The organism is Pelomonas sp. BJYL3, assembly GCF_027257975.1.
GTDB lineage: Bacteria > Pseudomonadota > Gammaproteobacteria > Burkholderiales > Burkholderiaceae_C > Roseateles_B > Roseateles_B flavus.
Genome location: NZ_JANZKX010000003.1, coordinates 503,987 through 617,105, shown reverse-complemented (window position 1 = coordinate 617,105; position 113,119 = coordinate 503,987). Strand labels below are relative to the sequence as shown.

Genomic DNA, 113,119 nt, shown 5'->3' with positions numbered 1-113,119 from the left:
CCACAGGACGAGTGGGATCAGCGCACCCGCAGTCATTTCTGGCTGAATGGCCAGGCCCGCCCCTTTGAGCGCCTTGGCGCCATACAGCAGCAGGCTCACAACGTAATAGGAGATGGCGGCGATTGACAGCCCCTCCACGGTGGTCTGCAGGTTCAGTTGCAGCTGCTGCCCTCGCGTGAGGCGGGCGAGCAGCTCCTGGTTCTGGGCCTCCGTGGCGATGTCGACACGGGTGCGCAGCAAGGCGCTTGTGCGCTCGATTCGCTGGGACAGCGAGGCCAGGCGCTGAGCCGTCGAAGCCACGGTCGCCATGGCTGGTGAGAGCCGTCGCTGGATGAAGTCCCCCGGCGTCTGCGTACCCGGGATGGCTTGCTCTCGCAGGTCGTTGATGCGTTGGCGCACGAGCTCGGCGTAGGCCTGCGATGCAGAGAACCGGTACATGTGCTCCGCGGTGGCGCGCTCGACGCGCGCGGCCAGGTGAATCAGCGTGTCCAGCAGCGCCTGCTCGGTGTCAGCGCGCGTTTCCAACTGGCCGATGATCTCCGCCAGGCCAGACTCCGCACGCAGCAACATCGGCGATAGGGACTTGGTGACGGGGAGTCCCCGCAGCGCCATCAGGCGATAGACCTCGAGTTCCAGAAGCCGTTGCGATACCCGACCTACACGCGCAGGCGTGATGCCCTCGGGGGCGAGTACCAGCATGCGTTCGAAGCCATCCTTGCGAAGGCGGAAGTCGCTCATCACCATCGTCCGAGCCTGACCCAAGAGCGCCGCCAGCGCATCCTGCCCTCCCAGCCAGCGCTGACCCAGGGCCAGTGCCGCCGGAGGGTCATCGAGCGGGTGCTCCAGCATCGCAAGCTGAATGGCCGACACCGTGCTGCCAGGGATGGCCGCGAGCCAGGCGGGGTCGATGCCCATGGCTGATCCAAGGTCCGGGTTGCTGGCCGTGAGGCCGAGACTCTCCGGCAAGGGAGACACCACGGAGTAGCGGGTGAACTCGGTGTGCCGCTCCCACTTCAAGGTGTAGCCGCCCAGATGCAGTCGAAGAAAGTTGGCCTGAACATCGGAGGCGCTGAGAGCCTGCTGGCCTGGAAGCATCCGAAGATGGGCGAGTTCGAGCTCGCGTGGCACATCGCGGTTCAGCACCGCGACGAAAGTCACCAGTGCCGGTGTGCGGATCCGTGCAGGTGGACGAGCATGCACCTCGTTATGCAGCTCAGTCCGCAATGCATCGTCGGGCGGAAGCAGGCGCTGCGGGGTCGTGGTCGGATCGGCGGGCATGGCGATGAAGCGGGCTGACCGGGGGCTTCGAGTATGCGGCGCGCTGCGTCGCAATGCCTCGCTGAATCGGAGAACACTGCTTCCGCGGATGGCGAACCCGTAGCAGTCGCCTGTGCTCGCCAATCAGGACTGCCATCGCTTGCGGCGAGGCATGGGCAGACAGCTTCTGAGCTCTGCCGGGGCGGGGCTGCCTGGGGCCGCCTGTTGCCCGCGTCTGCAATCGGTGGATTCAGCTCAGGCATAGATCGTTGCGCCCGAGCGCATTGGCACCGATGGCTCGCATTTCATTGATTGCTATGGACTCTGAAACCGCCATGGCACTGCTAGTTATGATCCCCGCCCGAAGGGGCGGCCCCAGTGGAAAAACGATCAAAGTCAGCAGCGCGCCAGACGCGCAAACTGGAAGCGGCCGGCGTCAATATCCTCGGCATGGGTTTGTTGGTGACGGTGTTGCCGTTTGCCTTGAAGGCGACGCCGATGGCGGCAGTGTCTGGGAAGCTATGGCCCCTGGGACTGCTCTTGTTGGCTGGCGGTGCCGGTCTCTTGTTTGTCGCTCACAAGATATGAGCCCGCAGCGTGCCGATATCGGCGCCCGATGGTGAATCGGAGGTGGTCGGCCAAGTTCAAACACACTCGAAGCGCTCGCGACAGGGAACGCGTGCGGCGGTGGAGGCGTCGACGCCTGCTCAATCTGCCGAAGTACCGGCTGCAGCTAAGCCTGAGGAGCGGCCTGATAGGTGGAGCCAGGCCGTGTTCGACATGATCGAGTGGCGACGCTTTGAGGCAGTCGTCGAAGCGCTGTTCAAACAGGTAGGCTTTGAGACCAAGTCCCAGTCGCACGGTGCTGATGGCGGCATAGACATTTGGCTGTCTCCCGGAATCAGCCCGCGGCCCCTGTGAGCCTGGTGCAGTGCAAGCACTGGCAGGGCAAGAAGGTCGGCGTTGACAAGATTCGCGAGTTGCGCGGGGTGATGGCGGCGCAGAACGTGAAGCGAGGCCAGTTCGCGACGACGTCGACATTCACGGCCGACGCCATGGCCTTCGCCGCGGAGAACGGCGTGAACTTGCTAAGCGTCGACAAGCTGCCTCAGCTCATCGCGTCATGGACGCCTGAGCAGCAGTCCGAGCTGCTCAACGTTGCGCTGGAGGGCGAGTACTGGCGGCCCACCTGCGTCAACTGCGGTGTCAAGATGGTTGATCGAGTGTCCCGCAATGGTGGCGCTCCGTTCTGGGGATGCCCGGCGTTCCCAAAGTGCAAGACAACTATGCCGATGCGCGCTGCTTAGGCCCAGTCGCTGGGTGCGGTGAGTGTTTACGACTTTGGCTTGGCGACACTCGGTTTCAGTACGACGGAGATTGGCAAGAATCCAGGACTCATGTTTACGACTCTAATTGCCCGAAACACGAGGTGTGTTTTTGACAATTAAAGTCGTCAACACGGGCTGAGTCCCCATGCGGCCTGGCGACCGAACGCCGGATTGCGGGAACAAGCTTGTCCCTGCGGCCGGTGCCGAACGCCTGCTGCGGGAGCTGCTTCCGTGGCTCCCGGGCGAGACCCTCTTCAGCCTTGTGAGCCGGCTCCACCGCCTGTGGGGCCATCGAACGGCAGATCAAACGGCGGACACGTCCTTTTCGGGCGTCGTCGGCAGGGCTATCAGCACGACTTCCCGAGCGGGCTGCATGAGCTCGAGCAGAACACGCAGGGCTGGTCGGCGACTTCAGGGTCGCCGCCCTCATTCACCAAGCGCCGCCTCGCTCTCCATCTGGCGATCGGGCTCCTCGGTGCGAAGGATCTCGTTCAGCACGGAGGTGGCGTAGTTCCCGGCCGGCAAGGAGAACGTCAGCACCAATTGATCCGCTTGAGGCCATTCCCAGGCCATGTCCGCCGGGCTCGCCACCAGGGCGCGTCGCTCCTGGTCCAGGCCGGCGTGTTCCATGCCGTCGCACAAGGCGGGGTGACGTTGCGCCACGCCCATCTCCAGGGCCTGCGCCTGATCGGTGGCGCTGACGCGGCCCCGCCCCCAGAGCGGCCCGGTGGGGCGGCCCGCCTCGTCCATCACGTCGCCAGGCAGGGACTTGCCCCAGAGGCCTTGCTGAATCCGCAGCGCCAGTACTTCATTGAAGACAAAGGAGCGCACGGCTGACAGGTAGATGCCCTTCTTCTTCGGGTTGCGCACGCGGATCTCGCGCGCCAGCATGGCGCGGCCCTGTTCGACATTGCCGCCGTCATGGCCGAAGCGCTGGGCGCCAAAGTAGTTGGGCACGCCCTGCGACGCCACGGCCTGCAGATTGGCCTCGATGGCATCGCGGTCGCCGCTCACCGCTCTCAGCACGATGCGGAAGCGGTTGCCCTGCAGATCCCCCGGGCGCAGCTTCTTCACGTGGCGGCTCTGGCTCAGGACCTTGAACTCCGGGTGCTGGAGCTGGGTCAGGTCGGGGGTCTCTCCCTTGGGCAGATAGATGCTGAACCACTGCCGGGTGAGGGCGTAGCGGTCCTTGAGGCCGGCATAGCCCACATCGCGTTCCTGCACGCCGGCGGCCTCGGCCAGCTGCTGCGCAACGAAGGCGGTGTTGGCGCCGTTCTTTTCGACGTCCAGCCACAGGTGCTCGCCTTCGCCAGAGGGCAGCTGCAGTGGCAGCTCGGTCACGATGAAATCCTCGTTGAGGAGCTTCAGCGTGGCACGGGCGCCGCTGGCCGGATAGGCATTGGGCCACTGTGGCAAGGTCGTGTAGTGAGCGTCGGTCATGGGGCTGGGGGAACCAGTTGTGGTTGGGGGCGGGCTGTCTGGCCGACCCCGGGGCGGGCCAATCGTTGATTGTCTCCCGGCTGGCACGGCGGGCCGGCCGGGGGGCTGAGCCAGATCAAACACCGTCCGCCGGACGCGACAGCTGTCACCTGAGTCGGGCGCTTCAATTGCGCAGCGGCGACTTTTTATGCACATTGAACCGACGGTTCGGCGCTGCCGGCAGGGCATCGTGGGACCGCAGCGCAGGCCGCGTGCGGCCTGTGACGTTCAGGGACGGCATGCATAGCAAGTCCCGGAGGCGCGGCCGTGTGGCGCGCCATTCGGGGCAGGGTTCACTGTTGACTCTTGAAGGAGAACGACGTGGAGCTTGTCACTCGCACCCTGGGCAGCGCGGCGCTCGCTGCCCTCGTCGCCTGCATGGCGCCCGATGCGCGCGCGGATCACCTGGTCGTCGTCGTGGGCGCGTCCAGCACGGCGCCCAAGCTGAGCAGCGAGCAGGTCTCGGCCATCTTCCTGGGCAGCGTCAAGAGCTTCCCCAACGGCGAGAAGGCCATCCCCGTGGACCAGACGGCCGGCTCGCCGGCCTATGGCCAGTTCTATGGCCAGGTCGCCGGACGCAGCGAGGCGCAGATCAAGGCCTACTGGTCACGCATGGTCTTCACCGGCAAGGGGGCGCCGCCGCAGGAGGCCGGGGACGCCGCGGCCGTCAAGAAGCTGGTGGCCAGCAATCCCAACCTGGTGGGCTATATCGACGCGTCGCTGGTCGACGGCAGCGTCAAGGTCCTGGCCGAGATCAAGTGAAAGGAGGGCGAGATGAACACCTCGAACAGCACCGCACTGAAGCTCCGCTTCGCCGCACTGGGCCTGGCCCTGGCCTGGGCGGCGCCCAGCCAGGCCGACGACATGCGCTTCACCTGGTCCGGCTTTGCGCAACTGACGGTCGCCAAGGTCCTGGGTGGCACCGAGCGCAACTACATGGAATGGCAATGCCCCTGCGCGATCCAGAACTGGGAGTACGTGGGCGTCTACGAGAAGTCCAGGGGCTGGCAGGCCGACCAGGAATCGCTCCTGGGGCTGCAGGGCACCGTGCATGTCAACGACGCCCTGTCGGCCACGGCCCAGCTCGTCGCCCGGGCCAACAACAAGAACTACCGCCCCACGCTGGACTGGGCCTACCTCTCGTATGCGCTCAATGATTCGTGGACCCTGCAGGCGGGCCGCAAGCGCATCCCTCTGTACTACTACAGCGACTTCCTCTACATCGGCACGGCCTATCCGTGGGTGCGCCCGGCGCCGGATGTCTACGGCTGGCCCATCTACGCCTACGACGGGGCCAACCTGGCCTACAGCGGCGCACTCAAGGGCAGCTGGACGCTGGAGGGCAACCTCTGGGCCGGCAACTTCCAGAACGACAACGCGCCCTACAACACGCGCATCTACTGGGGTGACCCGACCACCGAGAAGTGGCGCAACATCCTGGGCGGCTACGTGACGGTGTCGGACGGCGTCTACAGCGCCCGCTTCATGATGATGCGCTTCGACAACTACCAGTGGAGCGACCTCGCCGACGGCACGCGGCGGGACAACCTCCCGGGCTACCGCACCACCATCGCCGGCCTCTCGTTCAATTACGACGGGCGCGAGTGGATCCTGCGCAGCGAGATCAACCGCTTCCAGCAGGCTACTTCCGACTTCGTCTACAACTACTTCCTCGTCGGCCTCGGCTACCGGTGGCACGACTGGACCGGCATGGCGACGGTCTCGCGGTACCGCACGCAGGAGAACAACCTGGGCTTCGCCATCGAGGGACGGCGCACGCAGAGCCTGGCCCTGCGCTACGACCTGAACAAGAACGTGGCCCTGAAGGCGCAGTACGACGTCTCGCGGGACCAGTCCCGCTACGACTTCTTCGGCGATCACCGGCTGCTGTCCTTCTCGGTGCAGACCGCGTTCTGAGGTGCTGCCTGGCGGCAGCCTGTTGCTTCTCGACATGGCGGCGAGGGATGGGGTGCTCGGGCGATTCCGACATCCCCATGACGCTGCGGATCCACCACCGCCTGCCGTCTTCATGGGCCTCGCCGGCATCGGTTGACTCGATGTGGGCGATGTGGGCGATGTGGGCGATGTGGGCGATGCAGCCGTAGGTCTGGGCTCTCCAGGCGAGCGCCCATTCCTTGAGGCCCTTGCGGACCAGGGGCTCGCTCGCGTCCTCTGGCTGGGCGGTGGTCGCCTTCACCGGCACGACCTGGCTGAGGCTCGCCGCAGCCTGCAGGGCCATCGCGGTGCGGGGGGGTAGGGCGCATGAACAGCGTCATGATCGCGGTGCGCACCTAAGAGGTTAGCAAATGGGGCGATGAGAGGCGACCCGACCGCTTGGCCGGGGCGCTAGTCTGCATGCCTCACGACGCGTGAGGGCTTGGACTGGAGGACGAGCGGGGCCCGCCTGGCCGGGTCGATCAGCGACCGCTGCCCAGGCTCGCCTGCCCGGGGGGCCCTTGAAGCGCGCGCTGGACGGCGCGCTCGACGCCGCTGCTGCGTGGGGGCTCCTGACCCGGCGGGCTCACGACCACGGCAGGTGCGGGTGCCGGTGGAGACTGTGGGTCGATCGGGCGGCGCGGCACGGCGCCGGCAAAGGCCAGCTGCTCCTGCAGCAGGCCGCGGCGCAGCGTGAGGCCTTCGCCGGTGATCCGCTCGACGCGCAGGCCGTGCGCCACCACATCGCCCGCCTGGGCCAGGCGTGGAGCGTCGTCTCCGACCTGCAGCCGGGCCAGCCACCGGCCCCGGCTGTCCTGACGCAGGGCCAGGATGCGCACCGCGGCCGTCACCGGCGTGGCGACAGGGGCCGACGCAGTCTCCGCCCCCCGGGTTGTCGCACGGGGGGCGGGCAGGGGCACTGGCACAGGCTCCGCCATCCGTGCCGGAGGCGCCGGGGGCGGGGCGAGGGCCTCCGGTCTCAGCAGCCATGGGCCCAGGCCGAGCAGGCCCAGCGCCAGGCCGGAGGCCCAGACCCAGCCCCACCCCGCCGACACGCCTCTGGCGCCCGAGCGGGCGGGCGTGGCGCTCACCATCCGATCGTGAAGGTCACCGTCTGCGGCGACCGCGTATGGATGGACGGGCTGCGCGACCCCACGTCGTCATAGGCAAAGCCGTAGGCGAGGGCGTTCAGGCTGTGCTCATGCCAGAAGCGGGCGAAGTGGTTGGCCGGCTGGCCCGCGGGGAAGTGCGCGGCCGGGTCCCACCAGCTGTCGAAGGGCAGGTGGGCGACGCGCCGGTTCAGCGCGGCGCACAGCTGGGCCTGCAGCTGCAGCTGCTTGCCGGCGTTGCTCGTTCCGCCGCTGGTGTCGTCCAGCAGGCCATTGCCCAGCATCACCATGGCTGTGCTCGGCTTGCCGTTGATGAAGTACACGCCGCCGCTGGCATCGGTGAAGCGCATCACGTTGCCGCTGACACGGCCCCGGAACGTGCCCCAGCCATTGCGCAGGTCCAGCACCAGGTCCTGCTGGCTGTACTGGGCCCAGACGGCGCTGATGTAGTCGTCCAGGTAGTGCTCGTTGGCCTGGCCGGGCTGGAAGGTGGCGTGGGCGGGCGCCATGATGCGCATCGGCGCATAGGGTGCCTGGGCCAGCCCCTTGAACGGCGCCGGCATGTCGTTGAGGAACTTGGCGAAGAGCTCGTCGCGGGTCTCGGTGAGCGATTCACCCACCGTCTGCGTGAAGCCGTCCAGCCCCGTCACCGACAGCTGCACCGGGAAGCCGAACTGGTCCACCCGCGTCGTGTTGACGAAGATGCCCTGCGGATTGCTGCCCGGCGGCAGGATGGCGAACTCGCCGAAATCGAAGGTGACGTCGATGTTGGGATCGGTCGGGTTCTCGATGTTGGCGCCGGCATAGGCGATCCGGCCGTTGGCATCGGTGTTCACCCAGATGTACATGGGGCTGCCGACGCTGAACAGGATGCGCGCCGAATTGATCGGCGGGATGGTCACCGACTTCAGCTGCTCCAGGGTGAAGAAGTAGTTGCTGTAGGGCAGGCCGTTCTTCATCAGGGCGCCGTTGTCACCCAGGCTCATGGGCACCAGCTGGCCCTGCGCATTGACATGCACGAACTGGTCCGTGGCCCAGTCCTTGCCGATGATGGCCCAGTAGACCTGCGCGTCGCTGAACTTCCCCCGCGTGGCGTTGACCATGCGGAAGGTGGTCTGCCCATTCCAGACCTGGCCGCTGCCGCCACCGATGGTGTAGCTGGCCTGGCTGAGGGCGGAGGGCGTCATGCCGGGCTTGTAGGCGATGGCGCGCACCGTCGTCGAGGCCAGCAGCGCAATGGGGCCGCCATAGGCCGGCGAACTGGCGCCAGGGGTGCTGCCATCGGTGGTGAAGCGGATCGTCGCGCCCACGGTGCCGCTCGACAACGCCAGCTGGATGGGCGAGCCATAGCTGCCGCCGGCATGTGAGAACACCGGAGGCAAGACCTGCCCCCCTTGGGTCTCGACGACATAGGTGCCGACGACGTTGCCCGACTGGCTGCCGTCGCTGCGCATGCTGGCGGCGGTGATGGTCAGGGCGGTGTTGACGGTGATCGGTCCCGTGTACTGGGGTGACAGCGCAGTGGGTGCCGAGCCGTCGGTGGTGTAGCGGATCACGCCGCCCGGGGCGGTGGTGGACAGGCTGACGCTGACCGGGCCGGCGTAGCTGCCGCTGGCCGGGCTGAACTGAGGCTTGGGGATGTCATTGCCCGTGCCCATGACATAGCTGTAGGCCGGCGAGTCGGTCTGCGCGCCGGACACCGGGGCATAGGTGAAGGCATAGTTGAGACGCTGGCCGAAGCCCAGGCCGCTCAGCACCGTCTCGTAGCGGCCCAGCGAGGGGTTGTAGGCCATCTTCGGATTGATCTGAGAACCCGTGCCGATCTGGTAATGCAGGATCACGAACTGCTGTGCCGCCGCGGGCTTGAACCAGACCATGGCCGTGCTGCCCAGCTCCGACACGCCCTGCGAGAAGGGGCCGTTGGCGATGCTGATGGTGTAGCTGGCGCTGGTCACGGGTGAGTCCGTCAGGCCGCTGGCGCTGGCATAGGCCTTGATCGTCAGGCTGCCGCCCACGGCGATCGGGCCTGCATAGACGGGTGAGGCGCTGCTGGGCGTGCTGCCGTCGACGGTGTAGCGGATCACCGCCCCCGGCGTGCCGCTGCTGAGGCTGACCTGCTGGACGCCGGCATAGCTGCCGCCGGGCAGGGAGAAGGCGGGCGCGGCCGCAGTGCCACCACCACCGCCACCGCCACCGCCACCCAGGGTGAGCACGAAGAGCGGGCTGTCCGCCGCGCCACTGCCGTTGGCGAACCAGGTGAAGCTGTACTTCACGGTGGCGCCCGCGGGCAGAGAAGCCTTGTACTCGAAGCGCTGGGTGCCGCTGTTGTAGCTGCTGCGCACGTTCTGCTGGCCGCTGCCCGCGTCGTAGTGCAGGTCGACCCAGGCGGTGCTGGCCAGCTCACGGGCGAACCAGAAGGTGGCCACGCCGCCGGCGTAGTCCACGCCCTGGGTGTAGCCCGTGCCGCCGCTGCTGCCCAGGGTGTAGCTGGCGCTGCTGACCGCCGAGCTCAGGCCATTGAGCAGGGCGATGGCCTTGACCATGGCGCTGGCATTGAGCGTCAGCGGGCCCGTGTAGGCGGTCGAGCCGGCACCGGGCGTGCTGCCGTCCAGTGTGTAGCGGATGGTGGCGCCGCTGCTGCTGCTGAGGCTGAGGCTCAGCGGTGCTGCATAGCTGCCCGCGGGCACCGAGAAGCTCGGGGCGGCCGGCGCACCGCCGCCTCCGCCGCCTCCGCCGCCCTGCAGCGTGGTGCTGCCCGCGGCCGAGTCATAGGCCGCGCCGCTGGTGAAGTAGGTGAAGCTGTGGGTGACGGTCTGGCCGGCGCTGGCGGGGAAGGACGTCTCGAAGCGTGCCGAGCTGCTGTTGTAGGCCATGCGCACATTCATCTGCGCGCCGCCGGCCACGCTGTAGTGGGCGTCGACCCAGCTGGCGCTGGCGGCGGGCTTGAACCACAGCGTGGCGGTGCTGCCCGAGAGTTCGGCGCCGGCCGTGTACTCGGCGGCGCGGGCGGCCTGGGGCAGCAGCCCCAGGGACAGGGCCAGGACGGCGCAGAGCAGCCGGCCTATGAGCCCGAAGAAGGTGTGAGTCATGCTTGTCTCCAGTCTGTTGTGGGGGATCCCCCCAGGCGCCTTGGGGCGCTCGTCTTGCTGAGTACTGCAGGCGGAATTCTGGAGTGAAAGCGCTTTCTTGGATAGCTTGGTGTTGACCCGGAGTTTTAGAGAAATATATGTTTGTATATCAATATGAAAGCGATTTCATACTTTCGTGGCGCCGAGCTCGGGCTGAGGGCGGGGTCTCGGCGCCCGGTGCCCGGCGCCCGGCGCGCGCGTGGCCATGGCCCGCGCCGGGCAGGCTCGCGGCGACTGCTGCGGCCTCAGCGGCCGGCCGTCGCGCGCAGGGGCACGCGGGTCTCGAACTTGGAGCAGTTCATGGCGAACATGCTCTTGAAGTTGCGCACGTTGTGGCTGGAGGAGAAGGCCTCGCGGGTGAAGGCGTGGAACTGCTCCATGGACTCCGCGCTGACGATCAGCAGGAAGTCGAACTCGCCGGAGACCTCGTAGCAGGCCATCACGGCGTCCTCGGCGGCCATGCGCTGCTCGAACTGCGTCAGCAGGGCGGCATTCTGCTTGTCCAGCTCCACGGACACGAAGACCGTCAGCGGCCGCCCCACGAGGCGGCGGTCCACGATGGCCACCTGGCGCTGCAGCACGCCGGATTCGCGGAGCTGCGCCATGCGCCGCTGGCAGGTGGCCGGCGAGGTGCCCAGCCGGTCCGCCAGGGCGCGCACGGGCAGGGTGGCGTCGCGCTGCAGGAGGTCCAGCAGGGCGGCATCCAGGGCATCCAGCGCGGCGGGCTGGGCCTTCAGCAGTGGCGCTTGAGACATCGGGCGTGAAATGGGTCGATGGGTGAGACAAACCGTCCATCGCGGCCGTAACGGCGATGAATCTGCTCGCGATGATGCCTCAACAATCCTTCCAAGCACTTCAGGGAGCCAGCCCATGGACAGGACCGAGGACGAGACGCAGGAGGCCGCGTGGGTGCGCTGGCGCCATGAGTTCCACCGCTTCCCCGAGACGGGCTTCCAGGAGTGCCGCACCGCCGACCGGGTAGCTCAGCTCCTGCAGGCCATGGGCGTGGAGGTGGCCCGCGGTGTCGGTGGCACCGGCGTGGTGGGCACGCTGCGGGCGGGGCGGGGCACCGGCACCATCGGGCTGCGGGCGGACATGGACGCCCTGGCCCTGAGCGAGGCCGCCCCGGGCCGTGCGCATGCCTCCGTCAGCGCCGGCTGCATGCATGCCTGCGGGCATGACGGTCACATGGCCATGCTGCTGGGGGCGGCCCAGCTGCTGGCCGCGCAGCGTGGCTTCGACGGCACGGTGCGCTTCATCTTCCAGCCCGCCGAGGAGCACGGTCGGGGCGCCGCCGCCATGCTGGCGGACGGCCTGCTGGAGCGATTTCCCATGGACGAGATCTATGGCGCCCACAACATCCCCGGCATGGCCGCCGGCCATTTCGCGACCCGCGTGGGCGGCCTGATGGCCAGCGAGGACAACTTCGTGATCCGCATCACCGGGCGCGGCGGCCATGCGGCGCGTCCCCACATGGCCATCGACCCGCTGGTGATCGGCGCGGAGATCGTGCTGGCGCTGCAGACCGTGGTCGCCCGCTCGGTGGACCCGCGCCACCCGGCCGTGCTGTCCTGCACCGAGTTCGTCACCGACGGCATCCGCAACGCCATTGCGGGCGAGGTGGTGATCAAGGGCGACACCCGCAGCTACGAGCCCGAGGTGCAGGCCCTGCTGGAGCGGCGCATCCGCGAACTCTGCGAGGGCATCTGCCACGCGCATGGGGCGGGCTGCGCGGTCGAGTACACCCACGAGTTCGCGCCGACGGTGAACTGGGCCTCCTGCGTGCCGGTGGCGGTGCGCGCGGCGCAGGCCGTGGCCGGGCCGGAGCGGGTGGATGCCGACACGCCGCCGCTGATGATCTCCGAGGACTTCGGCCGCTTCCTCCAACACATCCCCGGCGCCTTCGTGTTCATCGGCAATGGCGAGGGCGAGGGAGACGGCGGCGTGCCACTGCACAACGCCCGCTACGACTTCAACGATCGCATCGTGCCCATCGGCGCACGCTACTTCGCCGAGCTGGTCCGCCAGCGCCTGCCTGCGGCCTGAGCTTTCCTCCTGAACCTTCCGCCGAGACACTCCCCCATGTTCTTCCCCAACCCGCATGCCACACGGCGCCCCTACGATGCCGAGCTTCAATCCCTGCTGAGCCTGTCCGAGGGTCGTGCCGCCGGGCAGCGCCTCGCGGGCTGGCCCGGCGTGTCCGCACAGCCGACGACGGCCTGGTCCCTGCCCGGCCTGGCGCAGGCGCTGGGCATCGCACAGCTGACGGTCAAGGACGAAAGCCGCCGCTCCGTCCTGGGCAGCTTCAAGGCACTGGGCGCGCCCAATGCGCTGGTCAAGCTGGTGCAGCGGCGCTTCGGGCAGGCCGGCTGGAACGGCACGGAGCTGCTCGCCGGCCGCCATGCCGAGGCGCTGTCGGGCTTCACCGTGATCAGCGCCACCGACGGCAACCACGGCCGCGCCCTGGCCGCCGCGGCGCAGAGCGTGGGCTGCCGCTGCGTGATCGTGCTGCATGCCCATGTCAGCGCCGAGCGCGAGCAGGCCATCGCGGCCTATGGCGCCGAGATCGTGCGCATCCGTGGCAACTACGACGACTCGGTCACCGAGGCCGCGCGCCTGGCGCGTGAGCAGGGGTGGGAGGTGGTGTCCGACACCTCCTACGAAGGCTACGAGGAGGTGCCGCGCGATGTCATGCAGGGCTACGGCCTGATCGCCGCGGAGCTGCTGGCCGGGCTGGGCCCCGCGGACGCCTGCCCCTGGACCCACGTGATCCTGCAGGGCGGGGTGGGCGGCCTGGCGGCGGGGCTCGTCAGCGGCTTCTGGGACCGCTTCGGCGCGGCCCGCCCCTGCGTCATCGTCGTCGAGCCCGAGCAGGCGGACTGCCTGCTGCAGAGCGCCATCGCGGGCCGGCCGGCGCGGGCCGCGGGCAGCGTCGACTCGGTGATGGCCGGGCTGGCCTGCGGCGAGACCTCGCCCCTGGCCTGGCGCTTCCTGCAGCCCGCCGTCGACGCCTTCATGACGGTCAGCGACGCGCAGGCCGAGGCCGCCATGCGTCTGCTGGCGGACGGCCCGCACGGCGACGTGCCCCTGGTGGCCGGCGAGTCCGGCGTGGCGGGGCTGGCCGCGCTGCAGCGGCTGGCGGCCCGGGCCTCGGAGCGCCAGGCCGTGGGCCTCGATGCGGGCGCGCGGGTGCTGCTCATCAGCACGGAAGGGGCCACCGCGCCGAGCGTCTACGCCGGCATCGTGGGCCGCCCGGCGGCGCACGTGCAGGCCGCCCAGCGCGACTGGCTGCGGCGCGCGGGGCTGTCGCAGGAGCGGCTGATGCAGAGGCTGGAGGCCCATGCGGCCCTGGGTGCCATCGAGGGCGGCGGCGTGTGCCGCCTCGCGCTCACCGACGCCGACCGCCAGGGCCGCGACCAGCTCGTGCACTGGATGCGCGAGCTGGGTCTGGAGGTGCGCGTGGATGGCATCGGCAACATCTTCGGCATCCGCGCCGGGCGGACGCAGGCGGCGCCCGTGATGACGGGCTCGCACATCGACACCGTGGCCACCGGCGGCCGCTATGACGGCATCTATGGCGTGATGGCGGGGCTGGAGGTGGTGCGCTGGCTCAACGAGCATGGGATCGAGCTGGCGCGGCCCCTGGTGGTGGCCGCCTTCAGCAACGAGGAGGGCGTGCGTTTCCAGCCGGACATGATGGGCTCCCTGGTCCACGCAGGCGGCCTGCCGCTGCAGCAGGCCCTGGACACGGTGGGCATCGACGGCCTGCGCTGCGGTGACGAGCTCGCCCGCATCGGCTATGCCGGCGACCTGCCCTGCGGCAGCCTGCGGCCCCATGCCTTCGTGGAGCTGCACATCGAGCAGGGGCCGGTGCTGGAGGCCGAGGGCGCGGACATCGGCGCCGTGCAGGATCTGCAGGGCATCTCCTGGCAGGAGTTCCGCTTCACCGGCCAGTCCAACCATGCCGGCACCACGCCCATGCACCTGCGCCGCGATGCGGGCTACTGCGCAGCGGCCGTGGCGGTGTTCGTGCGCGAGCTGGCGCGGCGCTACGGCGGCAGCCAGGTGGCCACGGCGGGCGCGGTGCAGCTGCATCCGAACCTGATCAACGTCATCGCCGCGCGTGCCACCGTGGCCGTGGACCTGCGCAACACCGACGAAGCGACGCTGCAGCGCGCCGAGCGGGAGCTGGCGGCCTATGTGCGGCAGCTGTGCGAGGCGGAGTCCGTGACGGTGGAGACGCGCCGGCTCGCACGCTTCGAGCCGGTGCGCTTCGACGCCGGCCTGGTCCGCCTGATCGAGGACTGCGCCGGGGCACGCGGCCACCGCACGCGGCGCATGAGCTCGGGCGCAGGCCACGACGCGCAGATGATGGCCAGGATCTGCCCCGCGGCGATGATCTTCGTGCCCAGCGCCGGGGGCATCAGCCACAACCCGCGCGAGCACACCGAGCCGGCCGATCTGCTGCGCGGGGCGAACGTGCTGCTCGATGCCTTGCTGGCGCTGGCCGGGCAGGGCTGAGCCGCCCACGACCCGCCCAAGACTCGCGCTACGCTCCACCCCACAACCTTCACCCCACCCCGATCCCCGCAAGGAACGCCATGTCCACCCCTGCCCCGTTCAGCATCAGCCGCTTCCCCGTGCCCGAGCTCGCGGACCTGCCCGAGGACCTCCGCGCGCGCATCCTCGCCGTGCAGGAGAAGTCGGGCTTCGTGCCCCATGTCTTTCTCGTGCTGGCCCATAGGCCCGACGAGTTCCGCGCCTTCTTCGCCTATCACGACGCCCTGATGGACAAGCCCGGCGCGCTGAGCAAGGCCGAGCGCGAGATGATCGTGGTCGCCACCAGCAGCGCCAACCAGTGCCAGTACTGCGTCGTCGCGCACGGAGCGATCCTGCGCATCCGGGCGAAGAACCCGCTGATCGCGGACCAGGTCGCCATCAACTACCGCAAGGCCGACATCACGCCCCGCCAGAAGGCCATGCTGGACTTCGCGATGAAGGTGTCGACCGCCTCGCATGCCGTGGGTGACGAGGACTTCGCGGCCCTGCAGGCCCAGGGCTTCGGCATGGAGGAGGCCTGGGACATCGCGGCCATCGCCGCCTTCTTCGGCCTCTCCAACCGCATGGCCAACGTCAGCAGCATGCGGCCCAATGACGAGTTCTACACCCTGGGTCGCGGGGGCTGACGGCGGCGCGGGTGCCGGGCGGTCCGCCGAAACTCGATTAGGCTTGCGCCACGCTCACCGCCAAGGGTTTCGCCATGCAGCTCTGCGTCTACTTCGCCACCAACCGAGGCCACGAAGGGCCGGAACGGTTCGCGCCCCGGCGCTACGGCAGCCGTTTCTCCAGCGACGGCATGGAGAACCTGCGCTTCGGGCGGGTGCTCTTCGAGGCTGACGAAGTGCAGGTGAGGGCGCTGCTGGACCAGCGCCGCGAGCACACCGGCGCGGGTGACGGCGAGGCGCTGCAGGACTACCTCGGCAAGTGCGTCGCCGCCAGCCAGCGCATCGAGTGCTACCAGGAAAGCATCCCCGACCCTCAGGTCAACGAGCGCGCCCAGGGGCAGGCCGTGAAGCTGGGTTCCGCCGCCCTGTTCTCCGAGCTGCAGCAAGACATGCAGCAGGGGCGCGACCTGCTGGTGCTGGTGCATGGCTTCAACGTCAGCTGGGAGGAGGCGGTGGCCACGGCCGCGGCCTTCGAGGCCATGGTCAACCGCGTGGAGCCCGCGCTGGACGAAGGCCTGCCGGCCAAGTCGGTGCGCGTGCTGCTCTTCACCTGGCCCAGTGACGGCGCGGCCCTGCCCTGGGCCAGCTACAAGAGCGACCGTGCCGATGCCCGCGGCACCTCGGGTGCGCTGGGGCGGGCCTTCCTGAAGCTGCGCGACCAGCTGCATGCGCTGGGCCGCGAGGTGCGCCAGAACAGCTCGCGCGTGCGGGCGCTGCGTGAGGCCATGGCCGATCGCCCGCAGGCCGAGGTCGAGCGCGCCATCGCGCAGCTGGAGGCCACCGAGCTGTGCGGCCAGAAGCTGCACCTGCTCGCGCACTCCATGGGCAACTACGTGCTGCAGAACGCGCTGGCACGGGTCTACGAATTCAGCCCGGGGAACCAGCTGCCGCGCCTCTTCGACAACGTCTTCCTCTGCGCCCCTGACGTCGACGACGACGCCCTGGAAGGCGAGGCCCCGCTGGCCCGGGTGCACCAGGTCTCGCAGTCGGTGGCGATCTATCACAACCGCAACGACATGGCGCTGAAGATCTCGGACTACACCAAGGGCAACCCCGACCGCCTGGGGCAGGGTGGGGCCGCGCGGCCGCAGCTGCTGCACCAGAAGGTCTACCAGGTGGACTGCGCGGCCCTGGTCACCGGCCTGACGCAGCACAGCTACTACACCAACGGGCTGGTGGCCCGTGACATCCGGCTTGCGCTGTCAGGCCTGACGCCGAAGGAGCGCGGCCTGCAGAGCACCGGCCAGGCGCCCAACACCTGGGCCCTGGCCCGCCGCCCGTGCTGAGCACCGGGCGGTGCCGTGCGTGCCGCGCGGCAGGGTCGGCAGGGCCTGCCGGGGCCCGTCCTGGCAGGCCCTGGCGCCTTTCCGTGATAATCCGGCCCCTTTGCCCCCTTCGGGCGTCAACGGAAGCATTTGCATGAACAAGAGTGAACTGATCGACAGCATCGCCACCAAGGCCGGCATCACCCGCGCCGCCGCCGGCACGGCTCTGGAAGCCACGCTGGCCAGCATCAGCGAGGCCCTGGTGGCCGGCGATGCCATCGCCCTGGTGGGCTTCGGCACCTTCAAGGTGAGCGAGCGCGCCGCCCGCACCGGCAAGAACCCCGCCACCGGTGCCACCCTGGAAATCGCCGCCTCCAAGTCGGCCAAGTTCACGCCGGGCAAGTCCCTGAAGGACGCGCTGAACGCCTGAGCGTTCCGGCGATGACGTCCCGGGCCGGACCGCCTCATGCGGACCGGCCCTTGTCATTTCTGCCGGACCGTCAGGAAGCGAGGCCGGCCTTGGCACGCCAGAAGGCGGCATCCAGTGGCAGGGCCGCGCCATTGCGCTCATTGACCAGCCAGAGCTGGCGGCCGTCCGGGCTGAGGCGCTGGACCTCGCCCGTGACACGGCCGGCGCTGACCCGCAGGCCCAGGGCATTGCGCGGGAACTCCGGTGCCGCGGCCAGGACCTGCAGGGGGATGACGGCGCGGCGGTCGCCCGCCAGGCGCAGGCGTTGCACCAGCGGGGCCAGCAGCGGGCTGGCGGCATCCGCGTCGGAGAGGTACAGCAGCACCTTGGCCTGCGCCCGGCTGAGGGCCACGTTGAGCAGGCGGCGGGCGTCTGGCGTCTGCAGGAAGGGCAGCTTGGCGTCCACCGGGTCGAAGAAGACCACCGGGGCCTCGCTGCCCTGGGCCCGGTGCACCGTGCTGACGCGCACGCCCGCGGCCTCGGCAATGCCCCGGGCCTCGAGGCCGCGCCGGATCAGTGCGCGCTGGGCGCGGAAGGGCGTGAGCACCACCAGCTCGCGGGGCTGCCAGGCGCCGCTCTCCAGGGCCAGGGCCACGGCCTCGACCACGGCCTCGGCCGAGGCCGGCCGCTGCGGGCCGTGGTCCTGGGCCGACCAGCGCCCCGGGCCCTTCACCGGCCGCACGATCACGTGGTCCGCGGCCGGCAGGTCCGCCAGCGGGCGCTGGCGCCGGGCCAGCCACTCCGGGGTCTGCAGCGCATCGGTGGCGACCTTCAGCGCGCCCTCGTAGAACACCTCGCTGACCAGGGCGCAGATGGGCGGTGCCATGCGCGACTGCTCGTCCAGCAGCACCACGGACGGACCCTGGCGCGGCATGTCGGCAAAGGCCGAGCGGCCCAGCCAGCGCTGGGCGGCGGGCTCGCGGCTGCGCAGCACGGGCGCCAGCTGCTGCGGGTCGCCCGCGAACAGGGCCGCGGCGCCCAGGGGCATCAGCAGCAGGGTCTGGGCCAGGCTCAGCTGGCTGGCTTCGTCGAAGACCAGCAGGTCGAAGGGCGGCTCGCCGGCACCGCGCTCGTCCAGCGAGCGCAGCAGGCTCAGGCCGGCCGTCGCGCGGCTGGCCGTCATGGCGGCCAGGCGGGCCTGGCGCAAGGCGCGGCGGGTGTCGGCGCGCTGCTGCTCGCGCAGGCCTGCGAGGCGGTCGCTCCAGGCCTTGAGCGCCTGCGCATCCCCGCTGCGTGGGCGGGCCGCCTCCACGCGGCTGAGCGTGGCCAGCAGGGCCGGGTCGGTGCCCGGCAGCAGGTGCTCCCGGCCCTCGTAGGCGGCGGGGTCGAAGCGCGTGCCCAGGCGCTGCAGCGCGCCGCGCAGGGCCTCGCGCCGGCCCTTCTGCAGGGCCTTGTCCACAGCAATCAGGGCCTGGTCCACCGCCTGGTTGGTGGCCGAGACCAGCAGGATGCGGGCGGTCGGCCGGCTGTCGAGGTACTCGGCCAGCAGCACGCCCAGGGTGGTGGTCTTGCCCGTGCCGGGCGGGCCCCACAGATAGCCGCAGCGCTGCGCGGGCAGGGTCTGCAGGGCACGGCGCTGCGCCTCACGCAGCCAGCGGAACGGGGCGCCGCTGAGGGCCGGGCCGGGCGGCGCGGGCTCCGGGCGCGAGAGGGCGGGCCGCAGTGCCAGGGCGGCCTCGGCCCAGGGGGTGTCCCAGGCCGCCTCGACCAGGGCCTTGAGGAAGCGCGGCGGATACAGGCGGATCAGCTGCTCCGGCCCCGGCGGCGCGCTGCTGGCGTTCTGCAGCAGCAGCTGGTCTTCCTCCAGCCGCAGGGCCAGCACGCTGGCATGGCCCTTGACGGGGGCGCCCCACCAGGCGGAGGCGCCGTCCAGGCTGTCGTCCAGCAGGCCCAGGGCCGCGGCCTGGCCGGGCGGCTGGCCCTCGGCAAAGACGTAGCCCGGCTCCAGCGTCACGCGCCACAGCGCGCCCTCGCGCTCGCTGCGCAGGACCTTGAAGTCGTAGTACTCGGGCGTGGCGGCCAGCTCGGCGTCCAGGGCGGCCCGCAGGTCGGCCAGGCTCACTGCGCCGCAGGTGAGCCCAGGCCCTGGAAGGTGCTGGCCATCACCCAGTCGATGATCTGGGCATGGGTGTACTGGCCGGAGTCCTTGAGCAGCCCCACGACGGGGTCGCAGGCGCGCGCGAAGAGGGTGTAGAGCACCATCTCCGGCGGGAACCGGTCCTGGATCTGCCCGCTGGTCTGGGCCTCGGCGATCCAGATGCTGAGCCGGTTGCTGAGGGACAGCAGGCGGTCCATGTAGTCGTCGTTGGACTGCAGCGAGGTGCTGAGGCTGGTGTTCTGCGCGGGCAGGGACGGCATCTCGCCCTCCAGCTGGGTCTGCATGGCCCAGCGGGTGACGGCCTCCAGCTGCGCGCGGGCGCTGACCGGCTGGGCCGAGGTGGCGGCCTGCTCGCGCAGGCTGTCCACGAAGGCCAGGGCCCGGTCCAGCACGGCCACCATGGCGGCCCCGGCCAGCTCCTCCTTCGAGGCAAAGAGCTTGTAGAGGCTGGCCTTGGCCATGCCGGCCTCGGCGGCCACCTCGTCCACCGTCATGGCGTCATAGCCCTTGGTCGCCAGCAGGCGGTTCACCGCCGTGACGATGGCTTCCTGGCGCATGCGCTGCACCTGCTCTCGGATCGAAGGTCGGGCTCCCATGGCCTGCATTCTAGACCGACTGGACTGTCGTAAATACCCGATAGTGCAAAGTTGAGACTGACGAGTTATATTTCTGAACTATAGAGTTCACAAATTGGCCGACCGGGTACAGCCGGCGGTCCTGCAACAGGGGAGCAGGCCCATGCGACGCATCGCAGTCATTGGTTCCGGGGTGGCGGGTCTGGCGGCCGCCTGGCGCTTGAGCGCGCCGGGCTCGCCCCATCGCGTGACCCTGTTCGAGGCCGACAGCCACTTCGGCGGCCATGCCCACACGGTGGATCTGTGCCTGGATGGCATCAGCCATGGCGTGGACACGGGCTTCCTGGTCTTCAACCACCGCACCTATCCCCTGCTGACCGAGCTGTTCCAGACGCTGGGGGTCGAGACGGCGGCCTCGGACATGTCCTTCTCGGTGCAGGTGCCCCGCAGCGATGGCCGCGAGGGCCTGGAGTGGAGCGGCAGCTCGCTCAACACCGTCTTCGCGCAGCGCCGCAACCTGCTGCGGCCGGGCTTCTGGCGCCTGCTGGGCGAGATCCTGCGCTTCAACCGGCTCTGCACGGACCTGGCCGTCCGCGGGGACGAGGTCCAGCTGGACGGCACCATCGAGGACTTCCTCGCCGGGCATCAGTTCGACCGTGCCTTCCAGGACCACTACCTGCTGCCCATGGTGGGCTGTATCTGGAGCTGCCCCACGGACCAGATGCTGCGCTTCCCCATCCGCACCCTGATCCGCTTCTGTCACAACCACGGGCTCATCCAGGTCAACGACCGCCCGCAATGGCACACCGTGCGCGGCGGCTCGCGCCAGTATGTGCGCCAGCTGCTGCAGCGCCTGAGCGACGCCCGCCTGAACATGCCGGTGCTGGGCGTGCAGCGCCAGGCCCAGGGGGCGCGGGTGCTGACGGTGCAGGGGGCCGAGTCCTTCGACGCCGTGGTCATGGCCTGCCACACCGACCAGGCCCTGGCCCTGCTGGGCGACGACGCCACGCCCGAGGAGCGCGCCCTGCTCGGTGCCATCCGCTACCAGCCCAACGAGGCCGTGCTGCACACCGATGCCTCGGTGCTGCCGCGGCGCCGTCTGGCCTGGGCCGCCTGGAACTACGAGCGCGCCGCCGAGGCCGGCCGGGAGGGCGCCCAGGTCTGCCTGCACTACCTGCTCAACCGCCTGCAGCCTTTGCCCTGGGCGCAGCCGGTGGTGGTCTCGCTGAACCCCGCCCGCCCGATCGACGAGCGCCAGGTCCACCGCCGCATCAGCTACGCCCACCCGGTGTTCGACCGGGCGGCCATGCAGGCCCAGGGTCGGCTGCCGCAGCTGCAGGGCCAGCGTCACACCTGGTTCTGCGGTGCCTGGAGCGGCTATGGCTTCCATGAGGACGGCCTGCGCTCGGGCTTCGAGGTGGCCGATGCCGTGCAAGCCAAGCTGGCCCGGCGCGACGCCCTGGTGGAACGGGGGGCTGCATGAGCACGCCCGGTGCCCAGCTGGGCCTGGGGACGGTGTGGCACCGCCGCTTGCGGCCGGCCCTGCATGCCTTCCATTACCCCGGCTACTTCCTGCTGCTGCCCCTGCGCCAGCTGCGCGCCAGGCCCTGTGAAGCCCTGCGGCGCAACCGCCGCGGCCTGCTGAGCTTCCACGACCGGGACCATGGCGACGGCGGCGGCGATGCCCTGGCCTGGTTCGACCGCCTGCTGCTGGCCGAGGGCGTGTCAGACGCCACCGGCGAAGTCTGGCTGCAGACCTTCCCGCGTGTGCTGGGCTTTGCCTTCAAGCCAGTGAGCTTCTGGTACGCCCACCGCGAAGACGGCAGCCTGGCCGCCGTGGTGGCGGAGGTCAATAACACCTTCGGTGAGCGTCACGTCTATCTGCTGGACGGGCCAGGCCTGGCCTTCGGGCAGCCGCAGTCGGCGCGCAAGGTCTTTCATGTCTCCCCGTTTTGCCGTGTCGAGGGGGACTACACCTTCCGCTTCGACCGGCGCCTGGATGCGCAGGGGCAACCCGCCTGGTGCCGGGCCGCCGTGGACCTGCGCGATGCCCAGGGCCTGCTGCTGCAGACCAGCCAGGCCGGCCTGCTGCAGCCGCTCACGCCCGGCGCCGTCCGTCGTGCCTTCTGGGGCCTGCCCCTGATGACCTTCGGCGTGGTGCTGCGCATCCACTGGCAGGCGCTGCGCCTCCTGTGCAAGCGCGTGCCCTTCTTCTCCAAGCCATCCGCCCCGTCTGAACTGGTGAGTCGATGACCATGAGCCAAGAGACCTTCCTGAACAGCGCGGCCGTGCATCGCCGCGCGACCGTCCCTCCCTCGGCCCGGCGCGTGCTGCGCCTGATGCAGCGCCTGCCCCAGGGCCAGCTGAGCCTGCAGCTGCCTGACGGCGACACGCTGCTGCTCGGCAACCCCAGCCACGGCGGCGAGGCTGCGCTGCGGGCGCAGCTGGTGGTGCACGACTGGCAGGTCTTCGAGCGCACGCTCAAGGCCGGTGACATCGGCCTGGCCGAGAGCTTCATCGACGGCCAGTGGGACACGCCCGACCTCGCCGCCCTGCTGCGCCTGTGCATCGTCAACCGCGAGCACATCGAGCAGCTGGTCTACGGCCGCTGGTGGGGGCGTCTGCTGTACCGTCTCAAGCACCTGCGCCAGCGCAATTCACGGGCCGGCAGCGAGAAGAACATCCACGCCCACTACGACCTGGGCAATGACTTCTACCGCCTCTGGCTGGATCCGGGCATGAGCTACAGCGCCGCCTGGTTCGAGGGCCGGGAGCCCCGCGAGGTGGCCCTGATCGACGCGCAGGACGCCAAGCTGCGCCGCACCCTGCGCGAGGCGCGGGTGGCGCCGGGGCATCGCGTGCTGGAGATCGGCTGCGGCTGGGGCGGCCTGGCCGAGCTGGCGGCGCGCGAGTTCGGTGCCGAGGTGACCGGCGTGACCCTGTCCCGCGAGCAGCTGCAATGGGGCCGCGAGCGCATCGCCGCGGCCGGCCTGCAGGACCGGGTGGACCTGCGCTACCAGGACTACCGCGACCTGCCCGCGCAGCACCGCGAGCAGCCCTTCGATGCCATCGTCTCCATCGAGATGTTCGAGGCCGTGGGTCATGAGTACTGGCGCGGCTACTTCCGGACGCTGTGGGATTGCCTCAAGCCCGGCGGCCACGCCTGCATCCAGAGCATCACCATCCGCGACGACCTCTTCCCGCGCTACCTGCGCTCGACGGACTTCATCCAGCAGTACATCTTCCCCGGCGGCCTGCTGCCCAGCCCCTCGGCCTTCGAGGCGGAGGCGCGCCGCGCGGGCTTCGTGGTCGAGAACCGCCTGGCCTTCGGGCGCGACTACGCCGAGACCCTGCGCCGCTGGCATGCCGACTTCCTGCGCACGCTGCCCCAGGTCCGCGCCCTGGGCTTCGATGCGCGCTTCGAGAAGATCTGGACCTTCTACCTGGCCTACTGCGAAGCTGCCTTCGACACCGGCAACACCGACGTGATGCAGTTCACCCTCAGAAAGCCCGCCCCATGAACCCCCGCCGCCTGCACCGCCGTGCGCTGTGCGCGGCGCTTTGCTCGATGCCCTGGACGCTTATGGCCACCACCACTTCCTCCGCTCCCCCGGCTGCCGCCGGCCCGGCCTCGACCGCCCCGCCTGCCATGCCCGAGGAGCTCCAGCCCCTGCTGCCCGAGGCGCGCCTGCGGGGCAGCGGCGTGCTGCGCTTCTTCGGCCTGCGGGTCTACGAGGCCCGGCTCTGGACCTTGCCCGCCTTCACGCCGGAGGACTACGCCAGCCAGCGCCTGGGCCTGGTGCTCAGCTATGACCGGCGCCTGGAGGGCGGCGCCATCGCCGAGCGCTCCATCGCCGAGATGCGCCGCGTGGGCTCCTTCAGCGAGGCGCAGGCCCAGCAATGGCTGGCCCTCATGAGGAAGGCCTTCCCCGACGTCAAGCCGGGCGACCGCCTGCTGGGCTGGCATGACGGCCAGGGCGGCGTGCGCTTCTTCCACAACGGCCGGCCGACCGCGGAGCTGGCGGACCCGCTCTATGCGCGCCTCTTCTTCGGCATCTGGCTGGCGCCGCAGAGCTCGGCGCCGGCCCTGCGCCAGTCGCTGCTGGGCCTGCCCGGCTGAGCCTGCCCATGGACACGGCCCGCCCTTCGATCGAACCGAGGCACGCCGGCGCCGATGTGGCGTCGCTGCCCTGGCGTCAGGGCCTGGCCTACGGCGCGCTGGCCCTGCCCCTGGCCTTCGTGTCCCTGCCGCTTTACGTGAGCCTGCCGCATCACTACGCCACGCAGGCGGGTGTGCCCCTGGGCGTGCTGGGCGCCACCCTGCTGGGCCTGCGGGCCCTGGATGCCGTGATCGACCCCTGGCTCGGCCGGCGTGCCGACGGCCTGCTGCAGCGAGGGGCCGGGCCCGCCTGGCGTGCGGCGGCCCTGCTGGCCCTGCTGCTCGCCCTGGCCTTTGCCGCGCTGTGGCAGCCGCCCGCCGGCGACTGGCACCGCGCCTGGGGCTGGCTGATGGCCAGCCTGAGCGTCTGCACCCTGGCCTTCAGCGCCCTGAGCCTGCTGCACCAGGGCTGGGGCACGCGCTGGGGCGGCAGCGTGGCCTGGCGCACGCGGGTCACCGCCTGGCGCGAGGGCGCCACCCTGCTGGGCGTGCTGGTGGCCAGCGGTCTGCCCTGGTGGCTGGGCACGGGCGGCAGCAGCCTGGTCCTGGCGGGTGCGCTGGTCGTGGGGCTGTGGGGCCTGCACAGGCTGGCGGCGCCGACCCCGCCGTCCTTGCCACCGGCCCGGCACGGCGCGAAGCCGCGCTCGCCCTGGCGGCAGGCCGACTTCCGTCACCTGCTCGCCGTCTTCCTGATCAATGGCACCGCCAGTGCGATCCCTGCCACGCTGCTGCCCTTCTTCGTCAGCGACCGTCTGATGGCCGCCGAGTGGCAGCCAGCGCTGCTGCTGGCCTATTTCGCCGCCGGCGCCCTGGGCCTGCCTGCCTGGGCGGCGCTGGCCTCGCGCGTGGGCCTGGCTCCGGCCTGGCGTGCGGGCATGGCGCTCAGCGTGCTGGGCTTCGCGGCCACGCCCTGGCTGGCCGCAGGGGATGCGCCGGCCTTTCTGCTCGTGTGCCTGGCCAGCGGGCTGGCGCTGGGGGCGGACCTGGCCCTGCCCGCCGCGCTGCTGACCGGCCTGATCCATCGCCATCCCGACGGCCCGGGCCGGGAAGGCCAGTTCCTTGGCTGGTGGACCTGCGCCAGCAAGCTCAACCTCGCCCTGGCCGCGGGCCTGGCGCTGCCGGCGCTGGGCAGTCTGGGCTATGCCCCCGGCACGCGTGATGCCGCAGCGCTGGACACCCTGGCCTGGGCCTACGCCGGCCTGCCCTGCGCGCTCAAGGGGCTTGCGCTGGCGCTGCTGTGGCGGCTGGAGCGGGCCCATCCTTCCTGGAGTACGACCACATGAAGCTCAAGCGCACCCTCAGCCTCTTCGCGCCGCTGGTCCTGGCGGCCACCCTCAGCGGCTGCGCCGGCCCGCAGGTGCAGGACTATGCCCAGGAGCAGCCCACGCTGGACCTGCGCAACTATCTGCAGGGCTGCCTGCAGGCGCAGGGGCTGTTCACGGACCGCGCCGGCCGCGTCGTCAAGCGCTTCCACGTGCGCATGGAAGGCCGCTGGCAGGGCGAGGAGGGCACGCTGGACGAGCACTTCACCTACAGCGACGGCAGCACCCAGCGCCGTGTCTGGCGCCTGCGCCACCTGGGCCAGGGCCGCTACAGCGGGCAGGCGGACGACGTCGTGGGCGAGGCCCGCGGCGCGCAGGCCGGCAATGCCTTCCAGTGGAAGTACACCCTGGCCCTGCCCGTGGACGGCCGCGTCTGGGAGGTCGCCCTGGACGACTGGATGTTCCGCATGGACGAGCGCACCGTGCTCAACCGCTCGGCCATGAGCAAGTGGGGCCTGCACCTGGGCGACGTGACCCTGGTGTTCACCAAGGACGAGCCGGGGGCCGCGACATGCCGCTGAACCCGCCCCTGCGCGACTGGGCCGGCCAGTGGGTCTGGCTGGTGGGCGCCTCCACGGGCATCGGCCGGGCGCTGGCCGAGGCGCTGCATCGCGAGGGCGCACGCGTGATCGTGTCCGCGCGCAGCGAGCGGGCCCTGCGCGAGTTCGCGGCGGCGCACCCCGGCAGCCATGCCCTGCCGCTCAACGTGACCGACGCGCAGTCCCTGCAGCAGGCCGCGGCCCAGGTGCTGGCCTGGGCGGGCGGCGCGCCGGCCCTGGTGGTCTACTGCGCCGGCCACTACCGGCCGCAGCATGCGACGGCGCTGGACCCCGTCGAGCTGCAGAAGCACCTGGACGTCAACTACCGTGGCGCCCTGCACCTGCTGGGGGCCATCCTGCCGCCCCTGCTGGCCGCGGGTGCGGGGCATCTGAGCTTCGTGGGCAGCGTGGCGGGCTACCGCGGCCTGCCCAGGGCCCTGGCCTACGGGCCCACCAAGGCCGCGCTGCAGAACCTGGCCGAGGTCCTGCACCTGGACCTGCGGCCGCGCGGGCTGGGTGTGTCCATCGTCAACCCCGGTTTCGTGGCCACGCCCCTGACGCGGCAGAATGACTTCGAGATGCCGGCCCTGATCAGCGCCGAAGAGGCCGCGCAGGAGATGCTGCGCGGCTGGGCGCAGGGCCGCTTCGAGATCCACTTCCCCCGGCGCTTCACCCGCTGGATGCGCTGGCTGCGCCTCCTGCCGGATGCCTGGTACTTCGCTGCGGTCCGGCGCGCCACCGGCGCCTGAGGCCGGGACCGCAGCACCGCCCCACTGACGAGTCCGCCCATGTCCGCCCTGTCCCTGGACCCCCGCACCGCCCGCCTTGTGCAGGCCTACGAGGCCCTCAGCCCCTCGACGCTGCCGGCGCTGATGCAGCTCTACGACGAGGGCGCCACCTTCAAGGACCCCTTCAACGAGGTCCATGGCCGCGCGCCCATCCAGCGCATCTTCGGCCACATGTTCGAGGTGCTCGTGGCCCCGCGCTTCACGGTGCAGCACACCGTCACCGAGGGCGACATGGCCTTCATCACCTGGGACTTCGAGTTCCTCCGCGAGGCCGGGGGCAAGACCTGGCACATCCACGGCGCCAGCTGCATCCGCTATGGCGCGCAGGGCCAGGTGCTGGCGCACCGCGACTACTGGGATGCCGCCGAGGAGCTCTACGAGAAGCTGCCCCTCATCGGCCGTCTGATGCGCTGGCTGCGCGGCCGGCTGGCGACGCCGGCCGCGGGCTGAGCCCGCGCCCGTCTCCAGTGCCCGGCGCGGCCAGTGGCTCGACCAGGGCGCGCGCGCGGCCCTGGGCCTTGGCGAGGTAGAGCTGCTGGTCGGCCTGCAGCATCCAGTCGGCCAGGGTCAGGTCTTGCGCTGCCGTGCTGCAGACGCCGCCTATGCTGACGCTCAGCACCGGCGCGGCCTCGGACTGCGCATGCGGCATCGCCAGCGCGCGCACCGCGCCCTCCAGCGCCTGCGCGACCAGGCGGGCGCCTTCGAGCCCGGTCTCCGCCAGCAGCACGGCGAACTCCTCGCCGCCGTAGCGAAAGGCCAGGTCGCCCGGGCGCCTCAGCTGGCTGCGCAGGGCCGTGGCCACCGCGCGCAGGGCGTCATCGCCGGCCAGGTGGCCGTAGTGGTCGTTGTAGTGCTTGAAGAAGTCCACATCGACCAGCAGGAGGGCCAGGCTGCTGCCGTTGCGCTGGGCGCGCTGCAGCTCTGCCTGGGCCCGCGTGTCGAAGAAGCGGCGGTTGTAGAGCCCGGTCAGGCCGTCGATCAGGGCCTGCTGGCGCAGCAGGTCGTTCTGGAACTTGAGGGTCAGGTGGGTCTTGACCCGGCTGCGCATCACCGAGGGCCGGAAGGGCTTGGTGACGAAGTCCACCGCACCGCATTCCAGGCCGCGCTCCTCGGTGGCCTCGTCCTGGTCGGCGGTCAGGAAGATCACCGGGATGTCGGCCAGGGCGGGATCGGCCTTGATGCGGCGGCAGACCTCGAAGCCGTCCATGCCCGGCATCATCAGGTCCAGCAGGATGAGGTCGGGCTGCTGGCGAGCGCACAGCGCCAGGGCCTGCTTGCCGCTGGTGGCCATCAGCACCTGGCAGTCGGCCGCGAAGACCTGGTGCAGGGCCTGGATGTTCGGCGGCAGGTCGTCCACCAGCAGCAGGCGCGGCTTGCGGTCCAGGGGCAGCTTGAAGTCGAAGAGGCGCTCAGTCATGAGGCAGGGCGTCCAGCATCTGCGCGCAGCTGTGGCCAGCGCTCACGAAATCCAGGAGGGCCATGGATCGGTCCAGGGCATCGAAGGGCTCGGCCAGCTCGGGCCGCGCCTCGCACAGGGGGCGCAGCTGCTCCAGCTGGTCGAATGCCGCCATATCGGATTCAGCCAGGCGAGCGCGCAGGGTGGCCAGGGCCTCACGCAAGGGCTGCGGATCGAAGGCGGCCGGTGCCTCGCTGGCCGATTCTGCGGATGCCTGCAGGGCCAGCGCCAGCGGCAGCAGCTCCCCGGCCAGGGTGGCCGCCTGCAGCAGGGCCTGGAGCTCGGCCGGCGGTGCCGCCTCGCCCTTCTTGAAGTCCTGCTCGCAGCGGGCGGCCAGATCGGCCAGGCGGCGCGCGCCCACGGTGGCGGCCAGGCCGCGCAGGCCGTGCAGCAGCGCGGCCGCGTCGGTCCAGCGACTGGCGTCCAGCAGCGGCTGCAGGCGCGGTGCCAGGGCGGCGGCATCGTCCACAAAGCCCCGGCAGATGCGCAGGTAGCGCTCCGGCCGGCCCATCAGGCGGGCGAGGCCATCGGCCAGATCCAGGCCCAGCGCCAGGCCCCGGGCCTGCAGCGCCGGCGGGACCTGGGTGGTGCCGGACGGAGCGGCCGCCGCCGGGGCGTCCGTGGCCGGCATGCGCCCCAGGCGGCGGTTGATCACGGCCACCAGCTCGTCCAGCTCGAAGGGTTTGCCTACATGCCCGTCCATGCCGGCGGCGCGCGCGGCCTCGCGATCGGTCTCCATGGTGTTGGCGGTCATGGCGATGACAGGCAGATGGGCCAGGCGGGCGTCGGCGCGGATGGCGCGCGTGGCGGTATAGCCGTCCATTTCGGGCATCTGCACGTCCATCAGGATGAGGTCGAAGGCGGCGTCCTGCGCCAGGCGCTGCAGGGCCAGGGCGCCATTGCCGGCCACCTCGATGCTGGCGCCCTCGTCCTCCAGCAGCTCGCGGGCCACCTGCTGGTTGATGTGGTTGTCCTCGACCACCAGCAGGCGCAGTCCCTGCAGCCGCGAGCTGCCGGCCGGCGCGGCGCTGTGCGCGGGCGCGCTCAGCTGGGCGGGGTCGGCCTCCGGCAGGGCCAGGCTGAAGAAGAACTCGCTGCCCTGGCCCGGGGTGCTGTGCAGCTGCAGCTGGCCTCCCATCAGCTGCACCAGGCGCTGGCTGATGGACAGGCCCAGGCCGGTGCCGCCGAAGCGGCGGGTGGTCGAGGCCTCGGCCTGGGTGAAGCCCTCGAAGATCTTCTGCTGATGCGCCGGATCGATGCCGATGCCGCTGTCGCTGACCCGGAACTCCATTCGCACGCTGCCCGGCGGGTCCCCGGCCAGGGGCGGTTCACGACGCAGGCTCACCTGCACCTGGCCCTCGGGCGTGAACTTGATCGCGTTGCCGCCCAGGTTGATCAGCACCTGCTGCAGGCGCAGGCTGTCGCCCAGCAGGGCCGGCGGCAGGGCCGGGTCCAGCTCGAAGTGCAGGGCCAGCGGCCGGTGCCGCACATTGCCGGTGAGGATGACGCGCAGGTCGTCCAGCAGGGTCTGGGGCGAGAAGGGGTGGCTGTCCACCTGCATCTTGCCGGCCTCGATCTTGGAGAAGTCCAGGATGTCGTTGAGCAGGCCCAGCAGCGAGCGCCCGGCGCGCTCGGTCTTGCTGACGTAGTCGCGCTGGCGCTCGTCCAGCGGCGTGCGCTGCAGCAGCTGCAGCAGGCCCAGCACCGCATTCATGGGCGTGCGGATCTCGTGGCTCATATTGGCCAGGAACTGGCCCATGGCGGCGCTGGCGGCCTCGGCGGCGGCGGTGGCCTCGCGCAGCTCGGCCTCGGTCTGCTTCTGGCGGCTGATGTCAAAGCCCACGCCCAGGTAGCCGAAGAGCTCGCCATCGGGCGTGCGCATCTCGGTGACCACGCGCAGGGCCGGGAAGCTGCTGCCGTCCTTGCGCACGTAGTGGCACTCCACCTCGCGGCCCAGCTGCGAGGGGTGCACGAGGGCGGCGAATCCGCCGAGCGGCTCGCCCACCTGTGCCGAGACCTCGCGGCCATAGGCCTCCAGCTCCGCGGGATCGAACAGGGCACTGGCACTGGCCTTGCCTATCATCTCGGCCGCGCTGTAGCCGGTCATGAGCTCGGCGCCCTTGTTGAAGACGTTGACGATGCGCTGGCGGTTGGAGCCCATGATGGCCACCTTGCTGGAGGCGTCCATCACGGCCTTCTGCAGCAGCAGGGCCTTGGCGAGCTCCTGGGCGGCGTGGCGCTGCTGGGTCACGTCGATGTAGGTGGTGACGAAGCCGCCGCCGGGCATGGGGGCGCCGCGGATGTCCAGCACCGTGCCGTCGGGCCGCGTGCGCTCGAACTGGTGCAGGGTCGGCTGGCGGGCCCGCTCGATGATGGCGTCCACCGTGGCCTCCAGGTCCTGGCTTTCGCCGTATTCGCCGCGCTGGGCGTTGAAGCGGATGATCTCCTCGAACCGGACCGGCTCGCCGCGCAGCTCGGCCTCGAAGAGCTGGGGCGGGAAGGCCAGCAGATCGCGAAAGAGCTGGTTGTCGGCGACCAGGCGCAGCTCCGCATCGAATACGCTGAGGCCGCAGGGCAGGTTGTCCAGCACGCTGCGCAGCACGTCGTGGTTGCGGCGCAGGGAATCCTCCAGCCGCCGCCGCTCGGTGATGTCTTGCAGCGTGCCGACGATGCGCACCACGCGTCCGCCTTCAAACTCCGGCTGGGTCACGGAGCGCACCCAGATCTCGCGCCCCCGGGCCGTGAGGAGGCGCAGCTCCAGGTCCTGGGGCGTGCCCTCGCTCACCAGCGCCTGCGTGGCCGTGTTGATCTGCGCGCGGGTCTCGGCGTCGAAGAAGCGCAGGGCTTCCTCGGGGTTGGGCTGGGGCGATGCGGGGTCCAGGTCATGGATCCGGAACATCTGCGCGCTCCAGTGCAGGCGCTGCGGCCTCAGCTCCAGCTGCCAGGCGCCGAGGCCCGCGATGCGGCCCGCCTGCTCAAGGACAGCCTCGTTGTTGCGCAGATCCTGCTCGACGCGCTTGCGCCCGCTGATGTCCAGGTGCGTGCCAGCGACCAGCTGCGGCTGCCCCTGCGCGTCGCGGGCGGTGACCTTGCCGCGCGTCATGACCCAGACCCAGTGCCCGTCCCGGTGACGCAGGCGCATCTCGGCCTCGTACTGCGGCGTCGTGCCCTGCAGGTGGTTCTGGAGGACGCGCGTGGCCCGTCGCAGGTCCTCGGGGTGGGCCAGGCGCTCCCAGGTCTGCTTGGTGATGGGGTCCAGGTCGGCCAGCGTGTAGCCCAGCATCTGGGCCCATTCCTCGTTGAAGCGCACCGTGTCATGGGCGAGGTCCCACTCCCAGGTGCCGGCGCCGGTGCCGTCGATGATGCTTTGCAGGCGCAGCTGCTCGCGCGCCAGCTGTTCGGCGGCGGCCTTGCGCTCGGTGATGTCCAGGGCGATCTCGATGAAGCCGGTCAGCGTGCCGTCCTCGTCTCGCACGGGCTGCAGCTCGGTGTCCACCCAGTTGAGCCGGCCGTCCTTGCGGCGGTTGAGGATTTCCACGCGGCAGGCCTTGCCCTCGCGCGCGGCCTCCGCCAGGGTGTGCAGGGTCTCCGGCGCGGCCAGGCCGCTGCTGAGGACCTCGGCCGGCGTGCGGCCCATGACCTCCTCGGCCTCGTAGCCGGTGATGCGGGTGAAGCCCTCGTTGACCCAGTTGATGCGCAGTTGCGCGTCCGTGGCGATCACCGCATTGGAGGTGCCGCGGGCGACCAGGGCCAGGCGCTGCAGATCGGCGGTCATGGCATGGGCCAGGGCTTCGGCGCGCTGGCCGGCGGAGGCCAGCAGCCAGGTCGCGAAGGCGAGGGCGGCGCTCAGCAGGGCACCCCCGACGACGACGCCCGTCCAGGCCATGCTCACCGAGGACTGCTCGAAGACCGGCGTGCTGAGGCCCTGCACGCTGAGCCGGCGCTGGGCGACGGTGAGGGTGTGCCAGGTCCTGAAGACGGCGCCCTGCTCGTCCAGCTCGGGCTCGGAACGGTGGACCAGATGCGCTGCGTCTGCCTGTTCGCCGGCGTAGAGGGACACCGCCAGCTGGCCGTCGGTGACGTAGCCCAGCTGCTCGAACAGCTCGTGCGCGACCAGGGGAGCGAAGAGCAGGCCCATCAGGGCCCGGCGCCGCTGCTCCGTGGTCTGCGGGTCGCTGCCTGGCCGGTAGAAGGGCACCAGCAGCAGGAAGCCCACGGACTGGGAGGCATCCTGGCGCAGGACCAGCCGGTCGCTGAGCACGGGCCGGCCGGTGTCGATGGCCTGCTCCACAGCCTGGCGGCGCGTGGCGTCCCCGGCCAGGTCCAGGCCCAGGGCGAGGCGGTTGGGGGCCAGCGGCTCGAGGTACTTGATCAGGTAATGGGGGCTGCCGGGCGGTGCGAGGTCCTGCACGGCGTAATCGGTCTGGCCTTCGCGCTGCCGGGCGTCGACGAAGGACGCCAGCGCCTCATGCGGCACGCGCTCGATCAGCCCGAAGCCCCGGATGCCGGGAAACTCCTGCTCCAGCTGCCGCGATTCCACATAGGCCCGGAACTGGGGCAGGGTGACCTGCCCCGTGGCCGCGAACAGCCCGCGCGCGCCGTGCATGCCATAGACCGGCAGCTGCAGGCGCCGCGCCACCTCGCGCTCCACTCTTTCGGCCAGTCGCTCGAAGCGCGCCTGGGCGCTGCGGGTCTCGCGCTGCTCGATCCAGATGCCCGAGCAGGCGGCGATGACCAGTCCCAGCAGCAGCACCGTGGCCGCCAGGCCGTCCGGACGGCGCAGCAGCAGCCAGCGCGATGTGAATCGCGGCATGGGGGTCAGGTCTTGCTCAGCAGGGCCTGAACCTGCCGGTCGAGCTCGACCGGACTGAAGGGTTTGGAGAGGTAGGCATCAGCGCCGGCGTCCAGGGCGGCCAGCCGGTCCTTGGGATCGGCATTGGCCGAGAGGATGAGCACGCGCAGCGTGGCCAGCTCGGCGTCGGCGCGGAACTGGCGGCACAGGGCGAGGCCGTCGGTGTCCCCGGGGAGCACCACGTCAAGGATCACGAGGTCGGGATGCAGGGCGCGGGCCAGCTGCAGGGCACCGGCGGCATTGGCGGCCTCGTGCAGGGTGAAGCCGTTGTCTGTCAGGCCCCAGCGGACCAGCCGCCGGGTCTCCGCCTGGTCATCCACGATCAGGATACGCTTGGCTGGCATCGTTCCTCCTCGGAGTCATCTCGCGGTGATGACTGCAGCATAGCCGCAGTCGCGCCTGGGGGGCTGTTACGGCATCGCAACGCGGGCGGCGGGTCAGGGCGCCGGGCGACCCGGTCCCTGCGAGCCGTCCGCGCGGGCGGCCAGATAGGCATAGAGGTCGGCGATGTGGGCGGTCACCACCGGCTCGCCCTGCCAGGCGGGCATGGTCAGCGCGCCCTGGCGGCCCTGCAGCACGGCCTCGAGCTGGGCCTCGCGGCCGGCGGCATCGGTGCCGGCGGGCAGGGCCCAGTCGTAGCGGCTCAGCACCAGGGCCATGAAGCGGCGGGCGCCCATGTCGCGCACCCGCAGGCTCAGGTCCGGCGCCTGGGCGCTGCCGCTGGCGTCGGCGCCATGGCAGCGGGCGCACTTGTCCTGGAAGACCCGCCAGCCGGTGTAGACGGTGCCGGGGGCCTTGTTCTGGCGCGCCAGGGCCTCGGCGGGCAGGCGGTTCTGCACGGTGACGCCGCAGCCGGCCAGGGCTAGTGCGATCGACAGGCCCAGGGCCGTCAAGGAGCGGCGGCGCGAGGCGGCGGGGCGGGGCAGGGGGGTCAGGTCTTGCATGGGGCTCTCCCAAGGGCGCCTGCAGGGCGGATGCAGTCCAGCATGCCACGCAGTGCCGGGCGCAGCTTGAGCCATGTCAAGCGCCTGCCTTGCGTCACACGCCGGGGCGCCGGATTGCCCTAGAGTCGGGCGACCACCCGCCGCCAGTTTCGCCATGACGCCAACCCCCGCCACGCCTGCCCGACAAGGCCTCAGCGAAGCCCAGGCCCGCGAGCGCAGGGCCCGTTTCGGCCCCAATGTGCTCGAGGACCGCGAGCAGCAGGGCCTGCTGCAGACCCTGCGCAGCGTGGCCACCGAGCCCATGTTCCTGCTGCTGCTGCTGGCGGCGGCCGTCTACCTGCTGCTGGGGGACCTGGGCGAGGGCCTGCTGCTGAGCTTCTTCGCCCTGCTGACGGTGGGCCTGGTGGTGCTGCAGGAGCGGCGCAGCGCCCATGCCCTGGACGCCCTGCGTTCCCTGGCCCAGCCGCAGGTCCGCCTGCTGCGGGAGGGGCGCTGGCAGCGGCGTGCCGCCAGCGAGCTGGTGCCGGGGGATCTGCTTGCCGTGGGCGAGGGCGATCGCGTGTCGGCCGACGGCCGGCTCCTCGAAGCCACCGGCGTGTCGGCCGACGAGTCCCTGCTGACCGGCGAGTCCGTGCCCGTTCGCAAGAGGCCCTGGCAGGCCACGGATGCGGGCGGCGCGGCCCCGTCCCCCGGGGGCGACGACAGCCCCTGGCTGCACGCCGGCACCCTGCTCGTGGCCGGCCACGGGCTGCTGGAGGTGGACGCCACGGGGCGGCGGACGCAGCTCGGCCGCATCGGCGCCTCCCTGGCCGGCATCGACAGCAGCAGCACCCCCCTGCAGCTTCAGCTGCGCCGCGTGGTGCAGGTCTTCGGCGGCGCCGCGCTGGGCACCAGCCTGCTGCTCCTGCTGTGGCATGGCTGGCGGGAGGGCGACTGGCTGCAGGGCCTGCTGTCGGGCATCGCCATCGGCATGGCCCTGCTGCCGGAAGAGTTCCCGATGGCGCTGACCGTCTTCCTGGCCCTGGGGGCCTGGCGGCTGGCGCGCATCCAGGTGCTGGCGCGGCGTCCGGCGGTGATCGAGGCCCTGGGCTCGGCCACTCTGCTGTGCGTGGACAAGACCGGCACGCTGACCGAGAACCGCATGAGCCTGCGCCGCCTCTGCGTCCCCGGCCTGGACCTCAGCCTGCAGGGGGCGGCCGACGCGGCGGCCCTGCCCGAGGCGCTGCATCGCCTGCTGGAGTTCGGCATGCTGGCCTCGCGCCGCGGCGGCGCCGATCCCATGGACCAGGCCGTGCTGCGGCGCGGTGATGCCGGCCTGGCGGGGTCCGAGCACCTGCATCCCGACTGGACGCTGCTGCACGAATACCCGCTGAGCCCCGCGCTGCTGGCCTTCTCCCAGGTCTGGACCGCGCCCGACGGCCAGCGCTGGATCGCCGCCAAGGGCGCGCCCGAGGCGGTCGCCGATCTCTGCCACCTGGACGAGGCCCGCTGGGCCGAGCTGCGTCCGCAAGTGCAGGCCCTGGCCGAGGCCGGCCTGCGCGTGCTGGCGGTGGCCGCCGGGCCGGTCGGGCCCGGCGCGATGCCGCCGCAGGCCCACGACCATCGCTTCGAATGGCAGGGCCTGCTGGGCTTCGAGGATCCGTTGCGCGCCAGCGTGCCCGCGGCCGTCGCGCAGGCGCGGGCCGCCGGCGTCCAGGTGGCGATGATCACCGGCGACCACGCCGCGACCGCCCTGGCCATCGCCGGCCAGGCCGGTATCGAGGTGCAGGCCGGCGCGCTGACGGGCGAGCAGATGGCCGCGCTGGATGACGCCGCGCTGGACCAGGCCCTGCGCCGGGTGCGGGTCTTCGCCCGCGTCATGCCGGAGCAGAAGCTGCGCCTGGTCCAGGCCTTCCAGCGCTTGGGCGAGACCGTGGCCATGACGGGCGACGGCGTCAACGATGCCCCGGCGCTGAAGGCGGCGCACGTGGGCATCGCCATGGGCCAGCGTGGCACCGACGTGGCCCGTGAGGCGGCCGGCCTGGTGCTGCTGGACGAGGACTTCGGCCGCATCGTGGGCGGCATCCGCATGGGGCGGCGCATCTTCGACAACCTGCGCCGGGTGATGGCCTATATCGTCGCCATCCACGTGCCCATCGCGGGCCTGGCCCTGCTGCCCGTGCTGCTGGGCCTGCCGCCCCTGCTGATGCCGGCGCATGTGGTGCTGACGGAAATGGTGATCGACCCCATCTGCTCCCTGGCCTTCGAGGGCGCACCCGAGCATCCGCGCCTGATGCAGCGGCCGCCGCGCCGGCGGGACGAGGGCCTGCTGGCGCCGCGCCTGCTGCTGATGGCGCTGGTGCAGGGCGCGCTCCTGCTGCTCGCGACCCTGGGCCTCTATGCCTGGGCCCTGGAGGCCGGACGCTCGACCGAGCAGGCCCGCACCCTCGCCCTGCTGGCGCTGACCCTGGGCAATCTGGGTCTGGTGGGCCTGGACCTCAGCCTGGGCCTGGGCTGGCGTTCCCTGCTGGGACCGGCCGCCCGCACCTTCTGGGCGGTGAGCGCGGCCGCCCTGCTGGTGCTGGGCGTGGCGCTGTGGCTGCCCGCCCTGCGCCAGCTGCTGCACCTGGCGCTGCTGCCCTGGGGGGATGCGCTGTGGCTGTTTGGCACCATGGCGGCCACCCTGCTGGTGACGGGCGCGCTCACGGCCCGCCTGCAGGGCAGGGATTGAGCGGGCTCAGAACGCCGGCCAGTCGGAGAGGTCGTCGATCTCGCGCCAGGCCCGCACGCAGGCATTGGTGGCGTCCATGCCGCTGAAGATGGCGGCCTCGGCCCAGCGCCGGCGCAGCAGGCCCAGCATGGGGCGGCCCTCCTGCATGATCCATTTGCGCATCTCGGCGGGCACCTCGGATTTGCGGTTCGCGTTCAGGCGCAGCAGCATCGTGGACTTGGCCAGGTTGCCCGCCCCCAGGTTGTAGACCCAGGAGATCAGGGCCGCGGCCTCGCAGGTCAGCAGCGGCACCTGCACCCGCAGCTGGACATCGCGGGCGGCCCCGGCCATGTCCCGGCGCAGCAGCTGCTCGGCCTCGGCCTCGGTGATGGGCGGTGTCTGCGGCGTGACGCGGTGGCCCTGGGCGTCGACGATGGTGCCGTAGCCGATGGTCCAGGTGCCGCCGGGCTGGGCGCCATTGTCGTCATAGGGCTGGGCGAAGAAGCCCTCGATGCGCTTGACCACCGCGGTGGCAGCGGCGGGGACGGCGCCGTCCCAGGGGCTGGCATCGGGGGAGGCCTGGGCCGATGAGGCGGGGGCGGACTTCCTGCTGGGCATGCGCGACTCCTGGCGGGCGATGGCCCCAAGGTAGCGCCAAATGCCGCGGGGCGCTACCAAGGTCTAGGGATGGCGGCCAGCCATGCACGCGCCTGCCCCTCCTTCCGGCTTCAGACCTGACCCCGTTCGGTCCGGGCCGCCGCCCCGGTCGAAGGGGGGACGAACGTTGGACAATAGCGCCTTTGACCACTCACCCCTCCTCACCATGAGCGCTGCCGAGAACGCCCCCGCCCTGCCCGACCACCTGTCCGTCGACCCCGCCAGCCCGCACTTCGTGGCCGCCGTGTTCGAGCATGACGTCGGCATCAAGTTCAACGGCAAGGAGCGTTTCGATGTCGAGGAGTACTGCATCAGCGAAGGCTGGGTGAAGGTGCCGGCCGGCAAGACCGTGGACCGCCGCGGCCGCCCGGTGCTGATCAAGCTGAAGGGCCAGGTCGAGGCCTTCTACCGCTGAACCCCGCCGGCCGGGCGCAGTCCGCCCCTGGCCCTGGGGTTTGCCTGGGGCCCGATGGACGCGCCGCGCGAGCGGCGGCACACTGCGCAGCAAGCCGGGCATGTCGCCGCCGTCCGGGTCCCTGCCCATTTCCGTGTCCCTGTCTCTTTCCGCCCCCGCCTCGTTGATGCCGCCCGCGGCTCGCCAGCTGCGCCCGCAGCTCAAGGACGAGCAGCTCAAGCGCAGCCTGCTGCTGGCAGGCCTGCTGCATGTCTGGCTGGCCGTGCTCGTCGGTACCGCCCCGGGTGATGCGCGACAGGACGAACAGGCCGGTGGCGGCCGGCTGACCGTGCGGCTGCAGGGCGCTGCCACCGCCCAGCCCGGCGGCGCACCCGACAGCCAGACCGACCGCGGCCCCGTGGGCGACGCCCCCAGCCGCCGCTTCGGCGGCGTGGTCCGCCGCGAGGACGAACCGGCCCCGCCCGACCAGCCCGGCGCCGCCCGCGAGGGTGAATGGGCGCCGCAGCCCAGCAGCGTCAAGCAGCTGCAGGACACCCCCGACAGCGCCAGGCCCCGGGCAGAGCCCCTCCAGCCCCTCGCCCCGCCCCGCAGCGAGGCCCTGCACAGCGAGCTGCCGACCCCGCCTGCCGAGGTCGATCCGCGCGTCACCCGCCAGCTGGACAGCGCCCCGCCGGCGCCGGCCCAGGTGCAGGCGGCCCGGGTCGAGCCCCTGGCACGCCCCCCGGAGCGCCTGCAGCCGGTGGCGCGCCCCACCCTGCCGGCGCAGTCGGCGGAGCGGCTGGACACCCAGGTGAGCCCGGCGCGCATCGAGGTCCCGCAGCGCCTGGAGCGGCTCTCGGCGCCCAGCCCCACCGAACTTCGCGCACTGCCGCCCCTGGAGGCGCCCGCGCCCCGCGTGAGCAACCTGCAGAGTCCCAGCCAGCCCAGCCCGCTGACACAGGCCGTGCGTCCCCAGGCCCTGGGGACGCTCAGCAGTACGCCCGCCACGATCGCCGCCAGCCCGACGCTGAGCATGCCGGAGCGTTCGACCGGCCGCCTCAGCGCGGACAGCCTGCGTCCTGCCGACAAGGTCCAGGCCGCCGCCCTGGCGCCGCTGGCCGCCGAGCAGGGCGCGCGCGCCCAGGACCTGCCCGCCAGCCCCGGCCTGGCGCCCTCCGAGCATGCCGTGGCCCAGCTGCCGGCCGAGGCGGCCAGCAGTGCGGCCCGCATCAGCGCGCCGCAGCCCCTGGGTCGGCTGACGCCCAGCGCCGCGGCGCAGTCCAGCCTGCAGGGTCTCCAGCCGATGAGTGTGCCCAGCGAGCAGGCGGGCAGCGGTGCGGCCGCCGCCACGCCGGCGGGAAGCGCGGCGGCATCGAGCGCCACGGCCAAGTCCGCCGAGCGCACGCCCGGCACCGCCGCCCAGCCCCAGGCAGGCGAGCGCTCACTGACAGGCAATGCCTCGGCTGCGGCGGCGCCGTCTGCCCAGGTGGCGCCCACGCCTGGCAAGATCAGCCTCAGCGGCGCGGATCCCGGCCAGGGCCCGTCCGCGCTGCCTCAGCCAGGTTCGCCGGACGCCGGGGCCCAGCGCGGCCGCGACGTCGCCACAGCGCCCTCGGCGCCGGCCAGCGCGCCGCGCCTGAACCTGGACCTGCCCACCTCCCAGCGCGGTCCGGTGGCCAGCAGCCGTTCGCGGGCCCTGCTGGAGATTGCGCCCAATCCGCCGGAGCTCAAGACCAAGCTCCAGAAGGACATGGAAAAGGCCTTGCGCGAGGACTGCCGCAAGGCCTATGCCGAGAACGGCCTGCTGGCCCTGGGCGCGATGGCCCTGGACGCGCTGCGGGCCAAGGGCTGTAAGTTCTGACCGGGGCCGCGGCGGCTTCAGCCCCGCGGGTACAGCACCATCTGCGTGCAGCGGAACAGCGCCAGGGTCTTGCCGGTGTCGGCATGCGTGACCTTGGCGTCCCACAGCTGGGTGCTGCGGCCGGCGTGCACCAGGGTGGCGGTGCAGCGCAGCAGGCCCTCGCGGGCGGTGGCCAGGTGGTTGGACTTGATCTCCAGCGTCGTGAAGCTCTGCGCGCCTTCGGGCAGGTTGGACATGCAGCCGAAGCCGGCAGCGGTATCGGCCAGCGTCAGGATGCTCCCGGCATGCAGGTAGCCGTTGGGCGCCATCAGGTGCGGGGCGATGGGCAGTTCGGCCTCGATCTCGCCGGGGCGCTGCGCGGTGATGACGATGCCCAGATGGCCGGGCAGGGTGCCCTGGCTGCGGGCGTTGAGTGCTTCGATGGACATGGCGGCAGGGCGCGCGGGGCGCCGGGCTGGAGGATCAGCCGGGCAGCATAAGCGGCTTCGGCCGGGCGTGCAGGCGCGGGGGCACGCGAGCGCCGGCTCAGTCGACGGGGGCCGGCGCGGGCGTGGGCACCGGCGGTTCCGACGCCGGCGTCTCGGGCAGCAGGCCCAGCGCCCAGTCCTCGCCGAAGAGCTCGCTGGGGTGCGGGGTGCGCACCGAGCCGTTGCCGCAGCGCATGCTCTCGCTGGGGCAGTAGAGGTCGCAGCCCCAGCAGACGCGCTGTGGCTGGGCGGGCAGGAGGGGGAACTTCTTCGCCATGCTGGCACTGTGGAGGGCTCTCGCCCGCAGGGTTTTGCGCCAGCGCAAGCTCGCGTGGCCTCCGGCACGGGGGCCCGGGCGCGCTAGGATCGGGCCCTCTGCCCAGCGGCGGCATCCGGCTGCCTGGGGCCGAGTTGCTGGAGGAATGATGATGAAGACTGCATCCCGTCGCCACGCCTGGGTGCTTGCGGCCGTCCTGCTGTGTTCGGCCGGCCTGGCCCAGGCCGGGACCAAGGAGGACATCGCGGCCGACATGCGCGCCCAGCGCTGGGCGCAGGCCGAGCAGAAGCTCGACGGCGTGCTGCGCAAGCATCCGGAGAACGCGCTGGCGCATTTCTGGCTGGCCGAGGTGAAGTTCGAGCAGGGGCAGATCGATGCCGCCAAGGCCGAGCTGCAGAAGGCCCGTGAGCTGGATCCCAGCGAGAGCTTCGCCAGCAAGAAGGTCATGATCCAGCGCATCGACCAGGCCCAGGGCGGTCCCATCCGCCTGGACGCCCAGGCCCGGCCGCAGGCCCTGCCGCAGCCCGCGCCCGCGGCCGTGCCGGCCCTGCCGGCCGCCGAGGTGCCGCGCGGGGTGACGCGCGAGGAGCGCCGCGAGGCCTCGTCCGGCGGCATTTCCTGGTTCTGGCTGCTGGTGCTGGGCGGCGTGGGCTTCGTGCTGTGGCGCAAGCTGCGCCGCAGCGTGGCGGGCAACACCCCGGCCGATGTCGACCGCTGGCGCGGCGCCCTGATGGAAGCCCACAAGGACCTGGGCGATGCCGTCGCCGCGGCCGACGCCAATCCCGCCTTCAGCCCCGAGCAGAAGCTCGCCACCTACGACCGCGTGCGCAAGGCGCAGGCCGACATCAGCGCCCACATCGGCACGCTGGCCACGCGCCGCGACTTTGCCGAGACCGAGAGCCTGATCCTGCGCTCCCGCGACATCGCCGCCGAGATCCGCGGCGAGGAGAAGCCCAGCGACAAGGCCCTGCGCATGCAGGAGGCCCGCATGCAGGCCGAGGCGCAGGCCCGCGCACAGGGTCCGGGCTATGGCTACGGCGGCCAGCCCGGCTACGGGGGCGGCGGCCTGGGCGGCGCCCTGGGTACGGCCGCCGCGGTGGGCGTGGGCGTGGCGATCGGCTCCATGATGAGCGGCAGCGCCGAGGCCTCGGAGCGGCATCGCCGTCATTCGGACGACGGCAGCGGCGGTGGCGGCTACATCCCCTTCGACAACGGCTCCCCCAACGACCTGGACCTCGGCGGCAGTGATGCCGGCGCCAGCTGGGACAGCGGCGGCAGCGACATCGACGTGGGCGGTGGCGGCGACTTCGACTGAGGCGCCTGACTGACGCGACCGCGCACACATCGGATCACGCAGGGGCGCCGCAGGGCGCCCTTCGCCCTCTGGCCTCGGGCCGGCCCCCACAACTCTACGACTCTGAAGGAAGCCCCATGGGACAAGCCAAGCTCCGCGGCACCCCCGAACAGCGCAAGCAGGCCGCGATCGAGCGCCAGTTGTCGCTGCGACCGAAGTACATCCGCTGCAACAACTGCCAGGCCGAGCTCAACGAGATGACGCCCATGGACATCTCCGACATCCGGGGCATCGAGGCCGCCTTCATGGCGCATTGCCCGCACTGCGGCCACGACACCTACGCCATCAAGGGCGAGCGCGAGGCCGTGGCCCAGATGCACATGGCCATCGAGGATGCCGTGGGCGCGCAGAGCCAGGCCGGCGTCGTGCCCGCGGCCCATCGCCGCTGAGGCACGCCGGTGCTTGGGGCCGACGCTGGCATGAACAGGCTCGACAAGCCCGCGGCCCGGCGGCCGGCGGCCACGGGCTGAAAGCCAGGACGTTCCCGTGCCTGGCCTTGACCCGCTCGCCCCGACGCCGGCGCCCACGCCCGGGAATGCCGCCGACTTCTCCTGGCAGCAGGACGACGTCTTCGGCCGCATCGCCTCCCGCTACGACCGGCTCTGCGACCTCTTCAGCCTGGGCCTGCACCGGCTGTGGAAGCGCCGGGTCGCCCGCGTGATCGCCGACGAGCCCTGGACCACGCTGCTGGACGGCGCCACGGGCACCGGCGACATCATCCTGCGCCTGCTGGCGCATGAGCGCGTCGCCGGCCGAACCGTCATCGCTTCCGATATCAGCGAGGCCATGCTCGCCCGCGCCCGGCAGCGCCTGGCGTGCCACCCGGCCCGCCTGCGGTTCGAGGTACTGAATCTCGAGTGCATGCCTTCGATGGCCGATGCCAGCGTCGACGCCTATTCGATCTCCCTGGCCCTCAAGATCTGCGATCGCCCTGCGGCCCTGCAGGAAGCGCTGCGGGTGCTGAAGCCCGGCGGGCGCCTCGTCGTGCTGGAAGCCTCGACCCTGCGGCCGGCCTGGCTGCAGCGCGCCTACCTCGCCTACATGGCCCTGTGCATGCCCCTGCTGGGCTGGCTGGCCACCGGGGGCGATGCCTCGGCCTACCGTTACCTGCTGCTGGGCATCCGCGGCTTCCCCTCGGCCGAGCAGCTGGCCGCCGAGCTGGAGGAGATGGGCTTCGAGGAGGTCGGCTTCGAGCGCCTGTCGCTGGGCATCGTGGCCATCCACACGGCGCGCAAGCCGCGCTAGGGGCCGCGTGCCTGAGCCTGCGGCGCCTTGCTACCATCGCGCGCCTGATGAAGGGGGATCGGATGGCCCCCGCCAGGCCCAGGCCGCGCCCGGCTCGAACGACCTTCATGGACGGACCCCCATGCCACCAGACACCTCGCCCCAGCTGCATGTCCGACCCTACGTGGCCGCGGACCGCCCGGCCTGCCTGGCCCTCTTCGCCAGCAATGTGCCGCGCTATTTCGCGCCTGAGGAACTGGCGGCGTTCGAGGCCTTTCTGCGGGCGCCGGCGGGGGACTACGTCGTCGTCGAACGCGAGGGCGAGGTCCTGGCCTGCGGAGGCTGCTATGTGCGGGAAGGCATCGGCCGGCTGAGCTGGGGGCTGGTGTCACGGGCGCATCACGGCCAATCCCTGGGACGGGCGCTGCTAGCCTGGCGGCTGCAGCGGCTGTGGGTGGATCACGGCGTGAGCGAGGTGGCGATCGACACCAGCCAGCACACGGCCGGCTTCTTCGCGCGGCATGGCTTCCGGGTGACGCGGCAGCTCGCCGATGGCTTCGGCCCGGGCCTGGACATGGTGGCCATGACGCTGCGGCGCGAGGACTGGCTGGCCGGGGCCGACGGAGCCGCTGCGGCCCTCCGCCCCTCATCCTCGATCGGCCCCCGTGCCTGACGCCCAGGGTGCGCACCCGCCATGACCCTGCCTGCGCTTGTCCCTGACGACTTCTCGGTGCCCCGCCAGTTCCATGCGGCGGGCTTCCAGCTCCAGGTGCTGTCCCCGGCCCACGCCGAGGCGGACTTCGACGCCGTGCGCACCAGCGCCGATCGCATCCGCCATGTGTTCGGTCCGCACAATGGCTGGCCCGCGGCGGACCTCGGCTTCGAGGAGAACCTCGCGGACCTGAGCCGCCATGCGGGCGAGTTCGAGCGCCGCGAGGCCTTTGCCTATGCCCTGCTGGACCCGGGCGGCACGGCCTACCTCGGCTGCCTCTACCTCAAGCCCATCAAGTCCCGGCTGGCGGACGACCGGCGCAAGAGGCTGTTCCAGGCGCAGGCTTTCTTCTGGCTGTCCGAGGCGGGGCTGGCCCTCGATGCGGAGGCCGTGCAGGCCTGCCTGGCGCGCTGGCTGCAGCAGGACTGGCCCTTTGCCGCCGTGGCATTCCCTGGGCGTGTGCAGGGCTGGGCCGCATGGGAGGCGATGGCCGCCCCGGCGGCGTGAGCCGGCGAACCGCCCCGTGCAAGACGAATGAAAAAGGGCGGCCCCTTGAGGCCGCCCTTGCGCTGCAGGGGCACCGCATTTCGCGGTGCCTGCACAGGCTTTACATGAACTGGTACTTCGCGCCGATCTTGAAGTAGCGGCCCGTGGCGCCGCTGGCGTCCAGCGGGTTGTAGCTCATGCCGCCATAGGTCAGGGGATCCAGCGGCGCAACGCGGTCGGTCACGTTCTGGATGGAGCCGAAGACCTGCAGGCGCTTGCTGGCCTGGTAGCGCACCGAGAGGTCCAGCGTGGCGAAGGAAGGCAGGCGGCAGCCGTTGGGGGCGTCGCTGCCGTCCGCCAGCTTGGAGGCGCAGCCGTCGCCCTTGAAGTAGCGGTTCTCCATGGCCGAGCGGTAGTTGACGTTGCCGGTCACGCTCCAGTCGCCGCGGTCCCAGGTGGTCGAGAAGTTGACCTTGTCGCGCGGCGTGCCGGCGCAGTTGGAGGTGTCGCAGTTGCCATGGGTGCCGACGTACTCGTACTGGGCGCCCTTGACCACGGTGCCCGCCGCGTTGACGGTGTCAGGCTCGACGCGCTTCCAGGTGTTCAGGTGGGTCCAGTTGATCCCGACGGTCAGGCGGCCGGCCTCACCCAGGGCGATGCGCTGCTTCAGGTCGATGTCCACGCCCTTGACCTGGGTGTAGCTGCTGTTGCGGTACGGGGCCTTGGAGATCAGCAGGGTGCCGGTGTTGGGCTGCACCACGCCGTTCACCACGAGGTTGTTGTCCGCACGGATGGCCGTGGGCAGGGCGGCGGCCTCTGCATAGGCCATGGGGTTGATCTCGTTGCTGCGCTTGATCTGCCAGACGTCAACGGCCAGGCTGGTGTTGGTCGGGAGATCCCACACCAGGCCCAGCGTGCCGCCCTTGGACTTCTCGGGCTGCAGATTGGGATTGCCCACCTTCACGGCGGCAATGGTGATCTGGCAGTCGCCGGTGGTGGCACCGCCGGCCGCCGGCGTGCCGCCGGGGCAGCGCACCGGATCACGCACGGCCGAGGAGCCGGTGCTCTGGCTTTCGCTGCCGGCTTCGGCGGCGCCCGGCGCACGGAAGCCCTCGGCATAGGTGCCGCGCAGGGCCAGGGACTTCAGCGGCGTCCACTTCACGCCCAGCTTGGGGGTGTTGGAGCTGAACTTGTCGTAGGCGTCATGACGGATGGCCGCGGAGATCTCCAGCTCCTTGAACACCGGCGCCAGCAGCTCGGCATACACGGCCTTGACCGTGTTGCTGCCCTTGGCGGCGACGTAGCTGGCATTGACCGAGCCGTCCTCGGTGCCGGACAGCGAGGGCGCGTCCAGCGACTCGCGGCGGTACTCGCCGCCCACGGCCAGGGACAGGGCGCCGCCCGGCAGGTTCATCAGCTCGCGCGAGCCCTTGATGTCGATCATGTCCAGCTTGGTGGAAATGTCGGCCGTGCTGTGGCGCACCATGGCGTCATACAGCGACTGGGGGTTCTTGCTCGCCTCGGCACCGATGTAGTACGGGAAGTACTTGCTGTTCGGATTGCCCAGCGCGTCCTTCAGCACGTTCATGTTGAGCATGGAGCTGTAGTCGAGGGCCAGCTGGCTTTCCGAGTGCACGAAGGCGGTGTCGAAGTCCCAGCCCCAGGCGCTGCCCTTCAGGCCGGCCACGAAGCGGCTGAAGCCGTTGTCGGCCCTGCGTTCCTGCGGGCCCACGTCGAAGGCGGCGTAGCGCACGCGCACCGGCACGCCATAGGGGTTCTGCGGGTGGTTGGCGGCCAGCACGATGGTGGTGCCGGCGCCGGAGCCGTAGTTGATCACGCCGGACGGGTTGCCCGCATTGGGCGGGAAGGCCACGGTCGGGGTGATCGAGGGCGGCGTCATCATGAACGAGGTCTGGCGGCTGGAGTAGCCGGCCTCGGCATAGGCCTGCAGGTCGTCGTTGATCTTCCAGGTGCCGCCGGCGAACAGGTTCACCGCGTCGATCTCGGGCTGCATCGAGCGGAACTGGTCCTGGTGCCACAGGCAGCCACCCTTGGGATCCTGCGGGCTGGCGTTCGAGAGGCTGGAGCAGCCCGGCAGCGAGACGTAGTCCAGGGTCTTGGGGTCGCGGATGGAACCGGCCGGGCTGGCCGCCGCATTGTTGTTGCCCGTGATGAAGCCCGAGGCGAACTGCGTGTTGATCGCATAGCCCCAGGGGCGCAGGTCACCCTTGCCGATCCAGCCACGCGAGGCGCGGTCGCTGTTGGCCAGCGCTTCGGAGTGCGAGACCTCGAAGTTGAAGGTGTAGTTGTGGCCGTCCTTCATCAGGTCGCCGAAGCCGGCGGTGATGCTGGCCTTGTGCTGCTGCATGTCGCCGTAGCGCGAGAAGCCGGTGCTGGCCTGGCCGGTGACGCCCTGGAAGTCCTTGCGGGTGATGATGTTCACCACGCCGGCGATGGCGTCGGCGCCATAGACCGAGGAGGCGCCGTCCTTCAGGATTTCGATGCGCTCGACCAGCTCCATGGGCATGGTGGAGAGGTCGGTGAAGGTCTTCTGGCCATCATCGGCACGGCCGAAGGCGGCCATGCGACGGCCGTTCAGCAGCACCAGGGTGGAGGTGGCGCCCAGACCGCGCAGAGAGATGGCGGTGGAGCCGGCCGCGAAGCCGTTGCCAAAGCCCGTGGGCAGGGAGCCGGCGCCGTCCACGCCCAGGGTCTGCAGGTACTCGGCCACGGTGGCCTTGCCGGACTTGGCGATGTCCATCGCCGTGATCAGCTGGACCGGCGAGGCGGTCTCGGCGGCCACGCGCTTGATGTTGGTGCCCGTCACCTCCACGCGCTGCAGCTGCTGCGTCTCCTGGGCCTGCGCCGCCAGGCTCATGGCCAGCAGTGCACCTGCGCACAGCAGCGTGGTGCCGCTGCTGATCGGGGTCTTCTTGAAATGCTTCATGGGTACGTCCTTTGGCTTGCGCCTTCCCGCGACGCGGGCGCAGCGCTTGTCTCGCCTGTGTCAAAAAGAGGTGCGAAGACTAGCTGGCGCCATCGCGGGTGCTTGTCGACATGGGTCCCAAAACCCGCGTATTGATTGCTTTTTGCGACACCGGGATTTCCCTTGATTTCGCTGCCGGAGCCTTGTGATATCGGCAACCTTCCGTGGCCAAGCCGCGATGCCTACGGCGCCCGGCAGACTATTGCAGGGCGGAGGCGACCGCGCCTTGGCTCCCGGGAGGAGGGTGGCATCGGCGAAGATCCACCTCGTCGCAGCCCGCACGCAGGAGAGTCCCGGACATGCCCGCCACACTGATTGCCTCCGTGCTCGCCGAATTGACGGCGGCCGTGGCCGCCCTGCTGCTCGTCGTGCTGTGCTGGCGAGCCCGGGCCCGCGCGGGCTCCTGGCGTGCGGGGCTGCTGGACCTGGCCCGGCGTACCGGGCGACCGCTGCAATGGCTGATGACGGTGGCGCTGCTGCTGGTCGGGGCCGAGCTGCTGCTGCCGGCGCAGCGCATCTCCACAGAGGTCTATCACCTGCAAGTCCTTGAGGGCGGGGCCGTCGAGCTGTCCTATTCGCTGTGCTGCACCGGTGGCGGCATGGACGCCTGCGTGGTGCCAGGCGGCGCGGCCCTGCGGCCGGGCCAGCCCATCGAGCTGCGCAGGACCCGTCTCCTGGGGCGGTGCAGCGCGCGCGTGCTGGACGGCCCGCCGGCGCCCTGCCGCTGCGGCTAGACCGGCGGAAGATCCGCTAGGCCGCCCCATCTGGCATGAATGACGCCCGAGCTGCTATCGTTTGCGCCATGCCACGGAACATCCATGTCATCACGGCGCTTGCCCCGCTTGGTGCCGTCCTGCTGGGCGGCCTGTTCGCGGCCCCTGCCGCCGCCGCCGAGCCCATGCGGGTGTCGATCGATGCCCGCATCGGCACAGAGGCCCGAGGCCGCGAGCGCGGCGAGCAGGCGGCCCAGGCCGACATCGCGGCGGGCACACTGAAGCTGCTCGAGTCGACGGGACCCGAGACGGTCGGGGACACGCCGCGCCGGCGCATGCGGGAGCGGCTGCTGCGCGCCAAGGGCATCCGCCTGGAACATGGCCCCGGCTGCACGGATGCGGCCGAGCAGCGCGGCTACGCTGCGGCCTACAACGAGCGCATGACCGCCGAGGTGCAGCGCCGCTTCGGCCCTGACTTCTGGAAGCAGCTGGACAGGAACGTCGACCGGCAGCACGAAGGACCGGCCTCGGGAAGTGGTGGGCTGAGCAGGTGACTGGAACGACCTGGCTGGCTGGCGTCTGCGCCATGCTGATGACCGTGCTCAGCTTCTTCGGGACCCATGCCCTGTTCGGTCCGCTACAGCTGGTATCGGGCCTGTTCCTGCTGGCCGTGATCGGGCTGCTGCTGGCCGACGCGTTCTCGGGGGTGCGGGGCCTGTTCGCCGGCCAGGGCCCTCGCGTGCTGCTGCGTGCCCTGGGCACTTGTCTGCTGCTCGCGGTGGTCCTTGGCGTGCAGCCCACGGTGCATGAGCTCGGCCTTCGCAGCCTCATTGCCCTTCAGCGCGGAGCCCTGGAGACGGCCGCCCAGGAGGCGCTGGCCACGGCCAAGGATGACGAGAACCTGTGGCGACCCGCCTTCGAAATCTGGCCTGCGCTCCTGGGGCCGACCCGTGCCGCGGCCTGGCGCGAGGGCGAGCTGCTGCTCCTCGACTTCGAGGGTTCGCCGGATGCCGCAGTCGGGCTCTGCTACAACCCACGGCACCTTCAGCACAAGGACTGCGGCACGCCGCTGGGCGGCCCCTGGTACCGCTACCACTCGTGAAGCGTGGTCGGAGCGCAGGGCCCTGGCATGACGGTACGTGGCGTTAGTCCCGTCACGCACAGCCCGCCCTGGCCGCCACAATCCGCGGCCAGGGCGGCCCCGCGAGCCGTCGCGGATTGCCGGGATGCCGCATCGCGCAGGCTCGGCCTGACAAGGATTCAGTCACCATGTTCAAGACCCTCGCGCTGTTGCTCTGCGCTGTGCTCCTGCTGGCCGGCTGCGATTCGACGGAAATGTTCGAACGCCTGATGCCCAAAGAGGAAGTGCAGGTGGCCAAGGATCTCGTCGCCAAACTGGCCGCGCGCGACTTCGCGGCGGTGGAAGCGGCGCTGGATCCCCAGTACCGCACGGCGCAGCTCCCGGACCAACTGGAAGCGATGGTCCGCACCCTGCAGTCGGCCCCGCCGACGTCGGTGCAGGCGGTCGGGGCGCACACCTTGACCAAGGACGGGACCACCACCTACACGATCACGCTGGAGTACAGCTACCCTGCAGCCTGGAATCTCGCCACGGTGGTGCTGGAACGCAAGGAAGCTCAGCTGGTGCTCAAGGGCATCAACTTCCAGCCCAGAACCCAGAGCCTGGCCTCGGAGAATGACTTCACCCTGGACGGCAAGGGGCCGCTGCACTACCTGGTGCTGGTGATGGCCGCGCTCATTCCGCTCTTCATCCTCCATGCGCTGGTGGTCTGCCTGCGCAGCCGCTTCGAGCGGCGCAAGTGGCTGTGGGTGCTGTCCGTGGCCTGCGGGCTGGTCCAGTTCCAGTTCAACTGGAGCTCGGGGGACTGGGGCGTGCAGCTGCTCAGCGTGCTGTTGCTGGGCGCGGGTTTCGCGAAGGGCGGGCCGGTGGCTCCTTGGGTGTTCACTCTGTCCCTGCCCGTGGGGGCCATGCTCTTCCTGCTGCGGCGGCACCGGGAATCGGGCTGGCCGGGCGCCCGGAGGGCACGGGACCCCGTGCCCCAGCCGGCGCCGCAGCCCGTGGCCGAGGACGCCGGCCAGGCTTGAGCCCCGCGCAGTGCGGGGCGCCCAGGCCCATGGCGGGCGCCGTGCTCAGCGCTCCCCGGCATGGGCCGCACGTGAAAAAGCCCTGGCGGCCACAGCGCACCAGGGCTTGCTGACGGGGTCAGGTCTTGATCAGCCCTGGCTGATGCGCTGCGCCAGATGCGCCAGCGCCTCCTCCACCTGGTCGACCAGCACCAGGCACAGGTCGCCCGGCTGCAGACGCTCCAGGGCGCGGTCGATGGCGACGAACTCGCCGCGGATCTCCTCGATGTGGGAGGTGCGCGAGGCGCCTTCCAGGCCCTGGCGCAGGAGCTTGAGCACCTCGCCGTCTTCCCGGCCGCGCTGGCAGGCGTCCTGGAAGAGGAGGGCGTCGTCGAAGGCGGCGCCCAGGATCTGGGTCTGGATGCGGATGTCTTCGTCGCGGCGGTCGCCCGCGCCGGAGATCACCACCGAGCGGCGCTTGGCCGGCAGGGCCTCGACGGCGGCGACCAGGGCGCGCATGGCATCGCCGTTGTGGCCGTAGTCGGCGATCACGGTGGCGCCGCGGTAGTCCATCACGTTGAAGCGACCGGGGACGTTGTCGCTGTCGCTGTTGAAGCTGGCCAGGCCGCGGCGGATGGTGTCCCAGTCCAGCCCGACACCCCAGGCCGCCGCCACGGAAGCCATGGCGTTCTCGACCTGGAAGGGGATCATGCCGCCGCGCGTGAAGGGGATGTCGCGCAGCGGGATGCTCTCGCGCCAGGCGCCTTGCGCGGCCACGAGCTGGTCACCGTCGATGAAGACGCAGCGCTTGCCCTGGGCGCGGTGCGCGGCCATCAGCGCATGGTGGCGGTCGGCGGTGAAGAAGATGATCTGGCCGGGGCAGACGCCGGCCATGTTCGCCACCACCGGGTCGGAAGCGTTGAGCACCGCGTAGCCGCTGGGGGCCACGTTCTGCACGATCACGCGCTTGACCAGGGCCAGCTCCTCGACGGTGTTGAGGAAGTTCATGCCGAGGTGGTCGCCGTCACCGAGGTTGGTCACCACGGCGACCTGGCAGCGGTCGAAGCCCAGGCCCTCGCGCAGGATGCCGCCGCGGGCGGTCTCGAAGACGGCGGCCTCGACGTCCGGGTGCATCAGCACATTGCGGGCGCTCTTGGGGCCGGAGCAGTCGCCGCTGTCGATCTGGCGGCCGTCGACGTAGACGCCGTCGGTGTTGGTCATGCCCACGCGCAGGCCGCAGGTCGCGAACATGTGCGCGATCAGCCGGGTGGTGGTGGTCTTGCCGTTGGTGCCGGTCACGGCGACCACGGGGATGCGGCCGTCCTCGCTCTTGTGGCCGTGGCCGTAGAGGTGGTTGACGATGGCCTCGCCCACATTGCGGCCCTTGCCGAAGCTGGGCGAGAGGTGCATGCGCAGGCCCGGCGCGGCGTTGACCTCGACGATGCCGCCGCTGATCTCCTCCAGCGGGCGCAGCACGCTCTCGGCCACCACGTCCACGCCGCAGACATGCAGGCCCACGACCTGCGCGGCCGCGATGGCGCGGGCGGCGACGTCGGGGTGGACGTCATCGGTCACGTCCGTGGCGGTGCCGCCTGTGCTGAGGTTGGCGTTGTTGCGCAGGATCACGCGCTGGCCCTTGGCCGGCACGGACTCGGGGGTCAGGTCTTGCTGGGTGAGCCGCGCGACGGCGATGTCGTCGAAGCGGATCTTGGTCAGCGAGGTGGCGTGGCCGTCGCCGCGACGCGGGTCGGCGTTGACCTTGTCGACCAGCTGCTTGACGGTCAGCACGCCGTCGCCGATCACGTGGGGCGGGTCGCGGCGTGCGGCGGCCACGAGCTTGTCGCCCACCACCAGCAGGCGGTAGTCGGAGCCGGGCAGGAACTTCTCGACCATCACGTGGCCGATCTCGTCCGCCGCCTTGTACGCGGCCTCCAGCTGCTCGCGGCTGGTGACGTTGACGGTCACGCCCTTGCCCTGGTTGCCGTCCTGGGGCTTGACCACCACGGGCAGGCCGATCTCCTGGGCGACGTCCCAGGCGTCATCGACGGACTCGACCGGGCGGCCGGTGGGCACCGGCACGCCGGCGGACTGCAGCAGCTGCTTGCACAGGTCCTTGTCCTGGGCGATGGATTCGCTCACCGCGCTGGTGGCGTCGACCTCAGCCGCCCAGATGCGGCGCTGCTTGGCGCCCCAGCCGAACTGCACCAGGCTGCCCTGCGTCAGGCGGCGGAAGGGGATGCCGCGCTTGACGGCGGCGTCCACGATGGAGCCGGTGGAGGGGCCCAGGCGCACGTCTTCATCGGTCTCGCGCAGGCGCTTCAGGCATTCGTCGATGTCGAAGCTGCCTTCGCCCATGGCGGCAAGGACCAGGCGCGTGGCGTCGTCCATGGCCATGCGGCCGACGTCTTCCTCGCTGTACTCGACCACCACCTGGCAGGTGCCGGGCTCATTGGTGACGTGGGTGTGGCTGAAGGTGACCGGGCAGCCCGCCTGGGCCTGCAGGGCCAGCGCGGCCTGCTCCAGGACCTGGGCCAGGCTCATCTCGGCACGCAGGGCGCCGATGCCGGGGAAGAGGGCGCGCAGCCGCCCTTCGAAGCCGGCCAGGCCGCTGATCGCGCGTTCGGCTTCCGTGCAGTGCACCACCGCTTCCATGGCGGTGTGGCGGCTCCACATATTGGGGCCTCGGAGGGCGCGGATGCGAGAGACTTCCATGTTCGCGTCGTCTTTCGGGAGATTCGGTTGAGGGCGCGGGGCGCCTTATTGCGCCAGGTCCGGCACGAAGGTGTCGAGGCCGGCCGAGATGAGTTCGGGCGAGATGTTCATGGCCCAGGCGGTGGCGACGGCGGCCAGCAGGGTGGCTTCGTCGGTCGGCTGGCCGGCCTTGGCGAAGCGCTGGACCAGGGCGGCAATGTTGGCCCCGACGGTCTCGCTGGAGCCCTGCGCCAGCACCGCGGTGCCGCCTTGCAGGAAGACCGCACGACCACCCTTGGCGCGGTGCGCCTGCAGGGCCTCGTTGCCTTCCTCGAGGGCGTAGAGCAGCACCTCGCCATCGCTGAGCTCGGCCATCTCCACGAGGCGGGGCTCGGCGGCGTTGAGCACCGCCGCGCCTTCGCCCAGCACCACGTCGATCTGGGTGCGCAGCACCTTGAAGCGCTGGTCCTCGGTGAGGGTGTCGAAGTGGCTGAGGTCGACCGAGGCGGCCATGTCAGTCACCACGCCGACCTGGCAGCGGTCGTAGGCCAGGCCGTCCTTGAGGATGGAGGCGGCGTCGTTCTGCACCACCACGGCGTCGACCACGCGGTTCATCAGCAGGCGGTGGGCGGCGTCCCAGCGGGCGCTGGAGCGCTTCTCGACACGGCGCGGGCCCAGGAACAGGCCGTCGCTGCAGGCCAGGCCCACGTGGCGGCCGTTGAGGTGCAGCAGCCAGGCCACGAGGCGGGTGATGTGGTTGCCGCCCTGCGAGGCCAGCACGCCGACCACGGGGATGCGGCCGGTCTCGTCTTCGTCGAAGAGGTGGTCGATGATGGCCTGGCCTACCGGCTGGGGCATGCCCTCGGCGGGCTTCAGGTGCATCAGCAGGCCAGGGCCGGCATTGACCTCGACGATGGCGCCGCCGGTCTCGGACAGGGGCTTGGAAATGTCGGTGCTGACCAGGTCCACGCCGGCGATGTCCAGGCCGATGGTGCGGGCCGCCAGCGAGACGGCGTGCGCCACCTCGGGGTGGACCTGCGCCGTGCAGTCGATGGCGACATTGCCGTTGCGCTGGATCAGCACGCGCTGGCCCGCGGCCGGCACGGCCTCGGGCGTCACGCCCTGGCGCTGCAGGTCCAGCAGCACGACGGCGTCTTCGCCGATCGTGATGCGGTTGAGGGGGAAGTCCTCGGTCAGGCCGCGGCGCGGGTCGGTGTTGATCTGGAGGTCGACCAGCTGCGTGACGGTGTGCTGGCCGTCGCCGGTGATCCAGGCCTCGTCGCCGCGGGCGGCGGCCACCACCTGCCCGCCCACCACCAGCAGGCGGTGCTCGTTGCCGGGGATGTAGCTCTCGACCAGGACCTCGGAGCCTTCCTTGTCGGCCAGATCGAAGGCGGCGGCGACGTCGGCCTCCTGGCGCAGGTCCAGGGTGACGCCGCGGCCGTGGTTGCCGTCGGAGGGCTTGACCACCACGGGCAGGCCGATGTCCTGTGCGGCTTCCCAGGCCTCGGCGGCCGTCTTGACCGCGGTGCCGGCCGGCACCGGCACGCCCACGCTCTTGAGCAGGCTCTTGGTGAGGTCCTTGTCCCGGGCGATGCCTTCGGCGATCGCGCTGGTCATGTCGGTCTCGGCGGTCCAGATGCGGCGCTGGCGGGCGCCGTGGCCCAGCTGCACGAGGTTGCCGTCGTTCAGTCGGATGTGCGGGATGCGGCGATCGGTGGCGGCGGCCACGATGGCGGCGGTGGAGGGGCCCAGGTAGCAGTCGTCGACCTTGTCGCGGATGCGGTCCACGGCGGCCTTCACGTCGAAGGTCTCGGCATTGATCATGGCCATGATCAGGGCGTGGCCCTCGGCCAGGGCGGCGCGGGCCACCTGCTCGTCACGGGCCCGGAAGACCATGCGGTAGACGCCGGTCTTGGAGGTCGAGCGGGTCTGGCCGAAGCCGGTGGGCATGCCGGAGAGGTTGAGCAGCTCGATGACGATGTGCTCCAGCACATGGCCCATCCAGGTGCCTTCGGTGAGGCGCTGCAGGAAGCCGCCGCGCTCGCCCACGCCGCAGTGGTGCTCGACCAGGGCGGGCAGGGCGGCCGTCAGCCGCTCGTTGAAGCCCTCGAGCTTGTGGGAGGGAAACTCCTCCAGCCGGCCCAGGTCCAGCCAGACCTCCAGGACGGGGCGGTAGGTCCACATATTGGGACCACGCAGGTAGTTGACGCGCAAAAGCTGGATGTCGTCGTGTCGGCTCATGGGGCGGGGCATGGACGGATCGGGAGGAGGAAGGCCGGCCAGGGCCGGGATGTGCGTCTGGCGACCAGGCGCCATTTTGCTCTCAGTTTGGGGTGGCTTTGCCCGTTCGGTGAGTGAGGACCTGCTCGCCTGTCATCGATTGGGCGCCGGGAGCGTTGCAGGATGCGCGAAAATCGCGCGGTCGCCGGCAGCCGCCCCGGGGGCGTTCAGAACGAAAGAACAATGCAGCATCAACATCCTGTGGACGACGCGTCCGCCAAGCATCCCGAGTGGGCGACTCTGACTTCGCGTCTCTTGAAGGGCGAGAACGTCCTGGCCAGCCTGGAGGTTGACCTCGACGTCCAATTGCGTTTCGGCGTGGGCCTGCTGGCCCTTACCCGGCAGCGCCTGCTGGCCTTCGATGCCGGCAGCCGCCAGTGGTCCGAATGGCCCCTGCACCCCGGGCTGGAGCTGCGTCTCACCGACCACGCCGGCGTGGGCTGCCTGGAACTGGTGGACGCCAGCGGCCGCCTGGCCTTCTGGCGCTTCACCCTGGCGATCAACCTGCAGGCCCAGCGCTTCCAGGAGGCCTTCGAGCGCCGGGACGAAGGCCCGCGCACCGAGGCCGAGGAGGTGGGCTTCTGCCCCAGCTGCAAGGCCCCGCTGCCTCCTGAGAGCGAGGAATGCCCCACCTGCGAGCGTGAACTGCACACGCCGCCCTCCACCTGGGTGCTGTTGCGCCTGTGGCGCTTCGCCCGGCCCTACCAGGGCCAGCTGCTGCTGGGCTTCCTGCTGATGCTGGGGGCCACCGGGGCCACGCTGGTCGGCCCCTACCTCTACCGCCCGCTGATGGACGAGGTGCTGATCCCCTTCCAGCAGGGCCACAAGATCGACCCCTGGCTGGTGGCCTACTACCTGGGCGGCCTGCTGGGCGCCGGGCTGGTGTCCTGGATCCTGGGCTGGGCCAAGACCTACATCCTGGCCCTGGTGTCCGAGCGCATTGCCGCGGACATGCGCACCGCCACCTTCGAGCACCTGCTGTCGCTGTCCCTGGAGTACTTCGGCAACAAGCGCACGGGCGACCTGATGTCCCGCATCGGCTCCGAGACCGACCGCATCAGCGTCTTCCTCTCGCTGCACGCCCTGGACTTCATCACCGACGTGCTCATGCTGGGCATGACGGCCATCATCCTCTTCTCCATCAACCACTGGCTGGCCCTGGCCACGCTGCTGCCGCTGCCCTTCATCGCCTGGATGATCCACCTGGTGCGGGACCGCCTGCGCACCGGCTTCGAGAAGATCGACCGCGTCTGGGGCGAGGTCACCAGCGTGCTGGCGGACACCATCCCTGGCATCCGCGTGGTCAAGGCCTTCGCCCAGGAGCGCCGCGAGGCCAAGCGCTTCAAGGAAGCCAACCAGAACAACCTCAAGGTCAACGACCGCCTCAACAAGACCTGGAGCCTGTTCACGCCCACGGTCTCGCTGCTGACGGAAATCGGCCTGCTGGTCGTCTGGGCCTTCGGCATCTACCTGGTCTCGGACGGCGACATCACGGTGGGCGTGCTGACCTCCTTCCTGGCCTACATCGGCCGCTTCTACGGCCGCATGGACTCCATGAGCCGCATCGTCTCCGTCACCCAGAAGGCGGCGGCCGGCGCCAAGCGCATCTTTGACATCCTGGACCACCAGTCCAACGTGCCCGACCCCGCCAATCCGGTGAAGCTCGGTGGGGTGACGGGCGGCCTGCAGATCCAGGACATCGGCTTCCGCTACGGCAACCGCGCGGTGATCCGCGGGCTCACGCTGGACATCCAGCCCGGCGAGATGATCGGCCTCGTGGGCCACTCCGGCTCGGGCAAGAGCACCCTGGTCAACCTGATCTGCCGCTTCTATGACGTCACGGAGGGCTCCATCCGCATCGACGGCACCGACCTGCGCCGCGTGACGGTGGCCGACTACCGCCGCCACATCGGCCTGGTGCTGCAGGAGCCCTTCCTCTTCTTCGGCACCATTGCCGAGAACATCGCCTACGGCAAGCCGGACGCCTCGCGCGAGGAGATCGTCGCCGCGGCGCGTGCCGCCCATGCGCACGAGTTCATCCTGCGCCTGCCGCACGGCTACGACAGCCTGGTGGGCGAGCGTGGCCAGGGCCTCTCCGGCGGCGAGCGCCAGCGCATCTCCATCGCCCGCGCCCTGCTGATCAACCCGCGCCTGCTGATCCTCGACGAAGCCACCTCGGCCGTGGACACCGAGACCGAGAAGGAAATCCAGAAGGCCCTGGACAACCTCGTGAAGGGTCGCACCACCATCGCCATCGCCCACCGCCTGTCCACCCTGCGCAAGGCGGACCGCCTGGTGGTGATGGACCGCGGGCAGATCGTCGAGGTCGGCCCGCATGACGAGCTGATGGAGAAGAAGGGCGCCTACTGGCGGCTCTATGAGGCCCAGGCCCGCCGGGTCGACGCCGAAGAGGCCGAGCCCATGACCCTGCCCAACCCGAACGCCCACACGGTCAGCGCCTGATGAGCAGCGAGAGCCCCATGACGACCCCCTACCAGCGACTCTCCCGCAATGCCTTCGGCCGCCTCGACCTGATCGACACCGACGGCCAGTTCCATGGCAGCGTGACCCCGGTGCGCGCCCATCCCATCTCCGCGCCGGACGAGGGCGTCTCCCTCGTGGGCCAGGACGGCCACGAGCTGGCCTGGATCCCGCGCCTCTCGGCCCTGCCACCCGCCGACCGCGCGCTGCTGGAAGCCGAGTTCGAGGTGCGCGAGTTCATGCCCACGGTGCAGGCCCTGCTGGCCGTCAGCACCTTCTCCACGCCCAGCCAGTGGACGGTGCAGACCGAGCGCGGCGAGGCCCAGTTCATCCTCAAGACCGAAGAGGACATCCGCCGCCTGGGCGAGGGCAAGCTGCTGATCACCAGCAGCCACGGCCTGCAGTTCCTGGTGCCGGACCGCTTCGCGCTGGACCGGCATTCGAGGAAGCTGCTGGAGCGCTTCCTCTGACCGGCACCGCGCTGCATGCCAGCAGCCGGGCCGCGCGGTGCCATCCGGTGCGCCCTCAGGATGTCTTCGGACCTGCGCTCTTCTTCGCGCCTGACTTGCTCTTCGATCCCGTGGCACCGGTGGCGCCTTTCGCCCCCTTCGCCACCGCCTTCGAACCTCCACCCACGACCTCTGCCTTGCTCCGCTTCAGGTAGCTCACCTGCAGCTTGGGGTAGGCGACCCTGACGCTGGCAAGCGGTGTGAAGCTCGAATCCGTGCCAATCACCTGGTCATCCGTGGTGACGGCCACGCCGCTCGCCCGGCCGGGCGTCATGGCCAGCACGGCCGTGGTGCCCGGTGAACTCAGCACACGGCCCTTGTCCTGCGTCAAATGCGTGTGTGTCCTGGAGCTGACATATTTGTTGACCTTGCTGTCGCCCACGTCGGGCACATTGCCGTGCAGGCTGTTGAGGCTGGTGAGGAATTTCCTGATGGCGACCGCATAGGGCCCGTCTGAGGTGGGCGTAGATTTCTTCCAGTGAAAGATCAGCCTGTCGCGCGCCGCGTGGAACTGGGCGATCTGGGCTTTCACCGCCGATTGATATGCCGTGTCGGCGAAGTCCCAGCAGTCGTTCATGACATTGACCGCCACTCTGTCCTCGGTGGCCTGCACCAGCCTGTCAGTCCACCGGACCAGGTCGGCATCCGTTTCCTTGCGGTTGATGAATTTCCTGGTGTTCTCCCGGAGGTTCTCCCATGGCATCCGGTGAGGGACGTCCAGGTCATTGTCAGACAGGGACATGTCCCGCAGGTCCGTCTTCTGCCTGGTCGCGCTGGAGGTCATGATGGATGCCGTCACCTTCGCCAGCTCGTACACCTTGCTCTGGAAGGCCGGGCGTTTGTACAGCTCGTCGTCCCCCTTGGGGGCCGCGCTGAACTTCTCCTCAAGGGCGTCCTTCAGTGCGTCCTCGTCGGCGTAGACGTGCTCGGGCGACTGGGTGTCCTCGATCAGTCTTTTGACCTCGGCACGGGCGCCGCGCTTCCACTGCAGCGCCTCCGACCACTGCCTGACCTTTTCATAGAGGGCCTTTGCACTGTTGCTGGACGGGCGATCGTAGACCGCCGTGTCAACCTTCAGGACCCGCTGGACGACCGGTGACGGGCCCTCGGTCTGCGCCATCTGCTGCAGGTGTTCGCGCTGCATCCTTTGGCGCGGCGACGTGGAGATCCGGCGCTGGAGCGCCGAGCGGGTGCCGGGGCCGGAGGTGAGGCTGTCGCCCGGGCAGGGGCCCTGCATCTCGGCGGCGGGGCCAGTCCCGGCGTTCGGTTTCTGCTCCTGAGTCCGCATGGCACCTCCCTGTTTTGAGCAGGGAAAGATCGCATCTGGCGCTGCGGGCGTCCATCAGCAATTTGCGGACTTTGCCCCGGCTTCCGGCCCGCCTCAGCAGAACACGCGCGCCGCGGCGCTGAGCCGCTCGGTGCGCACCTTGAGCTCGCCGGAGGCCGTCACCGACTGCTGCACCAGGGCCGCGTTCTGGCCCGTCATGTGGTCCAGCTGGGCCACAGCCTGGCTGATCTGCGCCAGGCCCTGGGCCTGCTCCTGCGTGGAGAGGCTGATGCCGGCGATCAGGACCGCCAGGTCCTTCACCTCCTCGACGATGCCCTGCATGGTCTGCCCGGCCTCGGTGACCACATGGGCGCCGGCACTGACCTGCTCGGCGCTGCTGGCAATCATGCTGCGGATCTCGCGGGCGGCCTCGCCCGCACGCTGGGCCAGCACCCGCACCTCGCTGGCCACCACGGCAAAGCCGCGGCCCTGCTCGCCGGCGCGGGCCGCCTCGACGGCGGCGTTGAGGGCCAGGATGTTGGTCTGGAAGGCAATGCTGTCGATCAGGCCGATGATGGGTGCGATGCGCCGGCTGGATTCGCTGATGCCGTTCATGGTCTGCACCATGGTGTTCATCTGCTCGCCACCCAGGCGCGCATTCTCCCGGGCCTCGGCGATCAGCTGGGCCGCGCGCGCGGCGGAGGCGGCATTGGCGCTCACGGCGGCGCTGAGCTGGTCCATGGAGGCGGCCGTCTGCTGCAGCTGGGCGGCGGCCTCCTCGGTGCGTGCATGCAGGTCCTGGTGGCCCACGCGCATCTCGTGGCTGGCGGCGTCCATGCCGCGGGTCTGGTGCTGGACGTCGCCGCTCAGGGCCTTCAGGTTCAGCCCGACCTGGTTGAGGGCGCGCAGGGCCTTGCCCAGGGCGTCGCTGCGCGCGGGCTGTGGCATCTCCTCGACCCGGCCGGAAGCCAGGGCCTGGACCTGCGCATTCAGGCGCAGGACGGGGCGCACCAGCTGCCATTCCTGCCAGGCCGAGGCCAGCAGGGCCAGCAGGCCGCTGCCCAGAGCGAGTTGCAGCAAGGCGGTGCCGCCCAGGCCGGCCAGCGCGGCAGCCGCCAGGCTGCCCAGCCACAGCGCGGCCAGCGGCAGCAGGCAGCGGGCGCGCCAGGACAAGGTATGGGCCAGGGCCGCGGGACTGAAGCGGGTGCGCGGCAGCACCCAGCCCTGGTGCAGGCGAGGCGTCCGGGCACTGCCCTTGCGCAGTGCCGCGTAGAGCGCTTCAGCGGCCTGCACCTCGCTCGCCTGCGGCCGGGTCCGCACGGACACATAGCCCAGCAGGCGGCCCTCGCGCTGCAGGGGCGTGACATTGGCCTTCACCCAGTAGTGGTCGCCGTTCTTGCGCCGGTTCTTGACGATGCCGGTCCAGGCCTGGCCGGCCTTGAGGCTGCGCCAGAGGTCGTCGAAGGCTTCGGGCGGCATGTCCGGGTGGCGGACCAGGTTGTGGGGCTGGCCCAGCAGCTCCTCGATGCCGAAGCCGCTGGCCTCGCTGAAGGCCGCATTGGCGTAGGTGATGCGCCCCTGGGGGTCCGTCACCGACATCAGGGTGGCATCGTGCGGGATCTCGTGGACTTGCTGCGTGACAGGCAGGTTCTGGCGCATGGGACTTCCTTGGAAGGCGCCATGCTAGGCAGCGCTCTGCCCGCACTCCATGATCTGGTGCAAGTTTCCAGGGGCAGGCCACGGCCCCGCGTGGCTGCGCCGTGGCGCAGATCACGCTTGGCCGGGCCGGGCGGGGGCGCCTTCAGTCCAGCCGGAAGACGGAGATCGCCTCCGACAGCTGATGCGCCTGCTCGCGCATGGACTGCGCCGCCGCCGCAGATTCCTCCACCAGGGCGGCGTTCTGCTGCGTCATCTGGTCCAGCTGGGCCACGGCCTGGTTGACCTGCTGGATGCCGTCGCGCTGCTCCGCGGAGGCCGCGGCGATCTCGCCGATCAGGTCGGAGACCCGGCTGACGCTGGCCGTGATGTCCTGCATGGCCTGCCCGGTCTGCTGCACCAGCTCCGCGCCCTGCTCGACATTGCCCATGGAGGTGCCGATGAGGGTCTTGATCTCGCGCGCCGCCTCGGCGCTGCGCTGGGCCAGGGAGCGCACCTCGCCGGCCACCACCGCGAAGCCGCGGCCCTGCTCGCCGGCGCGGGCCGCTTCCACGGCGGCATTCAGGGCCAGGATGTTGGTCTGGAAGGCGATGCCGTCGATCACGCCGATGATGTCGCCGATCTTGCGCGAGCTGTCGGTGATGCGCTGCATGCTCTGCGTCACCTGGTCCACCACCTGCCCGCCGCGCTGGGCGGCCTGGGCGGCCGAGACGGCCAGCTGGTTGGCCTGGCGCGCGGTGTCGGCGGACTGGCTGACGGCGCCGTTCATCTCCTCCATCGAGCTGGCGGTCTGCTCCAGGTTGGAGGCCGTCTGCTCGGTGCGGGCGGAGAGGTCGTGGTTGCCCTGGGCGATCTCGCCGGCGGCCGTGTTGATGGAGTCGCCGGCGGCGCGCAGCTGCGCCATGGTGCCCCTCAGGGCGTCGACCATGTGCTGCAGCTGACCCAGCAGGCTGGCCTCGGCGGCGGTGCCTGCGCTGACCCGCAGGTCGCCGTCGGCCACGGCCCGCATGGCGGCGATGGCGGCGCTGGGTTCGCCGCCCAGCTGCTGCAGCACGCTGCGCGTGATGGCCCAGCCGACCAGGCCCACGCCCGCCAGGACCAGGGCTCCCAGGCCCAGGCGCCCCAGGGCCGCGCTCCAGACCTGGCTGGTGACGTCATCGAGGTAGAGGCCGGAGCCGACCATCCAGTTCCATTCCGGAATGGCCATCACCAGCTGAAGCTTGGGCACGGGCTCGGTCTTGCCGGGGCGGGGGAACTGGGTCAGCACGTAGGCGCGGCCATCGCGGCTGGCCCGCATGCTGTCCACCAGCTGCTGGATGATGTCGTTGCCGGCGCCGTCCTTGACCTTGCCCACCATGTTCTGGCCGATCCAGTCCGGCTTGGTCGGGTGCATCACGCTGACGCCGTCCAGGGTCCAGGCGTAGAAGTACTCGGTCTTGCCATCGGCCCCGCCATAGCGGGCGCTGCGGATCACCTCCTTGGCGATGGCCTGGGCCTCTGCCTGGCTCATCTTGCCGCTGGCGGCCTGCTGGCGGTAGTTCTCGACGACCTGGTGGACCGACTGGACCGCCGTCTGCAGCATCTCGCGGCGGCTGCCATTGATCTCGACGTGGGTCTGGTAGATGGTGAGCAGCAGCAGCACCAGCACGCCCAGCATGGCGCTGACGGTGAGCAGGGCGATGCGGCGCCGGAAGGACCATTGGTTCAGCATGAGAGTCTCCTGTCCGCTCCTTGCCGTCGAGTGCGGCGTCCTACCGAGCGGTCGAATAAGTGTGAGCTACTTTCGTATTTGCTTGAAATGTTGAGAACGGTTGCATTGCCAGAGCTGCGACGAATTGCACAGCGCGGCTAGAATTGACGTTTACGTAAACGTAAACTGGCACCCGGCGCCGATGATGCTGGGCGCCGGCCTGGACGCGCCCCCGAAGCCCGGCGCGCAGGCGTTCGACAACTTGCCTCGGAGACTGAGATGAACCTGCCCGGCCTGAATTTCCAACTTGGTGAAGACATCGACGCGCTGCGCGACGCCGTGCGCGACTTTGCGCAGGCCGAGATCGCCCCGCGTGCCGCCGAGATCGACCACAAGGACCAGTTCCCCATGGACCTGTGGCGCAAGATGGGCGAGCTGGGCGTGCTGGGCATCACCGTGCCGGAGCAGTACGGCGGCGCCAACATGGGCTACCTGGCCCACATGGTCGCGATGGAGGAGATCAGCCGTGCCAGCGCCTCGGTGGGCCTGTCCTACGGCGCGCACAGCAATCTGTGCGTCAACCAGATCAACCGCAACGGCAACGAGGCCCAGAAGCAGAAGTACCTGCCCAAGCTGATCAGCGGCGAGCACGTGGGTGCGCTGGCCATGAGCGAGCCGGGCGCCGGCTCCGACGTCATCAGCATGAAGCTCAAGGCTGAAGACAAGGGCGGCTACTACCTGCTCAACGGCACCAAGATGTGGATCACCAACGGCCCCGACGCCGACACCCTGGTGGTCTACGCCAAGACCGAGCCCGAGCTGGGCGCGCGCGGCGTCACGGCCTTCCTGATCGAGAAGGGCATGAAGGGCTTCTCCATCGCCCAGAAGCTGGACAAGCTGGGCATGCGCGGCAGTCACACCGGCGAGCTGGTCTTCGAGAACGTGGAAGTGCCGGCCGAGAACGTGCTGGGTGCCGTCAACAGCGGCGCCAAGGTGCTGATGTCGGGCCTGGACTACGAGCGCGCCGTGCTGACCGGCGGCCCGCTGGGCATCATGCAGTCCGTGATGGACAACGTGATCCCCTACATCCACGACCGCAAGCAGTTCGGCCAGAGCATCGGCGAGTTCCAGCTGATCCAGGGCAAGGTCGCCGACATGTACACCGTGCTGCAGGCCGCCCGCTCCTTCGCCTACACCGTGGCCAAGAACCTGGACATGCTGGGCACGGACCACGTGCGCCAGGTGCGCAAGGACTGCGCCTCGGTGATCCTGTGGACCGCCGAGAAGGCCACCTGGATGGCCGGCGAGGGCGTGCAGATCTTCGGCGGCAACGGCTACATCAACGAGTACCCGCTGGGCCGCCTGTGGCGCGACGCCAAGCTGTACGAGATCGGCGCCGGCACCAGCGAGATCCGCCGCATGCTGATCGGCCGCGAGCTGTTCGCCGAGACGATGTGACGCCCGCCCGGGGCCCCGGCAAGGCCCCGGAACGAAGTCAGCCTTGCCCAATGGGCAGGGCTGGTCCGCCCCACGATTCGACAATGCGGCCATGAGCACCGAACTGCAAGAACTGCTGGACAGCAACAAGCGCTGGGCCCTCGACACCGAAACACGCGAGCCCGGCTTCTTCTCCCGTCTTCTCAAGCAGCAGACGCCCGAGTACCTGTGGATCGGTTGCGCCGACAGCCGCGTACCGGCCAACGAGCTGGTCAACCTGCTGCCGGGCGAGCTCTTCGTGCATCGCAATGTCGCGAACGTGGTGGTGCACTCGGACCTCAACTGCCTCTCGGTGATGCAGTTCGCGGTGGACGCGCTGAAGGTCAAGCACATCATCGTGGTGGGCCATTCCAACTGCGGCGGCGTCAAGGCCGCGCTGCTGGACCAGCGCGTGGGCCTGGTCGACAACTGGCTTCGCCATGTGCAGGACGTGCGCAACCATCACATGGAATGGCTGGAAAGCCTGGACGAGCGCCAGCGCGTCAACGCCCTGTGCGAACTCAATGTGCTGGAGCAGGCCCGCAATGCCTGCCAGACCACCGTCGTGCAGGACGCCTGGGCGCGCGGCCAGGAGATCGTGGTGCACGGCTGGGTCTACGGCCTGCACAACGGTCTGCTGGAAGACCTCCGCATCACGGTGGGGGCGCCCGAGCAGCTGGCTTCGGCCTTCCAGAAGGCCTTGAGCGCGGTCAAGAAGCGCTACGAAGCGGCCCGCGTAAGCTGAGTGCCTGTCCCTAGCCCGCCGCAGCCCCGCCATGTTTCCCCAGCAACTCACCGACTCCCGCGCCCACCAGATCGCGCAGGCCCTGCTGGGCGGCTTCAACAAGCACTACCGGCTCTTCCGTGCCACCACGGCCGAGGCCAAGAAGCGCTTCGAGCGGGCGGACTGGCACGGCCAGCAGCGGGCGCAGGCGCAGCGCATCGAGTTCTACGACAAGCGGGTGGACGAATGCGTGGAGCTGCTGGAGCAGCAGTTCCAGGTCAGCCAGCTGCCCATGGCCGTGTGGCAGCAGGTCAAGCTGCACTACATCGGCCTGCTGACCAACCACCTGCAGCCCGAGCTGGCCGAGACCTTCTTCAACTCGGCCTGCACGCGCATCCTGCACCACGCCTACTTCCACAACGACTTCATCTTCGTGCGGCCCGCGGTCTCGACCGAATACATCGAGAACGAGGAGCCCGCCGCCACGCCCACCTTCCGCTGCTACTACCCCACGCGGGAGACGCTGCGCGAGACGATGATCCGCATCGTCCACAACTTCCAGCTGGCGCGCGACTTCGAGGACCTGGGCCGCGACATCGACCACGTGCTGGGCGCCGTGCAGCGCGAGCTGGGGCTGTTCCGCTGGCGGACCAATTTCCAGATCCAGGTGCTGTCCAGCCTGTTCTACCGGAACAAGGGCGCCTACCTGGTTGGCAAGATCATCAACGGCTTCACCGAGACGCCCTTCGCGCTGCCCATCCTGCACAACGGGCGCGGCTTGCTGGAGATTGATGCGGCTCTTTTCGGCGAGGACGACCTGCTGATGCTCTTCAGCTTCGCCCGCGCCTACTTCATGGTCGACATGGAGGTGCCCAGCGCCTACGTGCAGTTCCTGCGTTCGCTGATGCCGCGCAAGCCGCGGGCCGAGCTCTACAGCGCCATCGGCCTGCAGAAGCACGGCAAGAACCTGTTCTACCGCGACTTCCTCAACCACCTGCGCCACTCCAGCGACAAGTTCCGCATTGCCCCCGGCATCAAGGGCATGGTGATGCTGGTCTTCGACCTGCCCAGCTACCCCTTCGTCTTCAAGCTGATCAAGGACTACTTCCCGCCGCAGAAGGAGACCACGCGCGAGCTCATCCAGAGCAAGTACCTGCTGGTCAAGCAGCACGACCGCGTGGGCCGCATGGCGGACACCCTGGAGTACAGCAACGTCGCCTTCCCGCGCTACCGCTTCGAGGAAGAGCTGATCCGCGAGCTCAAGACCTTCTGCCCCAGCCTGATCGAGGAGAAGGGCGACGACCTCATCCTCAAGCACGTCTACATCGAGCGCCGCATGGTGCCGCTGAACATCTACATCCAGGAGGCCACGCCGCCGCAGCTGGAGCATGCCGTGGTCGAGTACGGCAATGCCATCAAGGACCTGGTGGCCGCCAACATCTTCCCTGGCGACATGCTCTGGAAGAACTTCGGCGTGACCCGCCACGGCAAGGTGGTGTTCTACGACTACGACGAGATCGAGTACCTCACCGACTGCAACTTCCGCAAGGTCCCCGCGCCGCGGACCGAGGAAGAGGAGCTGTCGGGCGAGGTCTGGTATGCCGTGGGCCCGCGCGATGTCTTCCCCGAGACCTTCGGCCCCTTCCTGCTGGGCCACCCCGGCGTGCGCGAGCTCTTCATGCGCCACCACGCCGACCTGCTCGATGCCGGCTTCTGGCAGGGCCACAAGGAGCGCATCCTGGCCGGCCATGTGCACGACGTCTTTCCCTACGAGGCGCACAAGCGCTTCCAAGCCCAGCGCGCAGGCGCAGCGGTGCTGGCCCCGCCGGCCGATCCGCTGGACCGCGAGCTGCCCATCCAATAACCCCTTGAGTCCATTCCAGGAGAGCCTCCATGTCCGACTCCATCGTCATCGTCTCCGCTGCCCGCACGCCCATCGGTGGCCTGCTGGGTGACTTCTCCAACCTCGCCGGCTGGGAGCTGGGCGCCGTGGCCATCAAGGCCGCCGTGGAGCGCGCCGGCGTGCCCGCCGATGCCATCCAGGAAGCCTTCATGGGCAACTGCCTGATGGCCGGCCAGGGCCAGGCTCCCGCTCGCCAGGCCGTGCTGAAGGCCGGCCTGCCGCAGTCCGTCGGTGCCGTGACCCTGTCCAAGATGTGCGGCGCCGGCATGCGCGCCGTCATGTTCGCGCACGACACCCTGAAGGCCGAGAGCGCCGACATCCTCATCGCCGGCGGCATGGAGTCCATGACCAATGCCCCGCACCTGATGTTCGCGCGCAAGGGCGTGAAGTACGGCGCCACGCAGATGTACGACCACATGGCCCTGGACGGCCTGGAAGACGCCTACGAGCGCGGCAAGGCCATGGGCGTGTTCGCGGAGCAGTGCGTCAGCAAGTACGCCTTCAGCCGCGAGGCCCAGGACCAGTTCGCCATCGCCTCCACCGAGCGCTCCAAGAAGGCCAACGAGGACGGCAGCTTCGCCTGGGAAATGGCCCCCGTGACCCTGGCCGGCAAGGCCGGTGACGTGGTCATCAGCCGCGACGAGCAGCCCTTCAAGGCCAAGCTGGACAAGATCCCCGGCCTGAAGCCCGCCTTCAAGAAGGACGGCACCATCACCGCCGCCACCTCCTCCAGCATCTCCGACGGCGCCGCCGCCCTGGTGCTGATGCGCGAGAGCACCGCCGCCAAGATGGGCCTGACGCCCGTCGCCCGCATCGTGGGCACGGCCGTGCATGCCAACGCGCCCGAGTGGTTCACCACCGCCCCGGTCGGTGCCATCCAGAAGCTGCTGGCCAAGAACGGCTGGGACGCCAAGAGCGTTGACCTCTGGGAAGTCAACGAAGCCTTCGCCGCCGTGACCATGGCCGCCATGGCCGAGTTCAAGCTGCCGCACGAGATCGTCAACGTCAACGGCGGTGCCGTGGCCCTGGGCCACCCCATCGGCGCCTCGGGCGCCCGCATCCTGGTGACCCTGCTGGGCGCGCTGAAGCACCGCGGCCTGAAGCGCGGCGTGGCCTCGCTGTGCATCGGCGGTGGCGAGGCCACGGCCGTGGGCGTCGAACTCATCTGAAGCTGAGGGTCGGGTCTTGCCCCGGCCCCACGAGGCGCGGCCACCGGCTGAGGTCCGGACCGCGCCTTCCTTTTTGACGCCCCCGAGGCGACACCCATGAAGCATGTCCTGATCATCGGCGCCTCCCGCGGCCTGGGCCTGGAGTTCGTGCGCCAGTACCGCGAGGCGGGCGACCGCGTCGTCGCGACGGCCCGCAGTGACGAGGGCCTGGGTGCGATCCAGGCCCTGGGCGCCAAGGCCCTGCGGCTGGACGTGGCCAGCGTGGCCAGCTGCGCCGGCCTGGCCTGGCAGATCGACGGCGAGGCCTTTGACGAGGTCGTGCTCAATGCCGGCGTCTTCGGCGAGCGCACGGACGGTCTGGTGACCCCGTCCCAGGCCAGCTTCGACCATGTCCTGCACACCAATGTGCTGGGACCCATGCGTCTGCTGCCGCAGCTGCTGGACAGCCTGGCGCCGCAGGCCCGGGTGGCGTTGATCTCGTCCGTCATGGGCTCGCTGGCCCTGCGCGTGAACAGCCATGGCTGGCTCTACCGTGCCTCCAAGGCCGCGCTGAACTCGGTGATGCGGGACGCCGCCCTGGAGCTCGCCGGCCGCGCCATCTGCGTGAGCCTGCATCCCGGCTGGGTGCGCACCGACATGGGCGGCGCCGGCGCCGACATCGACCCTGCCACCAGCATCGGCGGCATGCGCTCCTTGCTGGCTCGGCTGCAGCCGTCCGACAATGGCGGCTTCTTCAATTTCGACGGCCAGCCCCTGGCCTGGTGAGGCGCTCACGAGGCGCCTCGTCCTCGTTTCCCGACGATCCACGGATCCCCCGATTTCCCCGTCCCCCGGAGTACCCCTCTCATGCTGCTCAGTGAAGACCATCGTGCCGTGCAGGACGCCGTGCGCGCCTTTGTGCAAGACCAGATCGCGCCCAAGGCGGCCGAGTGGGACAAGAGCCACCACTTCCCGGCCGAGGAGCTGAAAGGCCTGGCCGCGCTGGGCTGCTACGGCGTGGCCGTGCCCACCGAGTACGACGGCGCGGGCCTGGACTACCTGGCCCTGGCCATCATCCTGGAGGAGATCGGCGCGGGCGACGGCGCCACGTCCACCGTGGTCAGCGTCAACAACTGCCCGGTGTGCTCGATCCTGATGGCCTTTGCCAACGAGGAGCAGAAGCAGGAGTTCCTCAAGCCCCTGGCTCGCGGCGACATGCTGGGCGCCTTCTGCCTCACCGAACCGCATGTGGGCTCCGAGGCCGGCGGCCTCAAGACCACGGCCACCCGTGTCAATGACGGTGAGGGCGACGGCTACGTGCTCAACGGCGTCAAGCAGTTCATCACCAGCGGCAAGAACGGCGACGTGGCCATCGTGATGGCCGTCACCGACAAGGCCGCCGGCAAGAAGGGCATCAGCGCCTTCCTGGTGCCCACGAAGACGCCGGGCTACACCGTGGCCCGCATCGAGGACAAGATGGGCCAGCACGCGAGCGACACCGCCCAGATCCTGTTCGAGAACTGCCGCATCCCCGCGCGCTACCGTCTGGGCGAGGAAGGGCAGGGCCTGAAGATCGCGCTGTCGGGCCTGGAGGGCGGCCGTATCGGCATCGCCAGCCAGAGCGTGGGCATGGCCCGCGCGGCCTTCGAGGCGGCGCTGAAGTACAGCAAGGAGCGCGTGGCCTTCGGCGTGCCCATCTTCGAGCACCAGGCCATGCAGCACAAGCTGGCCGACATGGCCACGCAGATCGAGGCCGCGCGCCAGCTGATCTGGCATGCCGCCAGCCTGAAGGACGCCGGCCAGCCCTGCCTGAAGGAGGCGGCCATGGCCAAGCTCTTCGCTTCGGAGATGGCCGAGAAGGTCTGCTCCGCGGCCATCCAGATCCACGGCGGCTACGGCTATGTCAGCGACTTCCCCGTCGAGCGCATCTACCGCGATGTGCGCGTGACCCAGATCTACGAAGGCACTTCCGAGGTCCAGAAGATCCTGATCGGGCGCGCGCTGGTCTGAACGGTGAGGGGCACGCGCGGGGAGCGAAAGCCCGGGCTGCGCGCGCAAGGGAAATGGCCTAAGGTCGCGGCATGAGTGAATCGCCCTTTGCCGGGCGGCCTGCCCCGGCCCGCCCGCCCCTACAGTTCTATTTCGACTTCTCCTCGCCGTATTCCTACGTTGCCTCGGAGTGGGTCAATGCCGTGGCCGCGCGCCACGGCCGCACCGTGCAGTGGCATGCCATCCTGCTGGGCGTGACCTTCCAGGCCGCCGAGCTGAAGCCGCCGGTGGCGCATCCCATCAAGCGCGACTATGCGCTGCGGGACTTCGAGCGCTCCGCCCATTTCGCGGGCCTGCCTTACCGGCAGCCCGAGCACTTCCCGATCGCCACGCACAACGCGGCGCGTGTCTTCTGGTGGCTGCATGACACCCAGGGCGCACAGCAGGCGGTGAGCTTCGCGCGGGCCGGGCTGCGGGCCTACTTCACCCGCGGTGTGGTGCTCAGCGATGCGGCCCAGCTCAGGGCCCTGGTGACGGAGCTGGGCCTGGACGCCCAGGCCGCCGAGGCCGCCTGGCAGGACGAGCACTGGAAGCAGCGCCTGCGCGCGGTGAACGAGGCCGCGGTGGCCGCGGGCGTGTTCGGCGCGCCCTTCTTCCTCATCGACGGCGAGCCCTTCTGGGGCAATGACCGCCAGCCCCAGATCGAGCGCTGGCTGGCCAGCGGGCCCTTCACCCGCCTCTGAACGCGAAGCCAGGAAAAGGAACGGCAGCCCGAGGGCTGCCGTTCTTGCCTGGGCCGGGGGCCTTCAGCCCTTGGCCTGCCGCCGGGCCTCCAGGTCGGCCCAGAGGTTGTCCGCCATGCGCGTGGCCTCGCTGCGCTGGGACTCGTTGAGCTGCTGATAGTCCTTGGTGCCCACGAACCAGTCGGCGCTGAGCGTGTCGCCCGAGCGCCGCGCGACCAGATTCCAGGCCGCCGCATCCAGGGGCCGCTTCTCCAGCAGGTAGGACTCCGAGATGATGGCCGCCGCATGCAGATTGCCTCGCACATAGGCCTGGCGCAGCGCTTCGCGGGCGGCCTCGCGGTAGGGATAGCCGGGCTCGTGCTCGGGATCCTGCGGCTTGCCGTCCAGCGCGAAGAGGTAGCGCTCGGCCAGGTGCGTGAGCGCCTGCCGGTCTCCGCCGTTGGCCGCCTGGCGCAGCTCGGCCAGGCTCATCTGGTAGTAGCGCTGGTCGATGTGATAGCCCAGCTTGCGCAGGGCTTCAGCTTCGGCGCGCTGCTGCGGGGTCTCCACCTGGATGTCGGGCGGCGGCATGCCGGGCACCGTGCCCGGCGAGCCGCCCTGGCCCGCGGCCAGCCAGACCTGCTGCCCGTTGGCGCCGGCGCCCTGCGCCTGGGCGCCGCTGGCCGGCATGGGGCGGAACAGGTCGGCCAGGCCGGTGTTGAGCCCCGCATTGCGCTGGGCCGCCTCGGCCTTGGCGCGAGCCTGGGCTTCCTCGGCGCGCGCCGCCTCGCGCTCGTCCAGCCAGTACCAGCCGGCCAGCGTGAGACCGGTGACCACCAGGGCCGCCAGGCCCAGATGCTTGGGGCTCATGACCGGGCTCCTTACAGGCTCAGGCAGCGGCTCAGGCCGTTGGCGTAGCCGTAGCGCGCGTAGTAGTCACGCTGCGAGGGCGAGCCGTGGGTGGAGTAGTCCGCCGCGGCGCGGGCCGAGCGCACGGCCGACTCGATGAAGGCCGGATAGCCCAGCGAGGTCTGCGCGTACTTGGCGAAGGTGCCGGCCACGCAGTCGGCCTGGAGCTCCTGCATGGGGGCCTGCTTGTAGATGCCGCGGGTGAACTGGATGCTGTGGCCCCACTCGTGCGCGATGATGAACTTGGCCACGTAGTTGCCGTAGCTGTTCTCCTGACCCTGCAGGAACCTCACCCCCACGCTGATGGTGTAGGGGCCGCAGGCCACGGCATTGCCGGGGATGCCTTCGCCGCAGGCATTGCGGTCCACGTACACGGTGGGCCGTGCATAGCCGCCCAGCTGGCCGCGGATCTCGGTGGCCGAGTTCTGGATGTAGGTGTTGTTGACGGTGGCGGCCTGGGCTCCCAGTGCTCCCAGGACCAGCGCAGCAGCGACGCCCAGGGTGCGGGCGATGGGGGACTTCAGAAGTTTCGTGTGCATATCTGCCTCGTACAGATGGATGGATGGTTCAGGCCTTGCGGCCCGGCTTGTTATGGACGCGCATGCCGCACAACTTCTGCATGCGCGATCCGCAGTGTGGTGGCCGCCGGTGCCGATGGACTCGGGGTTTGCCTGCAGACATCGGGCGCAACCCTATTGGCAGTTCTTCCAGGGTGGCCGCCCGTTCCCACGGGCCCTGCCGGGGTGGCTCAGCGCTTGAGCGAGGCGGCGGCGGGTGCCAGCAGCCGCTGCCACACCAGGGGATGCCACAGGCCCCGCTCGCGCAGCGGCATGCCCTCGGGCAGGTCCGGGTTGGGCAGGCGGAACCAGAGGCGCTTGTCGAGCTGGGCGCGCTGGAGCTGCGGGCCCAGATGGGCGTCGAACAGAGCAGCGAAGCTGCCGTCGGCCAGGCTCTGCGCCCAGCCCTCACGCAGGCGCCGGGCCAGGGCGGGCTGGCGCGCGTTGACGAAGAAGCCGTAGACGGAGGGATAGGCGAGGCACCAGTGGTCCAGCACCAGGAGGTCCGGGTGCGCCTCGACGATGGCGTGCGCCTCATCGGCGGCCAGCAGGAAGATGTCGAAGCGGCGCAGTCGCAGCATGGCCGGGAAGGCCTCCAGGGTCTGCACGGCCTCCAGCTTGAAGCCATTGCCGGCCAGCACCCGCGCATCGGGCCAGTGGCTGACCTGGCCGTAGCGGTAGGTCCGCAGCGCCATCGGGTGGCGCAGGCCCTCGAACTCGCCGCGTCGCTCGGCCAGCACCACGGGCAGTCGCACGCCGTTGACACCGCGTCGAAGGCAGATGGGAATGCTCAGCCCGGCGTCCTGACGGCTGCGCGAGCACATGCTGGCCCAGACGTCGAGGTCCCCGGCGCGGAGCTGGGCCAGGGCGCGGCTCTGCGTGGTGGCACTGCCGTCGGCCTGCAGCACGTAGGGGCCGTGGCTGGCCAGGGTGCGGTCCAGCAGCAGGCGCAGGACCTGGAGGCGGTAGGGCGCCGCTTCCTCGCCGTCGGCCATGTTGTGCCGGATCAGCAGGGGCGGCTGCGCCAGCGCGCCGGGGGCCATGCCGACAGCGCAGGCTGCCAACAGCAGCTGGCGGCGCGAGGCGGGGAGGCGGTCAGTCGGCGTCATGAGGAGTCATCCGCCCGGCAGCATAGCCCCGGCGCCACCCGACCGGCCTCTGCGGACAGCCGGTCACTGCGGACTAGTACCGCCGCCCGGCCGGATGAAACCGAGTCACAACTCCGCCACGCCCTTGATCCGGATCGGCGCCGTGCTGGCCACCGGGCCGGCGTCTTGCACCTTGCCTTGCAGCCGGTCCAGCAGGTCCTTCCACTGGGCGCGTGCCGTCACCACATTGGCCAGCTTCACGTGGCCGTAGCCCCGGATCTTCTCCGGCAGGCGCGCCAGGGCCAGCATCAGCTCGTAGCGCGGCTTCTCCAGGCCGGGCTGCAGCAGGGGCAGGATCTCGCGGCGCAGCAGCTGCTCGTAGTCGGCCAGCAGCTGGCGCTCCATGCGGCGCTCCTCGGTCTTGCCGAAGACGTCCAGCCAGCCGCCGCGCAGGCCCTTGAACTTGGCCAGCACTTTCAGCGCCGCGAAGGTCCAGCTGCCCAGCTCGATCTTCTTCGCGCGGCCATCGGCGCCGGGCTTGGAGACCAGGGGCGGGGCCATGTGGAAGGAGAGGCGGTCGAAGGACTGGAACTGCTCCTTCAGGGCCTGCTCGAAGCGGCCGTCGGTGTAGAGGCGGGCGACCTCGTACTCGTCCTTGATGGCCATGAGCTTGGCGAGGTAGCGCGCCACGGCCTTGGAGAGGCGCTCGCCCTGGCCCAGCTCGCCCAGGCGACCTTCGGCCAGGCGGATCTCCTGCACGAGGGCGAGGTAGCGCTGCGCGTAGGCGGCGTCCTGGTAGTCGGTCAGGAAGCGCAGGCGGCGGTTGATGAGACCGTCCTCGCCGTCGAGCTTGTCCTGGCCCAGCAGCAGCTGCACCGGCGTGCCGTCGGGCTGGCCGGCCAGGCGGCGCAGGGCTTCCGGTGCGGCGATGGCCAGGCGCCCCAGCGCGAAGGCCGTCTTGTTGCCGTCCACGGCCACACCGTTGAGCTCGATGGCGCGCATCAGCGCGGCGAAGCTCACCGGGATCAGGCCGCGCTGCCAGCAGGCGCCCAGCATGATGATGTTGCTGGGCATGGTGTCGCCCATCAGCGTCTGGGCGATGGACTGGGCGTCGATGGTGTCGAGCAACTCGTCCGAACCGCCGACGGCATGTTGCATCTTCGCGAGCAGACCCTGGCCCTGCAGGCTGGCATCCGGGTTGCGCACGAAGGCCGCGGTCGGCAGCTCATGCGTATTGGCCAGGATCACGGTGCGGCCGGGCTTGACGGTGCCCAGTGCATCGGGCGAGGCGCCCACCACCATGTCGCAGGCCAGCAGCACGTCGGCCTGCTGGGTGTCGATGCGGACCTGGTTGAGCAGGTCCTGCGTCGGCGCCACGCGCACGAAGGACAGCACAGAGCCTCCCTTCTGCGCAAAGCCCATGAAGTCGAGCACCGAGGCCTGCTTGCCTTCCAGATGCGCCGCCATCGAGACGAGCGCACCCACGGTCACCACGCCGGTGCCGCCCACGCCGGTCACCAGCATGTCGAAGGGGCCCGTCCACTGCCAGGCGGCGGGGGGCTGGATGGCGCTGATCTCGCGGGCGAGGTCGGCCGCGGTGAAGCCCGAGCCGACCTTCTTCTTCAGCTGCGCGCCATGCACCGAGACGAAGCTCGGGCAGAAGCCGTTGACGCAGCTGAAGTCCTTGTTGCAGCTGCTTTGCTCGATGGCGCGCTTGCGGCCCCAGTCGGTCTCGACGGGCACGACGGAGAGGCAGTTGCTGGCCTGGCCGCAGTCCCCGCAGCCCTCGCAGACGGCCTCGTTGATGAAGACGCGCTTGGGCGGGTCGTAGAACTCGCCCTTCTTGCGGCGGCGGCGCTTCTCGGCGGCGCAGGTCTGGTCGTAGATCAGCACGGTCACGCCCTCGATCTCGCGCAGCTCGCGCTGCACGGCGTCGAGGTCGGCGCGCGGATGGAAGGTGGTCTTGGGCGGGAAGAGGCTCTCGTGGCCGAGGTACTTCTCGGGCTCGTCGGACACCACCGCCAGGCGCTTCACGCCCTCGGCCTCCACCTGGCGCGCGATCTGGGGCACGCTGGTCGTGCCGTCCACCGGCTGGCCGCCGGTCATGGCCACGGCGTCGTTGTAGAGGATCTTGTAGGTGATGTTGGCCCGCGCCGCGATGGCCTGGCGGATGGCCAGGTAGCCGGAGTGGTAGTAGGTGCCGTCGCCCAGGTTCTGGAAGACGTGTTTCTCGGTGGTGAAGCGGCTGTGCGCGGCCCAGTCCACGCCCTCGGCGCCCATCTGGATGAGCCCTGAGGTGCCGCGTTCCATCCAGCTGGCCATGAAGTGGCAGCCGATGCCGGCCAGCGCGCGCGAGCCCTCAGGCAGCTTGGTCGAGGTGTTGTGCGGGCAGCCCGAGCAGAAATAGGGCTGGCGGCGCACGCCGTCGGCCTCGTTGGAGAGCAGGCAGGGCGTGAGGAAGTCCACCACCAGATGGCGGCGGTCCAGGGCCGGGTTGAGGCGGGCGAGCCAGTCGGCCACTGTGGCCATGATGCGCGAGGGGCGCAGCTCGCCAAGGGCCGAGAGCACGGCGGCCCCGTGTTCATCGGTCTTGCCGACCACACGCGGGCGCTGGGCATCGGGCAGGTGGTACAGCAGCTCCTTGATCTGGCGCTCGACCACCGGGGCCTTCTCCTCGATCACCAGCATGTCGGTGAGGCCCTGCGCGAACTCGCGCATCCGCGTGGGTTCCAGCGGGAAGACGAGGCCCACCTTGTAGACGCGCACGCCGGCCGCGGCCAGGGCGTTGGGGTCCAGGTCCAGGCGGCGCAGCACTTCCATGAAGTCGTAGTGCGCCTTGCCCACGGTCACGATGCCCAGCGTGGCGCGCGGGCTGGTGACGATGTGCTTGTCGATGGAATTCAGCTTGGCGAAGGCCAGCACGGCATCCAGCTTGTGGGCCAGGCGCGACTCCAGGTCCAGCGAAGGCAGGTCGACCTGGCGGATGTGCAGATTCGTCGGCGCGACGTAATCGACGGGGTGCTCGAAGTCCAGCGGCACGCGATCCAGGTCCACGGTCATGCCGGACTCGACCACCTCGGAGATGGCCTTGAAGCCCACCCAGGCACCCGAGAAGCGCGACAGCGCCCAGCCGTACAGACCGAACTCGAGGTACTCGGCCACATTGGCCGGATGCACGATGGGCATGCTCCAGGCCTGCAGGGCGAGGTCGCTCTGGTGCGGGGTGGAGGAGGACACGCAGCCGTGGTCGTCCCCGCACACCACCAGCACGCCGCCCTGGGTGGACGTGCCATAGACGTTGCCGTGCTTGAGTGCGTCACCGGAGCGGTCCACGCCGGGGCCCTTGCCGTACCACATGGCGAAGACGCCATCGACCGTGCGCTTGGGGTCGAGCGCCACGCGCTGCACGCCCAGGCAGGCCGTGGCAGCCAGGTCTTCATTGATGGCGGGCAGGAAGTTGACCTGCGCGGCGTCGAGGAATTTCTTCGCCTTCCACAGCTGCTGGTCGACCATGCCCAGCGGCGAGCCGCGGTAGCCGGAGACGAAGCCGGCGGTCTTCAGCCCGCTGCGCTCGTCCAGGGCCTTCTGGGCCAGCAGCAGGCGCACCAGGGCCTGGGTGCCGGTCAGGAAGACCTGGCCGCTGCCGGCGCTGAGGTTGTCGGAGAGCTTGTAGGGCCGCAGGGCGGGGCCGGCGGGCTCGGCGAGGCTCACGGTCGTGGTGAGTGCATCGGACATGGGCGTCTCCTGGCGCGGGAATCTTTGTGGGAAAACTGCGCGAGATTTTTGGCGAGCCCTGGCAGTGTTTGTTTCTTAAATTCCCCCTGTCAAGCGGGTGGGTGAGAGAATTCATCTCAAGGAGGCTTGCTATGGAGTCAGAACGTTTCGATCGGGCCACGCGCCAGATCCTGGAGGCCCTGCAGGCCGATGCGCGGCTCTCCACCCAGGCTCTGGCGGAGCGGGTGGGGCTGTCCGCCACGCCGGTCTGGCGCCGTGTCAAGGAGCTGGAGGACAGCGGCGTGATCCGCCGCCATGTGGCCCTGGTGGACCGCGAGAAGCTGGGTCTGTCGATCTGCGTGCTGGCCAATGTCAGCCTGGTTCGGCACAGCGAAGGCGCGGTGGAGCAGTTCGAGCAGCTGGTGCAGACCAGCCGCGAGATCATCGAGTGCCACGGCATCACCGGCGAGGCGGACTACGTCATCAAGGTCGTCGTCCCCGACATGAAGGCCTACGACCAGTTCCTGCAGAGCAAGGTCTTCAAGGTGCCCGGCGTGGCCAGCGTGCGCAGCAATGTGGTGCTGCGCGAGGTGAAGTACGAGACGGCGCTGCCGGTGACTTGAGCGCCGTCCCGGGGTCAGGTGGTGCCGCTTACGATTCCTTGCCTTTCCTGCGGGCAAGGCGGGGCAGGCCCCTGTCCAATCGAGGCTGAAGGCTTTCGGCCGTTTCCGGAGGTGTCGCATGTTCACGGTCTACGGTCTTGCGGGGCGGGTCGTCAGCGGGGATATCGAGCAGCTGGCGCGCTCCGACGCGGTGCAGTCCCTCGCGCGGGTGCGCGCCGCGACGGCGGTCGGGCGCGGTGCCGAGGTGGCCGGAGCAGCGCTCGAGCGTGTGCAGGCCGGGGGGCCAACGCCCTTCGGCGGCCTGCCGGCCGGCATTCGCCAGGCATTGGCCCAGTACGAGGAGCCGCCCAGCCGCGAGCAGCCGCTGTCGCAGGTGCGGGCGGTCATGAGCAGCCCGGCCTTCTGCCTGCCCCTGCAGATGAGCATCGACGACGCCTGGCAGGCCCTGCAGCAGCGCGGCCTGAGCCAGGCGCCGGTGCTGGGCGCGGACGGGCGCCCCGTGGGCCTGCTGCTGCGGGGCGAGCTCCTGCCGCCTTCGCTGATGGGCTCGGCCGACCTGCCCAATCCCTGGCACTGGCAGCACTTGCTGACCGAGACGGTGCAGGAGCACATGCTGTCGCCGGTGCCCTGCGCCAGCCCGCAGACCTCGCTGCGCCAGCTGGCGCACCTGCTGCTGGAACTGCACCTGCCGGGCCTGCCGGTGCTGGATGAGACCGGCGCGGTGCAGGGCTTTGTGTCCCGCAGCGATCTGCTCAAGGCCCTGGTGCACGAGCCGCCGCTGGACCTCTGGGGCTAGGCGGCCTGGCCGCCAGCCCACGCGCGGCCGTGCATGTTCCACGCCCTGCGGTGATTCGGGATGCAAACGGTTGCCGTCCGTGAAATTCGCCCCTGCGCCAGTGCTTGACGACATGTAACTGGTTTGTAACTATTCGTGGGCACATCTGAATCGAGTCTGTTCCTGAAGTCTCGGCAGTCCTTGCCGGGAATTAATGAAATCGTTTGACGCCGATGTATGCATTGATTGGCGCCGCGGAGACATGTGGCCCGTCCCAGGGGAGTAGTCTGGAGACCCGCACCATGCGAGAGAACTTTCCCGTCACCCAGCAGGAATACCCGTTCCCTGAGGGCGTGACGCTTCTGTCCACCACGGACACCAGCAGCCACATCACCTATGCCAACGGGGCGTTCGTGGAGGTGAGCGGCTACAGCCGCGAAGAGCTGATCGGCCAGGCGCATAACCTGGTGCGCCATCCCGACATGCCCAAGGAGGCCTTTGCCGACATGTGGGCCACGCTGCGGGCGGGCCTCTCCTGGACGGCGCTCGTCAAGAACCGCCGCAAGGATGGCGACCACTACTGGGTGCGCGCCAATGCGACGCCGGTGGTGCGCGGCGGGCGCGTCACGGGCTATATGTCCGTGCGCACCAAGCCGGAAGCGGCCGAGGTGCGGGCCGCCGAGCAGCTCTACCGGCGCTTTCGCGATGGGCGTGCGGGCGGGCTGCGCTTTCACCGCGGACTGCTGCTGCGCAGCGGGCCGCTGGCGGCACTGAATCTGTTCCAGACCTTGTCGGTCCGCGGCCGCGTGATGCTGGGCCTGCTGCTGGCCCTGCTGCCCGTGGGCCTGGGCGTCGCTCTCGGGGCTGCCGCCTGGGTGCAGGCCCTGCTGTTGCTGCTGGGGCTGCTGCCGGCCTGGGCCTGGATGGAGCAGCAGCTGGTGGCGCCACTGCGCACCATCGCCGAGCAGGCGCAGACGGTGGCCAGCGGCCAGCCCGGGCGCATGCGGCAGCTGGACCGCCTGGACGACATCGGCATGATTCTTCGCTCGGTGAACCAGGCCGGGCTGAACCTGCGCTCGGTGGTGGATGACGTGTCCGGGCAGGTCGACGGCCTGGCGCAGGCCAGTCGCGAAATCGCCGAGGGCAATCTGGACCTCAGCGCCCGTACCGAAGCGCAGGCCAGCAATCTGCAGCAGACGGCCAGCTCCATGGAGCAGATGACGGGCACGGTCAAGCAGAGTGCCGAGAATGCGCGGACGGCCAGCGGTCTGGCCAACCAGGCCCGCGAGGCGGCCGAGCGGGGCGGTGACATCGTCACCGGCGTGGCCGGCACCATGCAGCAGATCACCCTTGCCAGCCAGCGTATCGGCGACATCATCGGCGTGATCGATGGCATCGCATTCCAGACCAACATCCTGGCGCTCAATGCCGCGGTGGAAGCCGCGCGGGCGGGCGAGCAGGGGCGTGGCTTCGCGGTGGTGGCCTCCGAGGTCCGCAGCCTGGCGCAGCGCAGCGCGGAGGCCGCCAAGGAGGTCAAGCGCCTGATCGCCGATTCGGTCGAGAAGGTGGAGGCCGGCAACGCCCAGGTGACGGGTGCGTTGGGCGCCATGCAGGGCATCGTCGACCAGGTGCGCCAGGTCACGACCCTGATCGACGAGATCTCCACCGCCACGGGCGAGCAGAGCCAGGGGATCGGGCAGGTCAATGGCGCGGTCACTGAACTGGATCGCATGACCCAGCAGAACGCCGCGCTGGTCGAGCAAAGCGCCGCGGCCGCCAGCAGCCTGCGCCTGCAGGCCGAGGCCCTCACCGAGGCCTGTGCCGTCTTCCAGGCCTGAGCCGGGACCTGCGCCCGGCGGCGCCCCTCAGCGCCGCTGCCGGGCCTGCATCCAGCCGGGGTACTCGGCGGCCGGCATGGCCACGGCATAGAGCCAGCCCTGGGCGGAGTGCACGCCGATGTCGCGCAGGAAGGCCTCCTGGGCGATGGTCTCCACGCCCTCGGCCACGATGCTCAGCCGCAGCTCCTTGGCCACGCTGACCACGGACTTCATCAGCGCCTCGCTGCGCTCCTGCTCGGGGCCGGACTTCAGGAAGGAGCGGTCCAGCTTGATCACGTCGATGGGCAGGCGCGCCAGCATGGCCAGCGAGGAAAAGCCGGTGCCGAAGTCATCCAGGTAGACCTTGAAGCCCAGCTGGCGGCACTCCTGCATGAAGGCCGCCGTGCGCTGCTGGTCGCCGATGACGCTGCTCTCGGTCAGCTCCACGTCCAGCAGGCCATGGGCCGCGCGCTGGCATTCCGAGAGCCAGCGAAGCAGGTCGGCGTCCTGGAACTGGCGCGCGCTGATGTTGACCGCGATGCGCGTGGGCAGGCCCTGAGCGCGCCACTGCGCGGCCTGCGAGGCGGCACTGACGATGACCCAGCGCCCGATGGCGGCGATCTGGCCGTTGTCCTCGGCGCGGGCGATGAAGAGGTCGGGCCGGATCAGCCCGCGCTTGGGATGGCGCCAGCGCAGCAGGGCCTCCACGCCCAGACAGTGCCCGGTGCGCAGGTCCAGCTTGGGCTGGTAGTGCAGTTCCAGCTGCTGCAGCTCCAGGGCCTTGCGCAGGTGATGGTCCAGCCACAGCCGCTCGCGGGCGCGCTGCTGCATGCGGGGGTCGTAGACGCGCTGGGTGCGGCCGCCGTCCTCCTGCGCGCTGTGCAGGGCGGTGTCGGCATTGCGCAGCAGCTCTTCCAGTTCGGCGCCATGCATGGGATGGCAGGCGATGCCGATGCTCACCGGCACCACCAGCTCCGTGCGCTTGAGGCTCAGCGGCTGGGTGAAGCGCTGCAGCACCATGCGGCCCAGGCGCTGCATCTCCTCGATGCCACCGGGGCCGGGCATCAGCACCATGAACTCGACGCCCAGCGAGCGGGCCACCACGGCCGGCGCGGGCAGCAGGGTCTTGAGTGCGCTGGCGACGGCGACCAGGACCTCGTCGGCGCCGTCGGGCCCGAAGTTGTCCCGCAGCAGGCTGAAGTCGCGCGGCTTGATGGCCAGCAGGCCGAACTCCTCGCGGCGTTCGATCAGGCTCAGCAGCCGCTCGCGCAGGGCGTAGCGGCTCATCAGGCCGGTGAGCTCGTCCTCGTAGACCAGGGTGTGCAGGACTTCGTTCTGGAGGTCCTGGCCGTCGCTGCCGGACTCGGCGCCGCTGTCAGGGCCGAGGTCGGTACCGCACAGCACCAGCTGGCGGCGGGCCGGGCCGGCGCTGTGCAGGCGCTGGATCTGCCACAGGTAGCGGTGCTCGCCCTCCGGCGTGGGGCAGCTGAGCTCGTCCTGCCACAGCGGGTCGGGCTGGCTGGCGGCCTTGGCGAGCTGGTCCAGCAAGGGGGCGGGGAGTGAGCGCAGGCTGTTGACCGCGCAGCCCCGCAGCTGGCTCGGACGCAAGCCGGTGAGCATGCCGAAGCCGGCGTTGGCCTGGCTGATGCGGCCCTGCTCATCCACCAGCGCCAGGGCCAGACCCAGCAGCTCGCTCAGAGCATGGTCCAGCGGCCCGGCATCGCGCGGGAGGCGCTCGGAAGCGATGGGGGAGGGACTCATGTACCGCTGGATGTCCGTGCTGGCCGATGTGTCTGCAGTATCGCCCGCGATGCAAAGGCGATGTGTGTGATTTGTCGTGCAATTGCCGGCTTTCAGGGGGGCGGGCACAGCTTGTCGCACGACTACCATGAGCCCATGCGGCCACCGGCACAGGCGTGCGCCGCTTCAGGGAACAGCAACAACACGGTCATGTCAGAAGTTCAGAACCGTCCGGCGCCTGCCGTCGACCCCTCCTTGCACAGCGAGCTGAGCGCCGAGGCCTTGCGCGTGCTGCACAAGGTCGTCGAGGAGCTCCCCGATGCCTGCGAGCGCCTGCGCTACGTGCAGCAGATGACGGAGCAGGCGGCCGACAAGGTCTTGAGCCTGGTCGAGAAGGCGCAGGAGGACGCCGGCGAGGTGGGCAAGAAGGGGCAGGACCTGGCCGAGGCCCTGGAGCGCCTGGCCGCGTCCGAGGACATGAGCGTGGACCGTGCCCGGGCCATGATGCGGCTGTGCGCGGCCTACGCCCGCCAGGCCGGCGGTTTTGCCGAGCGCGAGCAGGCCTTGCACACCGAGCTGATGCTGGCTCAGGGCTTCCAGGACCTGTCGGGGCAGGTGATCAACAAGGTCATCGACATGCTGGACCGGGTGGAGAGCCCGCTGCAGCAGTTGCTGTCCAGCTCCGAGCCCCCGCTCGTGGCCGAGGAGGCCTGCGCTGGCTCCAGTGCGACCCTGGAGGGCGTGCAGACGCCCGACAAGGCCCTGAAGCAGGACGACGTGGACGACCTGCTGGCTTCTCTGGGGTTCTGAGCGGGCGCCTCACGCCCCGGGTCTTCAGGCCAGGGCTGGCGTCTGCCAGTGGCGGGGCTGCAGGCCGTAGTAGTCCGCCAGCAGGCCGTAGAGGCGCGGATGGTGCTGTGCCATCAGCTCGCCCTGCTCGAAGAAGCTCTCGCTGGCCACGGCGAAGAACTCAGCCTCGTCCGTGGCGGCATAGGGATCCAGCAGGCAGGGCAGACCCTGGGCGAGGGCCTGTTTGAGCGCCTGGAATTCGCCCTGCATCACCGCGGCCCAGTGCGCGTGGGCTTCGCGGCTGCCCAGGGGCGGCGCCCCATTGGCGCGGCCGTTGGCCTGGTCCAGCTGGTGGGCGAATTCATGGATCACCACATTGCGGCCATCGTCCGGAACCCGGGCGCCGGCCACCACGTCCTGCCAGGACAGGATCACCTGCCCCTGCTGCCAGGATTCGCCGCTGAGCCATTCGCGCCGCTCCATCTGCACGCCGGCGCCGAGGTCATGCACCCGCTGCACCGCGAAGGCCGCCGGGTAGAGCAGCACCTGGCTCAGCTGGGGATAGACGCCCCGCGCATGGCCCAGCAAGGGCAGGCAGGCCTGCGCCGCGATGAGCACCTTCATGGCGGTGCTGACCTTGAGGCCCCCGCAGCCGATGATGGGCTTCTCCGCGACAAAGACCTGCACCAGCTGCTGCAGCCGGCGTTGCTGGGGCGGCGTCAGGCGGCGGTACAGGGGCCACTCGCGGCGCAGCAGGCTGCGCCAGGCGGCGGGAAAGGGTGCCTGCATCCGGCGTTGGCGCTGCTGGCGGCGCCACCAGGGGGGCAGCAGGAGCAGGCCCAGGGCGAGCAGGCCCAGGAGACCGAGGAGAAGCAGCGACATGAGGGCCCCGGGGAAATGGCGTGGAAGCCTGCACATGGGGTCGCCCGGCGACTCTGCAAGCCCGCATCCCGGGCCGGCGCGACGGTGTGTCAGCGTCGCCTGGGCCGGCGGCGGCCGGGACCCCCTGCGATATGTGCGGCGTCGTCGCCACACTTTGTGACAGCTGCGGGCTTTTGGGGGCTTCCACTAGGGGGGTGATCCAGGCCTGCTGCCAGAATTCGGCCCAGGCGCCTTTGCGCGAGCCTGCCCTTGCCTGCCTGTCATCTGTCTTGCACATGAGTTCGGCACACTGGCGGGCGGCAGGGGGCGAGGCCGGGCGCCTGTGCGCCTGACCGGGTGGAGAGCGGGCCGCGGCCGCTGCTGGCCGCAAGCGGCCGGGTGTTCGGCCGCAGGGCTGGCCTGCCGGCCCCGTTGTTGTCGGAGTGGCTCCTGCATGCGGTTTTTTGTGCTGAGTCCTGTGAGCGAAAACGTTTGGCTTCCTGGGAAATCGAGAAGTAAAACGTTTGCGCTTGATTTGATTTCTGTTGTGTGCACTTGACTCGCCGGCCGGCATGGGCTTGGGCGGGTCTCCGGATTTTTTCATTCTTCCTTGAGGAGTTGTCGGCATGAACGACTTGCATTGGTCTCGCTTTTCCCGCACGGCGCTGAGCGTCGCGGTGGCCATCGTGGCTGCCGCCCCGGCGCTGGCGCAGAACACCACGGCTGCCGTGGGTGGGCGCGTGATGTCGCCCGATGGCAAGCCGGTCGCGGGCGCGACCGTGCTCATCGTGCACACCGACTCCGGCTCGACCAACACCCTGGTCACGGATGCCGAGGGCCGCTACTCGGCCCGCGGCCTGCGCGCCGGCGGCCCCTACGTCATCACCGTGACCAAGGGCAGCGACAGCAACCAGCGCCAGGGCGTCTTCCTGGCCCTGGCTGAGACCACCGCGATCGACCTCACCGTCGGCCCGGCCCAGAACCAGCTGGCGCAGGTCACGATCTCGGGCTCCAGCACCAAGATCAACTCGGCCACCATGGGCTCCGGCACCAACCTGACCGGTGCCGATCTGGCCCAGCAGTTCTCCATGCAGCGCAATCTGCAGGACTACGCCCGCCTGGATCCCCGCATCGCGCAGACCAACAAGGAAAACGGCGAGATCTCTGCCGCAGGCCAGAACAACCGCTTCAACTCCATCACGGTGGACGGCGTGTCCATCAGCGACACCTTCGGCCTGGAAGCCAACAACCTGCCGACGATGAAGCAGCCGGTGTCGATGGATGCCATCGACTCGGTGCAGATCAACCTGTCCAACTACGACGTCACGCAGAAGGGCTACACCGGCGCGAACGTCAATGCGGTGACCAAGTCGGGCACCAACACCTTCAAGGGCACGGCCACCTACGCTTACCGTGACCAGGACCTGGCCGGCCGCCGCTGGAACCGCCCGCCCACCGACACCTTCACCCGCCTGACCCCGTTCAAGGAAAAGCTCTACGGCTTCACCCTGGGTGGCCCCATCATCAAGGACAAGCTGTTCTTCTTCACCGCCTATGAAGAGCAGCACAACTCCATCTCCTCGCCCGCCTTCGGCCCGGCCGGCTCGACGAACGCGACCGCGGTGAACATCACCCAGGCCCAGATCTCTGAAGCCCAGAAGATCATGCAGGACGTCTACAAGGTGGACGCCGGCAGCCTGGACAACGTCAGCGGCCTGGAGCTGAGCGTCAAGGACGTGCTGGTCAAGCTGGACTGGAACATCAACGACAAGCACCGCGCCAACGTCCGCTACACCAAGACCGAGCAGAACGAGCCGACCCTGCCCGGCTTCAGCACCAACCAGCTGGCGCTGAGCTCCTACTGGTACAAAGAGCGCAAGACCATCGAGACGGTGATGGCCCAGCTGTTCAGCGACTGGACGGAAGACTTCTCCACCGAGCTGAAGGTCTCGAACCGCGACTACGAGAAGGCCACGCTGAGCGACACCAACCTGCCGCAGATCAACCTGGTCTGGACCAATGGCAGCAGCCGCACGCTGAACCTGGGCACCGAGCGCAGCCGCCATCTGAACAACCTGAAGACCAAGACGCTGGACGCCTACTTCGCCGGCAACCTGTTCGTGGGCGACCACGAGATCAAGGGCGGTGCCGACCTGTCGCGCAACGAGATCTACAACGTCTTCCTGCAAGACGCCCGCGGCAACTACACCTTCTCCGGCAACGGAGCCCCCGGCTCCGCCACCGACCCGCTGACGCTGCTGCGCAATGGCACGCCGACGTCCTACTCGGTGCAGCTGCCCTTCCCCGGCAAGTCGCTCAACGACTCGATCGCCAACTGGACGCTGACCAACATCGGCTTCTTCCTCCAGGACACCTGGAAGATCAACAAGAAGCTGAACATCACGGCCGGCATCCGCGTCGATGAAGTCAAGACGGACGACCGCCCGGTGGCCAATGCCGCCGCCGCTCAGCCCGTGATCCCCGGCAATGCTGCGACCAATGTGCGCCAGACCGGCGGCTTCGGTCTGGACAACACCGCCAACGTGGACGGCCAGAAGCTGGTGCAGCCCCGCCTGGGCTTCAACTACCAGCTGGACACCGTGGACCAGCGCAAGTCGCAGATCCGTGGTGGCGTGGGCCTCTTCCAGGGCGCGGCAGCCAATGTGTGGCTGACCAATCCCTACCAGAACGTCGGCGCCACGGCGGTCTACAACTGCGGCACCGGCACCACGCCCTGCCCGACCGGCCTGCGCTTCAACCCGGACGGCTCCAGCCAGCCTTCGCTGACCGGCTCGCCCCAGGCCAACGTCGACTTCGTCGAGAACGGCCTGTCGCAGCCCTCCGTGTGGAAGCTGAACCTGGCCTGGGACGGCCAGCTGCCCTGGTACGGCCTGGAAGCCGGCGTGGAATGGCTGCACACCAAGGTCAAGCAAGGCCTGTACTACCAGCACCTGAATCTGGGCACCGTGACTGCTTACGCGCCGGACGGCCGCGAGATGTACTGGAACGCCGCCGGCCGCAGCGAAGCCTGCTGGACGGCCGGTACGGAGTCGGTGAACTCGTCCTGCGGTTCGCGCTTCAAGGCACTGTCCAATGCCAACTACAACAACGTGCTGCTGGCCTCCTCGACCAACAAGGGTGACGGCGACACGCTGACCCTGCAGCTCTCGCAACGCGTGAACAGCAACCTGCGCTGGTCCGTGGCCTACACGCGCACCGCCGCGACGGAAGTCAGCCCGCTGGCTTCCTCGGTCTCGAGCTCGAGCTGGAACAACCGTGCCAACTTCAATCCCAATGAAGACGTGGCGGCCAACTCGCAGTACCTGATCCGTGATCGCATCAGCGCTGCCGTGAACTTCAGCAAGGCCTTCGTCGGCAACTACAAGACCACGCTGGGCGTGTTCTATGAAGGTCGTGCCGGCAAGCCCTACAGCTGGGTCTACCGCAATGACATGAACGGCGACGGTCGCTCGCGCAATGACCTGATGTACATCCCGAAGGGCCCGGGCTCGGGCGAGGTGGTGTTCCGCCTGCCGGGTCAGACCGTGGCGGCCTCCGGCGCTGCGGCCGAAGCGGCCTTCTGGGACGTGGTCAACGGGGACAAGGCCCTGCGCAATGCCAAGGGTGGCGTGGTCGGCCGCAACGCTGCCTTCGCGCCCTGGGTCAACAACTTCGACCTGCGCCTGTCGCAGGAAGTGCGCGGCATCACCGCCGGTGGCAAGGGCGTGATCACCCTGGACATCATGAACGTCGGCAACCTGCTGAACCGTCGCTGGGGCCAGGTGTCCGAGGCGGCATTCCCGTCCACCCGCAGCTTCGTGAACTTCGCCGGCATCACGCCTGACGGCAAGATGGTGTATGCCGTCGCCACGCCGGATCCGCTGGTCACGCCGACCGATGCCGCCGGCCGTACCCGCCTGGCGCAGTGGGGCATGAACCTGACCGCCCGCTACGAGTTCTGATCCCCTGGGCCGGCAGCCGCCGGCCCATGTTCAGCGCCTCGTCAAGGCCGCAGCTCGCAAGGGCTGCGGCCTTTTTCCATGGCCGCGGCCCTCAGGGCTGGGGCGCCCTGGGCAGGCCCAGCGTGCGGATCGCCGCGTCGATGGCCTGCATCGTGGCGTCCGGGGTCTTCTTGCTGCACATCATGTGGCGCTGCAGGCCCGCCGGGAGGTCCGGGAAGCTCAGCGCGCCGAGCTTCTTGCTGACCTCGCCGTGGCGGGTCAGCCAGAGGTAGTCCTCGCGGTCCATGAACATGTAGTCGGCACGGCCGGCACCCAGCATGCGGGTGAGCTGCACGGGCGTCACGGTGGCGCGCAGCGGCGGGGGCGTCTGCTGGCGGATGAGGGCATCGAGCTCGCCGCCATAGGAGATGCCATCGACCACCGCCATGCGCAGCGTGGGGTCCGCCAGCAGGCTGGCCAGGCTGCGATGGGCGCGCACCGCGGCCGCGGAGCGCGGGCCCACGAGCACCAGGTGCGGCAGGTCCTGCGACATGGGCAGGCTGAAGCGCGCGTAGGCCTCGCGCTCCGGCAGCTTGTACCAGCCGGGAGAGCACAGGGGGCGGTCATTGGCCTGCAGCTCCAGCAGGATGCGCTTGAGCGGGGCCTCCTCCATCTGCACGGCGATGCCGGCGGCAGACAGCACCGAACGCGACTGCTCGATCAGCAGGCCCTTGGGCTGGCGGTCTTCGGTGTAGGAGTAGGGCGGCTTGTCGCGGTAGAGCAGGGTCAGCGGGCGATCGTCCTGCGCCAGGGTCGGGCGCGCGAGCAGCAGCAGTCCGGCGAGGGCGAGGGGGCGACGGGCGAGCTTCATGCGTCCTCTTCTTCGACCGCGTCCCAGCTGTCCCGGCTGGATCGGCCCTTGCGCGCGGCCTTCTTCTCCTGGGCCAGGCGCTCGCGCTCGGCATCGGCGATGGCGGCGGCGGCGGCCCAGGACTTGAACTCCTCGGGCGTTTCCAGGGTGATGCGACCCAGCACGCCCTGGCGGAACTCGTACATGAGGATCTCGGCGGCCTTCTGCAGGTTGACGCGGCCACCGCCCAGCACGGCACCGCGCTTGCGGCCGATGGCCTCCAGCAGCTCGTCGTCCTTGAGGGACTCGATGGAGCCCTCGAGCCGGTAGCGCGCCTGCAGCAGCGGCGCGTAGTTCAGGCGCAGGTAGTCCAGCAGCTCGAGCGCCACCTCTTCCTCGTCCAGCGCATTGCGCCCGACGGCGCCGCTCGCGGCAAGGTTGTAGCCGCTCTCCGGAATGCTGATGCGCGGCCACAGCATGCCGGGGGTGTCGAAGAGGTAGGCGTCCTGGTCCAGCGTGATCCGCTGCTCGACCTTGGTGATGCCGGGCTCGTCCCCCGTCTTGGCGGACTTCTTGCCCACCAGCGTGTTGATCAGCGTGGACTTGCCCACATTGGGAATGCCGCAGATCAGGATGCGCAGGGGCTTGCTCATGCCGCCGCGCAGCGGTGCCAGCTCGCGGCAGGCGGCGACGAGGGCCTTGGCCGGCGCCTTGTTGCCGGCGTCCAGCGGCAGGGCGCGGATGCCGGGCAGGGCGTTGTAGTGGTCCAGCCAGAGCTGGGTGCGGGCGGGATCGGCGAGGTCCTGCTTGTTCAGCAGCTTGAGGCTGGGCTTGCCATCGGTCAGCGAGGCCAGCAGGGGATTGGCGCTGGAGCCGGGCAGGCGCGCGTCAATGAGCTCGATGACAACATCGATGCCCTGCTTCATGCGCTCCTTGATGGCCTTGCGCGTGGCGTGCATGTGGCCCGGAAACCATTGGATGGCCATGCTGGGGTGTCTTTCCTGTGTCGCGGTACGGAGGGTGTCTGGCCGCTATTGTCCCGTAGCCGGAAGAGGGGGCGGGCGTCCTTCGCTCGCGTTCGCCGGGGCGAATTCCGTGGCCCCGAGGTGCAGCGGCGCTTCCCCCTCGGTGGGGCGCAGCGGCGCCTGGCGGGGCAGGTCGAGGATGAAGCAGGTGCCCTGGCCCGGGCTGCTCTGCACGCGCAGCCGGCCGCCGAAGAGCTGCTCGACGATGTTGTAGCTGATGGACAGGCCCAGCCCCGTGCCCCCACGGCCGAGCTTGGTGGTGAAGAAGGGCTCGAAGACCCGGTGCAGCAGCTCGGGGGCGATGCCCTGGCCGTCGTCGGCGAATTCCAGCGCCAGCCAGCCAGAGTCGGTGCTGCGCGCGCGGATCGTCATCACGCCCTCGCGGGAGCTGTCCTCGAAGGCATGGAGCAGGGCATTGTTGATGAAGTTGCTGAGCACCTGGCCCAGGGGGCCGGGGTAGGCGTCGATCTCCAGCCCGGGCGGGATGTCGATCTCCACGCGATGGCCCGCCTTGCGCACCACGCCCATCATCGTGGCGACGATGTCCGTGACGGTGAGGGCCAGGTCGAACACGCGCCGCTGCTCGCTGGTGCGGTCCACGGCCACCTGCTTGAAGCTGGCCACGAGACCGGCCGCCGTCTGCAGGCCGCGGTGGATCAGCTGCGCCGCCTGCCGTGCGTCGTCGAGGTAGCGGACCAGGCTGCTGCGGCGCAGAGCGTTGGTGCTCATGGCGGCCTCGATCTCGTCGGTCTTGTTCTGCAGCGTGCCTGCCATCAGCAGGGAATTGCCGATGGGCGTATTGAGCTCATGGGCCACGCCCGCCACCAGGGCGCCCAGCGCCGCCAGCTTCTCCTGGGCGGCCAGCTGCTTCTGCGCGTCACCGAGGTCGCTGTAGGCTCGGGCGTTGTCCAGAGCGATGGCGGTGTAGGCGCTGAGCGTGCGGAACACCAGTCGCTCCATCTCGCCGTAGGCATTCTGCAGCGGCGACTGGATGGTCATCACGCCCAGCACGCGGTCCCCCACGGTCAGCGGCGCGAAGAGCGCGCTGAGGGTGCGCATGGTGCCGGGCACCTGGCTGGGGTCGGACCCGTCCGGCGCCAGGGCCACCAGCAGCTCGCGGCGCTCGCGCAGCGCGCGGGCCGCGTTGCTCTCCTCGGCATCAAGCCGGATGCGGTGGGGCGGCAGGTGCTGGCCGTGCTCCACGTCGAAGACCGAGCTCATGGTGAGCCCGTCGGCGTCGATCAGATAGACGGCGATGCTGCGCGCATCCAGCAGGGCATGGACATGGCGCTCAAGCACCGCGAACACCGAGGGCGCGTCCAGCTTGGTGGTGATCTCCTGGCCGATGGCCCCCAAGCGCGCCAGCGTGCCGCTGGTCTGCTGGGCCATCTCCGCCCGCTGAGCCTCTGCATGGGCCAGGGCGCGGTGGTGGGCGGACTCTGCCCGCTCGCTTTCCGTCATGTAGCGCAGCTGCATGGCGAGCATGCGCCCGGTGACGTCCTGGCCATGCATGCGCTCACGCAGCGCGCCGGCCCGCACGGCCGCCTGGTAGGCCACCTCGAAACGGCCCAGGTCGGCATTGGTCTGTGCCTGCAAGTCCAGCAGCTCGATCGGCGGAGAGTAGTGCTGGATGCCGGAGGCAGCGGTCAGGGCCTGGTCCAGGTGCCCGGCGGCCTGCACCAGCTGCCCGGCATCCGGCTGCTGGCGGTGGCGCTCCCGCGCGATCTGGGCCAGGACCATGTGGGCCATGACCTGGAGGTCGCCGACCTGCGCGTGGCGCGCATCGTCGAGGCCGGACTGGGCGACCTGCTGGGCTTCGTCCAGCCGGCTCAGGCGCATCAGGGCCAGGGCGCGGCTGCGGCGCAGGTCCATGGCCAGGTCCCGGGACTCGGCGCGGGACTCCAGCGCATTCAGGCGCTCCAGCGCTTCGGTGTACTGCTGCTGGTCGAGCGCGAGTTCGGCCCGGTAGCGCAGTGAGATCGCGTAATAGCGGGAGGCCTGCAGCGGCCGCAGGGTTTGCTCGGCTTCGTCCAGTCGCTGCCGGGCCAGGTCCAGCCGGCCCAGGTGACGCAGGGCCTCGCCCACCTGGCTCTGGCAGCTGCCGACGGCGCTGGGCCAGCCCGTGGGCAGGGCCAGGTCCAGCCCGCGCTGCACCCACTCCAGGGCGGCGTCATGGTCGTTGAGGCTGGTGAAGGCGTTGCCGATATTGCCGGCCGCGATGATGGCCAGGTGCAGTTGCCCGCTGGACAGGGCCAGCTGGTGGCAGCGCACATAGGCCTCGATGGCCTGGGCGTAGTCGCTGCGCCGGAAGGCGCGGGTCGCCCGCAGCTGCTGCAGCGCCGCCTGCACATAGGCAGGACCGTCGGAGGCCTGCTGCAGCCGGGCGCAGATGTCCAGCTCGGGCTCTTGTCCGCGCAGGACTTGCAGGCGAGCCAGCACGGCGCGGTAGTAGGTCTCGCGCGCCTGATCGCCGGCCTGGCGCGCCCACTCGGCGGCACGGCGCAGGCACTGGTCGCGCTCGGCGAAGTTGCCCGTGCCGGTGGCGATGCCGGCCTGCACGCCCTGCAGGTCCGCCGCCAGGACGAGGCTGGGTGCGCCTTGCTCCGGCAAGCTTGCCAGCAGTGCCGAGGCTTCCGGAAGGCGGGCCTGCAGGCGCAGCAGGTCGGCCTGGGTCAGTCGGGCAAGCCAGTGCTCCTGGGGGCTCAGGGCTTTCCCGCTCCTCTCGCTTTCCCGCGTGGCGATGGCAAGACAGTCCTGGGCCTGGTGGCTGTCTCGCTCCCGCAACTGCCAGGCCAGGTGGATGCAAGAAGACGTTTCAGTGGGCAGCAGATGCAAGACGCCCTGGCCATACCAGGGCTGCAAGGCATCGTCTGTGTCGTACAGGGCGTCGAACTCACCGGGCATGACACGCGGGACCTGTGGGCTGCGAAAGACCTGCATCTTGCCTGAGTCCACCGCCCCCGCAAACGTGTGCCGCAGGGGGCGGCCCCCCTGCGCTGCGCAAGCCGGTGATCTTTGGCGAATCGTGCCCGGTCCGGCCGCCTGTCGCCCGCTTGTGCGATTTGCGATTCGAAGGCAGCGCAGCAAGCGGGGGAAATATGGATGTCAGATTTGACAGGTAGCCCCGCTAATAGCGCTGGCTAGCATCCGCTCCCACCTGCTAGGCACGGCTGTTGGAGGTATGGCGGTCGCGTGGAGCAAGGGCGCCGACAAGGCGCCCGGATGCGAGCTATCCCTGGTCGATGGCGCGTATTCCGGACTTGTCGGCAAGGCTGGGCGCTATCACCCAGGCGCTCACGTCGACGAGGACCGGTCCATGGCCCCACCAGGTCAGACTGGATATACACCAGGGGAAAACCCCTGACAACAAGCAAAGAGAGAGCAAGATGAGCAAGCAAATGAAGACGGCGCTGAAGGGCGCTTTCGCCCTGGCCGCCGTCACCCTGGCTGTGCAAGCCATGGCCGCCGACCGTGAAGAGCTGAACCTGCAGGTCAGCAATGGTGGACAGAACGCGCTGCGTACGTCCAGCAATGGTCAGTCCAACGCTGCCGCCGCCCTGGGCCTGGCCGCCGACGAGCTGAAGTCCGTCGCCAGCAAGACCTACGCCAGCGGCCGCGTGGTGACCCGTCACCAGCAGATGTTCCAGGGCGTGCCCGTCTGGGGCGAGGCCATCGTTGAACACAACGACGGCGCCACCAGCAGCTTCTCCGGTGCCCGCATCCGCAACATCACCAACGACCTGGCTCACGGCCGCCCAACCCTGAACCAGAACGCCGTTCTGGCCCAGCTGAAGGCCCAGGCCCGCGCCAACGGCCAGACCGAGAACGAGCAGGCCAAGCTGTACGTCAAGCTGGATGACAGCGGCAAGGCCCGCCTGGTCTACCACGTCAGCTTCCTGACCGGCCACGCCGTCGGCAAGCCCGAGCGTCCCAACTTCCTGGTCGACGCCAACACCGGTGAAGTCCTGCAGCAGTGGGAAGGCATCCACCACGCCAACGGCACCGGCCCTGGCGGCAATGCCAAGACCGGCCAGTACGAGTACGGCACCACCGCCGGCAAGGGCTACCTGGACGTCACGCAGAGCGGCTCCACCTGCTCGCTGAACAGCACCAACGTTGCCACCGTCAACCTGAACGGCGGTACCTCGGGCTCGACCCCGCACAGCTTCACCTGCCCCCGCAACACGGTGAAGGCCATCAACGGCGCCTACTCGCCGATGAACGACGCCCACTACTTCGGCAACGTCATCTTCAACATGTACACCGGCTGGCTGGGCGTCCGCCCCATCAGCCAGAAGCTGCTGATGAAGGTGCATTACAGCTCCAGCTACGAGAACGCCTTCTGGGACGGCTCGGCCATGCACTTCGGTGACGGCGCCTCGACCTTCTACCCGCTGGTCTCCCTGGACGTCGCCTCGCACGAAGTCAGCCACGGCTACACCGAGCAGAACTCCGGCCTGGTGTACTCCGGCATGTCCGGCGGCATGAACGAAGCCTTCTCCGACATGGCCGGCGAAGCCGCCGAGTACTACATGAAGGGCTCGAACGACTGGAAGGTCGGCTACGAGATCTTCAAGGGCACCGGCGCACTGCGTTACATGGACGATCCCACCAAGGACGGCCGCTCCATCGACCACGCCAGCAAGTACACCAGCAGCCTGGACGTGCACTACAGCTCGGGCGTGTACAACAAGGCCTTCTACCTGCTGGCCACCAAGGCTGGCTGGAACACCCGCAAGGCCTTCGAAGTCTTCGCTGACGCCAACCGCCTGTACTGGACGGCCAACAGCACCTTCAACGCCGGCGCTTGCGGCGTGGAGAAGGCTGCCACCAGCCGCGGCTACACCACCGCTGACGTCACCGCTGCCTTCAGCGCTGTCGGCGTGAGCTGCTCGGGCACCGGTACCACCGCCACCCCGCTGACCAACAACGTGGCAGTGACCGGCATCAGCCTGGCCACCGGCGCTTCCAAGCTGTACAGCATCGTGGTTCCGGCCGGCAAGGCCAGCCTGACCATCAAGCTGTCCGGCGGCACGGGTGACGGCGACATCTACGCTCGCATGACCACGGCGCCCACCACGACTTCCTACACCAAGAAGTCCGATGGCAGCACCAACACCGAGACCATCACCTTCACCTCGCCGGCTGCCGGCACCTACTACATCCTGGTCAACGCTTACTCCACCGTGAGCAGCACCAGCCTGAAGGCCACGTACTGATCGGTCACGATCCCTGCGCGGAATGAAAACGCCGGGCAGCCGCCCGGCGTTTTTTTTGCCCCGCGAGACCAGTGAAGGCAAGACCTGACCCTGGCTCCGCTCCGGCCAGCCGCCCATGAAAAAGGCCCTCGATCGCTCGAGGGCCTTTGTACTTGCAGCGCCTGGGAGGGCTCAGTCGTCGTTCTTGAAGACCAGCTTCACTTCGTGCGTCTGCTTCTCGCCGCCGGCCTCGAAGCGCCAGTCCATCAGGGCCGTGGTCACGGCGCGGTCGAAGACACGGCGCGGCTCGGCTTCGATGATGTCCACGCCGGACACCTTGCCATCGGCCTCGATGCTCAGCTTGGCCTTGACGGTGCCGGCGCTGATGCCCTTCTGGGCGGCTTCACGCGGGAACTCCGGGGCAACCTTCTTGATCAGCTTGGGCGAGGCCTGGGCGCCGAAGGCCAGCAGCAGGGCGGCGACGGCCGGCAGGAACTTGGCGCTGAGGGACAGGGTGTTCTTCTTCATGGGGGTCTCTGGAGTGCTACTACGGGAAAAGGGAACAGGCGGGTTCAGGCGCGGAAGAATCCGACCGCGCTGAGCAGGCGGCTGGAGCTGTCGCGCAGGGCTTCGGTGGAGCGGCTGAGTTCCTCGACCAGGGTGGAGTTCTGCTGCGTGGCGCGGTCCAGCTCGTTCATGGCGCCGTTCACCACGCCCACGCCGCTGGCCTGCTCCTGGGCCGAATGCGAGATCTCCTCGATCAGCTGGCCCATGTTGTTGACCTCGTCGACCACGCTGCGGATGGTCGCGCCGGCGTTGTTGACCAGGGCCGTGCCGTTCTCCACCTTGACGGAGGATTCCTGGATCAGCACCTTGATCTCCTTCGCGGCCTGCGCGCTGCGCGAGGCCAGGGCGCGGACCTCCGAAGCCACGACGGCAAAGCCCTTGCCGTGGTCGCCCGCACGCGCGGCCTCCACCGCCGCGTTCAGGGCGAGGATGTTGGTCTGGAAGGCGATGCCGTCGATCACGCCGATGATGTCGCCGATCTTGCGCGAGCTGGTGCTGATCTCTTCCATGGTGGACACCACCTGGGCCACCACCTGGCCACCGGCCGAGGCCGACTGGCGAGCCTTGCCGGCGATGCCGGCGGCCTTGCGCGTCAGCTCGCTGGCGCCGGTGAGGTTGGCGGCGATCTGCTCGACCGAGGCCGCCGTGTTCTGCAGGCTGGCCGCCGAACGCGCGGTGCGGTCCGAGAGGTTGCCATTGCTGTTGGCGATGGCGCTGGAGTTCTGCGCCACCTCGCCGGCGGCATCGGACACGCTGCTCACCACGCCGGACAGCGCTTCCTGCATGTCCTGCATGGCCTGCAGCATCTGGCCCAGCTCATCACGGCCGCTGGCCTGGATGCGGTAGGACAGGTCGCCCGAGCTGATGGCCTGCGCGGCGTCCTTGGCCTGGCGCGCCGGCACGATGATGGAGCGCGAGATGGCCACGCCACCGCCGCCGCCCACCAGCACCGCCACCACGACCAGGCCCAGGGTGATGGCCACCGAGCGGCTGGCCAGCGCGGAGCCGGACTCCGCCAGCGAGCGGGCGCTCTCGAACTTGGCCTCGACCAGGCTCTTCAGGCCTTCCTGGTAGGCCTGCTGGGCCGGGCGCACGTCGGTGATCAGGCTTTCGCGGGCCTCGTCGGGGCTGCCGTCGGCCTGCACTTTGAGGAACTTGCTCACGGAGGCCAGGAAGCGCGCCTGGCGTTCCTTCACCTGGGCGACGATGTCGCGTTCCTTGTCGTCGTCGACCTGGGCCTGCAGCTCGCCGAGGTGCGTCTCCAGGTTCTGCATGGCGCCGTCGATGGCCGCCTTCTGCTTCTTGATCTGGCGGGCCTCGTCCAGCAGCAGCAGGTCGCGCGAGGCGCGGGCGATGATGTTGACGTCACTCTCCAGCGCATTGGCGGCGGCGATCTTGACCAGGCTGGAGTTGGCCGTGCGGTCCAGGTCCTTGGCGAGGTGGTTGGCATTGGCCGCACCGTAGGCGCCAATGGCCATGAGCAGCAGGATCAGCAGCGCGTAGCTCACGGCCAGACGCTGGCCGATGCGCAGATGGGACAGGAATTGCATCAGGTGACCTCAGAAACGTCGATTCGGACCGGGCTGCGCATGCAAGGCGCCAGACATCTCGGCGCCAGCAGCGGTCCCGGCGCGGGCAGTCGCCCGGCCTGGGAAGCCGCCTGGCATGGCAGCGAACCCGGTCGCCGCTTCCGGGCCCCTGCTCGACGGAGGGGTCGGAAAAACGGCAGCGCGAAGTGTCAGCGCTGGGTCAGTTCTTGGATCATCGCAAGCGGGCGCGGACGTGAACGAATCCGCGCCAAACCGATGCAATACCACTTCGCCCATCGGCGCTTTCGGCCGACCGGGCCGATGCCTAGGGGTTTGTGCCCATGTCGTTGGTCAGGGCCTGGACCTGCTGGGCACTGAGGGCGCCCGCCTGCTGGCCCCAGCTGTTGCGCACATGGCTCAGCAGCGCGGCGAGCTGCTCGGCATTGAAGCTGCCGGCAAAGGGCGGCATGCCGAAGGGGCGCGGGTGCTCGGGCGTTGCCGGAGCGAATCCGCCCTGCTGCACCAGGCGCAGCAGGTTGACGGGCGAGTCCTGCATCACGAGGCGGCTGCCCTTCAGCGGCGGATAGACGCCCGGCCGCCCCTGGCCCTGCTCGCCATGGCAGGACTGGCAGTGGGCCTTGTACAGCTCGGCCCCCAGCAGACCTTGCGCCGCGGGCGCGGGGGAGGGCTCCGGCATGCGCCGGGCCACCGGCGCGGCAGGCAGGGCCTTCAGGTAGCGGGCCATGGCGGCGAGGTCGTCCGCGCTCAGGTGACGGGTGCTGCCCATGACCACCTCGGCCATGGGCCCCTGCGCGATGCCCTGCGCCGTGACACCGCTGCGCAGCCAGGCCTCGATCTCGCCCGGGGACCAGGCCTGCACGCCGGCCTCATCCGCGCGGTGCAGGGACGGCGCATACCAGCCCAGGCCGCGCAGCAGGCCGCCGTCGAAGCGGTCCAGGGACTGAGGCGCGCCCAGTGCATTGCGGCTGCCGTGGCAGGCGTTGCAGTGGGCCAGGCCCTGGCTGAGGTAGGCCCCGCGGTTCCAGGCCGCGTCCTGGCTGGTGTCGGGGGTGAAGGTGGCCGGGCGGAAGAAGAGGGCCCGCCATACGGCCAGTGCCGGCTGCGTGCCATAGGGCCATCGAAGGGCCGACGGGCGGGACGGCGCCGTCACCGGGGCCTGTGCCTGGAAATGGCTCAGCAGGGCATCGCTGTCGGCGCGCGTGAGGAGGGTGTAGCTGGTGTAGGGGAAGGCCGGGCTCAGCAGGCGACCGTCGCGGCCGCGGCCTTCGTGCAGGGCGCGCCAGAAGTCATCCGGCGACCAGCGGCCCAGGCCCGTCTCGGCGTCGGGCGTGAGGTTGCTGCTGTAGACCGTGCCGAAGGGCGTAGGGATGGCGCGCCCGCCGGCCAGCGGCGCGCCGCCCGGGGCGGTATGGCAAGCGGCGCAGTTGCCCACGCGGGCGAGATAGGCGCCGCGGGCCTGCTGTTCGGCGAGGGGCAAGGCCTGCAGGGACTCAGTCGGCGCGGGCAGGGGCGCTGGCCGGTTGGCCTGCCATACCCAGAAGGCAAGACCTGACCCCAGCAGTGCCAGCCCCCCCAGCAGCCGCAGGACCAGGGGCAGGCGGCGCGTCAAGGCAGGCCTCCGCACCGCAGGGGCAGCTTCCCGTCCGAGGCGGGGGCGGGCTTGGCGCCGGTGGGCACGGCCTGCGCGGACAGCCAGTCGGCCACGGCGCGGATGTCTTCCGGATCGAGCCGGCGGGCGATGTCCGCCATGCAGTCGGGCGCTCGTGAGCGGCGCTCGCCTTGGCGCCAGGCGGCGAGCTGGGCCAGGAGGTAGTCCCGCGGAAGGCCCAGCAGGCCGGGCACGCCGGGCTGGCGGCCCAGCAGGGCCTCGCCGTGGCATTGCTGGCAGGCCGGCAGCTTGCGCTGCGCATGGCCTTGGCGGACGAGCGTCTGGGCCCGCAGCTGGTCCGCCGGGGCCATGGCTGGCGACTGGGGCGGCGGGTAGGGCAGGTCCAGGCTGGCGAAATGGGTGGCGATGGCCTGCAGGTAGTCGTCGCTGAGCGGCGCCAGCAGGGTGTTCATGGGGCCGTACTGCCGCCGGCCTTCGCGAAAGCTCAGCAGCTGCTGGTAGAGGTAGCCGGCCGGCTTGCCCGCCAGCCGTGGGTAGTAGCCGTCACGTCCCGCACGACCCTGGGGACCGTGGCAGCCGGTGCAGGCCAGCAGGCGCTGGGCCATGCTGTCCTCGAACGGAGGCGGTGTCTGTGCGTGGGCGGTGGAGGCCAGCAGGGCCAGCGCCGCCAGCGCCGGGCGCCATCGCGCCGTCCAGGGGCGTGCCGTGGTCCGCATCAGATCGGTGCCGGCCGCGAGCCGAAGATGGCCGATCCCACGCGCACCAGGGTTGCGCCCTCCAGCACGGCGGCTTCCAGGTCGGCGCTCATGCCCATGCTGAGGGTGTCCAGGTCCAGGCCCTGGCCCTGCAGCTGGCGCAGCAACTCGGCCAGCTGGCGATGGGGCCGGCGCTGGGCCTCGAGGTCGCCGGCGGGCTCCGGGATGGCCATCAGGCCACGCAGCCGCAGGCGCGGCAGCTGGGCGATCTGCGCGGCCAGGGCGGGCACCTCCTCGGGCCTCAGACCGCTCTTGCTGGCCTCGCCGCTGATGTTGACCTGCAGGCAGACCTGCAGCGGCGCCAGGCCCTCGGGGCGCTGCTCCGAGAGGCGCTGGGCGATCTTGAGCCGGTCCACCGTGTGCACCCAGTCGAAGGACTCGGCCACCACGCGGGTCTTGTTGCTCTGCAGGGGGCCGATCAGGTGCCACTCGATGCCCGCACGCAGGTCCGCCAGCGCGGCGATCTTGTCCAGCGCCTCCTGCACGTAGTTCTCGCCGAAGGCCCGCTCGCCGGCCGCATGGGCCTCGCGCACGGCGGCCGCATCAAAGGTCTTGCTGACCACCAGCAGGCGGACGGCCGACGGGGGCCTTGCCCCATCCGTGCAGGCTTTGGCAAGCCGGCGGTGCACTTCTTGAATGTTCTCTTTGATCGTCGCCATAATGGCCTACGCTTATCGCCCACACCATGGACATCACACAACTGCTGGCATTCTCGGTCAAGAACAAGGCCTCCGATCTTCACCTCTCTGCCGGGCTGCCGCCCATGATCCGGGTGCACGGAGACGTGCGACGCATCAACGTCGAGGCGCTGGAGCACCGCCAGGTGCACGACATGGTGTACGACATCATGAACGACGCCCAGCGCAAGAACTACGAAGAGACGCTGGAGTGCGACTTCTCCTTCGAGATCCAGGGCCTGGCCCGCTTCCGGGTCAATGCCTTCAACCAGAACCGCGGCGCCGGCGCCGTGTTCCGGACGATTCCCTCCAAGATCCTGACGCTGGAGCAGCTCAACGCGCCCAAGGTCTTTGCCGACCTGGCCCTGAAGCCGCGCGGCCTGGTGCTGGTGACCGGCCCCACGGGCTCGGGCAAGTCGACCACCCTGGCCGGCATGGTCAACCACCTCAACGAGAACGAGTACGGGCACATCCTGACCATTGAGGACCCGATCGAATTCGTGCACGAGTCCAAGAAGTGCCTGATCAACCAGCGCGAGGTCGGCCCGCACACCCTCAGCTTCGCCAACGCCCTGCGCTCCGCCCTGCGCGAGGATCCTGACGCCGTGCTGGTGGGCGAGTTGCGCGACCTCGAAACCATCCGCCTGGCCCTGACCGCGGCCGAGACGGGCCACCTGGTCTTCGGCACCCTGCACACCAGCTCCGCCGCCAAGACCATCGACCGTATCGTCGACGTCTTCCCTGCGGCCGAGAAGGAGATGGTCCGGGCCATGGTCTCGGAGTCCCTGGTGGCCGTGATCTCCCAGACCCTGTGCAAGCTCAAGGACGGCAGCGGCCGCGTGGCGGCGCACGAGATCATGCTGGGCACCTCCGCCGTGCGCAATCTGATCCGCGAGAACAAGGTGGCCCAGATGTACTCGGCCATCCAGACCGGCAACTCGCAGGGCATGCAGACTCTGGACCAGAACCTCGCCGACCTGGTGCGCCGCAACGTGATCTCGCCGGCCGAGGCCCGCGCCAAGGCCAAGTTCCCCGAGAACTTCCCCGGATGAGCATCCGGGGGCGGCCCCGGCCGGGCTGCCCTCGACGAACCGCGAGCGGCGTCCTGCCGATGCGGCCCTGGCCCAGGGGCCGGAGGCCGCGCGGCGAGACATTCCGTCACCCCTGAACCGCGCGTCCTGTTGCAAGATGCGCGCCGCTTTGGCCCCCGGAGGGCATGGAAGGACACCCCAGCATGGAACGCGATCAGGCCTCGAAATTCATCAATGACCTGCTGCGGTTGATGGTCTCCCGCAAGGGCTCCGACCTGTTCCTGACGGCGGATTTCCCGCCGGCCATCAAGGTGGACGGCAAGGTGACCAAGGTCTCTCCTCAGCCGCTCAGCGGCCAGCACACCCTGCAGCTGGCGCGCTCGATCATGAACGACAAGCAGGCGGCCGACTTCGAGAAGCACAAGGAGTGCAACTTCGCGATCTCGCCGCAGGGCATCGGCCGCTTCCGGGTCAACGCCTACCTGCAGCAAGGGCATGTGGCCCTGGTGCTGCGGACGATTCCCCAGAACCTGCCCAGCATCGAGTCCCTGGACCTGCCGCCCATCCTCAAGGACGTGGTGCTCACCAAGCGCGGGCTGGTGATCGTGGTGGGAGCCACCGGCTCGGGCAAGAGCACGACGCTCGCCGCGATGATCGACCATCGCAACGAGACGACCTACGGCCACATCATCACCATCGAGGACCCGGTGGAGTTCGTGCATCCGCACAAGAACTGCATCGTCAGCCAGCGCGAGCTGGGCCTGGACACCGACAACTGGGACATCGCGCTGAAGAACACGCTGCGCCAGGCGCCGGACGTCATCCTCATGGGCGAAATCCGCGACCGCGAGACCATGGAGCATGCCGTGGCCTTCGCCGAGACGGGCCACCTGTGCATGGCCACCCTGCACGCCAACAGCGCCAACCAGGCGCTGGACCGCATCATCAACTTCTTCCCCGAGGAGCGGCGCGCCCAGCTGCTGATGGACCTCTCGCTGAACCTGCGATCCATCGTCTCGCAGCGCCTGCTGCCGCGCCGCGAGGGCAAGGGGCGCATCGCCGCCGTGGAGATCCTGCTCAACACCCCGCTGATCTCGGACATGATCTTCAAGGGCGAGGTGGGCGAGATCAAGGAAATCATGAAGCGCTCGCGCGAGCAGGGCATGCAGACCTTCGACCAGGCCCTGTTCGACCTCTACGAATTCGGCCGCATCAACTACGAAGACGCCCTGCGCAACGCCGATTCCGTCAACGACCTGCGCCTGCAGATCAAGCTCAACAGCGAGCGCGCCCGCAGCGGCGAGCTCAGCCAGGGCACCGAACACCTCACCATCCTCTGAGCACAGCAGCCATGGCCGACAGCATCAACACCACGCGCAGCTACGAACCGGCGGCGCCTCGCCGCGCCGCCTTCATCGGCCTGGGGGTGATGGGCCTGCCCATGGCGGGCCACCTGGCCCGAGCCGGCCATGCCGTGACCGTCTACAACCGCAGCGCGGCCAAGGCGCAGGCCTGGGTGGCCGAGTTCGGAGGGGCGTCGGCCGACACGCCGGCGCAGGCCGCGCGCGAGGCCGACGTGGTCTTCGTCTGCGTGGGCAACGACGACGACCTGCGCTCCGTGCTGCTGGGCGAGACCGGCGCCTTCGCCGGCATGAAGCCGGGCGCCATCCTCGTGGACCACACCACGGCCTCTGCCGAGGTGGCGCGGGAGATGCACGCGGTGGCGCGCTCGCGCGGCCTTCACTTTGTCGATGCGCCCGTGTCCGGCGGTCAGGCCGGTGCCGTCAACGGCCAGCTGACGGTCATGTGCGGGGGAGATGCCGAGCCCTTCGAGGCCATGAAGCCCGTCGCCCTGGCTTTCTCGCGTGCCGTGACCCGCGTGGGCGAGCCGGGCGCCGGCCAGCTCGCCAAGATGGTCAACCAGATCTGCATCGCCGGCCTGGTCCAGGGCCTGGCCGAGGCCATCGCCTTTGGCGGCCGCGCGGGCCTGGACATGAAGCAGGTGCTCGAGGTGATCGGCAAGGGCGCGGCCCAGAGCTGGCAGATGGACAACCGCGGCAAGACCATGGTCGACGACCAGTTCAACTTCGGCTTCGCCGTGGACTGGATGCGCAAGGACCTCGGCCTGGTCCTGGACGAAGCCCGCCGCAACGGCGCCAAGCTGCCCGTGACCGCCCTCGTGGACCAGTTCTACGCCGACGTGCAGGGCCTGGGCGGCGGCCGCTGGGACACCTCCAGCCTGATCAAGCGCCTGCGCTGAGCGACCCGGCGAGCAGTCGGCGCTCGTCCCCGCGCGAACACCGCTGATCCGGCTTTGCCGGGCAGTCGGTGTTGCCCCCTTGGGGGGGCGCGCGCAGCGCGTAGGGGGAGGTCTGTCCCTCACCGCTGATCCGGCTTTGCCGGGCAGTCGGTGTTGCCCCCTTGGGGGGCGCGCGCAGCGCGTAGGGGGAGGTCTGTCCCTCACCGCTGATCCGGCTTTGCCGGGCAGTCGGTGTTGCCCCCTTGGGGGGGCGCGCGCAGCGCGTAGGGGGAGGTCTATCCCTCACCGCTGATCCGGCTTTGCCGGGCAGTCGGTGTTGCCCCCTTGGGGGGCGCGCGCAGCGCGTAGGGGGAGGTCTGTCCCTCACCGCTGATCCGGCTTTGCCGGGCAGTCGGTGTTGCCCACTTGTGGGCGCGCGAGGCGCGTAGGGGCGTTACCTCGATTCGTTGGGCTTGGGCGGCTTGGGTGCCGTGCGGGCCAGTTCCTCTTCGGAAATGATCTCGTACATGCGCACCACCTTCTTCACGCCGGCAACGCCCCGGGCGATCTCGGTCGCGCGGTGGGCCTCGCGTTCGGTCACGCGGCCCAGCATGAAGACTTCGCCGCGCTCCACGACCACGTAGAACGCGTTGGAAATCAGGTCGCGGGCGTCGACCAGGCTGGCCTTGATCTTGCCAGCGATGAGCACGTCGTTGGAGCGCGCGCTCAGCGAGCTGATGAAGCCCACCTGCAGCTCATTCGCCACGCGCCCGACATTCTCCACTTCGGCAACGATGCGTTCGGCCTCGGCCTTGTCTTCCTCGTTGCGGGTCTCGCCGGTCAGCAGCACCACGCGGTTGTAGCTGTTGACGTTGATGTGGACGCGGTCGCCGAGCTTGTCCGCCAGGCGCTTGCTGGCCTTGAGCTCGATGCCCTGGTCCTCCAGCTGGGTGCCCGAGGTGCGGCGGTCGGTGGCCATCAGGGCCGTGCCGACCATGCCGCCCACCATCAGGGGCGCGCAGGCCGTCAGCAGGCCGCAGCCCAGCGCGGCGACGAGGGGAAGCGCACGAAGGGCGCGACGGACGCACAGTGGGCGCGAAGGGTTTGCTTGCATGGTTCAGCCTCGGGGTCAGGTCTTGATTCGATCAGCCGCGACCGGATCAGCAAAAAGTCATTCCTCGATGCCCAGCAGCTGGGCGTCGATGGCATCGCAAAGGCAGTGGCACAGCAGCCGGTAGCCCTCGGCGACGCGGGCGAAGCGGCTGTGGGGCAGGCGCAGCTGGACGTCGGTGTCCAGCAGGGCGGCGCGCAGCCCTTCGTCCTGGCTGCCGCTGAGCAGCACCACGCTCATGTCCTGGGCATGGGCCGCATCCAAGAGGGGCACCAGGCTCTGGCCGCTCCCGCTGGGGTTGTCGATCAGCAGCAGCAGGTCGCCGGGGTGGCCGAGGGTCTGGATCTGGCGCGCGAGGGCGGCGGCCTCATCCAGCGGGCCCGGACCCTGGTGCAGCAGCGCGTTGATGGCGAGGGCCGCCAGGCCGGGGCGATCCTGTTCGAAGCGGCCGGTCAGGAGCGCGGCCAGATAGGCGGCATCCTGCGCAGCCAGGCCGGCGCCGGCGCACAGCAGGCGGCCGCCACCGGTGATGCCGTCGACCAGCATCTGGGACGCGAGGGCCATGGGGCGCGAGAGCGGCTCGGCAACCTGGTAGAGCAGGTCGGCACTCTCGAAGAACTGTTGTTGGATGCGTTGTTCAAGCATTGGCGCGAATGATAAGCCAGCGTCTGGCCCCGCCCGGGTCTACCCCGCATCGAAAGCGGCCTGCAGCCAGAGCAGCTGGGCGCCGTCGATGGCGACGACGTCGAAGCGGCAGGGCGGCGGCTGGCGATAGCGCTGCAGATAGTGCTGGGCAGCCAGCAGGATGCGACGGCGCTTGCTGGCGCCGATGGAGGCGGCTGCACCGCCATGCGAGGCCGAGCGGCGCGCACGCACCTCGACGAAGACCAGGCTGCCGGCGGGGTCCTGCAGGATGAGGTCGATCTCGCCGCCCGGGGCGTGAGGGCCGCGCGCCACCCGATAATTGCGCTCCAGCAGCCGCATGCCCTGCGCCTGCAGATGCCGCAGCGCCCGCTGCTCGGCCTCTGCACCGCGTGCCTGGCGGCTTTCGCTGCCCCCACCCTGGGGCGGCCCCGACTTGAAGGCGCTCCACTTGAACATTGATGCCTCTTTGCTGATGCAGGCCGCCCGCGCGGCGGCTGGTGGCCAGCAGTATCCGGCCGGCACCCTCTACCTGGTGCCCACGCCCATCGGCAATCTGGCGGATGTCAGCCTGCGCTGCCTGCACGTGCTGGCCCTGGTGGATGCCGTGGCCTGCGAGGACACCCGCGTCAGCGGCCAGCTCCTGCACCACCTGGGCCTGCACAAGCCGCTGCTCAGCCTGCATCAGCACAACGAGCAGTCGGCCTCGGCCGCACTGGTGGCGCGGCTGCAGGTGGGGGAGCGCATCGCCTATGTGTCGGATGCAGGCACGCCGGCGGTGTCTGATCCCGGCGCGGTGCTGGTGGCCGCCGTGGCCAGGGCCGGCCTGCGCGTGATGCCCCTGCCCGGGCCTTCGGCCGTGGTGACGGCCCTGAGCGCCGCGGGTGATGCGCGCGCCCAGGGCTTTGCCTTTGCGGGCTTTCTGCCACCCAAGGGTCAGGAGCGGCGCACGCGCCTGCAAGCCCTGCTGGGATCGGCACAGAGCCAGGTGCTGTTCGAGGCGCCGCATCGCATTGCCAACCTGCTGGACCTGCTGGCGGAGTTGGCACCGGCACAGACGCTCAGCGTCTGCCGGGAGCTCACCAAGCAGTTCGAGACCGTGCACACCGGCCCCGCAGCCGACATGCCGGCCTGGCTGGCTGCCGATGCCCAGCGCGAGCGCGGCGAATTCGTGCTGGTGCTGCATGCAGAGCCGCCGCAGGCCGCCGCCGAGGCGTTGCCGCCGGAGGTGGCGCGCATGCTGGAGCGCCTGATGCAGGAGCTGCCGCTGAAGCAGGCCGTGCAGATCGCGACCGATCTCAGCGGCCTGCCGCGCAACAGCCTTTATGAAGCCGGCCTGCAGATGAAGAAGGCCGCCGAGGCCTGACGACGCAGGGCCCGGGCGGCCTGTGCTGGCAAGGGTGGCGCTCGGTCGCTCAGCGCGTGAGCCCGTCAGCCAGCCAGAGGTCTCGAGCATCCGCCAGCCGGGCCGCCGGCCGCATGGCGGCCACGGTGTCCGGCGCGGAGGGGCGTGCGAAGGGGCGCTGGGTGGGCCGGTCAACGGGCTGGTCAGCGAGCCACTTAGCCATCCACTCAGCGATCCACTCAGCGATCCACTCAATGGTCCGCTCAGCGATCCGCTCAACGGTCCGCTGAGGGATCTGCTCGTGGATCTGCTCGTGGATCTGCTCAAGCGGCCGTGCGGCGGCCCGCGCCGCGTTGCATCCAGGGGCGCGCCCCGTGGCTCATGTCGAGAGCTGCTCAGTTGCCGGGAGCGCTGGCGGTCTTGGCGTTGTGCTTGGCGTGGTGGATGTCCTTGTTGGCGGCATCCTGCATGCGGTGCAGGCGGCGGCGCTCGTGCTTGGTGACGGTGCCGTCGGACTTGGCATTGGCTTCGGCCTGGTTGATGCGGCCCTGCTCGCGCTCCAGGCGCTGGGTCTCGCGGGCGGTCAGCGTGCCGGAGGCGGCGCCCTGGGCGATGCGGGCCTGCTGCCGGGCTTCGCGCTGGTCGGCGCGCGGGGTGGACGGCGTCGTGGGTTCCTGGGCCTGCACGCTGAGGGCTGCGGCGCTGCCGAGGGCGAGAACGGTGATCAGGCGGGTCATCGAGGTCGAGAAGCTCATCGTGTCACTCCTTGGAGGGGTTGGGTTTCTGGGGTGTCACCGGCACCGCGCCGGCTGTGAGGTGACAACGCCGGCCCTTGCGCCGGCGGTGACAGCGCTCGTGTAAAGAACGGTGAAAGCGCAGCTTGCCGGTACGAAGGCATAAGTGCATCGGCAGAAGGGGTGAAAGCCCGCATGGGGGCGGCGAGGGGATGCGCTCCTACAATGGCCCGCATGATTTCGCGCGAACCCACCATCGCCCGTCTGGCGACCGCCCGCAGCCAGCTGCTGGAACCCTTCGGCCTCACCGAGGCGACGCTCGCCAAAGCCTTGCGGCTGATCACCGAGCATCGTGTCGATGACGCGGACCTGTACTTCCAGACCACCCGCGCCGAGGGCTGGAGCCTGGAGGAGGGCATCGTGAAGAGCGGCAGCTTCTCCATCGACCAGGGCGTGGGTGTGCGCGCCGTGGCCGGTGAGAAGACCGCCTTCGCCTACTCGGACGACATCTCCGAGAACGCCCTCCTGGACGCCGCCCGCACTGTGCGCACCATCGCCGCGGCCGGCCAGAGCCGCCGCGTCAGGGTGCCGGGCGAGCCGGTGATCGCCGCCAGCCGTTCGCTCTATGGTGACGCCGACCCCATCGCCAGCCTGGACAGCACCGAGAAGGTGGCCCTGCTGGAGCGCGCTGAGCGCATGGCCCGCGCCCGCGACCCGCGCATCGTGCAGGTGATGGCCGGTCTGGCCGCCGAGCACGACGTGGTGCTGATCGCCCGCGCCGACGGCACCCTGGCCGCCGATGTGCGCCCGCTGGTGCGCCTGTCCATCACCGTGATCGCCGAGCAGGGGGATCGCCGGGAGGTGGGCACGGGCGGCGGCGGCGGCCGCTTCGGCCTGGCCTATTTCACCGACGAGATGATCGCCTCCTACGCCGAGGACGCCGTCAATGCCGCGCTGACCAACCTCGAGTCCCGCCCGGCCCCGGCCGGCGAGATGACTGTGGTCCTCGGCCCGGGCTGGCCCGGCGTGCTGCTGCACGAGGCCGTGGGCCATGGCCTGGAGGGCGACTTCAACCGCAAGGGCTCCAGCGCCTTCGCCGGCCGCATCGGCCAGCGGGTGGCCGCCAAGGGCGTGACGGTGCTGGACGACGGCACGCTGGCGGACCGCCGCGGTTCGCTCAACGTGGACGACGAGGGTCATCCTTCGCAGGCCAATGTGCTGATCGAGGACGGCATCCTCAAGGGCTACATCCAGGACGCCATGAACGCCCGCCTGATGAAGGTGGCCCCGACCGGCAACGGCCGCCGCGAGAGCTACGCCCACCTGCCCATGCCCCGCATGACCAACACCTACATGCTGGGCGGGGACAAGGACCCGGCCGAGATCATCGCCAGCATCGACAAGGGCCTGTACGCCACCAACTTCGGCGGCGGTCAGGTCGACATCACCAGCGGCAAGTTCGTTTTCTCGGCAAGCGAGGCTTTCTGGGTCGAGAAGGGCCAGATCCAGTACCCGGTCAAGGGCGCGACCATCATCGGCAACGGCCCGGACGCGCTGACCCGCGTCAGCATGATCGGCAATGACATGGCCCTCGATACTGGCGTGGGCGTCTGCGGCAAGGAAGGCCAGAGCGTGCCCGTGGGCGTGGGCCAGCCGACGCTGCGCATCGACGGCCTGACCGTGGGCGGCACGGCCTGACCGGGACGCCGGTCCGGGCTTGATTCGACGCAAGATGCAGCGCAAGGACAACAAGCGCGGGCTTGACGCCCTCGCGCCGCAGCAGGCAGTATTCGCCACCATGCACTCGCCGAAGTTTTACTTTGCCTTCTTTTGGTTCTCGCACCGCACCGGCGGAGGAGAGGCGAACGCGTAACCCACCAGACACGCAACGAATCTCTAAAGACCGCCGGGCCTCCCCCGGCGGTTTTTTTTTGCCTTGCGTCGTCGGTCCCCACAGCAGAACAAGCAGAAAGCCTGACCATGAATGCCAAGACCCCCAGCTCGCCCTCGTCTGCCGCGCACCAGGCGGAGCGCTGGTACTCGCCGCAGGACAAGACCAGCCAGACCGACGACGAACGCATCCGCGACATCACCCCGCTGCCGCCGCCCGAGCACCTGATCCGCTTCTTCCCCATCAGCGGCACGCCCATGGAGAAGCTGGTCGTGGGCACGCGCCAGGCCATCCGGCGCATCATGCAGCGCAAGGACGACCGCCTGCTGGTCATCATCGGCCCCTGCTCCATCCATGACCCGGCCGCCGCGCTGGAGTACGCCCGCCGCCTGATGGTGGAGCGCCAGAAGTACGCCGACACGCTGGAGATCGTGATGCGCGTCTACTTCGAGAAGCCGCGCACCACGGTGGGCTGGAAGGGCCTGATCAACGACCCCTACCTCGACGAGAGCTACCGCATCGACGAGGGCCTGCGCATCGCCCGCCAGCTGCTGCTGGAGATCAACCGCCTGGGCATGCCGGCGGCCTCGGAGTTCCTGGACGTGATCTCGCCGCAGTACATCGGCGATCTGATCTCCTGGGGCGCGATCGGCGCCCGCACGACGGAGAGCCAGGTGCACCGCGAGCTGGCCTCCGGCCTGTCGGCGCCGATCGGCTTCAAGAACGGCACGGACGGCAACATCAAGATCGCCACCGACGCCATCCAGGCCGCGGCGCGCCCGCACCATTTCCTGTCGGTCCACAAGAACGGCCAGGTGGCCATCGTCGAGACCAAGGGCAACAAGGACTGCCACGTGATCCTGCGTGGCGGCAAGGCGCCCAACTACGACGCCGAGAGCGTGGCCGCCGCCTGCAAGGACCTGGCCGCGTCCAAGCTGGACACCACGCTGATGGTGGACTGCTCGCATGCCAACAGCTCCAAGCAGCACCTGCGTCAGCTGGAGGTGGCCCGTGACATCGGCGCCCAGGTGGCGGGCGGCAGCAACCAGATCTTCGGCGTGATGGTGGAGAGCCATCTGCACGACGGCGCCCAGAAGTTCACGCCGGGCAAGGACGACCCCGCCAAGCTGGAGTACGGCAAGAGCATCACCGATGCCTGCCTGGGCTGGGACGATTCGCTGGCCGTGCTGGAGGTGTTGTCCGAAGCCGTCAAGGCGTCCCGCGGCTGAGGTCCCTCGGCTAGGATGCTTGCCACAGGAGGCTCAAGCCATGCGCAGTGAAGTCCAGGTCGTGTACGGCCCCGGCGAGGAAGTCCATCTCACGGTCGATGCGGCCGAGGTTCTCAGCTTTGACGCTGCGCGCCAGTGGCTGGACGAGCAGTTCGTCAAGCACGGCTGCGAGCCCATGCGGGGTTCGGGCAAGGTGCTGATCGCCGACAAGATCCTGGGCGTGGCGGCGGCCGTCGGTGCGGCCGCGCTGCGCGATCCGGCCTTCGGGCTGGACTTCGCCCGCGCGGCCTCCGGTGCCCTCAGCAAGGCCCTGGTCAAGGTGGATGTGGCGAAGCTGGCGGTCTCGTTCTGAACGGCGCTGCCGGTCGGGCGCCGGCCCTCAAGACCTGACCCCGCAGCGGCCTGCCTGCCGGCCCGCATGGCCTGCGGCCGGGCTCAGCCCCCGAGCTGCGGCACCGGCAGCTGCCAGCCGTAATGCAGGGAGGCCAGTCGAAGGCCGGCCACGCTGACCATGCCCAGCATGAAGGCCAGGTCACGCTTCAGGCCGACGCGATGCAGCAGCTGGTACAGCGCAATGCCGGCCAGCGCCGCGGTGGCGTAGATGTCCTGGCGCAGCAGCAGGGGCACCTGGCCGCTGAGCAGGTCCCGCACCACGCCGCCGCCGGTGGCCGTCAGCACGCCCATCAGCAGCACGGGCACGGGCGGGAGGTGGCAGTCCTCGGCGATTTCGGCACCGCACAGTGCGAAGACGGCCAGGCCCAGGGCATCGGCGATCTTCAGGGCCTGCAGCGCGCTGGGCGGCAGCGGGCCGGTGAAGAGGGTGGCCAGGGCGGCTACCACGATGACCGTGAGGTAGCGGCTGTCCTTCATCCAGAAGACCGGGTGGCGGTTCAGCAGCAGGTCGCGCAGCGTGCCACCGCCCACCGCGGTGATGGAGGCCAGCACCAGCAGGCCGAAGAGGTCCAGTCCCGCGCGCATGGCGGCCAGGGCACCCGAGATGGCGAAGACGGCCACGCCGGCCAGGTCGAACCAGTAGAGCATCGCGGCAGTGTACTGAGCGTTCGCGATTTTCAAGGAGGGGGCTCTTGAACTTGCCTGCGCCGCCCCCAGATGGCCTAGCGCACGGCGGCTCCAGGTGAGGAAGCCGCCTTTTCCACTGACCACACATTGCCACGCCATGGACAAGCACACTCATTCCTTCCAGGCCGAAGTCAAGCAGATCCTGCACCTGGTGACGCACTCCCTGTATTCGAACAAGGAGATCTTCCTGCGCGAGCTGGTCTCCAATGCCTCGGATGCCTGCGACAAGCTGCGCTTCGAAGCCCTGGACAATGCCGCGCTCTACGAGGACGCGCCGAACCTGGAAGTGCGCGTCAGCTTCGACGCTGAAGCCCGCACCATCACCATCAGCGACAACGGCATCGGCATGAGCGCCGAAGAGGCCGTGGCCCACCTGGGCACCATCGCCAAGAGCGGCACGCGCGAATTCATGTCCCGCCTGGAGGGCGACCAGAAGAAGGACGCCAACCTGATCGGCCAGTTCGGCGTGGGCTTCTACTCCGGCTTCATCGTGGCCGACCGCATCACCGTGGAAAGCCGCCGCGCCGGGCTGAAGGCCGAGGACGGCGTGCGCTGGAGCTCGGAAGGCACGGGCGAGTTCGAGGTCGAGGCCATCACCAAGGCCGGCCGCGGCACGGACGTGATCCTGCACCTGCGCGAGGGCGAGGAGGAGTTCCTCAAGACCTGGCGCCTGAAGTCCATCATCGGCAAGTACTCCGACCACATCTCCCTGCCCATCCTCATGCGCAAGGAAGAGTGGAATGCCGAGAAGGGCGAGCAGCAGCTCACCGACCAGTGGGAGAGCGTCAACAAGGCCTCGGCCCTGTGGACCCGCAGCAAGAGCGAGGTCACCCAGGAGCAGTACGAGGACTTCTACAAGCAGATCTCCTACGACAGCGAGGCCCCGCTGGCCTACACGCACAACCGGGTCGAAGGCCGCAGCGAGTACACCCAGCTGCTCTACATCCCCAAGAAGGCCCCCTTCGACCTCTGGAACCGCGACAAGCGCGGCGGCGTGAAGCTCTACGTCAAGCGCGTCTTCATCATGGACGACGCCGAGGCGCTGATGCCCGTCTACCTGCGCTTCGTGAAGGGCGTGATCGACTCCGCCGACCTGCCGCTCAACGTCAGCCGCGAGCTGCTGCAGGAAAGCCGCGACGTGAAGGCCATCCGCGAGGGCTCGACCAAGCGCGTGCTGTCCATGCTCGAGTCCCTGGCGAACAGCGAGGACGCCGCCGAGCGCGAGAAGTACGCCGCCTTCTGGAAGGACTTCGGTCAGGTGCTCAAGGAAGGCCTGGGTGAGGACCACCAGAACCAGGAGCGCCTGGCCAAGCTGCTGCGCTTCGCCTCCACCCATGCCGACGAGGGGGTGAGCCTGGCGGACTACGTCGCCCGCATGAAGGATGGCCAGGAGGAGATCTACTACATCACCGCAGACAGTCTGGCCGCCGCCAAGAACAGCCCGCAGCTGGAGGTCTTCCGCAAGAAGGGAATCGAGGTGCTGCTGCTGGTCGATCGCGTCGACGAGTGGATGCTCTCCCACCTGTACGAGTTCGAGGGCAAGTCCCTGCAGTCCGTGGCCAAGGGCGCCATCGACCTGGGCAAGCTGCAGGACGAAGAGGAGAAGAAGAAGGCCGAGGAGGCCGCCGAGACCTTCAAGCCTCTGCTGGAGAAGCTCAAGACCGCTCTGCAGGGCCGTGCCAAGGACGTGCGCGTGAGCACCCGCCTGGTCGATTCACCCGCCTGCATCGTGGTCGAGGAGGGCGACATGTCCGGCCACCTGGCCCGCCTGCTCAAGCAGGCCGGGCAGGCCGCGCCCGCCTCGCTGCCCACGCTGGAGATCAACGCCGAGCACGCCCTGGTGAAGAAGCTCGACGGCAGCGACCGTTTCGATGACCTCGCCCAGATCCTCTTCGACCAGGCCGTGCTGGCCGAGGGCGGGCATCTGGAGGATCCGGCGGCCTATGTGAAGCGCGTGAATGCGCTGCTGATGGCTTGATCAGGCCGCCCGGGCAAGACCTGGCCCTCTGGGGTCAGGTCTTGCCTTGTCAGGAGAAGCTGTCGCCGTCGAGATGGAAGTCATCGTCGTCGTCCTTGAACGAGGGCGGCGCCGGGGCCTCTTCGGCGGACTGCATGGCCTCCAGCTGCTCCGCCAGCTTGGCCACCTGGTCGTTCCAGTAGTTGGGCGTGCCGAACCAGGGGAAGGCCAGCGGGAAGGCCGGATCGCCCCAGCGGCGGGCCAGCCAGGCGCTGTGGTGGATCATGCGCAGCGTGCGCAGCGGCTCGATCAGGCGGCGCTCGCGCCAGTCGAATTCGCGGATGGATTCATAGCCGTCCATCAGCGCGTCCCACTGCCAGCGTGCGGTGGCCTCGTCGCCGCTGAGCAGCATCCACAGGTCCTGCACGGCGGGGCCGGTGACG

At 69.8% G+C, this 113,119-nt stretch carries 94 protein-coding genes (2 of these 94 cut by a window edge); 53 read left to right on the top strand and 41 right to left on the bottom strand.

The genetic code is table 11. The features are described 5' to 3' along the window. Positions 1-1,278: the 5' portion of a DUF3422 family protein gene (locus O9Y01_RS12440; RefSeq protein WP_269631899.1), read on the bottom strand. 60 nt of this gene lie to the left of the window's left edge; the window shows 1,278 of its 1,338 coding nt (coding positions 1-1,278); its start codon is at positions 1,276-1,278; its stop codon lies off the left edge, out of view. A 759-nt stretch (positions 1,279-2,037) separates the two neighbouring features. Here O9Y01_RS12440 and O9Y01_RS12435 point away from each other — a divergent pair. Then, on the top strand, positions 2,038-2,178 hold the full coding sequence (locus tag O9Y01_RS12435) for a restriction endonuclease (protein ID WP_269632134.1): 141 nt from the start codon (positions 2,038-2,040) through the stop codon (positions 2,176-2,178). Continuing rightward, on the top strand, positions 2,175-2,564 hold the full coding sequence (locus O9Y01_RS12430; protein ID WP_269631898.1) for a restriction endonuclease: 390 nt from the start codon (positions 2,175-2,177) through the stop codon (positions 2,562-2,564). Before O9Y01_RS12435 ends, O9Y01_RS12430 begins: the two co-directional genes overlap by 4 nt. A gap of 447 nt (positions 2,565-3,011) precedes the next feature. Here O9Y01_RS12430 and truD read toward each other — a convergent pair whose 3' ends face one another. After that, entirely contained in the window at positions 3,012-4,025 is a 1,014-nt protein-coding gene (gene truD / locus O9Y01_RS12425) for a tRNA pseudouridine(13) synthase TruD (protein WP_269631897.1), read from the bottom strand. Positions 4,026-4,385: 360 nt separating this feature from the next. On the opposite strand from truD, the gene O9Y01_RS12420 reads away from it, so the two are divergent. Continuing rightward, entirely contained in the window at positions 4,386-4,826 is a 441-nt protein-coding gene (locus O9Y01_RS12420) for a phosphate ABC transporter substrate-binding protein (RefSeq protein WP_269631896.1), read from the top strand. 12 nt (positions 4,827-4,838) lie between these two features. Further along, entirely contained in the window at positions 4,839-5,981 is a 1,143-nt protein-coding gene (locus O9Y01_RS12415) for a hypothetical protein (protein WP_269631895.1), read from the top strand. Between the two features lie 500 nt (positions 5,982-6,481). On the opposite strand, the gene O9Y01_RS12410 is transcribed toward O9Y01_RS12415, so the two are convergent. The 3 genes from O9Y01_RS12410 to O9Y01_RS12400 all read right to left on the bottom strand — a co-directional run bounded on the left by O9Y01_RS12410 (position 6,482) and on the right by O9Y01_RS12400 (position 10,991). Continuing rightward, on the bottom strand, positions 6,482-6,838 hold the full coding sequence (locus O9Y01_RS12410) for a hypothetical protein (protein WP_269631894.1): 357 nt from the start codon (positions 6,836-6,838) through the stop codon (positions 6,482-6,484). A 248-nt stretch (positions 6,839-7,086) separates the two neighbouring features. Beyond that, positions 7,087-10,197, bottom strand: a complete 3,111-nt coding sequence (locus tag O9Y01_RS12405) for a beta-1,3-glucanase family protein (RefSeq protein ID WP_269631893.1) — start codon at positions 10,195-10,197, stop codon at positions 7,087-7,089. A gap of 284 nt (positions 10,198-10,481) precedes the next feature. Beyond that, entirely contained in the window at positions 10,482-10,991 is a 510-nt protein-coding gene (locus O9Y01_RS12400) for an Lrp/AsnC family transcriptional regulator (RefSeq protein ID WP_269631892.1), read from the bottom strand. Positions 10,992-11,106: 115 nt separating this feature from the next. Here O9Y01_RS12400 and O9Y01_RS12395 point away from each other — a divergent pair, with 115 nt between their 5' ends. The 5 genes from O9Y01_RS12395 (at position 11,107) to O9Y01_RS12370 (ending at position 17,156) form a co-directional block, all read left to right on the top strand. After that, positions 11,107-12,282 carry an amidohydrolase gene (locus tag O9Y01_RS12395; protein WP_269631891.1) on the top strand — a complete coding sequence of 392 codons (1,176 nt, stop codon included), beginning with the start codon at positions 11,107-11,109 and terminating at the stop codon, positions 12,280-12,282. Positions 12,283-12,318: 36 nt separating this feature from the next. Continuing rightward, entirely contained in the window at positions 12,319-14,757 is a 2,439-nt protein-coding gene (locus O9Y01_RS23170) for a diaminopropionate ammonia-lyase (protein ID WP_442952757.1), read from the top strand. 80 nt (positions 14,758-14,837) lie between these two features. Continuing rightward, the gene (locus O9Y01_RS12380) at positions 14,838-15,422 is read left to right on the top strand and encodes a peroxidase-related enzyme (RefSeq protein ID WP_269631890.1); all 585 of its coding nucleotides are present in this window, start codon (positions 14,838-14,840) and stop codon (positions 15,420-15,422) included. Between the two features lie 74 nt (positions 15,423-15,496). Next, the gene (locus O9Y01_RS12375) at positions 15,497-16,747 is read left to right on the top strand and encodes an alpha/beta fold hydrolase (RefSeq protein ID WP_269631889.1); all 1,251 of its coding nucleotides are present in this window, start codon (positions 15,497-15,499) and stop codon (positions 16,745-16,747) included. A gap of 133 nt (positions 16,748-16,880) precedes the next feature. After that, positions 16,881-17,156: an HU family DNA-binding protein gene (locus O9Y01_RS12370; protein WP_269631888.1), complete on the top strand. Its 276-nt coding sequence runs from the start codon at positions 16,881-16,883 to the stop codon at positions 17,154-17,156. A gap of 70 nt (positions 17,157-17,226) precedes the next feature. On the opposite strand, the gene O9Y01_RS12365 is transcribed toward O9Y01_RS12370, so the two are convergent. Beyond that, the gene (locus O9Y01_RS12365; protein ID WP_269631887.1) at positions 17,227-19,257 is read right to left on the bottom strand and encodes a DEAD/DEAH box helicase; all 2,031 of its coding nucleotides are present in this window, start codon (positions 19,255-19,257) and stop codon (positions 17,227-17,229) included. Then, positions 19,254-19,889 carry a TetR/AcrR family transcriptional regulator gene (locus tag O9Y01_RS12360; RefSeq protein ID WP_269631886.1) on the bottom strand — a complete coding sequence of 212 codons (636 nt, stop codon included), beginning with the start codon at positions 19,887-19,889 and terminating at the stop codon, positions 19,254-19,256. Before O9Y01_RS12360 ends, O9Y01_RS12365 begins: the two co-directional genes overlap by 4 nt. A gap of 142 nt (positions 19,890-20,031) precedes the next feature. Here O9Y01_RS12360 and O9Y01_RS12355 point away from each other — a divergent pair, with 142 nt between their 5' ends. The 8 genes from O9Y01_RS12355 to O9Y01_RS12320 all read left to right on the top strand — a co-directional run bounded on the left by O9Y01_RS12355 (position 20,032) and on the right by O9Y01_RS12320 (position 27,126). Beyond that, positions 20,032-21,351, top strand: a complete 1,320-nt coding sequence (locus tag O9Y01_RS12355; protein WP_269631885.1) for an NAD(P)/FAD-dependent oxidoreductase — start codon at positions 20,032-20,034, stop codon at positions 21,349-21,351. Next, complete coding sequence (locus O9Y01_RS12350; RefSeq protein WP_269631884.1) at positions 21,348-22,121, top strand: DUF1365 domain-containing protein; 774 nt, start codon at positions 21,348-21,350, stop codon at positions 22,119-22,121. Before O9Y01_RS12355 ends, O9Y01_RS12350 begins: the two co-directional genes overlap by 4 nt. After that, positions 22,118-23,389 carry an SAM-dependent methyltransferase gene (locus O9Y01_RS12345; protein WP_269631883.1) on the top strand — a complete coding sequence of 424 codons (1,272 nt, stop codon included), beginning with the start codon at positions 22,118-22,120 and terminating at the stop codon, positions 23,387-23,389. The genes O9Y01_RS12350 and O9Y01_RS12345 overlap by 4 nt, the downstream gene beginning before the upstream one ends. Positions 23,390-23,517: 128 nt before the next feature. Further along, positions 23,518-23,988, top strand: coding sequence for a chalcone isomerase family protein (locus tag O9Y01_RS12340; protein WP_347607346.1), 471 nt, complete (start codon positions 23,518-23,520; stop codon positions 23,986-23,988). An 8-nt stretch (positions 23,989-23,996) separates the two neighbouring features. Beyond that, complete coding sequence (locus O9Y01_RS12335; protein WP_269631881.1) at positions 23,997-25,310, top strand: MFS transporter; 1,314 nt, start codon at positions 23,997-23,999, stop codon at positions 25,308-25,310. Then, complete coding sequence (locus O9Y01_RS12330; RefSeq protein ID WP_269631880.1) at positions 25,307-25,870, top strand: DUF3833 domain-containing protein; 564 nt, start codon at positions 25,307-25,309, stop codon at positions 25,868-25,870. The genes O9Y01_RS12335 and O9Y01_RS12330 overlap by 4 nt, the downstream gene beginning before the upstream one ends. Then, complete coding sequence (locus tag O9Y01_RS12325; protein WP_269631879.1) at positions 25,861-26,637, top strand: SDR family NAD(P)-dependent oxidoreductase; 777 nt, start codon at positions 25,861-25,863, stop codon at positions 26,635-26,637. Before O9Y01_RS12330 ends, O9Y01_RS12325 begins: the two co-directional genes overlap by 10 nt. A 39-nt stretch (positions 26,638-26,676) precedes the next feature. After that, entirely contained in the window at positions 26,677-27,126 is a 450-nt protein-coding gene (locus tag O9Y01_RS12320; RefSeq protein ID WP_269631878.1) for a nuclear transport factor 2 family protein, read from the top strand. On the opposite strand, the gene O9Y01_RS12315 is transcribed toward O9Y01_RS12320, so the two are convergent. The 4 genes from O9Y01_RS12315 to O9Y01_RS12300 all read right to left on the bottom strand — a co-directional run bounded on the left by O9Y01_RS12315 (position 27,068) and on the right by O9Y01_RS12300 (position 33,928). Continuing rightward, entirely contained in the window at positions 27,068-28,093 is a 1,026-nt protein-coding gene (locus O9Y01_RS12315) for a diguanylate cyclase (RefSeq protein WP_269631877.1), read from the bottom strand. The genes O9Y01_RS12320 and O9Y01_RS12315 overlap by 59 nt on opposite strands. Next, positions 28,086-32,945, bottom strand: coding sequence for a PAS domain S-box protein (locus O9Y01_RS12310; protein WP_269631876.1), 4,860 nt, complete (start codon positions 32,943-32,945; stop codon positions 28,086-28,088). The genes O9Y01_RS12315 and O9Y01_RS12310 overlap by 8 nt, the downstream gene beginning before the upstream one ends. Positions 32,946-32,950: 5 nt before the next feature. Next, the gene (locus O9Y01_RS12305) at positions 32,951-33,328 is read right to left on the bottom strand and encodes a response regulator (RefSeq protein ID WP_269631875.1); all 378 of its coding nucleotides are present in this window, start codon (positions 33,326-33,328) and stop codon (positions 32,951-32,953) included. A gap of 93 nt (positions 33,329-33,421) precedes the next feature. Beyond that, the gene (locus O9Y01_RS12300; RefSeq protein WP_269631874.1) at positions 33,422-33,928 is read right to left on the bottom strand and encodes a c-type cytochrome; all 507 of its coding nucleotides are present in this window, start codon (positions 33,926-33,928) and stop codon (positions 33,422-33,424) included. A gap of 154 nt (positions 33,929-34,082) precedes the next feature. On the opposite strand from O9Y01_RS12300, the gene O9Y01_RS12295 reads away from it, so the two are divergent. Continuing rightward, positions 34,083-36,638: a cation-translocating P-type ATPase gene (locus O9Y01_RS12295; protein ID WP_269631873.1), complete on the top strand. Its 2,556-nt coding sequence runs from the start codon at positions 34,083-34,085 to the stop codon at positions 36,636-36,638. Between the two features lie 6 nt (positions 36,639-36,644). On the opposite strand, the gene O9Y01_RS12290 is transcribed toward O9Y01_RS12295, so the two are convergent. Next, entirely contained in the window at positions 36,645-37,235 is a 591-nt protein-coding gene (locus O9Y01_RS12290; protein WP_269631872.1) for a lysozyme, read from the bottom strand. Positions 37,236-37,440: 205 nt separating this feature from the next. On the opposite strand from O9Y01_RS12290, the gene O9Y01_RS12285 reads away from it, so the two are divergent. Together O9Y01_RS12285 and O9Y01_RS12280 are read left to right on the top strand one after the other, a co-directional pair. Next, positions 37,441-37,689: a DUF3297 family protein gene (locus O9Y01_RS12285; protein ID WP_269631871.1), complete on the top strand. Its 249-nt coding sequence runs from the start codon at positions 37,441-37,443 to the stop codon at positions 37,687-37,689. Between the two features lie 100 nt (positions 37,690-37,789). Beyond that, positions 37,790-39,529 (top strand): hypothetical protein, encoded by a 1,740-nt coding sequence (locus tag O9Y01_RS12280; protein ID WP_269631870.1) that lies wholly within the window; start codon positions 37,790-37,792, stop codon positions 39,527-39,529. A 17-nt stretch (positions 39,530-39,546) separates the two neighbouring features. Here O9Y01_RS12280 and O9Y01_RS12275 read toward each other — a convergent pair whose 3' ends face one another. Beyond that, on the bottom strand, positions 39,547-39,957 hold the full coding sequence (locus tag O9Y01_RS12275) for a PaaI family thioesterase (protein ID WP_269631869.1): 411 nt from the start codon (positions 39,955-39,957) through the stop codon (positions 39,547-39,549). 97 nt (positions 39,958-40,054) lie between these two features. Further along, positions 40,055-40,273: a DUF3079 domain-containing protein gene (locus O9Y01_RS12270; RefSeq protein ID WP_269631868.1), complete on the bottom strand. Its 219-nt coding sequence runs from the start codon at positions 40,271-40,273 to the stop codon at positions 40,055-40,057. 151 nt (positions 40,274-40,424) lie between these two features. Between O9Y01_RS12270 and O9Y01_RS12265 the strand changes: the two genes are divergently transcribed. From O9Y01_RS12265 to O9Y01_RS12245, 5 genes are all read left to right on the top strand, one after another. Then, positions 40,425-41,588, top strand: coding sequence for a tetratricopeptide repeat protein (locus tag O9Y01_RS12265; protein ID WP_269631867.1), 1,164 nt, complete (start codon positions 40,425-40,427; stop codon positions 41,586-41,588). A 116-nt stretch (positions 41,589-41,704) separates the two neighbouring features. Continuing rightward, complete coding sequence (locus tag O9Y01_RS12260; RefSeq protein ID WP_269631866.1) at positions 41,705-42,016, top strand: hypothetical protein; 312 nt, start codon at positions 41,705-41,707, stop codon at positions 42,014-42,016. Positions 42,017-42,113: 97 nt separating this feature from the next. Continuing rightward, positions 42,114-42,872 (top strand): ubiquinone/menaquinone biosynthesis methyltransferase, encoded by a 759-nt coding sequence (locus O9Y01_RS12255; RefSeq protein WP_269631865.1) that lies wholly within the window; start codon positions 42,114-42,116, stop codon positions 42,870-42,872. A gap of 121 nt (positions 42,873-42,993) precedes the next feature. Beyond that, entirely contained in the window at positions 42,994-43,524 is a 531-nt protein-coding gene (locus O9Y01_RS12250; RefSeq protein WP_269631864.1) for a GNAT family N-acetyltransferase, read from the top strand. A gap of 21 nt (positions 43,525-43,545) precedes the next feature. Further along, positions 43,546-44,070 (top strand): hypothetical protein, encoded by a 525-nt coding sequence (locus O9Y01_RS12245; protein ID WP_269631863.1) that lies wholly within the window; start codon positions 43,546-43,548, stop codon positions 44,068-44,070. A 100-nt stretch (positions 44,071-44,170) separates the two neighbouring features. Here the strand turns inward: O9Y01_RS12245 and O9Y01_RS12240 are convergent, their stop codons facing one another. Further along, positions 44,171-46,996, bottom strand: coding sequence for a TonB-dependent receptor (locus tag O9Y01_RS12240; RefSeq protein ID WP_269631862.1), 2,826 nt, complete (start codon positions 46,994-46,996; stop codon positions 44,171-44,173). A 338-nt stretch (positions 46,997-47,334) separates the two neighbouring features. Here O9Y01_RS12240 and O9Y01_RS12235 point away from each other — a divergent pair, with 338 nt between their 5' ends. The 4 genes from O9Y01_RS12235 to O9Y01_RS12220 all read left to right on the top strand — a co-directional run bounded on the left by O9Y01_RS12235 (position 47,335) and on the right by O9Y01_RS12220 (position 49,854). Beyond that, positions 47,335-47,769: a hypothetical protein gene (locus tag O9Y01_RS12235; protein WP_269631861.1), complete on the top strand. Its 435-nt coding sequence runs from the start codon at positions 47,335-47,337 to the stop codon at positions 47,767-47,769. Positions 47,770-47,837: 68 nt separating this feature from the next. Next, positions 47,838-48,302: a hypothetical protein gene (locus tag O9Y01_RS12230; RefSeq protein WP_269631860.1), complete on the top strand. Its 465-nt coding sequence runs from the start codon at positions 47,838-47,840 to the stop codon at positions 48,300-48,302. Further along, positions 48,299-48,850: a hypothetical protein gene (locus O9Y01_RS12225; RefSeq protein ID WP_269631859.1), complete on the top strand. Its 552-nt coding sequence runs from the start codon at positions 48,299-48,301 to the stop codon at positions 48,848-48,850. The genes O9Y01_RS12230 and O9Y01_RS12225 overlap by 4 nt, the downstream gene beginning before the upstream one ends. Positions 48,851-49,017: 167 nt before the next feature. Further along, on the top strand, positions 49,018-49,854 hold the full coding sequence (locus tag O9Y01_RS12220) for a hypothetical protein (protein ID WP_269631858.1): 837 nt from the start codon (positions 49,018-49,020) through the stop codon (positions 49,852-49,854). Between the two features lie 129 nt (positions 49,855-49,983). Here O9Y01_RS12220 and cphA read toward each other — a convergent pair whose 3' ends face one another. Together cphA and O9Y01_RS12210 are read right to left on the bottom strand one after the other, a co-directional pair. After that, the gene (gene cphA / locus O9Y01_RS12215; RefSeq protein WP_269631857.1) at positions 49,984-52,545 is read right to left on the bottom strand and encodes a cyanophycin synthetase; all 2,562 of its coding nucleotides are present in this window, start codon (positions 52,543-52,545) and stop codon (positions 49,984-49,986) included. Between the two features lie 45 nt (positions 52,546-52,590). Continuing rightward, positions 52,591-54,768, bottom strand: a complete 2,178-nt coding sequence (locus O9Y01_RS12210) for a cyanophycin synthetase (RefSeq protein WP_269631856.1) — start codon at positions 54,766-54,768, stop codon at positions 52,591-52,593. A 222-nt stretch (positions 54,769-54,990) separates the two neighbouring features. Between O9Y01_RS12210 and O9Y01_RS12205 the strand changes: the two genes are divergently transcribed. Both O9Y01_RS12205 and O9Y01_RS12200 read left to right on the top strand, forming a co-directional pair. After that, positions 54,991-57,270 carry a cyanophycin metabolism-associated ABC transporter gene (locus O9Y01_RS12205; RefSeq protein WP_269631855.1) on the top strand — a complete coding sequence of 760 codons (2,280 nt, stop codon included), beginning with the start codon at positions 54,991-54,993 and terminating at the stop codon, positions 57,268-57,270. Between the two features lie 17 nt (positions 57,271-57,287). Further along, complete coding sequence (locus O9Y01_RS12200; protein WP_269631854.1) at positions 57,288-57,758, top strand: cyanophycin metabolism-associated DUF1854 family protein; 471 nt, start codon at positions 57,288-57,290, stop codon at positions 57,756-57,758. Positions 57,759-57,813: 55 nt separating this feature from the next. On the opposite strand, the gene O9Y01_RS12195 is transcribed toward O9Y01_RS12200, so the two are convergent. From O9Y01_RS12195 to O9Y01_RS12185, 3 genes are all read right to left on the bottom strand, one after another. Then, positions 57,814-59,085, bottom strand: a complete 1,272-nt coding sequence (locus O9Y01_RS12195) for a hypothetical protein (protein WP_269631853.1) — start codon at positions 59,083-59,085, stop codon at positions 57,814-57,816. Positions 59,086-59,178: 93 nt separating this feature from the next. Beyond that, a complete protein-coding gene (locus O9Y01_RS12190; protein ID WP_269631852.1) occupies positions 59,179-60,723 on the bottom strand; it encodes a methyl-accepting chemotaxis protein in 1,545 nt (514 codons plus the stop codon). 142 nt (positions 60,724-60,865) lie between these two features. Further along, positions 60,866-62,431, bottom strand: coding sequence for a methyl-accepting chemotaxis protein (locus O9Y01_RS12185; protein ID WP_269631851.1), 1,566 nt, complete (start codon positions 62,429-62,431; stop codon positions 60,866-60,868). 258 nt (positions 62,432-62,689) lie between these two features. Here O9Y01_RS12185 and O9Y01_RS12180 point away from each other — a divergent pair, with 258 nt between their 5' ends. The 7 genes from O9Y01_RS12180 (at position 62,690) to O9Y01_RS12150 (ending at position 70,393) form a co-directional block, all read left to right on the top strand. After that, on the top strand, positions 62,690-63,868 hold the full coding sequence (locus O9Y01_RS12180) for an isovaleryl-CoA dehydrogenase (protein ID WP_269631850.1): 1,179 nt from the start codon (positions 62,690-62,692) through the stop codon (positions 63,866-63,868). 91 nt (positions 63,869-63,959) lie between these two features. Further along, positions 63,960-64,631 (top strand): carbonate dehydratase, encoded by a 672-nt coding sequence (can, locus tag O9Y01_RS12175; protein ID WP_269631849.1) that lies wholly within the window; start codon positions 63,960-63,962, stop codon positions 64,629-64,631. 31 nt (positions 64,632-64,662) lie between these two features. Continuing rightward, entirely contained in the window at positions 64,663-66,474 is a 1,812-nt protein-coding gene (gene aceK, locus O9Y01_RS12170; RefSeq protein ID WP_269631848.1) for a bifunctional isocitrate dehydrogenase kinase/phosphatase, read from the top strand. A gap of 29 nt (positions 66,475-66,503) precedes the next feature. After that, a complete protein-coding gene (locus O9Y01_RS12165; protein WP_183103721.1) occupies positions 66,504-67,682 on the top strand; it encodes an acetyl-CoA C-acyltransferase in 1,179 nt (392 codons plus the stop codon). Between the two features lie 96 nt (positions 67,683-67,778). Continuing rightward, positions 67,779-68,447 carry an SDR family oxidoreductase gene (locus O9Y01_RS12160; RefSeq protein ID WP_269631847.1) on the top strand — a complete coding sequence of 223 codons (669 nt, stop codon included), beginning with the start codon at positions 67,779-67,781 and terminating at the stop codon, positions 68,445-68,447. Positions 68,448-68,528: 81 nt separating this feature from the next. Beyond that, on the top strand, positions 68,529-69,671 hold the full coding sequence (locus tag O9Y01_RS12155) for an acyl-CoA dehydrogenase family protein (RefSeq protein ID WP_269631846.1): 1,143 nt from the start codon (positions 68,529-68,531) through the stop codon (positions 69,669-69,671). 71 nt (positions 69,672-69,742) lie between these two features. Beyond that, positions 69,743-70,393 (top strand): 2-hydroxychromene-2-carboxylate isomerase, encoded by a 651-nt coding sequence (locus O9Y01_RS12150; RefSeq protein ID WP_269631845.1) that lies wholly within the window; start codon positions 69,743-69,745, stop codon positions 70,391-70,393. Positions 70,394-70,456: 63 nt separating this feature from the next. Here the strand turns inward: O9Y01_RS12150 and O9Y01_RS12145 are convergent, their stop codons facing one another. The 4 genes from O9Y01_RS12145 to O9Y01_RS12130 all read right to left on the bottom strand — a co-directional run bounded on the left by O9Y01_RS12145 (position 70,457) and on the right by O9Y01_RS12130 (position 76,661). Continuing rightward, positions 70,457-71,242 carry a hypothetical protein gene (locus O9Y01_RS12145; protein WP_269631844.1) on the bottom strand — a complete coding sequence of 262 codons (786 nt, stop codon included), beginning with the start codon at positions 71,240-71,242 and terminating at the stop codon, positions 70,457-70,459. An 11-nt stretch (positions 71,243-71,253) separates the two neighbouring features. Next, the gene (locus O9Y01_RS12140; RefSeq protein WP_269631843.1) at positions 71,254-71,820 is read right to left on the bottom strand and encodes a hypothetical protein; all 567 of its coding nucleotides are present in this window, start codon (positions 71,818-71,820) and stop codon (positions 71,254-71,256) included. A gap of 209 nt (positions 71,821-72,029) precedes the next feature. Beyond that, complete coding sequence (locus O9Y01_RS12135) at positions 72,030-72,947, bottom strand: hypothetical protein (RefSeq protein WP_269631842.1); 918 nt, start codon at positions 72,945-72,947, stop codon at positions 72,030-72,032. A gap of 105 nt (positions 72,948-73,052) precedes the next feature. Continuing rightward, complete coding sequence (locus O9Y01_RS12130) at positions 73,053-76,661, bottom strand: indolepyruvate ferredoxin oxidoreductase family protein (protein ID WP_269631841.1); 3,609 nt, start codon at positions 76,659-76,661, stop codon at positions 73,053-73,055. A gap of 131 nt (positions 76,662-76,792) precedes the next feature. Between O9Y01_RS12130 and O9Y01_RS12125 the strand changes: the two genes are divergently transcribed. The 3 genes from O9Y01_RS12125 to O9Y01_RS12115 all read left to right on the top strand — a co-directional run bounded on the left by O9Y01_RS12125 (position 76,793) and on the right by O9Y01_RS12115 (position 79,876). Continuing rightward, positions 76,793-77,263 carry an Lrp/AsnC family transcriptional regulator gene (locus tag O9Y01_RS12125; RefSeq protein WP_269631840.1) on the top strand — a complete coding sequence of 157 codons (471 nt, stop codon included), beginning with the start codon at positions 76,793-76,795 and terminating at the stop codon, positions 77,261-77,263. A gap of 118 nt (positions 77,264-77,381) precedes the next feature. Next, positions 77,382-78,059: a CBS domain-containing protein gene (locus O9Y01_RS12120; protein WP_269631839.1), complete on the top strand. Its 678-nt coding sequence runs from the start codon at positions 77,382-77,384 to the stop codon at positions 78,057-78,059. A gap of 281 nt (positions 78,060-78,340) precedes the next feature. Continuing rightward, entirely contained in the window at positions 78,341-79,876 is a 1,536-nt protein-coding gene (locus O9Y01_RS12115) for a methyl-accepting chemotaxis protein (protein WP_269631838.1), read from the top strand. Between the two features lie 27 nt (positions 79,877-79,903). On the opposite strand, the gene O9Y01_RS12110 is transcribed toward O9Y01_RS12115, so the two are convergent. Continuing rightward, the gene (locus O9Y01_RS12110) at positions 79,904-81,616 is read right to left on the bottom strand and encodes a putative bifunctional diguanylate cyclase/phosphodiesterase (protein ID WP_269631837.1); all 1,713 of its coding nucleotides are present in this window, start codon (positions 81,614-81,616) and stop codon (positions 79,904-79,906) included. A 189-nt stretch (positions 81,617-81,805) separates the two neighbouring features. Between O9Y01_RS12110 and O9Y01_RS12105 the strand changes: the two genes are divergently transcribed. Then, positions 81,806-82,405 carry a protein phosphatase CheZ gene (locus O9Y01_RS12105; RefSeq protein ID WP_269631836.1) on the top strand — a complete coding sequence of 200 codons (600 nt, stop codon included), beginning with the start codon at positions 81,806-81,808 and terminating at the stop codon, positions 82,403-82,405. Positions 82,406-82,429: 24 nt separating this feature from the next. Here the strand turns inward: O9Y01_RS12105 and O9Y01_RS12100 are convergent, their stop codons facing one another. After that, positions 82,430-83,266, bottom strand: coding sequence for a zinc-dependent peptidase (locus O9Y01_RS12100; RefSeq protein WP_269631835.1), 837 nt, complete (start codon positions 83,264-83,266; stop codon positions 82,430-82,432). A 605-nt stretch (positions 83,267-83,871) separates the two neighbouring features. On the opposite strand from O9Y01_RS12100, the gene O9Y01_RS12095 reads away from it, so the two are divergent. After that, positions 83,872-87,207 carry a TonB-dependent receptor gene (locus O9Y01_RS12095; protein ID WP_269631834.1) on the top strand — a complete coding sequence of 1,112 codons (3,336 nt, stop codon included), beginning with the start codon at positions 83,872-83,874 and terminating at the stop codon, positions 87,205-87,207. 91 nt (positions 87,208-87,298) lie between these two features. Here O9Y01_RS12095 and O9Y01_RS12090 read toward each other — a convergent pair whose 3' ends face one another. The 3 genes from O9Y01_RS12090 to O9Y01_RS12080 are packed head-to-tail and all read right to left on the bottom strand — an operon-like array spanning position 87,299 to position 91,965. Then, entirely contained in the window at positions 87,299-88,057 is a 759-nt protein-coding gene (locus O9Y01_RS12090) for a substrate-binding periplasmic protein (protein WP_269631833.1), read from the bottom strand. Further along, entirely contained in the window at positions 88,054-89,022 is a 969-nt protein-coding gene (ylqF, locus tag O9Y01_RS12085) for a ribosome biogenesis GTPase YlqF (protein WP_269631832.1), read from the bottom strand. The genes O9Y01_RS12090 and ylqF overlap by 4 nt, the downstream gene beginning before the upstream one ends. Positions 89,023-89,067: 45 nt before the next feature. Continuing rightward, positions 89,068-91,965: an ATP-binding protein gene (locus tag O9Y01_RS12080; RefSeq protein ID WP_269631831.1), complete on the bottom strand. Its 2,898-nt coding sequence runs from the start codon at positions 91,963-91,965 to the stop codon at positions 89,068-89,070. 482 nt (positions 91,966-92,447) lie between these two features. On the opposite strand from O9Y01_RS12080, the gene O9Y01_RS12075 reads away from it, so the two are divergent. After that, positions 92,448-94,280, top strand: a complete 1,833-nt coding sequence (locus O9Y01_RS12075) for a M4 family metallopeptidase (RefSeq protein ID WP_269631830.1) — start codon at positions 92,448-92,450, stop codon at positions 94,278-94,280. Between the two features lie 171 nt (positions 94,281-94,451). Here O9Y01_RS12075 and O9Y01_RS12070 read toward each other — a convergent pair whose 3' ends face one another. The 5 genes from O9Y01_RS12070 to O9Y01_RS12050 form a co-directional block, all read right to left on the bottom strand. Beyond that, the gene (locus tag O9Y01_RS12070) at positions 94,452-94,787 is read right to left on the bottom strand and encodes a TonB family protein (RefSeq protein WP_269631829.1); all 336 of its coding nucleotides are present in this window, start codon (positions 94,785-94,787) and stop codon (positions 94,452-94,454) included. A gap of 44 nt (positions 94,788-94,831) precedes the next feature. Beyond that, positions 94,832-96,376 (bottom strand): methyl-accepting chemotaxis protein, encoded by a 1,545-nt coding sequence (locus O9Y01_RS12065; RefSeq protein ID WP_269631828.1) that lies wholly within the window; start codon positions 96,374-96,376, stop codon positions 94,832-94,834. 304 nt (positions 96,377-96,680) lie between these two features. Then, positions 96,681-97,985 carry a c-type cytochrome gene (locus O9Y01_RS12060; RefSeq protein WP_269631827.1) on the bottom strand — a complete coding sequence of 435 codons (1,305 nt, stop codon included), beginning with the start codon at positions 97,983-97,985 and terminating at the stop codon, positions 96,681-96,683. Then, a complete protein-coding gene (locus tag O9Y01_RS12055; protein WP_269631826.1) occupies positions 97,982-98,701 on the bottom strand; it encodes a c-type cytochrome in 720 nt (239 codons plus the stop codon). The genes O9Y01_RS12060 and O9Y01_RS12055 overlap by 4 nt, the downstream gene beginning before the upstream one ends. After that, positions 98,701-99,399: a YggS family pyridoxal phosphate-dependent enzyme gene (locus tag O9Y01_RS12050; protein ID WP_269631825.1), complete on the bottom strand. Its 699-nt coding sequence runs from the start codon at positions 99,397-99,399 to the stop codon at positions 98,701-98,703. Before O9Y01_RS12050 ends, O9Y01_RS12055 begins: the two co-directional genes overlap by 1 nt. A 26-nt stretch (positions 99,400-99,425) precedes the next feature. Between O9Y01_RS12050 and O9Y01_RS12045 the strand changes: the two genes are divergently transcribed. From O9Y01_RS12045 to O9Y01_RS12035, 3 genes are all read left to right on the top strand, one after another. After that, entirely contained in the window at positions 99,426-100,469 is a 1,044-nt protein-coding gene (locus tag O9Y01_RS12045; RefSeq protein ID WP_183103698.1) for a type IV pilus twitching motility protein PilT, read from the top strand. A 182-nt stretch (positions 100,470-100,651) separates the two neighbouring features. Further along, positions 100,652-101,788: a PilT/PilU family type 4a pilus ATPase gene (locus O9Y01_RS12040; protein ID WP_269631824.1), complete on the top strand. Its 1,137-nt coding sequence runs from the start codon at positions 100,652-100,654 to the stop codon at positions 101,786-101,788. A gap of 11 nt (positions 101,789-101,799) precedes the next feature. Continuing rightward, the gene (locus O9Y01_RS12035; RefSeq protein WP_269631823.1) at positions 101,800-102,708 is read left to right on the top strand and encodes an NAD(P)-dependent oxidoreductase; all 909 of its coding nucleotides are present in this window, start codon (positions 101,800-101,802) and stop codon (positions 102,706-102,708) included. A 433-nt stretch (positions 102,709-103,141) separates the two neighbouring features. Here O9Y01_RS12035 and O9Y01_RS12030 read toward each other — a convergent pair whose 3' ends face one another. Genes O9Y01_RS12030 through O9Y01_RS12020 form a run of 3 tightly spaced genes read right to left on the bottom strand, consistent with a single transcriptional unit; the run spans position 103,142 to position 104,899 of the window. Continuing rightward, positions 103,142-103,801 (bottom strand): BON domain-containing protein, encoded by a 660-nt coding sequence (locus O9Y01_RS12030; RefSeq protein ID WP_269631822.1) that lies wholly within the window; start codon positions 103,799-103,801, stop codon positions 103,142-103,144. A 57-nt stretch (positions 103,802-103,858) separates the two neighbouring features. Then, positions 103,859-104,443: an SIS domain-containing protein gene (locus O9Y01_RS12025; RefSeq protein WP_269631821.1), complete on the bottom strand. Its 585-nt coding sequence runs from the start codon at positions 104,441-104,443 to the stop codon at positions 103,859-103,861. A gap of 39 nt (positions 104,444-104,482) precedes the next feature. Further along, positions 104,483-104,899, bottom strand: a complete 417-nt coding sequence (locus O9Y01_RS12020) for a YraN family protein (RefSeq protein ID WP_269631820.1) — start codon at positions 104,897-104,899, stop codon at positions 104,483-104,485. Between O9Y01_RS12020 and rsmI the strand changes: the two genes are divergently transcribed. After that, entirely contained in the window at positions 104,892-105,806 is a 915-nt protein-coding gene (gene rsmI / locus O9Y01_RS12015; protein WP_269631819.1) for a 16S rRNA (cytidine(1402)-2'-O)-methyltransferase, read from the top strand. The two genes, O9Y01_RS12020 and rsmI, sit on opposite strands and share 8 nt — an antisense overlap. A gap of 49 nt (positions 105,807-105,855) precedes the next feature. Here the strand turns inward: rsmI and O9Y01_RS12010 are convergent, their stop codons facing one another. After that, positions 105,856-106,008, bottom strand: a complete 153-nt coding sequence (locus O9Y01_RS12010; RefSeq protein WP_269631818.1) for a hypothetical protein — start codon at positions 106,006-106,008, stop codon at positions 105,856-105,858. A 172-nt stretch (positions 106,009-106,180) separates the two neighbouring features. Next, positions 106,181-106,540 carry a hypothetical protein gene (locus tag O9Y01_RS12005; protein WP_269631817.1) on the bottom strand — a complete coding sequence of 120 codons (360 nt, stop codon included), beginning with the start codon at positions 106,538-106,540 and terminating at the stop codon, positions 106,181-106,183. Positions 106,541-106,753: 213 nt separating this feature from the next. Between O9Y01_RS12005 and tldD the strand changes: the two genes are divergently transcribed. The 4 genes from tldD (at position 106,754) to O9Y01_RS11985 (ending at position 109,991) form a co-directional block, all read left to right on the top strand. Continuing rightward, the gene (gene tldD, locus O9Y01_RS12000) at positions 106,754-108,217 is read left to right on the top strand and encodes a metalloprotease TldD (protein WP_269631816.1); all 1,464 of its coding nucleotides are present in this window, start codon (positions 106,754-106,756) and stop codon (positions 108,215-108,217) included. Between the two features lie 34 nt (positions 108,218-108,251). Next, positions 108,252-108,392 (top strand): hypothetical protein, encoded by a 141-nt coding sequence (locus O9Y01_RS11995; protein WP_269631815.1) that lies wholly within the window; start codon positions 108,252-108,254, stop codon positions 108,390-108,392. 107 nt (positions 108,393-108,499) lie between these two features. Further along, positions 108,500-109,639 (top strand): 3-deoxy-7-phosphoheptulonate synthase, encoded by a 1,140-nt coding sequence (locus tag O9Y01_RS11990; protein WP_269631814.1) that lies wholly within the window; start codon positions 108,500-108,502, stop codon positions 109,637-109,639. A 40-nt stretch (positions 109,640-109,679) separates the two neighbouring features. Continuing rightward, positions 109,680-109,991, top strand: a complete 312-nt coding sequence (locus O9Y01_RS11985) for a hypothetical protein (RefSeq protein ID WP_269631813.1) — start codon at positions 109,680-109,682, stop codon at positions 109,989-109,991. An 83-nt stretch (positions 109,992-110,074) separates the two neighbouring features. Here O9Y01_RS11985 and O9Y01_RS11980 read toward each other — a convergent pair whose 3' ends face one another. Further along, on the bottom strand, positions 110,075-110,713 hold the full coding sequence (locus tag O9Y01_RS11980) for a trimeric intracellular cation channel family protein (RefSeq protein WP_269631812.1): 639 nt from the start codon (positions 110,711-110,713) through the stop codon (positions 110,075-110,077). Between the two features lie 103 nt (positions 110,714-110,816). On the opposite strand from O9Y01_RS11980, the gene htpG reads away from it, so the two are divergent. After that, positions 110,817-112,697 carry a molecular chaperone HtpG gene (gene htpG / locus O9Y01_RS11975; protein ID WP_269631811.1) on the top strand — a complete coding sequence of 627 codons (1,881 nt, stop codon included), beginning with the start codon at positions 110,817-110,819 and terminating at the stop codon, positions 112,695-112,697. Between the two features lie 49 nt (positions 112,698-112,746). Here htpG and O9Y01_RS11970 read toward each other — a convergent pair whose 3' ends face one another. Further along, a protein-coding gene (locus tag O9Y01_RS11970) for a serine/threonine protein kinase (RefSeq protein WP_269631810.1) crosses the window boundary here: on the bottom strand, positions 112,747-113,119 show its 3' end. 728 nt of this gene lie beyond the right edge of the window; the window shows 373 of its 1,101 coding nt (coding positions 729-1,101); the start codon falls outside the window, past its right edge; the stop codon is at positions 112,747-112,749.

Coding starts and splice junctions, on each gene's coding strand:
- O9Y01_RS12185 (WP_269631851.1), bottom strand. CDS start 62,431: ATGCTGAACCAATGGTCCTTCCGGCGCCGCATCGCCCTGCTCACCGTC.
- O9Y01_RS12270 (WP_269631868.1), bottom strand. CDS start 40,273: ATGGCGAAGAAGTTCCCCCTCCTGCCCGCCCAGCCACAGCGCGTCTGC.
- O9Y01_RS12100 (WP_269631835.1), bottom strand. CDS start 83,266: ATGTCGCTGCTTCTCCTCGGTCTCCTGGGCCTGCTCGCCCTGGGCCTG.
- O9Y01_RS12260 (WP_269631866.1), top strand. CDS start 41,705: ATGGGACAAGCCAAGCTCCGCGGCACCCCCGAACAGCGCAAGCAGGCC.
- O9Y01_RS12150 (WP_269631845.1), top strand. CDS start 69,743: ATGAGTGAATCGCCCTTTGCCGGGCGGCCTGCCCCGGCCCGCCCGCCC.
- can (WP_269631849.1), top strand. CDS start 63,960: ATGAGCACCGAACTGCAAGAACTGCTGGACAGCAACAAGCGCTGGGCC.
- O9Y01_RS12350 (WP_269631884.1), top strand. CDS start 21,348: ATGAGCACGCCCGGTGCCCAGCTGGGCCTGGGGACGGTGTGGCACCGC.
- O9Y01_RS12205 (WP_269631855.1), top strand. CDS start 54,991: ATGCAGCATCAACATCCTGTGGACGACGCGTCCGCCAAGCATCCCGAG.
- O9Y01_RS12370 (WP_269631888.1), top strand. CDS start 16,881: ATGAACAAGAGTGAACTGATCGACAGCATCGCCACCAAGGCCGGCATC.
- O9Y01_RS12280 (WP_269631870.1), top strand. CDS start 37,790: ATGTCGCCGCCGTCCGGGTCCCTGCCCATTTCCGTGTCCCTGTCTCTT.
- O9Y01_RS12070 (WP_269631829.1), bottom strand. CDS start 94,787: ATGAAGAAGAACACCCTGTCCCTCAGCGCCAAGTTCCTGCCGGCCGTC.
- O9Y01_RS12045 (WP_183103698.1), top strand. CDS start 99,426: ATGGACATCACACAACTGCTGGCATTCTCGGTCAAGAACAAGGCCTCC.
- O9Y01_RS12160 (WP_269631847.1), top strand. CDS start 67,779: ATGAAGCATGTCCTGATCATCGGCGCCTCCCGCGGCCTGGGCCTGGAG.
- O9Y01_RS12180 (WP_269631850.1), top strand. CDS start 62,690: ATGAACCTGCCCGGCCTGAATTTCCAACTTGGTGAAGACATCGACGCG.
- O9Y01_RS12415 (WP_269631895.1), top strand. CDS start 4,839: ATGAACACCTCGAACAGCACCGCACTGAAGCTCCGCTTCGCCGCACTG.
- O9Y01_RS12020 (WP_269631820.1), bottom strand. CDS start 104,899: ATGTTCAAGTGGAGCGCCTTCAAGTCGGGGCCGCCCCAGGGTGGGGGC.
- O9Y01_RS12230 (WP_269631860.1), top strand. CDS start 47,838: ATGCCACGGAACATCCATGTCATCACGGCGCTTGCCCCGCTTGGTGCC.
- O9Y01_RS12380 (WP_269631890.1), top strand. CDS start 14,838: ATGTCCACCCCTGCCCCGTTCAGCATCAGCCGCTTCCCCGTGCCCGAG.
- O9Y01_RS12300 (WP_269631874.1), bottom strand. CDS start 33,928: ATGCAAGACCTGACCCCCCTGCCCCGCCCCGCCGCCTCGCGCCGCCGC.
- O9Y01_RS12195 (WP_269631853.1), bottom strand. CDS start 59,085: ATGCGGACTCAGGAGCAGAAACCGAACGCCGGGACTGGCCCCGCCGCC.
- O9Y01_RS12010 (WP_269631818.1), bottom strand. CDS start 106,008: ATGGCTAAGTGGCTCGCTGACCAGCCCGTTGACCGGCCCACCCAGCGC.
- O9Y01_RS12115 (WP_269631838.1), top strand. CDS start 78,341: ATGCGAGAGAACTTTCCCGTCACCCAGCAGGAATACCCGTTCCCTGAG.
- O9Y01_RS12075 (WP_269631830.1), top strand. CDS start 92,448: ATGAGCAAGCAAATGAAGACGGCGCTGAAGGGCGCTTTCGCCCTGGCC.
- O9Y01_RS12125 (WP_269631840.1), top strand. CDS start 76,793: ATGGAGTCAGAACGTTTCGATCGGGCCACGCGCCAGATCCTGGAGGCC.
- O9Y01_RS12120 (WP_269631839.1), top strand. CDS start 77,382: ATGTTCACGGTCTACGGTCTTGCGGGGCGGGTCGTCAGCGGGGATATC.
- O9Y01_RS12145 (WP_269631844.1), bottom strand. CDS start 71,242: ATGAGCCCCAAGCATCTGGGCCTGGCGGCCCTGGTGGTCACCGGTCTC.
- O9Y01_RS12290 (WP_269631872.1), bottom strand. CDS start 37,235: ATGCCCAGCAGGAAGTCCGCCCCCGCCTCATCGGCCCAGGCCTCCCCC.
- O9Y01_RS12025 (WP_269631821.1), bottom strand. CDS start 104,443: ATGCTTGAACAACGCATCCAACAACAGTTCTTCGAGAGTGCCGACCTG.
- O9Y01_RS12275 (WP_269631869.1), bottom strand. CDS start 39,957: ATGTCCATCGAAGCACTCAACGCCCGCAGCCAGGGCACCCTGCCCGGC.
- O9Y01_RS12250 (WP_269631864.1), top strand. CDS start 42,994: ATGCCACCAGACACCTCGCCCCAGCTGCATGTCCGACCCTACGTGGCC.
- aceK (WP_269631848.1), top strand. CDS start 64,663: ATGTTTCCCCAGCAACTCACCGACTCCCGCGCCCACCAGATCGCGCAG.
- O9Y01_RS12135 (WP_269631842.1), bottom strand. CDS start 72,947: ATGACGCCGACTGACCGCCTCCCCGCCTCGCGCCGCCAGCTGCTGTTG.
- O9Y01_RS12065 (WP_269631828.1), bottom strand. CDS start 96,376: ATGCAATTCCTGTCCCATCTGCGCATCGGCCAGCGTCTGGCCGTGAGC.
- O9Y01_RS12395 (WP_269631891.1), top strand. CDS start 11,107: ATGGACAGGACCGAGGACGAGACGCAGGAGGCCGCGTGGGTGCGCTGG.
- O9Y01_RS12240 (WP_269631862.1), bottom strand. CDS start 46,996: ATGAAGCATTTCAAGAAGACCCCGATCAGCAGCGGCACCACGCTGCTG.
- O9Y01_RS12435 (WP_269632134.1), top strand. CDS start 2,038: ATGATCGAGTGGCGACGCTTTGAGGCAGTCGTCGAAGCGCTGTTCAAA.
- O9Y01_RS12155 (WP_269631846.1), top strand. CDS start 68,529: ATGCTGCTCAGTGAAGACCATCGTGCCGTGCAGGACGCCGTGCGCGCC.
- O9Y01_RS11995 (WP_269631815.1), top strand. CDS start 108,252: ATGCAGCGCAAGGACAACAAGCGCGGGCTTGACGCCCTCGCGCCGCAG.
- O9Y01_RS12040 (WP_269631824.1), top strand. CDS start 100,652: ATGGAACGCGATCAGGCCTCGAAATTCATCAATGACCTGCTGCGGTTG.
- O9Y01_RS23170 (WP_442952757.1), top strand. CDS start 12,319: ATGTTCTTCCCCAACCCGCATGCCACACGGCGCCCCTACGATGCCGAG.
- O9Y01_RS12190 (WP_269631852.1), bottom strand. CDS start 60,723: ATGCGCCAGAACCTGCCTGTCACGCAGCAAGTCCACGAGATCCCGCAC.
- htpG (WP_269631811.1), top strand. CDS start 110,817: ATGGACAAGCACACTCATTCCTTCCAGGCCGAAGTCAAGCAGATCCTG.
- O9Y01_RS12110 (WP_269631837.1), bottom strand. CDS start 81,616: ATGAGTCCCTCCCCCATCGCTTCCGAGCGCCTCCCGCGCGATGCCGGG.
- O9Y01_RS12140 (WP_269631843.1), bottom strand. CDS start 71,820: ATGCACACGAAACTTCTGAAGTCCCCCATCGCCCGCACCCTGGGCGTC.
- cphA (WP_269631857.1), bottom strand. CDS start 52,545: ATGGAAGTCTCTCGCATCCGCGCCCTCCGAGGCCCCAATATGTGGAGC.
- O9Y01_RS12340 (WP_347607346.1), top strand. CDS start 23,518: ATGCCCGAGGAGCTCCAGCCCCTGCTGCCCGAGGCGCGCCTGCGGGGC.
- O9Y01_RS12345 (WP_269631883.1), top strand. CDS start 22,118: ATGACCATGAGCCAAGAGACCTTCCTGAACAGCGCGGCCGTGCATCGC.
- O9Y01_RS12055 (WP_269631826.1), bottom strand. CDS start 98,701: ATGCGGACCACGGCACGCCCCTGGACGGCGCGATGGCGCCCGGCGCTG.
- O9Y01_RS12405 (WP_269631893.1), bottom strand. CDS start 10,197: ATGACTCACACCTTCTTCGGGCTCATAGGCCGGCTGCTCTGCGCCGTC.
- O9Y01_RS12035 (WP_269631823.1), top strand. CDS start 101,800: ATGGCCGACAGCATCAACACCACGCGCAGCTACGAACCGGCGGCGCCT.
- O9Y01_RS12165 (WP_183103721.1), top strand. CDS start 66,504: ATGTCCGACTCCATCGTCATCGTCTCCGCTGCCCGCACGCCCATCGGT.
- O9Y01_RS12375 (WP_269631889.1), top strand. CDS start 15,497: ATGCAGCTCTGCGTCTACTTCGCCACCAACCGAGGCCACGAAGGGCCG.
- O9Y01_RS12050 (WP_269631825.1), bottom strand. CDS start 99,399: ATGGCGACGATCAAAGAGAACATTCAAGAAGTGCACCGCCGGCTTGCC.
- ylqF (WP_269631832.1), bottom strand. CDS start 89,022: ATGGCCATCCAATGGTTTCCGGGCCACATGCACGCCACGCGCAAGGCC.
- O9Y01_RS12210 (WP_269631856.1), bottom strand. CDS start 54,768: ATGAGCCGACACGACGACATCCAGCTTTTGCGCGTCAACTACCTGCGT.
- O9Y01_RS12245 (WP_269631863.1), top strand. CDS start 43,546: ATGACCCTGCCTGCGCTTGTCCCTGACGACTTCTCGGTGCCCCGCCAG.
- O9Y01_RS12315 (WP_269631877.1), bottom strand. CDS start 28,093: ATGACTGAGCGCCTCTTCGACTTCAAGCTGCCCCTGGACCGCAAGCCG.
- O9Y01_RS11985 (WP_269631813.1), top strand. CDS start 109,680: ATGCGCAGTGAAGTCCAGGTCGTGTACGGCCCCGGCGAGGAAGTCCAT.
- O9Y01_RS12105 (WP_269631836.1), top strand. CDS start 81,806: ATGTCAGAAGTTCAGAACCGTCCGGCGCCTGCCGTCGACCCCTCCTTG.
- O9Y01_RS12005 (WP_269631817.1), bottom strand. CDS start 106,540: ATGAGCTTCTCGACCTCGATGACCCGCCTGATCACCGTTCTCGCCCTC.
- O9Y01_RS12200 (WP_269631854.1), top strand. CDS start 57,288: ATGACGACCCCCTACCAGCGACTCTCCCGCAATGCCTTCGGCCGCCTC.
- O9Y01_RS12030 (WP_269631822.1), bottom strand. CDS start 103,801: ATGCAAGCAAACCCTTCGCGCCCACTGTGCGTCCGTCGCGCCCTTCGT.
- O9Y01_RS12265 (WP_269631867.1), top strand. CDS start 40,425: ATGAAGACTGCATCCCGTCGCCACGCCTGGGTGCTTGCGGCCGTCCTG.
- O9Y01_RS12130 (WP_269631841.1), bottom strand. CDS start 76,661: ATGTCCGATGCACTCACCACGACCGTGAGCCTCGCCGAGCCCGCCGGC.
- O9Y01_RS12400 (WP_269631892.1), bottom strand. CDS start 10,991: ATGTCTCAAGCGCCACTGCTGAAGGCCCAGCCCGCCGCGCTGGATGCC.
- O9Y01_RS12235 (WP_269631861.1), top strand. CDS start 47,335: ATGCCCGCCACACTGATTGCCTCCGTGCTCGCCGAATTGACGGCGGCC.
- O9Y01_RS12310 (WP_269631876.1), bottom strand. CDS start 32,945: ATGCCGCGATTCACATCGCGCTGGCTGCTGCTGCGCCGTCCGGACGGC.
- tldD (WP_269631816.1), top strand. CDS start 106,754: ATGATTTCGCGCGAACCCACCATCGCCCGTCTGGCGACCGCCCGCAGC.
- O9Y01_RS12305 (WP_269631875.1), bottom strand. CDS start 33,328: ATGCCAGCCAAGCGTATCCTGATCGTGGATGACCAGGCGGAGACCCGG.
- O9Y01_RS12285 (WP_269631871.1), top strand. CDS start 37,441: ATGAGCGCTGCCGAGAACGCCCCCGCCCTGCCCGACCACCTGTCCGTC.
- O9Y01_RS12325 (WP_269631879.1), top strand. CDS start 25,861: ATGCCGCTGAACCCGCCCCTGCGCGACTGGGCCGGCCAGTGGGTCTGG.
- O9Y01_RS12095 (WP_269631834.1), top strand. CDS start 83,872: ATGAACGACTTGCATTGGTCTCGCTTTTCCCGCACGGCGCTGAGCGTC.
- O9Y01_RS12355 (WP_269631885.1), top strand. CDS start 20,032: ATGCGACGCATCGCAGTCATTGGTTCCGGGGTGGCGGGTCTGGCGGCC.
- O9Y01_RS12080 (WP_269631831.1), bottom strand. CDS start 91,965: ATGCCCGGTGAGTTCGACGCCCTGTACGACACAGACGATGCCTTGCAG.
- truD (WP_269631897.1), bottom strand. CDS start 4,025: ATGACCGACGCTCACTACACGACCTTGCCACAGTGGCCCAATGCCTAT.
- O9Y01_RS12320 (WP_269631878.1), top strand. CDS start 26,677: ATGTCCGCCCTGTCCCTGGACCCCCGCACCGCCCGCCTTGTGCAGGCC.
- O9Y01_RS11990 (WP_269631814.1), top strand. CDS start 108,500: ATGAATGCCAAGACCCCCAGCTCGCCCTCGTCTGCCGCGCACCAGGCG.
- O9Y01_RS12335 (WP_269631881.1), top strand. CDS start 23,997: ATGGACACGGCCCGCCCTTCGATCGAACCGAGGCACGCCGGCGCCGAT.
- O9Y01_RS12295 (WP_269631873.1), top strand. CDS start 34,083: ATGACGCCAACCCCCGCCACGCCTGCCCGACAAGGCCTCAGCGAAGCC.
- O9Y01_RS12360 (WP_269631886.1), bottom strand. CDS start 19,889: ATGGGAGCCCGACCTTCGATCCGAGAGCAGGTGCAGCGCATGCGCCAG.
- O9Y01_RS12220 (WP_269631858.1), top strand. CDS start 49,018: ATGTTCAAGACCCTCGCGCTGTTGCTCTGCGCTGTGCTCCTGCTGGCC.
- O9Y01_RS12330 (WP_269631880.1), top strand. CDS start 25,307: ATGAAGCTCAAGCGCACCCTCAGCCTCTTCGCGCCGCTGGTCCTGGCG.
- O9Y01_RS12090 (WP_269631833.1), bottom strand. CDS start 88,057: ATGAAGCTCGCCCGTCGCCCCCTCGCCCTCGCCGGACTGCTGCTGCTC.